Below are 112074 nucleotides of genomic sequence, written 5' to 3' on the forward strand. Positions count from 1 at the left end.
GTCTCACTCCGGATGGGGTTCCTCATGGCTGGGCATCGCCGAGGCGACCCTCGCCTGCGGCGCGATCGGCGGCAGCATCCTCGGCATCAGATGGCAGGGTCAATTCCTGGCGCGGCGGGCGTTCTGGACCCTGGTCACCCAAGGTGTGGGTCTGGGCCTGGTGGGTGTGGATCTTCGCGCGACGCTGGTAATCGGAATGCTCCTGATCGGCGTCACCTCCGGTCTCGCCTCGGTGTGGCTGAGCGGGTGCTTCCTGCGCGTCGTCGCCCCGAGTCACCTGGGCAGGGTGTCCTCCGTCAGTCAGCTCGGCGACCTGCTGTTGATCCCGGTGATGACACCCGTCTTCGGCGCGCTCGCCGGACATGCGTCCGTGACGACGGCGACACTGGTCTTCGGGGCCTGTATGTCGGTGCTGTGTCTGACGTTCGTGCTCCGGCCGGAGATCAGCGGTCTGCGCTGACGCAGGTACGGCCTATGAGCGTGTCGCCCGAAACAACCACGGGGTCACCAGTTGCAGAGCCGCGGCCACGTCGGACTGGAGGCGTTTTGCGTCTGGAATCTGTTGTGGAACAGGTGAGTTCGGCAGGAATACGGGATTGCCCAATGCCACGTAGAAGCTGCGCAGTGAGCGCATCGTGTTCGAGGCTGCTGGTGGCACTGGTCCCGGAGAGCCGCCGACGATCATGGCGGCGTCTGCGCCGTCGGCGACGGATCGCGCACAGCCCGCGACCGCCCCACAGGCCACTCACAACCCAATGACACTCGTCTCGGAAGATCTTCTGCAGAAAACCACCACGGCTCTCCACATTGTTGGCAGGATGCCCGTAGCCGGGCATGGAGCCAGGCCATTCAGAAGGGGAGTCCTTTCACAATGCGCCATACAACTCGTCTGATCGCGCTGACCGCCACCGGCGGCCTCGCGATCGCCTTCGCCGGTGTCGGCGCGGGCACCGCGCACGCGGCCAGCAGCGGCCGCGACGTCGTCAACGCGACACCGACCTGGACGTCGCACGCTCTCAAGCGTGGCGCCGTCGCGGCCGGTCAGCAGCACACTTTCAGCATCGTTCTCAACATGCGCAACGAGGCCGGTGCCGAGGCGCTTGCCAATGCTGTGTCCGACCCGTCAAGCCCGTCCTACGGTAAGTACGTCACGGCGGCCAAGTGGCGTTCGGAGTTCGCTCCGACCAATCAGCAGGTCAGCCAGGTCAGCGGATGGCTGCGGAGTCAGGGCATCAAAGTCCTGTCCACCCCGGCCAACCATCGCTACCTGCAGGTGATGGCGACGACGTCTGAGATCAACAGCGCGTTCCACACGACGATGTCGACGTATTCTCTCGATGGCGCCGCACAGACTGCACCGAACTCGACTCTGACTGTGCCGCAGTCGATTTCGTCACTTGTCGCCGGTGTGGTCGGGCTGGACTCGACGCAGAAGGCGACGCCGACGTCCACGACCGGGGTCACCAGCACTGCTCAGTTGCGGACCGGTTCGAGCACCGTCGCCCCGGCCAAAGCGACATCAGACACCACGCTGCCCGGCCCTCCGGCAGCCTTCGTGAACGCCGGTCCGTGCTCGGCGTACTACGGTCAGAAGAAGGCTTCCACGCTGCCGAAGCTGGTGCAGAACCCGATGAGCTACGCGGTCTGCGGTTACAAGCCCGCACAGATCCGCGGCGCCTACGGCGTCGACAGTGAACTGCAGCAGGGATACGACGGGCGTGGTGTCACGGTCGCCATCGTGGATGCCTTTGCATCACCGACGATCTACGACGACGCATCCGAGTACGCCCGCCGTAACGACCCCAACCACCCGCTGCGCAGCTACCAGTTCTCGCAGTCACTCCCGGGCTCCTACAACTCGGTCTCGGAGTGCGGCGGCAACGGGTGGTACGGCGAGGAGACCCTCGACGTCGAGGCCGTCCACGCGACTGCTCCGGGCGCGAACATCCTGTATGTCGGTGGCGCCAGCTGTAACGACGACGACCTCAACGCGGCGGTCAACACCGTTGTCGACAACCAACTCGCGTCCGTCATCACCAACTCCTACAGCGACACCGGTGAGCCCACCAGCGTCGCCCAGGTCGCCGAGGACCACCAGACGGCGATCCAGGCTGCTGCCCAGGGCATCAGCCTGATGTTCTCCGCCGGCGACGACGGCGACGAGATCGCAGCCACCGGCACCCGCCAGGTCAACTACGAAGCATCCGACCCCTACGTCACGGCAGTCGGAGGCACCTCGCTGAACATCACGGCGGACGACAGCTACGGCTGGGAGCAGGGCTGGGGCACCGGCAAGTCGACTCTGACCAAGGGCAAGTGGACGCCGATCCCGCCGGCGTACGACTACGGCGGCGGTGGCGGCACCAGTCGTCTGTTCACCCAGCCCGGCTACCAGAAGGGTGTCGTCCCGGCGTCGATCTCCAACTACTTCGGCAACGGAGCACATCGAGCCGTTCCGGATGTCGCAATGGTGGGCGATCCCTCGACCGGTTATCTGGTCGGCGAGACTCAGTTGTTCCCGAACGGCAAGTCGGTCTACGGCGAATACCGCATCGGTGGAACGTCGCTGTCGTCCCCGTTGTTCGCCGGTGTGATCGCTGTCGCCGACCAGGTGGCTGGTCACTCGTTGGGCTTCCTGAACCCCAAGCTGTACTCGCTTGCGGGGACCGGTGCCTTCCATGACGTGAACCACGGCAGGGCAGTCACCGACGCCGTCGTCCGCGTCGACTATGTCAACGGGGTCAACGCCAGCAACGGCACCGTGATCACGGCACGCACGCTGAACCAGACCGGCACGATCTACACCCGCAAGGGGTATGACGATGTGACCGGTGTCGGTTCGCCGAACGGTCCGGAGTTCTTCGCAGCGATGGCCAAGTGACCGACCTCCGTCGGTGACGGTTCACTGAACCACCGGCCCGGGCCCGCTCTGCACCAGCAGTGGCGGGCCCGGGCTTCGTCATACGCGGCAGTGGTCGTGCCCGTCATTCGGTATGCCGAGCGGTGCGCGGAGCAGAGTTTGCGAGAATCGAGGCGCTCACCAGCCCTCTCGCACCAGGAGCCGAAATCCCGTGTCTGCGCAGTCCCGCCTGACCGATCTGTCCGCCGACGAACTCGCCGCCTTCCGCGCCGAGCAGCAGACGGCATACGACACTCTCGCCGGCAGCGGCCTGAAGCTGGATCTCACCCGCGGCAAGCCCTCCGCCGCGCAGCTGGACCTGTCCAACGGCCTGCTGGACCTGCCCAAGGGAGTGCATGACGCGTCCGGCACGGACACGCGCAATTACGGTGGCCTGCAAGGGATTTCGGAGCTGCGGCAGATTTTCGCCGAGCTGCTGTGGGTCGAACCGGCCCAGCTCGTGGCCGGTGGCAACTCCAGCCTGACGATGATGAAAGACACCCTCGTCGACCTCATGTTGTTCGGTGGCGTCGACTCGCCCGGCCCATGGTCGGCGCAGGAGAAGGTGCGCTTCATCTGCCCGGTGCCCGGTTATGACCGGCACCACACGCTGCTGGACTCCCTCGGCATCGAGATGCTCGCCGTGCCGATGAACGACGACGGCCCCGACGTCGATGCCGTGGCCGCGCTGGTCAAGGACGACCCGACCGTCAATGGAATGTGGATCGTGCCGACCTACGCCAACCCCGCGGGCGCGGTCTGCAGCCAGGAGGTCGCTGCGGCGCTGGTGGCCATGCCGACCGCCGCGCCCGACTTCAAGATCCTGTGGGACAACGCCTACGCCCTGCACCACCTCACCGCCGACGAGGTCAAGAGCGCCGACATCCTCTCGCTGGCCAGCGCGGCCGGTCACCCGCATCGTCCGATCCTGTTCGCGTCGACGTCCAAGATCACCTTCGCCGGCGCCGGCGTCGCTTTCCTGGCTGCATCCACCGAGCAGGTCGCGTGGTACCTCAAGCACCTCGGTGAAGGCGCGATCGGCCCCGACAAGGTCAACCAGTTGCGGCACGCGCAGTTCTTCGGCGACGCCGACGGTGTGCGCGCCCACATGGCGCGGCACCGCGAGATCATCGCCCCGAAGTTCGCCGAGGTGCAGCGAATCCTGACCGACCGCCTCGGCGGCACGGGTGTCGCGACCTGGACCGACCCCAAGGGCGGCTACTTCGTCAGCCTGGATGTCGTCCCCGGTACCGCCGCGCGGGTGGTGCAGCTGGCCAAAGACGCGGGCATCGCACTCACCCCTGCCGGCGCATCCTTCCCGTATGGCGTGGACCCGCAGGACACGAACATCCGGCTCGCGCCGACCTTCCCGGCTCTGCCCGAGGTGACCGCTGCAATGGAGGCTGTGGCCACCTGCGTGCTGCTCGCGGCAGCGGAGAAGCTGAGTTCCTGATGACGCTCATCGGTCGGTCACGTGCCTCAGCCCCCGATGCGGCACGTGACCGGGACGTCTGATTGATGGTCGGGCGGCGCGTCATCCGCACGCGGCGTCGGGCGTCTGCTGCGTAACGGCTCCGGGGCCGGCGGCGTGTGGGAGAGTTCGGGTGTGAGTGAGCCCGGTTCGGTGGCGCCGACGCCCGTCTTCTTCGTCGCGGGCGGCACCGGCATCTCCGCGGAGACGCTCGGCAACATGATGCTGCAGCAGTTCCCCAGCGTTCGTTTCGTGCGGCAGAAGATCCCGTTCATCAAAACTGAGGAGCAGGCCCGCGCCACGGTGGCGATGATGGACGCCGCGCGCACCGAGGAGATCATGCCGCTGGTGTTCTCGACGGTCGCGGTCGAAGGTGTGCGCGCGATCATCTCGGGCACCGAGTGCGCCTTCATCGACCTGTTCGGCGCCCACCTGGACATGGTCGAGCGGGTGTTGCACGTCAACGCCGCCCGCAACGGCAGCAGTCCGCACGGGGTGCGGGATGCGGGGGAGTACGACGCCAGGATGAAGGCCGTCGAATTCGCCATCGAGCACGACGACGGCCAGAGCCTGCGCCAACTGGACCGCGCCGACCTGATCCTGACTGCACCGTCCAGATGCGGCAAGACGCCCACGACGATGTACCTCGCCCTGCAGTTCGGCCTGCGCGTCGCCAACTACCCGCTGGTCGAGGAGGACTTCGACACCTCGGCACTGCCGCGCCCGATCCGGCCGTATGCCGACAAGTGCTTCGGCCTGTTGTCGACACCGGCGCGCCTGAGCCAGGTGCGTGGTGAGCGACGCCCCGGATCGACATACGCGACATTGGCCCAGTGCACCTATGAGCTACGCCGTGCAGAGGCGATGTTCCGGGCCCATAAGATCCCTTTCATCAACTCCTCCTCGATGTCCGTGGAGGAGATGGCTGCGCTGATCATGGAAGCCCTCAAGCTCAACAGGGCGCACTGACAGAGTGAGCCGAACGACATACGTCATGCTGCACATCAGATCCACGCACGTCTGCACGCGCGCGAGAAGGCTCGCGCGGCACCCGAGAGGACTCCAACATGGCCAGTAACATCGAGTGGTTCGCCGATCTGGGAATCGGCGACGTGGAGACCGTCGGGGGTAAGAACGCCTCTCTGGGTGAGATGGTGCAGCACCTGTCGAAGGCGGGTGTGCGCGTCCCGACCGGTTTTGCGACAACGGCCGATGCGTACCGCCGGTTCCTGACCGAGACCGGGCTGAAGGACGACATCGACGCCGCACTCGACGGCCTCGACGTCGACGACGTCCGCGAACTCGCTCGCGTCGGGAACAAGATCCGCACCGACATCGAGCAGCAGCAGTTTCCGGCTGACCTCGAGCGCGACATCCGCGCTGCCTACGAGAAGCTCGTGTCCGAGGCCGGCGTCGACGTCAGCTGGGCGGTGCGTTCCAGCGCCACCGCCGAGGACCTGCCGGATGCCTCGTTCGCCGGTCAGCAGGAGACCTTCCTCAACATCGAGGGCATCGACAACATCCTGCACGCCATCAAGCTCGTCTTCGCCTCGCTCTACAACGACCGGGCGATCGCCTACCGCGTGCACGCCGGATACGACCACAGCCTGGTCGCGCTGTCGGCCGGCATCCAGCGGATGGTGCGCTCGGACATCGGCTCCTCCGGCGTGATGTTCACCATGGACACCGAGTCCGGCTTCCGCGACGCCGTCTTCATCACCTCCTCCTACGGTCTCGGCGAGGCCGTGGTGCAGGGCGCGGTCAACCCGGACGAGTTCTACGTCTACAAGCCCGCACTGCGCGAGGGTCGCCCGGCGATCCTCAAGCGAGGCGTCGGGTCGAAGGCCACCAAGATGGTCTACACCGATGACGCGACCGTTGGTGAGACGATCCACTTCGTGCCGGTGGACGAGGCCGACCAGGGCAAGCTGTCGCTCACCGACGACGAGGTCACCGAGTTGGCCCAGCACGCGGTCGCGATCGAGGAGCACTACGGCCGCCCGATGGACATCGAATGGGGCAAGGACGGCTCCGACGGCAAGCTCTACGTGCTGCAGGCCCGCCCCGAGACGGTCCAGTCCCGCGCGAACGGCTCCACCCTGCAGCGCTTCGTCATGAAGCAGCGCGGTGACGTCGTGGTCGACGGTCGTGCGATCGGCCAGAAGATCGGTGCCGGAGCGGTCCGCAAGCTGACGTCCATCGACGCCATGCACGAGTTCCAGCCCGGCGAGGTGCTGGTCGCCGACATGACCGACCCCGACTGGGAACCGATCATGAAGCGCGCCTCCGCCATCGTCACCAACCGCGGCGGTCGCACCTGCCACGCCGCGATCATCGCCCGCGAGCTCGGCATCCCCGCCGTCGTCGGAACCGGCTCTGCCACAACGGATCTCGCCGACGGCCGCGAGGTGACGGTCTCGTGCGCCGAGGGCGACACGGGCTTCGTCTACGACGGAGTCATCGACTTCGAGGTCTCCGAGACCGCGCTCGACCAGATGCCTGAACTGCCCGTCAAGATCATGATGAATGTCGGCACCCCCGACCAGGCGTTCGAGTTCAGCCGCCTGCCCAACAAGGGCATCGGGCTGGCCCGGCTGGAGTTCATCATCAACCGCCAGATCGGGATCCACCCGAAGGCCCTGTTGCACCTGGAGGACCAGGAGCCCGAGGTCCGCGCCCAGATCGAGGCGCTGATCGCGGCATACGACAGTCCGCGCGACTTCTTCGTCAAGCGCGTCGCGGAGGGCGTCGCCATGCTCGCGGCGGCCTTCGCGCCCGAGCCGGTCATCGTGCGGATGTCGGACTTCAAGTCCAACGAGTATGCCGGGATGCTCGGTGGCGAGCGCTACGAGCCGGACGAGGAGAACCCGATGATCGGCTACCGCGGGGCATCGCGGTATCTCTCGGCCGACTTCGAGGACTGCTTCGCGATGGAGTGCGAGGCGTTGCGCTTCGTGCGCGAGGACATGGGCCTGACCAACGTCAAGGTGATGATTCCGTTCGTGCGCACGCTGGACGAGGCGCGCGGCGTCATCGACCTGCTCGGCAAGCACGGTCTCAAGCGCGGCGAGAACGGCCTGCAGGTCGTCATGATGTGCGAGGTGCCGAGCAACGCCGTCATCGCCGACCAGTTCCTCGAGCACTTCGACGGATTCTCGATCGGCTCCAACGACATGACGCAGCTGACCCTCGGTCTCGACCGCGACTCCGGTCTGGTCGCCGCGGGCTTCGACGAGCGCGACCCGGCCGTCAAGCGGATGTTGAGTATGGCGATCACGGCCTGCCGCGAGCAAGGCAAGTATGTCGGAATCTGCGGCCAGGGCCCGTCCGACCACCCCGACCTCGCGGACTGGCTGCTCGACCAGGGGATCGAGTCGATGTCGTTGAACCCCGACACCGTCGTCGAGACCTGGCTGCGCCTGGCCAAGCGCGCTGCCGGATAGGCACCACGCAGGAAGCGGCCCGACCGGATGATTCCGGCCGGGCCGCTTCCTGCGTTCACGGGTGTGGTGGTCTCCGCCGCCAGCGGCTCACACCTCTGACAGCGTCATGGCGGCCAGCCGGCGACCGGCCAGCACGATGCCGATGACCAGGGCGATGAGAGTCGCAGCCACGGCATACAGCACGGGAACGCCGGGATGGCGACCGGGGACGGAGGCGACACCGTCGAGCACTGCTGTGCCCCAACTGCGCGCGGACAGCCACTTGACCGGCGAGATGAGCGAGGAGATCGTCGACTCCCACAGCAGCCAGTAGAGCAGGCATCCCAGGATGCTGCGCTTCATGAACGTCGCGAGCGCGGTGAAGATGCCGACGTATGCCGCACCGGAGACCACCGCTCCGAGTAATCCGGCAACCGCGACACCGTCGGAGGTTCCGGCGACGACTAGGCCTGCGATGCCGATCGGGATCGCGGCGACAACCAGCACGGAGGCGAGCACGACGACGGCCTTGCTGGCGATGATGGTCAGCCGAGGGATCGGCTTGGTCAGCAGATAGATGATCGAGCCGTCGTCGAACTCGGAGTTGATCAGCGTCGTGGTTGCGATCAGGGTGACGATCGGCACCACCAGACCGATACCGAACACCGAGATGAGGTCAGCTGCGGCGTCGGCGTGTGACCCCTGGGTGGCGAAGCGCACCACTGCGCTGAGCAGCAGCAGGACGATCGGCAGGGCGATCAGCAGGACCACCCGCGCTCGCAGGAACAGCGACCGCAAGCCGAGGCGCAGGATCGGCATACTCACGAGTTCACCAGGTAACTGAAGACGCTTTCGAGGGATTCGTCGGTCGGGGTGAGTTCGAGGATCCGCAGGCCGTGCTGCCGGGCGAGGTTCGGTATGACGTGCGCGAACCTGCCGAAGTCGTCAGCCTCGACCTCGATCGCCTGGTCTGCGGACCGCAGCCGCGCACCGCGCACGGATGGTTCGGTGAGCAGCAACGCAGCGAGGCGACGGTTGTCGCTGCACCGGATGAGGTACTGGTTGGGGCGGTCGGTCATCATGCGCCGGATCTGCGCGAAATCGCCGGACGCGGCATGCCGGCCCGCAACGACGACCTCCACCTGGCGTGCGATCTGCTCGACTTCTTCGAGGATGTGCGAACTGAAGACGATGGTGCGGCCGCGTTGGGCGAAACCATGCAGCAGACCCATCATGTGCCGCCGCTGGATCGGGTCCATCCCGTTGAACGGCTCGTCCAGCAACAGCACCGCCGGATCGTGCACGAGCACCGAGGCCACCTTGATGCGTTGCTTCATGCCCTTGCTGTAGGTGCCGATCCGGCGGTTCGCCGCCGGCGCCATCTCGACCTGTGCGATGGCGTGGGCGGTCGCTGTGGCCGGATCGGGGACGCCCTGCAGGTCGGCGTTCAGCCGCACGAACTGCTCGCCGGTGAGGAAGTCGTACAACGACTCCTGCACCGGCACCAGCCCGATCTGCCGGTACATCCGAACGTGGCCGCGCACGGGTGTGCCGTCGATCGTCACGGTGCCCGTGGACGGGGGCAGCAGCCCGGCCATCATCGACAGGAGCGTCGACTTGCCGGCGCCGTTCGGGCCGAGCAGGCCGGTGATGCCGGGGCGGATGTGCATGTTGATGTCGTTGACGGCGACGACGTTGCCGTACCACCGCGACACCTCTGCCAGCACGAGATCGCTCACAGCGACGCCGCCTTCCGGATCCGCAGCAGCAGGGCAGTGGCACAGGCGCACACCCACACCAGCGCGGCCACGACGAAGCCGATGGTCCACCCGGCGGAGGGATGCTGCAGCGACGAGGTCGGCGTCGGCTGGTGGAACAGACCGCTGATGAGCTCGGCCACCACGGTGAACGGGGTGAACATCGCCGCCAGATAGCCCAGGGTGCTCTGATGGTTGGTGCAGGCCAGCCCCAGCAGCGACGTCACGATGCCCGACGTCAGCAACAGCCCGACGATGATCGCGGCGACGGCAAGCCCGGCCCGCGTCGTCAGCGCGGCGACAAGCCCGCTGAACGACGCGAGGACCAGTGCGAGCACCAGCACACCGGCGAGCGCCGCGAAGTAGTGCCCGGTGTGTTCGGACTTCGACACATGCGTGGTGAGCGCTGCGGCATACCAGATGGTGAGGGGCACGGCGACGATCGCGAAGATCGCCGTCGACAGCGCCGCGAGACGGACCAGCACGTAGGTCGTGCGCGACAGCGGCCGGGCGAAATAGAGCACAATCGTGCGATAGCGCAGATCGCGGGCGAACAGCACCGGTGCCTGAGCTGCGGTGAAGATCGTGATGAGCAGCTGGGTCCAGTACGGATACCCGAAGTAGTTCGCCAGCGGGGCGATCAGATCGCCCTGGTCGGACAGCGACATCTTGTTCAGTTGCACGAGCAGTCCGGCCAGCACCAACGCCGGGATCAGCATCAGGCCGGCGATCAGGAAGGGCACCACCTTCGACTTCGCCGAACGACCGATGCCGAAGGCATGTCGCAGCGAGGTGACGTAGAGCGAGGCCGCCACGGCCGCCGTGCTCTGCCGTCGCCCGGTGAACGGCCGGTATCCGAGGTCGTGGATCACGCCCTGCGGTGTCGGTGAGCTCATCGCGTGCCCCCTGCCGCGCTGAAGACTTCTTCCAGGGTGTGATGGACCTCCTGGACCCGGATCAGCCCCAGACCGAGGTCGACCACCACGTCACGTATGACGTCGAGTGTGCCGGGGGACTGCACCTGCACCTCGATACGGTTTCCGACCGGCCAGGCCCGGATCCCGCGATCGAGCAGCGCCTGGCCGACGACCTGATCGCAGCCGGCGGGACCGAGCACCTCGACGAGGACGTTGCCGGTGGTGTGTGTCAGGTCGGCAGTGCTGGACGCGCGCAGCAGGCGGCCCCCGTCGATGACGACGATGTTGTCGGCGGTCCGTTCCAGCTCGCCGAGCAGGTGACTGGTCACGGTGACCGAGATGCCGAAGTCGTGACCGATCCGGCCGATGAGATCGAGCATGTCGTCGCGGGACCGCGGGTCCAGGCCGTTGGTGGGTTCGTCCAGGAACACCAGCTCCGGGCTGTGCACGATCGCCTGGGCCAGCTTGGCGCGTTGCTTCATGCCGGTGGAGTAGCCGCCCATCGGCCGGTGACGTTCCTCCGCGAGGCCGACATGGCGCAGGACGTCGGAGGTGCGTTCGCGGGCCACCGTGCGCGGCAGGCCGGACATGATGCCCATGTGCATGACGAATTCCGCTGCTGACACATCCGCTGGCAGGCAGTCGTGTTCGGGCATGTAACCCACCCGCTCTCGCACCCGGGCGCCGTCGGTTGTCGGGTCGAGCCCGAGCACACGCGCCTGGCCCGCGGTGGGGCGCAACAGACCCAGCAAGACCTTCAGCAGAGTGGATTTGCCGGCACCGTTGACGCCGACGATGCCGGTCACCCCGATAGGGATGCTCAGCGCGAGGTCGTCCAGCGCCCGCACCCGCGGGTACTGCACGGTCAGCGCTTGTGTGTCCACGACCCCCATGCGTGAACCCTACGGTGTCGCGGAGGGATGTGGTCGGTGTCGCGTGCGACACACCCGACATCGGGGGTCGGCGCGGTGCCAACGATGACGCGGGTTCGCGGCATACGTACTCGATTTGGACCCTGTCGCAAGCTCTGGCACACTGTTCAGGTTGCTTGACGCGCAGTGAGTACGCCTGTGTCGACGACTCGGAGTGATCCGAGGCCGACGCGAAGCTGCCACCGCCGCCCCGGCAGCACCCGGTCCGTCGGAAACGGCGTGACCCGTCGGTGCGGTCGGGAAGCGCAAGCAGAGGCCCGACCGACTGGGACTCATGGCAATCCACGCCGACGGTGCACGTGCATCTGCTGCGAAGCAGGAGCGACACACCCGAGCGCGGGGGTCGGAGACTTACCAGTGTTGGCGCCGAAAATAGACCTGCAAGTTAGAAGTACGGCGAGAGAGAGACGCAGCGAATGGCGGGACAGAAGATCCGCATCCGACTGAAGTCGTATGACCACGAGGTCATCGACAGCTCGGCGCGCAAAATTGTCGACACGGTGACTCGTGCCGGTGCAACGGTTGTCGGCCCGGTGCCGCTGCCGACGGAGAAGAACGTTTTCTGCGTCATCCGTTCACCGCACAAGTACAAGGACAGCCGCGAGCACTTCGAGATGCGCACCCACAAGCGGTTGATCGACATCGTTGACCCGACCCCGAAGGCCGTTGACTCGCTGATGCGTCTCGACCTGCCGGCCGACGTCAACATCGAAATCAAGCTCTGAAAGGCGGACTGACTCATGACTCACACCACTGAGCGCTCCGTCAAGGGCGTCCTGGGCGAGAAGCTCGGCATGACCCAGGTCTGGGACGAGGAGAACCGCCTCGTGCCGGTGACCGTCGTGCAGGCCGGCCCGTGCGTCGTCACCGCTGTGCGCGGCGAGGGCGAGGGCTACCACGCGGTTCAGATCGCGTATGGCGCGATCGACCCGCGCAAGGTCAACAAGCCGATGACCGGCCACTTCGAGAAGGCCGGCGTCACGCCGCGCCGTCACCTCGTCGAGATCCGCACCGCGGATGCCGCCGAGTACTCCCTTGGCCAGGAGATCACCGTCGAGACCTTCGAGGCCGGTCAGAAGATCGACGCCGTCGGCACCACCAAGGGCAAGGGCTTCGCCGGTGTCATGAAGCGTCACGGCTTTGCCGGTGTCAGCTCCTCCCACGGTGCGCACAAGAACCACCGCAAGCCGGGCTCGATCGGTGGCTGCTCCACCCCGGGCCGCGTGTTCAAGGGCATGCGTATGGCCGGCCGCATGGGCGGCGAGCGCCAGACCACCCAGAACCTCACGATCCACGCCGTCGACGCCGACCGCGGACTGCTGCTGATCAAGGGTGCCGTCCCCGGCCCCCGTGGCGCCGTCGTGCTGGTCAAGTCGGCTGCCAAGTCATCCGCGAAGGAGGCCTGAGCCCGATGACCACCGTTGACATCGTTGCGCCCTCGGGCGCCAAGGCCGGCTCCGTCGAGCTGCCGGCAGAGATCTTCGACGTGCAGACCAACGTTCCGCTGATCCACCAGGTCGTGGTGGCACAGCTGGCGGCAGCACGTCAGGGCACCCACTCCACCAAGACCCGCGGCGAGGTCCGCGGTGGTGGCCGCAAGCCCTACCGCCAGAAGGGCACCGGTCGCGCCCGTCAGGGTTCGACCCGCGCCCCGCAGTTCGCCGGTGGTGGCGTCGTCCACGGCCCCAAGCCGCGCGACTACGCCCAGCGGACCCCCAAGAAGATGAAGGCCGCCGCCCTGCGCGGTGCCTTGTCCGACCGGGCCCGTCATGGCCGTATCCACGTGCTCACCACGGTGGTCGAGGGCGACAAGCCGTCGACGCGCACCGCGAGCGCGCTGCTGGCCGGTCTGACCGACCGCAAGAACCTGCTGGTCGTGCTGGCCCGCGGCGAGGACACCTCGCTGCTGTCCGTGCGCAACCTGGCCGACGTGCACCTGCTGTTCGCCGACCAGCTGAACACCTACGACGTGCTGTGCGCCGACGACCTGGTCTTCACCCAGGCAGCTCTCGAGGGTTTCCTCGCGGGTCCGACGCAGGCCGCGAAGCTGGACTCGGCTCCGGCAGCTGACGCCGCAGACACCGAGAAGGACAAGTGAGCGCCATCATGACGATGCACCAGGGCAAGAACCCGCGCGACATCCTGCTCGCGCCGGTCGTCTCCGAGAAGTCGTACAGCCTGCTCGACGAGGGCAAGTACACCTTCCTGGTCGACCCGCGGGCCAACAAGACCGAGATCAAGATCGCTGTCGAGAAGATCTTCGACGTCAAGGTCGACTCGGTCCACACCATGAATCGTCAGGGCAAGACGCGCCGGACCCGCTTCGGCACCGGTAAGCGCAAGGACACCAAGCGCGCCATCGTCTCCCTCAAAGAAGGCGCGATCGACATCTTCGGCTCTCAGGGCTGACGGTCGAGGACAAGGACTTAAAGGACAGACATGGCTATCCGCAAGTACAAGCCGACGACTCCCGGTCGTCGCGGCTCGAGCGTGGCCGACTTCGCCGAAGTCACCCGCTCGACGCCCGAGAAGTCGCTGGTGCGACCGCTCTCCAAGACCGGTGGTCGTAACGCGTCGGGTCGCATCACGACCCGTCACATCGGTGGCGGTCACAAGCGCGCGTACCGCGTGATCGACTTCCGCCGCCTGGACAAGGACGGCATCCCGGCCAAGGTCGCTCACATCGAGTACGACCCCAACCGCACCGCCCGCATCGCGTTGCTGCACTACGCCGACGGCGAGAAGCGCTACATCATCGCGCCGAACCGCCTCAAGCAGGGCGACGCGATCGAGAACGGCGCCGGCGCCGACATCAAGCCCGGCAACAACCTGCCGCTGCGCAACATCCCGACCGGTACCGTCATCCACTGCATCGAGCTGCGGCCCGGTGGTGGTGCGAAGATCGCCCGTTCGGCCGGCGCCCGCGTGCAGCTGGTCGCCAAGGACGGCCCGTACGCCCAGCTGCGTATGCCGTCCGGTGAGATCCGCAACGTCGACGTGCGCTGCCGCGCCACCGTCGGCGAGGTCGGCAACGCCGAGCAGAGCAACATCAACTGGGGCAAGGCCGGCCGCATGCGCTGGAAGGGCAAGCGCCCGACCGTCCGTGGTGTCGCGATGAACCCGGTGGACCACCCGCACGGTGGTGGTGAGGGCAAGACCTCCGGTGGTCGCCACCCGGTCAGCCCCTGGGGTCAGGCCGAGGGCCGTACCCGTCGCCCGAAGAAGGAGAGCGACAAGCTCATCGTGCGTCGCCGTCGTACTGGAAAGAAGCGGTAAGAGATGCCCCGTTCATTGAAGAAGGGTCCCTTCGTCGACGACCACCTCGCCAAAAAGGTGGATGCCCAGAACGAAGCCGGCACCAAGACCGTCATCAAGACCTGGTCACGTCGGTCGATGATCATCCCGGACATGCTCGGTCACACGCTGGCCGTGCACGACGGCCGCAAGCACGTTCCGGTCTTCGTGACCGAAGCGATGGTCGGCCACAAGCTCGGCGAATTCGCCCCGACTCGTACCTTCAAGGGCCACGAGAAGGACGACCGGAAGGGTCGCCGCCGCTGACGCGGCGGGGTGGATTCCCATGGCAACGAAGACTGAGACAAACAAAGGACTCACTGTGGAAGCCAAGGCGCAGGCGCGCTACGTCCGCGTGACGCCGCAGAAGGCCCGCCGCGTTGTGGACCTCATCCGCGGAAAGAACGCTGGCGAGGCGGTCAACGTGCTCTCCTTCGCGCCCCAGAGCGCGAGCGAGCCGGTGCTGAAGGTGCTCAACAGCGCCATCGCGAACGCCCGCTTCACCGCAGACAAGAACGGCCAGGCCTTCGACGAGCGTCTGCTCGTCGTGACCGAGGCGTATGTCGACGAAGGCCCGACGATGAAGCGATTCCGCCCGCGTGCCCAGGGGCGTGCGAGCCAAATCCTCAAGCGTACGAGCCACATCACCGTGCATGTTGCACAGCCGGAGCGAAAGGACGGTGGCCGCTGATGGGTCAGAAGGTCAACCCGAACGGTTTCCGTCTCGGCATCACGACGGACCACAAGAGCCGCTGGTTCGCCGACTCGGCCAAGCCGGGTCAGCGCTACCGCGACTATGTCAAGGAAGACGTCGCGATCCGCAAGCTGATGGCGACGGGCATGGAGCGCGCCGGCATCAGCAAGGTCGAGATCGAGCGCACCCGTGACCGCGTGCGCGTGGACATCCACACCGCCCGCCCGGGCATCGTCATCGGTCGCCGCGGCGCCGAGGCCGACCGCCTGCGTGGTGCGCTGGAGAAGCTCACCGCCAAGCAGGTCCAGCTGAACATCCTCGAGGTCAAGAACCCCGAGGCCGACGCTCAGCTGGTCGCGCAGGGCATCGCCGAGCAGCTGTCCGCACGCGTGTCCTACCGTCGCGCGATGCGCAAGGGCATGCAGTCGGCCACCCGCGCCGGTGCCAAGGGCATCCGCGTCATGGTGTCCGGTCGTCTGGGCGGCGCCGAGATGAGCCGCACCGACTTCTACCGCGAAGGCCGCGTGCCGTTGCACACCCTGCGCGCCAACATCGACTACGGCTTCTACGAGGCCCGTACGACGTTCGGCCGCATCGGCGTGAAGGTCTGGATCTACAAGGGCGACCTGACCGCCAAGGAGCTCGCTCGCGAGCAGGCCGCCGCACCGTCCCGTCCGCAGCGTCGTCGCGACGACCGCCCCGTGCGGTCCGACCGCAGTGGTGCGCGAGGCCGTCGTGACGGTGGCGCGCCGACCGACGAGGCTCCGGCAGCTGAGGCCCCCGTGGCCGAGGCAGCCGCCGCTACAACCCCCGAGGGAGCTGAAGCCTGATGTTGATCCCCCGTCGTGTGAAGCACCGTAAGCAGCACCACCCGAAGCGCAGTGGCGCATCCAAGGGCGGCACTGCGGTGTCCTTCGGTGACTTCGGCATCCAGGCCCTGGAGCCGGCATACGTCACCAACCGGCAGATCGAGTCCGCTCGTATCGCCATGACCCGCTACATGAAGCGTGGCGGAAAGGTCTGGATCAACATCTACCCGGACCGCCCGCTGACCAAGAAGCCGGCCGAAACCCGCATGGGTTCCGGTAAGGGCTCGCCGGAATGGTGGGTCGCCAACGTCAAGCCGGGTCGGGTCATGTTCGAGCTGTCCGGTGTGTCCGAGGAAGTTGCACGCGAGGCCCTGCGCCTGGCGATGCACAAGCTGCCGATGAAGTGCCGCTTCGTCGCGCGTGAAGGTGGTGACATCTGATGGCCGTTGGATCCAAGGACCTGCAGCCCACCAAGCTGCGTGAGCTGGACGACGCCGCCCTGGCCGACGAGCTGGGCAAGGCCAAGCAGGAGCTGTTCAACCTGCGGTTCCAGTCGGCCACCGGCCAGCTGGAGAACAACTCCCGGCTGCGTGCGGTCCGCAAGGACATCGCCCGCATCTACACCGAACTGCGGGAGCGCGAGCTCGGCATCGGCCGTGTTGCGCAGGAGAAGTCGAACGAGAAGGTCGGCTGATCATGACCGACGACAAGCAGGAGCAGACAGTGACCGAGCAGGCCCCCAAGGGCACCGAGCGCAACTACCGCAAGACGCGGCAGGGTTACGTCGTCAGCGACAAGATGCAGAAGACCGTCGTGGTCGAGGTCGAGGACCGCGTCAAGCACGCGCTCTACGGCAAGGTGCAGCGCAAGACCGCCCGTGTGAAGGCCCACGACGAGCAGGACGCCTGTGGCGTCGGCGACCGTGTGCTGATCATGGAGACCCGTCCGCTGTCGGCGCAGAAGCGCTGGCGCGTGGTCGAGATCCTCGAGAAGGCCAAGTAGTCCGCTTCGTTGCCGGCCTTCGGGCCGCAACGTTCGATGTCAGCGTTCGTATGACGGGAGCCGTTCCCACAAGGAGCGGCCCCGACATACAACACAACGTTCGGCCCCTGGTGACCGGACGATCAACGTATCCGTTCCACAAGGCTCACTCCGGGTGAGAACCAGTGAGACGACAGGAGAAGAATTGTGATCCAGCAGGAGTCGCGACTGCGCGTCGCCGACAACACCGGTGCCAAGGAGATCTTGTGCATCCGTGTGCTCGGTGGCTCGGGACGTCGCTACGCCGGCATCGGTGACACCATCGTGGCGACCGTCAAGGACGCCATCCCCGGTGGCAACGTCAAGAAGGGCGATGTCGTCAAGGCCGTCATCGTGCGCACGCGCAAAGAGCGTCGCCGCGCCGACGGCAGCTACATCCGCTTCGACGAGAACGCAGCGGTGATCCTCAAGGGCGACGGTGACCCCCGCGGCACCCGCATCTTCGGCCCCGTGGGCCGCGAGCTGCGTGAAAAGCGCTTCATGAAGATCATCTCGCTCGCGCCGGAGGTGCTCTGAACCATGGCAACCAACAAGCCGAAGATGAAGATCAAGAAGAACGACCTCGTCCAGGTCATCTCTGGCAAGGACAAGGGCCTGCAGGGCAAGGTCATCTCGGTCGACCCCGAGCGTCAGCGTGTGCTGGTCGAGGGTGTCAACCGGATCACCAAGCACGTGAAGGCCGGTCAGCCGGGCAGCAGCTCCGGCGGCATCGAGGTCACCGAAGCGCCGATCCACGTGAGCAACGTGCAGATCGTCGACCCCGAGACCAACAAGCCGACGCGCATCCGCATCCGCGAGGAGCAGGTGGAGCGCGACGGTCGCACCAAGACCGTTCGCATCCGCGTGTCGGTGCGTTCCGGAAAGGACCTGTGATGACTGCGACTGCGCCTGAGAAGGTCGCCCCGCGTCTGAAGACCCGCTACCAGTCCGAGATCAAGGACAAGCTGCAGACGGAGTTCGACTTCGGCAACGTCATGCAGGTGCCCGGTGTCGTCAAGGTCGTCGTGAACATGGGTGTCGGCGATGCCGCCAAGGACTCCAAGATCATCGACGGTGCGATCAAGGACCTCACCGCGATCACCGGCCAGAAGCCGGCCGTGACCAAGGCCCGCAAGTCCATCGCGCAGTTCAAGCTGCGTGAGGGTATGCCGATCGGCTGCCACACGACGCTGCGCGGCGACCGCATGTGGGAATTCCTGGACCGTCTGGTCTCGATCGCGCTGCCGCGCATCCGCGACTTCCGCGGTCTGTCGCCCAAGCAGTTCGACGGCAACGGCAACTACACCTTCGGTCTCACCGAGCAGTCCGTGTTCTACGAGATCGACCAGGACCGCATCGACCGCGTCCGTGGCATGGACATCACGGTCGTCACGACCGCGAGCAACGACGACGAGGGCCGCGCCCTGCTGCGCCACCTCGGCTTCCCCTTTAAGGAGAACTGACCGTGGCCAAGACAGCCCTTGTCAACAAGGCGAACAAGAAGCCGAAGTTCGCGGTGCGTGGCTACACCCGCTGCCAGCGGTGTGGCCGTCCGCACTCGGTGTACCGCAAGTTCGGCCTGTGCCGGATCTGCCTGCGCGAGATGGCTCACCGCGGCGAACTGCCCGGCGTCACCAAGTCCAGCTGGTAATCACCCGCTCCATTCTCCGGCCCGGTTCTCCCCGTCAGGTATGACGCGGCGGCCTGCCGAAGGCGGCGCGGACCAGCGCACCTAGCACTATCCACGTAACAACTACACCGAAGGTCTACCCGGCGCCGCCGGGCAAGAAACCACGGTGAGAAGGGCAAGAGCCCACTATGACCATGACCGACCCGATCGCGGACATGCTGACCCGCGTGCGGAACGCCAACTCGGCGCACCACGACGCGACCTCGATGCCGCACTCGAAGCTGAAGTCGCACATCGCAGAGATCCTCCAGGCGGAGGGCTACATCGCTGGGTTCCGCGTCGAAGGCGAGGGTGTCGACAAGACGCTCACCATCGACCTGAAGTACGGCCCCAACCGGGAGCGCTCCATCGCCGGCGTCCGCCGCGTGAGCAAGCCCGGTCTGCGGGTCTACGCCAAGTCCACCAACCTGCCCAAGGTTCTCGGCGGTCTCGGCGTTGCCATCTTGTCCACGTCGTCCGGTCTGCTGACTGACAAGCAGGCGGCGACCAAGGGTGTAGGCGGGGAAGTCCTCGCCTACGTCTGGTGACCCGGAACAGATAAGGAGATTCAACGATGTCGCGTATTGGACGTCTTCCGGTTCCGGTGCCCCAGGGTGTCGAGGTGACCATCGACGGTTCTGCCGTCGCGGTCAAGGGTCCGAAGGGTCAGCTGTCGCTGACCGTTCCGGAGCCCATCACCGTCGCCCAGGGCGAGGACGGCGTGATCAACGTGTCGCGCCCCAACGACGAGCGTGAGGCACGGTCCCGTCACGGGCTCACCCGCAGCCTCATCAACAACATGGTCGTCGGTGTCACCGACGGCTACACCAAGAAGCTGGAGATCCACGGCACGGGTTACCGCGTGACCGCGAAGGGCTCGGACCTCGAGTTCGCCCTCGGTTACAGCCACCCGATCCTGGTCAAGGCCCCGGAGGGCATCTCCTTCGCGGTCGAGAACCCCACCCGCTTCTCGGTTTCCGGTGTGGACAAGCAGCAGGTCGGTGAGGTCGCGGCCAACATCCGCAAGCTGCGCAAGCCCGACCCGTACAAGGCGAAGGGTGTTCGTTACGAAGGCGAGCACATCCGCCGCAAGGTCGGAAAGGCTGGTAAGTAAGCCATGGCAAAGATCGTGAAGCGTTCGACGAGCAAGGCGGCAGCGCGCGCCCGCCGTCACTTCCGCCTCCGCAAGCGGGTCGCGGGCACCACCGAGCGTCCCCGTCTGGTCGTGAGCCGCTCTTCGCGTCACGTCTTCGTGCAGGTCGTCGACGACACCGTCGGCAAGACCCTCGCGTCGGCGTCGACCATGGAGTCGGACCTGCGCAGCTTCGACGGTGACAAGACCGCCAAGGCCAAGCGCGTCGGCGAGCTCGTCGCGGCCCGTGCCAAGGAGGCCGGTGTCGAGGCTGTCGTCTTCGACCGCGGTGGCAACCAGTACGCCGGCCGCGTCGCCGCCATCGCAGATGGCGCCCGCGAAGGTGGGCTGACACTGTGACCACCAAGACCAACGTGGAAATGAGGAAGCACTGATGGCTGGACCCCAGCGTCGAGGCGCTGCTGGCTCCACCGGCAGCAGCACCAACTCCAACTCGAGCGACAACTCCGGCGACCGTCGCGGTCGCGGCGACCGTCGCGACAACGGCCGCGACAACCGTCGCGGTGGTGACGACCGCAACCAGTACCTCGAGCGCGTGGTGACGATCAACCGCGTCTCCAAGGTGGTCAAGGGTGGTCGTCGCTTCAGCTTCACCGCGCTCGTGGTCGTCGGTGACGGCCAGGGCACCGTCGGTGTCGGCTACGGCAAGGCCAAGGAAGTCCCCACCGCCATCGCCAAGGGTGTCGAGGAGGCGAAGAAGAACTTCTTCCGCGTCCCGACCATCGGCGGAACCATCCCGCACCCCGTGCAGGGTGAGGCCGCTGCCGGCGTCGTGCTGCTGCGCCCCGCCAGCCCCGGTACCGGTGTCATCGCCGGTGGCCCGGTGCGTGCGGTGCTCGAATGCGCCGGCATCCACGACGTGCTGTCCAAGTCGCTCGGCTCGGACAACGCGATCAACATCGTCCACGCGACCGTCGCGGCCCTGCAGGGCCTTGAGCGTCCCGAGGCCGTCGCCGCTCGTCGTGGCCTGCCGCTGGATGCCGTCGCCCCGCACGCCATGCAGCGTGCGATGGCCGCAGCCGCCGCGGAGAAGCAGACCGAGAAGGCGGGTGTCTGATGACCACGCTGAAGGTGACTCAGATTCGTTCCGAGATCGGCGGAAAGCCGCAGCACCGCGAGACCCTGCGGTCGCTGGGCCTGAAGCGGATCGGCGACACCGTCGAGAAGCCGGACCGCCCGGAGTTCCGTGGCATGGTCCGTGCGGTCGCCCACCTGGTGACCGTTGAGGAGAATGACTGAACATGGCTGAAGAGAAGACGCACGCACTGAAGGTGCACCACCTGCGTCCTGCCCCCGGAGCCAAGACCGCCAAGACCCGCGTGGGTCGCGGTGAGGGCTCGAAGGGTAAGACCGCGGGCCGCGGAACCAAGGGCACGGGTGCCCGTTACCAGGTTCCGCTCGGCTTCGAAGGTGGCCAGACGCCGCTGCAGATGCGACTGCCGAAGATGCGCGGTTTCAAGAACCCGTTCAAGGTCGAGTACCAGGTCGTGAACCTGGACAAGATCTCGGCGCTGTTCCCCGACGGCGGTGACGTGGCGGTGGCCGATCTGGTCGCCAAGGGCGCGGTTCGCAAGGGCCAGCCGGTCAAGGTGCTCGGCACCGGCGAGATCACCGTCAAGGTGAACCTCTCCGTGCAGAAGTTCTCGGCCAGCGCCAAGGACAAGGTCGAAGCTGCAGGTGGCTCGATCACCGCAGTGTGATCGTGACCCTCATCGTCTGAACGCCCCGAGGGAACTGCGGGACCACCCGGTCCCGTTGCTTCCCGAGGGGCGTTCGTCGCACTCCCTGACGCCACCTCGCGGCGGCGGCAGGTAACCTTTGCAAGCAAGTTTGTCCACGGTGGCTCGGCATGCCGATCGGTATGCCGTCAGGCCCCGCCGGCGCAGCGGTCTGCTCACAGCGGGCCGGTCGCCTATGTCACGGCCGCTCCCGGAAGCGGAACGGCCCAGGAGGATCCACGTTGCTTACCGCATTCGGCCGCGCCTTCCGGACGCCGGACCTGCGAAACAAGATCCTGTTCACGTTGGCGATCGTCGCGATCTTCCGGATCGGCTCGCACATACCGGCGCCGGGTATCGACTACAAGGCTGTGCAGGCCTGTCAGAACCAATCAGGTGGGCAGCAGTCGCTGTTGGGTCTGGCCAACCTGTTCTCCGGTGGCGCGCTGCTGCAGCTGTCGATCTTCGCGCTCGGCATCATGCCGTACATCACCTCCACGATCATCGTGCAGCTGCTGACGGTTGTGATCCCGAAGTTCGAGGCCCTGAAGAAGGAGGGCCAGGCCGGGCAGACCAAGATGACGCAGTACACGCGATATCTCACCATCGGTCTGGCGATCCTGCAGTCCTCGACGCTGGTGACAGCGGTGCACAACAACCCCGAGTCGCTGCTGGGCAACGGCTCCGCCTGCTCCGACATCATGACCAGCGGCGCCCTGCCGACGCTGGTCATCATGGTGATCACCTTCACCGCCGGCACCGGCCTGATCATGTGGCTGGGCGAGCAGGTCACCGAAAAGGGCGTCGGTCAGGGTATGTCGATCCTGATCCTCACCTCGGTCGCCGCGCGTGTCCCCTCGGAGATCTGGTCGATCCGCAACCAGGGCTGGGGCAAGTTCATCATGGTGATCGTCATGGGCGTCGTGATCCTGACGGTCGTGGTGTTCGTGGAGAACTCCATCCGCCGTGTGCCGGTGCAATACGCCAAGCGGATGATCGGCCGGCGCATGTATGGCGGCACCTCCACCTACATCCCGCTCAAGGTCAACATGGCGAACGTGATCCCGATCATCTTCGCCAGTTCGCTCTTGTCGTTGCCGGTGATGGTCGCGCAGTTCACGAACCCGCAGGGGACTGCGCATCCGGCGGGTTGGGCCACCTGGATCTTCAACAACCTCGCGCAGAGCGACCATGCGTCATACATGGCGGTCTATACAGCGATGGTGCTGTTCTTCACGTTCTTCTACGTGTCGATCACCTATCAGCCCGACGAGGTGGCTGACGGCCTGAAACAGTCCGGGTCGTTCATCCCCGGCGTCCGCGCCGGCAAGGCGACAGCAAAATACATCAACTATGTTTTGACGAGAATCACAGTCGTCGGCGCGATCTACTTGGCTATCATCGCGCTCATCCCGCTGATCGCCCTGGCGATGGTCGGCGCCAACCAGAACTTCCCCTTCGGCGGCGCTTCTATCCTGATCCTGGTCGGTGTCGGGCTCGACACGGTCAAGCAGGTCGACTCCAAGTTGCAGCAGCACCACTACGAAGGGTTCCTCAGGTGACATTCCTCCGCCGCAGTTGCGTTTCTCCGGCCTCGCGCAGGTCCTTCGCCGGGGTCGTGACGCGATGAGGCTGATCATCCTCGGCCCTCCCGGTGCAGGCAAAGGCACCCAGGCGGAGACGATCGCCCGCGAGTGGCAGATCCCGCACGTGTCGACCGGTGACATCTTCCGCGACAACATCAAGCGGGAGACCGACCTGGGTCGCCAGGTCAAGAGCATCCTGGACTCCGGCGGCTACGTGACCGACGAGATCACCAACGAGATCGTCGCCGACCGGCTGCACCAGGACGACGCGAGGCGCGGCTTCCTGCTCGACGGCTACCCGCGCACGATTGCGCAGGTGAGCGCGCTCGACGAGATGCTCGCAGCTGACGACCTGGCGATCGATGCCGTGCTGGAACTCAAGGTCGACGACCACGAGATCGTGGCCCGGTTGCTGAAGCGAGCCGAGACGTCGGGCCGCGCCGACGACACCGAGGACGTCATCCGCGACCGGCAGGAGATCTACCGGCGCGAGACCGCCCCGTTGTCAGCGACGTATGGCGAACGTGGCCTGCTCATCGAGATCGACGGCGTCGGCAGCCTCGACGATGTTGCGGCACGCATCCGGACCGAACTGGAGAAGATCGCGGCAGGTTCGTGATCTTCGGCCGGGAGCGACTGGAGACCAAGACACCCGAGCAGGTCCGGGCGATGCGCCGTGCGGGGCTGGTTGTGGGCGAGTGTTTGGCGTTGATGAGCGACACGATCCGCGCAGGTATGACGACCGGCGAGCTGGACGCGGTCGCCGAGGATTTCATCCGCGGGCGTGGTGCGACGCCGTCGTTCCTCGGGTATCAAGGGTTTCCTGGCTCGCTGTGCGTGAGTGTCAACGAGGAGGTCGTGCACGGCATACCTGGCTCTCGGATGTTGGTCGAGGGTGATCTCGTGTCGATCGACTGTGGCGCGATCGTGGACGGCTGGCACGGCGACGCCGCGATGACGTGCGTGGTGGGCGGTGACGCTGCCGCGCGGGCAGAAGACCTGGCCCTGTCGGCGGCGACCAAGGCTGCCTTGTGGGCGGGGATCGCCGCGCTGCTCCCCGGGATCGGGATCTATGACCTCGGCGGTGTGATCGAGGATTCGGTGGTCGACAGCGGGCGGGCGGACGGTCGCAGCTACGGGATCCTCGACGGCTACACGGGTCATGGGATCGGCCGCGAGATGCACATGGAGCCGGCGGTCTACAACGAGCGGGTGCGTGGGCGCGGGCCGGCGGTGCGCGTCGGTTCGACGGTCGCGATCGAACCGATGCTGACGCTGGGCACGCACGAGTCGCACGAACTCGCCGACGACTGGACCGTGGTGACCGACGACGGTTCGCGCGCAGCGCACTGGGAGCACACGGTGGCGGTGACTGAGGGCGGCGTGTGGGTCCTCACGGCCGTGGACGGTGGCGAGGCCGAGCTGGCCGCAGTAGGCGCGTCATATGGCCCGCTCGCGGACTGACTTTCCCGGCTTCCTGCGCTGACCACTCGTCGGATATTCGGCGGTGGGGTCGGTATGGGAGCCCGCGCGTCGAATATCGCCGGGGTTGTGTAGGACACGGCAAGATTGCAGCCCGCGCGACGTGTTGCGCTGTTGGCTAGGCAGCCAGGCGTCGTGCGCCGACGAGCGTCCAGGGGTGTCGCGCGGCACTTATTGCGGGAAGAACAGCCTTTCTCAACAAAGGCCGTTTTAGTTGAATGTTGTACTTGGAGTCCATAGCTTGCGGAGCATGCAGCAGGTGGGAGACGACGTTCGGCGCGGAGCATGGGCTCTGGCCGTGGACGTCGGCACCCGCCGGATTTATGCCGTCGCCTCTGCGGTCGTCGCAGCTGCGGTGGTCGTGGTGATTTTCAAGCTGCATGTCTCTGCTGTCTCCACAGCGGTCATGATCTGCCAGCTGGGACTGCTGGCCGCCGCGGCAGGGCTGGTGCTGTCCAAGCGCGACAACACCCTTACCTCGGTGATGCTGTGCGCGGGTACGGCGGCCTTGCTGGTGCTCGCCAGCGCGCAACAGCCGCTGCCGCGGGCAGAGGTCGGAGCGCCGTTGGAGCCTGTGTTGGCCATGACGGTGTTCACCGTGTTCGCGATGCTGACGATCCGCAATACATGGTTCGCGAGTGTGTGCAGCGCGACTCTCGCCTGCAGTTGTCTCGCCGCATTACAGCTGCGGGGCGTTGCATGGCAGACCGGTGTCTTGTCGGTGTCGGCGCCGCTGTGTGCTTCGATGGCGGTTCGTATCGGCATTACTCAGCTACGTCGTGCCGCGACTCTCTGTGACCTCGAACGAGCCAACCGTGCGATCGTGACGCGACGAGAAGCGGAGCTGGCGGTGCTTGCCCGGCAGACCACATGGGTGAGCAGGTTCGTGCACGACGAGGTGCTGCACTCCTTGCGCGGCCTGGCGTTGGGAGCGCGCATTCCTCGTGCGGAAGCAGTGGAGCTCGCTGGATCGGCCCTGCGTAATCTCGACGCTTCGATCGACCGGCCCCGCGACGATGCAAGCCGGCTGCTCGCGGAGGTGCTCATGTCGTCGATCGCCGACTGTGGGATCGACGTGACGTGCACCCTGGACACCATCGCGATTCCCGCACCCGTTGCCGAGGCATTGGGCGCAGCAACCCGCGAGGCTCTTCGAAATGTCCGCCTGCACAGTGGAGTCGGGCATGCGGAGCTGACGGCTCGGCGCAGGGCCGGCGAGGTGACGGTCGTCATCTGCGATCGCGGGCGCGGATTCGACCCGACATCGACGCCCGCGGGTCACCGGGGGATCAGCGACTCACTGCGAGGTCGGATGGTCGACGTCGGCGGCGACATGACCGTGGCGTCACAGCCGGGCAAAACCACCGTGACCCTGGTGTGGCGCGAACCGAATCCGCCACATGCCAGGCAGGGTTCGCGCCTGGAAGAGATCCTCTCCCACGTCCGACAGGCGACCGTCGCGGGCGGCGCGCCATACGTGGTCCTCAACGTCGTGCAAGCGGTGATCATGTCGTCGCGGATGCAGTCCCCGCAGCCGGCGCTCATCGCGACCGCCATCACGACGGCTGGCTTCGTTGTGGCGGCGCCATTGCTGTGGCGCGGTCGTCACGTTCGGCAGACAGCGTGGGTGCTGGGTGTAGTTGCGATCGCTGGCGCCTGTCTGGCGGCGCTGTCGGTGACGTCGGACATCACCGATCCGATGGCGTACTGGCTGGCCGGCGGTGTGGTGCCCTTGGTGGTGATCGGTGTGGTGCTGCGCCCGGCGTGGGAGTCGGTGCCCTTCGCCGTGGCGGTCTGCGCCGTACCACTCGTGCGGGTCGTGACACAGGGTGGCGGTGCGGATCGCATCTTGGCGCTGAGCCCGGCGCTGTTCGGACCGGAATACGTGCTCGGTGCGGCGTATGGACTTCGATGGCTGGTCGGGCGCTCGATACATCAGGCACGCGTCGAGTCGGATCGGGCGGCCGAGGCGGATTTGCATGCATACGAATTGCGTGCGCGCGAACGGCTGCTGGTCGAACGAGTCGCCAACCTGAGGGATGACGTCGCACCCTTCTTGCGCGATGTCGTTATCGGGAGGTTGGCGCTCGGGTCTTCGGAGGTCGAGACACGCGCGGCGCTTCTTGAGGGTATCGTTCGCGACTCGATCAACCCGGCACGAGTCGCTGTGAACCCACATATCGACGCTGTTCTGGCATCGCTGCGCAGGGTGGGCGTGATAGTCAAGGTGCACGCGAACGGAACACCGAGCGAGGCGGTGACCGAAGTGACCGCTCAGGTGCTGCAGACGCTGAATCGTGTCGGCATCGGGGGCCGGGTCACCGTGCAACTGCATGCGGACGGCGGGGCGAGGGTGACGCTTCCGTCATACGAACCCACGGTCTGGTCGTCGTGGCAGCAGATCTGCCCCCATGCCTTTCGATACACCGATCGGGCGAGCTTTCAGACCGTGCTGATCCCGTCCGGCGCCGCGCACCTGTCCCCGACATTCGGGACGCGGGGCCAGCCCCCTCGCGGGCAGAGTCAAGATCATGGTGATGCAGACCTTCTCAGCATCGGCTGACACGACCCTCCGGGTTTGGGCCGTCGACGACCACCGGGTTGTGCTTCGCGGAATCGTAGGCACTATCCATGACGCCGGAGCCAACGTGGTCATCGAACGGCAGGCGTCGAGCCTGCGCGAATTCGATTTCGTTGCAGGCGCACCCGACGTTCTACTGCTCGACATCGACCTGTCCGACGGCTCGCGTGCGGAGGACAACGTCACGATGGCCGTGAGCCACGACGTGCCGGTGCTGTTGTTCACAGCCGAGACACGGCCGGTTCAGATGCGTGCACTCATCGCAGCAGGAGCGGGCGGGCTGGTGCTAAAAGCCGATCCGCCGGAGTTGCTGATCGATGCGTTGCAGTGTGTGGCCGCCGGGCAGTTAGCACCAACCAGCCACCTGGCCGACGCTCTGTTGAACGATCCGCATCTCATGGCGACTCTGACGACACGGGAGGTCGACGTGCTGCAGGCTTTGGCGGCGGGTGTCCCCAAGAAGGCGATCGGGCACGCGGTACCGGGCAAGTTGTCGGTGCACACCGTCGACACCTATTTCCAGCGCATTGCAGCGAGGTATGCAGCGCTAGGACGGCCGGTGAATAACATCTACGGATCGCTGCGCGAAGCGATCCGCGATGGTTACCTGGACCTTTGAACAAGTTTCTTTCAATCGAAGCAGTTGCCGGCGATCATCGGTGTGGATGCGATGGTCGTACCTGGTAACACTGGGACGTTGCGTGCAGTGGTCAGTTGCAGTTCTGCGTGACGAAGTCGTTGACTTGCATCATCGGGCCCAGCACGGTGAGCCCGATGGCGAGATTCTGGAGCAGCGCCATCTGCGGGTGGAGCACGTTGTCGGCAGCATTGCCCATCTGCTCGTCCCACGCTGCGGTCACAGCGTCGGTGGCGCCTTTGATCGACGGTGGTGCCACTGCTGCCATGTCGTGCCACATTGGGGAGAGGTTGCCGATCGCCATCACGGCGTAGAGCAGGCCGGTCAGCTGCATGACTCCGCTGCCGCTCTGCGCGACGTCGGAGTTGGCGGTTGCGAATTGGCTCTCGTATCTCGCCTTGTATCTGTCCATCACCGCGCAGTATTCCGCAGCCGACGGCGCGACAGCCGGTGGCGTGGTGGCGGCATCGGTTTGCCGCGTTGCGATCGGAGCCGCGGTGGAAGTGATCGTCGTATGGTTTTGATCGGCAACAGTCTTCGCGGCATCCGAAGAGGAGTTGCAACCGCACAGAGCCACCGTGACGAGGGTTGCTGCGGCCAAGGTCATGCGTTGGCGTGGGTGCGTCATAGGCACAGCATCGTGTCCGAGTGTGCCGGAAGCGTCCCTTGAACTCGGGACGCGCAGAAAGCCTGCAGTGTCGTCAGGTCGGTGCGAACCATTCCTCCATTGACACGTGCTGGGCGGCCGAAACACCCTGAGCTCGTTCGCAGCGATCTCACGGACCGCCCTCGAGATGGTTGTCGGATCGATCGTCGAAAGCGCGCCGCGGTACTCGACCGGAGGGCGCCTATTGCCGCCAGATCGTCGAACATCCGGGACGGGAAGGAAGCATCGCCGCCGTGAAGTTTGACCGGAGGGCGGTGATAGCGACCGCGGCCTCGAATTTTCAGGCGGTCATGTCCCGAGTTCTCGTGACGCGACGGCTTGTGCTCCTGCCGACATCCTCGACCCCAGCGGAATGTTGATGTTCAGGGAGGGTCCGTGCGCAGCAGGCAGTCAGACGTGCAACAGATGCAGACGGTGGTGTGATGCCCTCATCGGACGACATGTGGAATCGCGGGGGAGGCGGGGGCTTTCAGCAGGTGCCCCCGCCGCCGTCTACAGGGTCCCAGCCTCCGGGCCGGCAGCAGGCGGCGCAGCCGCAGCCCGGCGCCACCCCGGCAGCGGCGGCTGATCCGTGGGCGACGGCGTCGCCCGTGGTCAACCGGGGCACGGCCACGCCCTCGACGGCCGGCACTTCCCCGATCACCCCTTCGCAGACGCTCGCCGGGGGCGATGCCGAGACCGGCACACCTGCATTGCCGCAGACGGCGACTGCGCCGATGCCGCTCATCGGCGGCGCTCTCCTGCTTGCGGTGATCGGCCTGGTGGTCGGACTGATCTGGCACGGTGCCAACGCGGGCGTGGTCGGCTGGTTACTTGCCGGTCCGGTCGCGATCATCGTGGTGGGCGTCTTCCTGGTCGTCGACGGCAAGCGACGCGGATCCGGTTGGTATCGCCCACAAGAACTCGCGCCCTGGCTGTTGCGGGTGTCTGTCGTCGTCTCGCTCGTCGCCGTGGTGCTGAACGCTTTTTCGATCGCCAACGACGTGGCTCGGGGGCGCTGGACATGAAGCGGCTGATCGGCTGTGTCGTCGCTCTGGTCTGCGTCTTCGCCTGGATGTTGCCGGCCCGCGCCGAGGCGGCAACTCCATCGACGAACTCTGCCCTCGAGCGGGTCGGTGCATGTATTGCCGGAGGTGGAGAAGGCGACTTGCAACTGCTGATCGACACCTCCGGATCGCTGGCGCAGACCGACCCGACGGACGCGCGAGTCGCTGCGGCGAAATACCTCATGGGCCAGCTGTCGACATTCGTCAGCACCAACAACGCCCGGATCGACGTGGCCATCGCCGGATTCGCTGCGCAGTTCGAGCAGCAGATGAACTGGACCCAGCTCACCAGCGGTTCGTTGCCAGGCATCGACGCCAAGCTTGACACCTTCAGTCATCAGAACAGTGGTCAGGACACCGACTACTGGAATGCGTTGACCGGTGCTCGCAAGTCGTTGGAAGCGCAGGGCGCGACCTCCGGAGCCCATTGCCCGATGGTGGTGCTGATCACTGACGGTGAGTACAGCATCCAGCCGCGCGACACCCTGTCGGCGGCACAGGTCAAGCAGCAGGGCGACCCCAAACCGTATGCGCCGAATCAGAAATTGAACACAGTCGCTCAGGCGAATGCTGCCGTGGCTGACGGCATCAAGGACCTGTGTCGTCCCACCGGCCTGGCCGACCAACTGAGAAGCGACAACATCACGACGGTCGCTATCGGCCTGTCCAGCTTTCAGAAGCCGGATTTCTCACTGCTGCAGGGGATTTCGACCGGGACAACTGGGACGCCGTGTGGTTCGCTGACCAAGCCGGCGCCGGGGGCGTTCTTCAAAGCGGACAACATCGACGATCTCTTTTTCGCGTTCGACCAGTTCGCAGCACCTGGCGAGGCGCCGATCGCCCAAACCGCCGGGGTGTGCACCAAGACCGCGTGCCCTCAGGGCGCTCACACCTTCGTGGTCGACTCGTCGATCGGACGGGTGCACGCCCTGGCCGACAGCACTGTGTCCGGAGCTCAAGTCCAGTTGCGGGCACCCTCGGGCAAAGTGCTTGATCTCCAAATGGGTTCGAGTGCGCAGCACGGCACTCTCGCTAGTGCGAACATCACCTGGAGGTGGGTGTCGCCACGCACGATCTCGGTCGACCTGCAGCCCACCAACAACGCGCAATGGACCGGGCAGTGGGCACTGACCTTCATCGCCCAGACCTCGGGGTCTCGCGGTCGAGCATGCATCTGTTCGGTGATCTCGTGCCCGTGTGGACCAACGAGACGGGTATGACGTTGCGCACCGGCGGCCAGAGCCCCGCATTGACCTTCGGCTTGGGTCGGGCGTCCGGTGGGACCGTCGATCCGAAGACGCTGGTCAGCAAGACCACTCTGGAAGCGACGTTGGTGACACCGAACGGCAAGAGCGTTGTCATCGCTCGCAGCCTGTCCGGGGCGGCCATCACAACACCGCAGCATGCGAATCTCGCTGGTATTGCTCCTGGTCCGGCTGTGCTGAGGCTGGCACTGGCAGTCACCACGAAGTCGTGGAAGAACGGTTCGACGACCGTTCCGGGCACCGTGCTCGAGCCCCAGGTGCGGGATTATCCGGTGACGATCCAGGTCCCCGCGTCATACCCGTCGGCTCCGGATGTGGTGAATCTGGGCTCAACAGACAGCAGTTCGTCGGTCAAAGGATCGATTCCGTTGAAGGGCAACGGTTGCGGCTGGATCTCCGGAGCAGCGACGATCAAGGGCGCGCCGAGCGGCGTGCGGCCCACTGTCGCCTCGACGGCGTCCGACACGGCTCATTGTGCGGCCGGATCGATCCCGATCACGGTCGATCTTCACGGGTCCGGCAACGGTCTTCTGGCGGGCACGACCACGGTGATGCTGCGCTCGGCTGACAGCGGTTCGGCTCCGGTCGCCCAGCAGGTGCAATTCCGTCTGGACATGTCGCGCCCCGCCAACAGCAGTGTGCTGTGGGGTGTGCTGATCGGGCTGGTGCTGCTGGGTCTGCTGATTCCCCTTGCTCTGCTCTATGCGCTGAAGTTCGCCACCGCGAAGCTGCGCGGCTCGGCGGTGACAGTCGGCGCGCTGCGCGGCCGCGTCGACGAAGGGTCCACCTTCCTCACCGACCGGTCGACGCTGGTGCCCGCCGAGACGGTCACCATGGCCGTCGACGGCCGTCGCCAGGTGTCCGCGCTCGGCAAGACGTTCCGTGCGCGGATGAGCCTTTTGCCGACCGAGGCGGGGTACGTCGTGGTCGACCAACCGCGTCGGCCCGGCGCACGTGGGCCCTCCGGTGCCACCGCCAAGGAGTTCGCCCGACTGCCTCTGGGACTGGTCAACACCTGGCTGGTCTCGCTCGACCCCGCGTCACCGCACGACGGGGATGTCGAGGTGGTCTTCCTGGTAGATCCCGGCATGAACGGATGGCCGGAGCTGCTGCGAGACGCGATCTCGCACATGCCGGATGTGGTTCGCACGCTGCGCGCGGATCTTCCGTCGTCCACCGGCACGGGTTCGACCGAATCGAGCGGGGGTGGCTGGGGCGCGACGCCCACTGTCGCCGACACCTGGGGCGGGTCATCGTCGGAGACCAGCGACCCCTGGGGTGGCGGTTCGCAGACCGTCGGCACCGCCACAGCGGGTCAGGCAGCCGGCTCGACGCCGCCCACCACGCAGCAGGACGACCCATGGGCATGACCCGGCAACGCGTAGTTGCGGGTGCACACAACGGACAAGCAAGAAGGCGGCTTTTGAATGCGTAAGTTCCTCATCGTCGGGTGTGGCGGTTCCGGCGGATCGACGGTGCGGCTGCTGATGGATCAACTACAGGCCGACCTGCGTCAGCAGTTCGGTATGACGACGCTGCCCGCCGCGTGGCAGTTCGTCCACATCGACGTTCCGGTGGACCCCGACAAGGGGCCGGGCCAACTCGGCGACATCCGCTCGATGGGCGGGCACTATCAGTCGTTCAGTTCGCCGAGCAACACCTACACCAACACGGCTCTGACGGTGGAGAGCCAACTGGGGGGTCAGGGTGGTCACGCTCCGCTACTGGGCTGGGCACCAAGAAATCACGTACGGGCCAGCAGCATTCCCGTGACCGATGGGGCCGGTCAGTATCGCGCGGTCGGTCGCATGCTCACCCTGTCGAGGGTCGGACAATTGCAGACGCTGCTCGAAGCGGCGCACAGTCGGGCGATGGCACCCGATGCCTGGGGCTCCGTGCCGCCGGATCAACGATCGTCCGACGTGCTTGTGCCGATCGTTGTCGCATCAATGGCAGGAGGCTCCGGTTCGTCGATGTTCCTTGACGTGTGCCGCATGCTAGGCGCGATTCCTGGTATTGATCCTGCCAATATCGGTTGCTTCCTCTACACCGCTGACGTGTTCGGTGGGCTGGAGGAGTCCGCGCGCAGCAATGTCGAAGGCAACGCCATGGCGGCTTTTCCCGAGCTGTTCGCCGCGATCTCACGGCTGGCCGCGGACGAGGACCGTCGGACGTTCGGGGCCTTCGGCATACACGTGGACAAGAATCCTCATCCGCCTTTCGCGCGTGTGCTGCCGATCGGGCGGCGGGTCGGAGCCACCGGGGCGCTCTTCGGCGACGGCAGCCAGAACTCGGTCTATCGCGGCATCGCCCGCGCGATCTCCGGCGTCATGCTTTCGGAACAGGCGGCATCGCAATATGTCGCCTTCTTCCTCGGAAATCCGGCGCCGGTGCCGAGTTCCGAGGAACTCGCGCGATCTTTCGGGTGGGAGATCGACGCGTTGGCGTTGCCGTTCGGCTCGATGGGCTTCGCCAGTCTGAGCCTGGGGCGCGATCGCTATCGCCACTATGCCGCGCAACGTCTCGCGCGGGCTGCGGTCGACCATCTGCAGCGAGGCCACGAGGATCCGACGAGTTCGCTGCCGTCACTGGAACAGCTGCGTCTGCTCCTCGACAATCAGTCGCGCGTCAGTCTGCAGCGCATCGGTCTGCCTGCACCGGGTGAGGACATCCCGGGGTGGTTCCGTTCGGTCGCGTTCCCACAGGGACAGCGGCAGGCGGCCGCCCGGCAGGCATTGACCGCCATCGAGGCAGGGGTGGCCGGCACCCAGTCGGCAAAGGCCAGGGAATGGCTCGATGTCGTGCGACAGGGGATCGGCGGTCGTCGCAACGACGTCGCTGCGGCACTGGCCTCATCGGCATACCAGTGGGCAGAAGGTTGGGCATCAGAGATCGAGCAGGCGACCTGCGATGAATTCGTTTCTGCCACAGCACAATTCGGTCTGCCCTACGCGCGTGCTCTGATGGCGCATATCACCGACGTGTGCGACGCGGTCATCACTCAACTGGCCGATGCCGGTGTCAACGCTGATGCCACCGACCCGGTCGCGGTCGCTTCCGACGTCGAGGCACAGGTCAGCGGTCTCGGCAAGGCTTTGGTCAGTGGCAGCCATGCGATCGGTCAACTGCTGTTGACGACCCTGCAACGCAGTTCGGAGGTCAGGATCACCCTTGAGGCCGCCCGGCTTGCGGCGCGGGTGCTGCGATCCTTCGCCCAGGACGTTCTCAAAGCTCTGGCGGAGTCGGCCAACGACGGACTGCGCATGCTCACCGACCGCACGTCGACCAGCATGCACCAAGCGGGACTGGCCCAACTGGAATCCGATATCTACATCGACTGGCCGGACGAGTCAGCCGTGGTTCCGATGCGCTTCGACCACGCCCAGAACGAAGTCCTGCTCACCACATCCGCCGATTTCGCCACGCACTACACCGAGCACGTCGGTGCGCTCGCGGAGCCACGCGACTTCTCCCGCGGTCTGCAGGCCGTGCGGTCCCAGGTGCTGCGGGGAGAATGGGAAACCACCGGCACCGTCGAGACGCACGAGGTGCTCCAGCGCATTGCGCACTGGCGCCCAGAAGTGCTCGACCGATCTGCCGGCGACGGGGTGCCGACGCCGGCGTCGAAGCCGCGTTATCTGCTGCTGGTCGACACCCCGGAGATCATGACGCGGGCAGATGCCCGAGTCGCTGCCAAAGGCAGTCCCTTCGCCAGTTTCGCCAACCAGTCCATCGTGGAGCACCTGAGTGCCGACGGTCTCTCGGCGATCGAACGGGAGTTGCGACAGGCGACCTTCGTCGAGAAGTTCAACGAGGCTCTCCTGCTCGCGCGTCCGGTGATCGGCGTCGACGAGCAGATGGTGCAGCGGCTGCACGGCGACAGCGTGCGCTACGGATATTCCTTCAGCGAGTTGCCGTTCCGGATGGAGAATCCGGTGGCGAAGCAGGTCCTCGCCCGGCTCGAAGGTGACCCGAACATCGTCGGTAACTCCGCGGAGTACTTCAAGTCCTCGGCGGTGGGTGACGAGACCGTACGCAAGATCGCGATCTTCGGCACGTACGGGAAGTACAGCCCGCTGTGTTATCGATCGCTGCTCGAGCCGATACGTGACCGCTGGTCGCGAAGTGGCGCGGACACGCAGCGCGCCCTCTGGCTCTGGAAGCGCACCAGGCCACTGTCGGCCGCCATCGCGATGTCGCCCGAGGATGCCGTGCGCACCGTCGCAGGGTGGTATCTGGGACGAGCCCTCGGTCTCGTCAAGGGGACCGACGGCACGTTCGCGGTCCGGACGCCCCAGGCGTGGCTCTCTTTCCACGACCAACTCGCATCCGCCGAGAGCCGTTACCAGGGTGGCATGGACGCGCCCGCGAGTCTGTTGATGTCTCATGCCTGGGCCATCGTCGACTGCACCGGAGATCCCAGCCTGTCCGCGCTCGCGCCATACGTCGCGCTGCGCAACCTGGCCGACGCGTCCTCTGCCAGCAGTCTGGCGACCGTGGAGCGGATGACCGGCACCAGACTGCTGCACGCCGCCTTCGACGGCGAGCCGCTCACCCTGTTGGGCGAACCGCTGATCGGAGGCGCGCCGTCCAAGGTCATGGATGCGCCGACGCCCGAAGCTCGCCGCGACGCATTCCTCGCCACCCTCAGTGATCTGCGGACGCGCATCCTCGGTTCCGGGTTCGTGGAAGAGGTCGACGGCGACTATCAGTTCCGCGTCACGTCGGTCGAGAGGCTGCGCGGTGGATCCGCCGAATACCTCGGACCACCGCTGTGGGTGGAGGCAGCTCCGATCATGCTGCGCTCGCTGGATCTGCTGGAGCGGATGGCGCAGGCGCCCCGCGAGTCGACAGAGGACGGCCCGTTCGCTGCGGCGTTGGCGGGTGATGACGATGGCTTCTGAGTCGATCACCGTTCTCGCAGCTCGTCGGGAGCTTGCGATGCCGCTGCGCGGGATCTTGCACGACTGGGCAACGCTGGGATTGATCGGCAACGCCGTGGTCGTCGACGTCGATCAGTTGCGCACCGACACCGCCGAGATCCCCGCGCTGCTGGTAGGTGCCGCCAGCAGAATGGTGTGCCTGCAGGAACGCCTCGCCGACAGCGAGATCGCTGTCGCGCGCCTCTGCGTCATCTCGGCAGCCGACAGCCAGTCCGGCATCGTCGATGCCGCTGTCGCGCGGAGGTTGTCGGAGGCGGTGCAGACCTCGCTGCCCTACGCGCGTCTGGTCAAAACGTCACTGGCAGTGGGTCATTCGGGAGCGGAGTTCGCAGCCGCCATACCTGACCTGATTGGTTGGGACGCTCTGGTGCTCTCGCCCGAGGACGGTCTGTCACCGATGCACGGCACCAGTGAACTCACCAACGACCCGCGTCACCCTCAGTGGCACCTGCACGTCGCGGGCAACTGCTGCTCGATCCTCGGTCTGTGGCGTGGCCAGGAGGACAGCGTCCTCGACAGCCGCAGCGCCGTTTCGGATGGCGGAGCCAGCCCCGTGCGCGCCTTCACCCGGTCGGTGGCGGCGGACACCGTCGAGGACGACCTGCGGCGCCGGCTGCTGATGGTGGGCGAGCGGTATCCCGTCCCGAGGGTGGACACGTCCAGCGGCGCCGCCGTCGAGGACGAAAATGCGTCGGTCACGGTGATGGCCGATGCGTTGCTTCGCGAGCACAGTGATGTGCTCCCGCGAGCGCGCACGACTCCTCCGGCGCCCGCGCCACGACCGATCACCTTCGGTGACGCACTGCGGCAGTTCTTCACCTTCATGTGGGCGGCCTTGAAGAACGCGCCTCACGCGTTCGCCGAGGGTCTGCTGCGAACTGCCTCTGCAGCGACGGCAGCTGCTGTCAATTCCGTTGTGTATGGCGCAAACAGCAGCCTGGTCGTGGTGGTCCGCGGCGTGCGGCCGGACGGTTCGCCGGCCAGCTGGGACGAGACGGAGCAGGGCGTCGAGAAGGCGCTACAGGACAACGACGGCCATGCGGAGTTGGGCGCTGCGCTGCAGAAGCCACAGCTGTGGCGCGACTACACAGCAGGCGCACTCACCCTGCTCGACGCCGGAAAGCGGTCGTCGCATCTGCCGCCGGTGACGATGGGTTCTACCGAGGCGGTCGTCACCACGACGGCTCGGGTGGCGCCGGATCCGGCCGACGCGTTCACACTCCCGGCGCACATTGCCGCCTACCTGCCCAACTGGAAGGTCGAGGTTGCCGACGACATCGGGGCGAAGCGGTTGCACGAGAGTCTGGAGAAGTTGTCCGCCTCGAATCCGCAACTGGCACAAGAGATCGGCGCCGAGAAGCACCGCCTGCGTGAGTGGGTGACGGTCAACTCCGCCTCGTATGTCGGCCAGGTGGGTCGCACGCTCGGAAACGCATTCCGTGCGACGGTCACCGAACTGGAGGAACTCACCCAGCGCCTCGAGCAGTTGCGCAGGGCGCCGGCGATGACCAATGAGATCGAAGCCGATCAGCGGCGCCTGGCGGCGCGCTTCCGCATCCTGGGCGGGGTCTCCCTGCTGGTCGTCGTCGCCCTGATCGGGTTGGCTCTGGGCGGACTGCTGGCGATCGTCTTCGCGGTGGTGCTCGTGGTGGTGTCGTTGTTCGCGACGGTGCTCTCCGGGGCGCTGATGTACATGAAGGGTCAGCGGTCGCTGTATCAGTTCATCCACGCGCAGGAGCAGACGGCCTCGGCGCTCGAGACTGCCGAACGACACCGCAAGGAAGCACTGCAGGACCTCCGCCGGCTGATCCGTGCCTACCGGCAGTACCTCGACTGGTCCCGCGCACTGTGCGCCTTCGTGCATGCGCCACTGGGCCGGCTGCAGGAGGCGCAGGAGCAGGAGCTCTCCATCGGGCAGGGACTGCCTCGGTGCGTCCGGATCGGTGTCGCGACCGCGTCCCCCGATGTCGTCGACGAAGCAGCTGGGCGGATTCGCGGTGAGTTGTTCCGCGCCGGTTGGTTGAGCGACCACTGGGCGGCATACATCTCGCAGGCGCCGGCCTCGCTGGGATCGCTGCGATACGCATTGCAGAGCGATCCGGGAATGCTGGACCAGGACGCCAATCCCGATGGTGCCGGCCCGGTGCTCACCCGGTGGAGCTGGGCGGTTGCGCAGGCCGCTGCCGAGCGTCCGGCGAGCGCGACCTTCCTCGCACGTGCCGAGGAGCTTGTCGCCGGCACACCCGGCGTGCGTGACAAGTTGCTGTCACTGATCTCGTTTCGGGACTCCGACACTGGCGAAATGAAGGTCGTTCCGCGTGCGGAATTCGAAGGCCGACTCGACGGCGCCGAAGCACAGGGCGGCACCTTCCGCGAACTGATCTTCTCGCCGCATGCTCGCAATATCGACGCCCGAAATGTCGACCTTACGCGCTCGCAGGACCAGTTCAACGGGCTGGCGCATGCAAGGGTGCTGGTGCAATTCGGACCGTCGCTGCCTCGGACCGACTACCGCACGAGTGCGGACGTCGCACCGAATCACACTCGGCCACCTCAGCAAGCCGGGACATTTGGCGAGAGTCCGAGGGGTTGGGGCTTTGCCGACACGGACACCCCGTCGGCAACTCCCGCCGTGATGCCCTCGGCCGATGTCGACGGATTCTGAGGACGACTGACCATGGTCGACTCCCTGGTGCTCGTCGTTCTGATCGACGGTTTGATCCACGCTCTTGCTTCGGGGCTGGCCGGTTACGCGGTGGCCGTCAGATCCGGTCGCCGGGTCTGGCCGGCGGTGGTGCTCTGCATCCTGTTGCCCTGGCTCGGTGTCGCGATCCTCGCTGCGTCATCCGGTGCGCGGTTACGCGCCGCGAGATCGCCTCGCAACCGCGCTCGCAACATCGCGTCGATCAGCCTGCTGGTCGGAGGGCTGCTGATCTTCGCCTCCCTCCTTGATGCCTGGGCAACCGTCTCGGGCCACGAACGCACGTATGCCGAGTCCTTCAGCGCCGGTCCCGGTGACACCGGGTTTGGCATCATGGTGGTGGGCATCGTCGGCCTCGTGCTGATCGCGATGGCGGCTGCCAGTTGGTTCCACGGCGGTCTGCGATTCGGCATCCCGGCGGCCTGGGTCACTGCCGCTCTGGCCACTGTGATGATCGACCTGGCTGTCATCTCGGCACTGTTGGACGGCTTCGTCGGCCGGCTGCGGAATCTCAGTGCGGACCAAGCGTCGGCGCAACTGTCTGTCGGTGGCGGCACGTGGCTGGCGCTGTTGGGCGCCGTGCTCGGACTCGCCGGTGCACTTGCGATGGTGCTGTCGACGATGAGCAGCGTCAGCGCCCCACTCGGTGCTGCGGTCCAGGCCGCTTCAGGCTCGGGCTTCGGTCAGCCGAGCCGATCAGACAACAACTCGGCCGTTGCGGATGCATGGTCGGCAACGAGTACCGACCAGTGGGGTGGCACTCGGGCGCAGACCACGGGTGGGGCGGACCCGTGGGCCGGCGGGAGTTCGGGCAGTGGTGAGACGCCCGGGTCGACAGCGGATCGGTGGGGGTGACCGTGGCGGGATCAGAGTCACAGAATCGACGGCATCGAGCGCAGGCGCTGGACAGCGCTTTCGCGGGGCGCGCCGATGGTCCACCTGCTGTCGACCGGCACCTGATGGCATTGGTCGGGTCGATCAGTCCCGCCGGTGCGCAGCAGTTGATCTGGCACAGCGACGTCGTTCGTCACTGGCCGCAGGTCCTCGGGATCATGAACGGCGACGCTCACAATGGCGCGGTTGCCGCAGCAGCATCGACAGTGGCTGCACCTACTCCCACGCCTGTCACACCGCCACCGGCATCACCGGCATCACCGGCATCAAGCGTACCGGCACCTGCAGCGCCGCCGCCGGCGGAAAACGGAACCGCGCAGACACCAGCACCATCGGCACCGATCGACAAACAGCCGTCACCTTCATCAGTCGTGCCGTCTGCGGCCGACTTCCCAGTCACTGCCGCGACGTCTGCCCCGACCGATGCCGCGGAACGTGAGCAGAGGCTGCGGGATTGGCGGGATGACCGCCTCCAGCGCGACCCGAAGGTGAGCGCGCTGAGCGACTGGGACATTCGCCGGTTGGCGGAGTCCGGCGCCTTCACCGCGGACGAGATTCGCGCCGAATCCGCACGGCTGAATGCTGCGGCCCTCGTCCGTGACCATGCGGACGACATCGCTGCGGCCCTGGCAGCGCGCGATGCGGCACATTCTTCCGATGTCGTGTCCTCCCAGGTGATTTCGCCCGAAACCGCCGCGACGGCATCCGACCGCGACACCGGCCCCTGGCTGCCCACCGGCAGCTTCGTGCCGCACCAGTTCAATTCACCGCTCGACCCGAGAGCGGTGCTTCCCGGCATACAGATCGATGACGAAGACGGCGCCCTTCGACTGCAGTGGCGTCCGGCGGAGCACCTGCCGGGCACAGTGATCTACCGAGTGATCGAGGACACGCGTGAGTGGCCGCGCGGAACGCCGGATGACGCTCACACCTTGGGCGTCACCAGCGCGACGGACATCACCACCACACGCATCCGGCCTCAGGGGGCCGTGACCTACCTCGCGGTCTGGGCGTATACCGGCGCCGACGAGGCAGCTGCCAGGGCCGCCGAGGGCGAAGTGATCGCGCAGGGCGAGATCATCTGGCCGGCGACGGGGGTCAGCCTCGTCGTGACCGATCGTGACACGGTTGTCGGCCGCGTGGAGGCTCCGCCCGGAGTTCGGTTGGTGGTGCAGCGTTTTCAGGCCGATGAACCAGTCCACAACGACCCGTCTCGTGCGCTGACCAGCGCGGTCGTCGAGTCATCCGGTTTCCATGACCGTTCGCCGAAACTCGCGGTCGACCTCACGTATGCCGTATTCGTGGAGGCGGTGCTGCCGGACGGGCAGACACGCGTGTCCGACCGCTATGTCAGCGCCGATACCAGGGTGGATCCGGCGCCGGTCTGGATCGAACTCGACGTGAGAGAAAGCGCGACAGCTCCTGGCGCCTGGGACGTCCACTGGGCCGATCCGGGCTTCGGCAGCGTCGAGGTCTATCTGTCGGATGAGCCGTTGCCGCCGGGTCTGTCTGACGGGCCGCGGAGCCGGAGCACTCTTGAGCGCAGCCGCCTGCTGCCGGAACACCGGTTGCCGAACTACATCGCGCGCACACAGGACGGTTGCCTGCTGCAGGAGTGCTACCTCAAACCCGACTGGACCCGTAGCTACTTCACCGTGGTTCACGTCGTGTCCGACGAACAGGTCCAGGTGGGCGCAACGGTCGGCAAGGTGATGCCGGCTGCGCCTCGCGACGTTCGACTTGTCGAGCGAGTCGACAGCAAGATCCTCACATTCGACTGGCCGAGGGGTGTCTCGCTCGTAGAGGTGCACCAGGGTCTGATCGGCCATCCGCCCGTCAGTTTCGATGACGCCCGCGACCTGATCGGCACGATGGACTCCGTCCAGAACTACCTGCGGCGGGGTGGTCTGCAGATCACCAGACCTCTGCCGGCCATCGGCTGCGCTCTGCACGTCGTCGGTGTGATCTACGAGCAGGGGCAGGCCGTCCGTTCAGCGCCGACGACGATCGAATACCCCGGACTGTGTCGCGTGCAGTACCGGATCGTCGCAGGTAGAGCAGACGGGGTTGTCCCGTCCGAACAGTTCCCCGCGGACCAGGCGCGCTTCGAGATTTTTGCTGACAACGACCTGCAGGAACTGGCACTGTGCGCGGTGGCCAACCCCAACCGTCTGCCGCTCCATCCCGGTGACGGGACGCATCTTGCCGACGCCGTCATCGCCGTCGCGGCCAAGACAGAGGTCGTGCCCTTCGTCCTGTCGTTGAAGCAATCGTCGGCGCACGTGCGGGTCTTTGTGAGCGACCGCGCTCTGGCCGGCAAGGTCGCTCTGCTCGACCCGCCGCTCCCGTCGATGTGGGTGCCGGTCGTATGACGATGCACCAGTTGACGTACGCCATCGTCGACCGCCCCGGCCGGGCCGGCGCCGGTGGCTGGGGTGTCGTCGCTACGACACCCGGTGTGCCGCACGACGTGGAGCAGTCGTTGATCGACGGCCGCTGCGTCGCGCTCCCGTCATACGTGAGTCAGTTCATGAGTGACGCCGAGTTGGCAGCACGGCCAGTGCGATTTCGCGTCGTGCCGTGGTTCGAGGGGTTGATGATGTGGCACGCCGTCGAGGCGGGAACCGACGCGACGAACCGGCCCGGGAATGTGTTCACGCACGCGGCTGCGGTTCTGCCTGCGGGTTCGGCGAGGCCGTTGGACTGGGCATTCTCGACCGACTGGTTGCGCCCCTTCGGAGCACGCGATGTGGCCCTCGCCGAATTGCCTGCGGCCATCTCGTTGCCGCCGCTGCAACTGCCGTTCCTGGCATGGCTGCACTCGGCCGGCGGGCCGGACGCGGCTCAGGTCGGCCAGGTGGTGGGTCAGTCGATGGCCGCGATCACCAACGGCATGCGGGTCGCGCTCGTCGTGCCCGACAGCCAGACCGCGACCGGTTGGCTCGATCTGCTGGCCTGGCTGCTTCCGGCGGAAGCCGCGCGACACCTGCGATGGTCGACGGCAGAGGACCCGGCGAGTCTGCCGACCGTTGCCGAATCGGGCTACGACGTGGTGTCCGTGACCAGGGCCGATCATGTCCGGGTCCTGGCACCCGACTGGTTCGTGACCGTCGAAACCCAACCTGCCTCGGAGTCTGGACATCCGTCGTGGCAGCAGGGGTTGGCGGAGGAGATCAGCGAGTGGTCGGCAACCGCCGACGAGCTGTTGGCCATGGATCCGGCACCGCTTCGCGAGTTGTTCGACCGCCGCGACGGGGCGGCGATGCGTTTCTGGCCCGACGACGTCCGTGGCCAGTCGCGCAACGCCCTGCACCTGCTGCGCGGCGACGTGACAGCGCACGACGCGGATCCGCAGCCGACCGCCAGTGGCGATCACGGTGTCATCGCTTTCACGCCGAAGCAGCCGCGAAGCATCAGGATGCCGGAGCCGGATGCGGTGTCGGCGCCGATCGTGACCGAGCCACCTGCGGCCGGATGGAATCTCACCTCGCAGCCGGTCCAGATGGAGGCCGATCGCGACAGCGCCCCGGCAATCCCGGCCATACCGACTGCGGCATACGACATGTCCATCTCCGAAGCATCGGTGCGCGCGGCGGTGCCCAGCCCGGCGCCGTCGCAGGCCGAACCTGACCTGCTCGACACGTGTCAGTTCCCCACACCGACGTCCGCGATCCGGGCTGCGCAGATGTTGAGCGACAACTCCCTCCGGTATGCCGAGCTGGCCGGCTCGGTCCTCGACGGTCACGACCTGTCGGAGCACTCACCCTGGGCACAACTCGCGTTGTTGCACCTGCTCGCGCAGGACCACAGGGTGCAATGTTCACCCGACTGGGTTGCGCCGCTGGTCGCTCAGTCGACCATGAGCCCGATCTTCGAACGCCTGCAGGCGCCCTTGCTGGTGCTGGCGGCACGAGCCGAGACAGAGGGGTCACCGCTGACGGTAGACGCGGACTGTCATGCGCCGTTGCGGCAGTTCGTCGCCGAATTGTTCGTGGCCGACCTGGTGCCGTTCGCCTTTATCTTCAGCCGTCTCGCCGGGCACCTGGACGAGACCTGCGACCGGACGAAGTCGTGTGATGAGACCGAGCGGCTGCTCCGGGCCAGATGTCTGCGGCCGGTCGAAGAATCCGTCTGGTCGATGCAATGCGTCGGCGGACCCTCACTGGCCGAAGCCACACTCGGGCTCCTGCAGGAGCTGCACCCACCGACCATCGTTGCGCAACCACCCAGGAGGCTGCCGTGCCCGTGACCCAACTGACCGACGAGGGCGAGATCGTTCTGCCCGGCGGGCGGGTGAAGCTCGACTTGGTGTCGTCCTTCGATGCCGAGTTGTTGCTCACTCGTCTCGACGACGGCTCAGTGGTGCAGCCGTTCGCCCGGATATCCGGCGCTTCGATGGTGCTCGACATGACCGCTCTGCCGGCTGACGCCCTGGTTGCCGGCCTCGGTCTGGTGGCTCGCCCACGCGGCGGCCGCGCCCTGGTCGACGGAGACACGGCAGATCTGACGATCCGGGCGGTGGCCAGCACCGACGACGCGCTTCGTCGGCAGGCGCGGGCATTCGCGGCCCAGCAGACGATCATGCTCGCGGTCATCGCGCAGGATGACACCCGAGTGGTCCTGCGTGGAGGCAGCGGAGCGCAGCGGCGGGCCGACCCAATGGAGGCTCGCGGTTGGCACGATGCCGGGCGTCGTGCCTTCTACGGCGTGATCCAGCCGGGAGCTGTCACGCCGTTCCGGTGGTCGATGGTGATCGACGGATCCGCCTCCATGCTGACGTCCCGGCGGTCGTCGGTGCGACCGCTGTTGGAGACCCTCGTCGCACTGTTCGCAGCCGGTTCAGGGGGACGTCCTGAGCGAATCCTGGTGACAGGTGCCTCGACCCGGGACGTGTGGCCGTTTCTGGATCAGGACGACGTGTCCTGGGATGAGGTGCTGGGCGATGTTCCGGCGCCGTGGGCTCGGCTCAGCGACGCGGTCGGTGCTGTGTCCCAGGATCTGACACCGGCCGATCGGGTCCTGCTCGTCTGCGACGGCGTCCCGGCCGACGCACTGGACCTCGTGTCGTGGTCGGCGACGGCCGAAGTTCCCCAGCTGAACGTCGTTGCGCTGGGCCGCTCTCACCATGAGATCGACGACACCGCGCGACCGACGAGCTGGTGGGACGAAGAACTCGCTGCGCTCGAGCCCATCGGATCCTCACCACTGCACCGTCTCGTCTCTGTCGCGGATCCGGCAGCGATCGACACGTCGGGAACCCGTCTGGCGGCCAGCCTGTTCGCGGCCCGGGTGGCGGTGTGAACACCCCCTGCCCCTGCCCGTCGTGCTTTCGGCCGGTGACCGGACCCGGTCGTTGCGACAACTGCGGCCAGGTCGTGCCGGTCGAGTGGCTGACCAGTCTTCGGGTCAGCATCGCGATGACCGGTGCCCGGTCGAGCGGCAAGTCGGTCACGATTGCCGTGATGATCACGCAGCTGGCTGACTTCCTGGTCGACCAGCACAAGAGTTTTCTGACACCCGTCGGTGACGTCGGACAGTTGAGCCCCGAGCTGGCGGGTGAGGCGCCGGCCTGGTTCGCCTCCCTGGGGGGTCGCTTCGCCGAAACCTACCTGGCGCCGCTCTATCACCAGCGCGGTCTCATGCAAGGCACCGCTCGGCTCGAGAGCGGCCAGTTGCAACCCATGATGTGGTCCTTCCGAGTCCAGGATCGACCGTGTTGTCTGGCGCTCATCGACGCCGCGGGCGAGGACTTCCAGGATCTGCAGCCCTCGGACCCACGGTTCTCCTACCTCGCATATGTCGATCTGGTGGTCTCGCTCATTGATCCGTTGAAAGTGCCGCAGATCGCGGCTGTGCTGGCTGGGATGATGAATCTTCCGTCCGGATCCGGGGACGATCTCGCCGTGCTGCACCGGGTGCTGCAGTCCAGGCAGGCCCATCGGGTCAACGGTGGACCGCCTCAGGCCCTTGCCCTGGTGCTGAGCAAATTCGACGTGCTCCAGCAGTTGAAGGATGTGCAGGCGAGCCCGTTCGACTCGATCATGATGCGCCCGGGCGCAGCAATGCGTCGCGATCCGTCGTTGAAGACACCGACATACGACGAGATCGATGGCGCTCTGCTGGACGCCGAGATCCGCGGACTGCTGGAGCTCATGCATGGCAAGGCTCTGCTCAACGCTGCTGAGGCGAGTCAGATGCCGTTCCAGCTGTATGCGTCCGCGGCCCTCGGTGTCGCTCCGGGCACGGACGCTCTCGGTAAGGGCGGAATGAGCCCGTTCCGGGTGCTCGACTTCCTGAAGGCGACGCTGACTCGGCGAGGTGTGTTCCAGTGACGGTGTCGACGAAGGGCGCGAACGCGCCGCTCATCGGGGTCGACGGAGCGCCGTCGCGGGTGGTGCTCGTGGGAGTGAACTGGGCCAATGCCCAACTCGACGTCGACCTCTGCGGGCTGATGTGCGACGAGAACCAGCAGGTGCTCAGCGACGCCCACTTCCTCTTCTGGTCCAATCCGCTGAGTCCGGAGGGTGTGGCCATGTTGCGGACCCTTCCGCCCGGCTCGCCCAGTCCGGTCGCGGACCGCGCCCAATTGGTGGTGAACGTCGGTGAGTGCGAGCCACGCGTCGCCAAGATCCTCATCACGATGTCGACCCAGGTGCCCGGCAAGACGATCGCCGATGCCGGCCGCACCCAGTTCCGGGTGGTCGATCTCGATTCGCCCCAGCCGTCCGATGTGATGACGTACGTCAACACCGAGGGCTACTCCAGCGAACGATGTGTCATCGCGGTCGAGTTGTACCGACGCGGAGGTGGCTGGAAAGCGCGCATCGTCGACCAGGGGTATGCCGACGGACTCGCGGCCCTGGCCCGCCATCACAACGTGAGCGTGGAGGACTGACGCATCCCGTCGCGATGACGGTGCGACGGGACGACGACTATTACTGGACCTGCAGGCCGTAGGACACCGCGATCTGCGCGAGCCCGCCGCTGGTGCCCTGGCCGACGGCGCTGAAGTTCCACCCGCCGCTGTTCCTCGTGAGTTCGCCGAACGTGAGAGCGGTCTCCATCGAGTAGTCCTCGCTGAGGTCGAATCGTGCGATCTCGCGATTGGTGGTGCGGTCGACCAGGCGGATGTAGGCATTGGCGACCTGGCCGAAGTTCTGACCACGCACGTCCGCGTCGTAGATCGACGCCACGAAGACAACTTTCTCGACGTTCTGGGGCAGTGCCGACAGTTCGACATTGATCACTTCGTCGTCCCCGTCTGCGCCGCCGTCGCGAACGTCACCGGTGTGCTGAACTGCTGCTCCGGGGGACTGCAGGTTGCCGTAGAAAACGAACCACTGGTCGGAGACCACAGTGCCGTTCGCGTCCACCCCCAGTGCGGATGCATCCAGGTCGAATTCGTATCCCGTCGTGGCCCGTGGGTCCCAGCCCAGGCCGGCGGCCACCGAGGTCAATCCGGGCGCCTCCTTGGTGAGGCTGATGTTGGACCCCTTGCTGAGCGAGATCGACATACTCGGTCACATTCCTTTGCAGATCGGGATGGCGTTGAGGCGCGGTCGCAGGGTGCGCGCGCCCGGTATCTGCAGGATGAATCCGCGCGCCTAGTGTGACGAGTCGGGAGTACTCGGGACATGTGTTGCAGGCTGCCGATGCAGCACGCTAAGTCGACGAACCGGAACGAGCACAGGACCAACGAGGCGAACTGCGATGGCGGAATGTCCCTGGTGCCACCAGGACGTCAACGGCGAAGACCACCGGTGTGCTGGTCAGGGGACCGGGGCCATCTCGCTGCGCAAACCCACCGCCACGAGTGGGCAGACAGAGGCGTCGAATTCCCGGCCGATCCGCCTGGTGAAGGAGTCGGCCCCGAATCGCGCACCCGGTGCTTCGTCTCCGGCGCAGCCTCCACGTCCCGCCCGATCGACCTTTTCTGCGGAGCCGTACGCTCCGACCGGCGCTGCACCGCGTCCCAACGGCTCGAGAAAGTCGCCAACCGCGCTGATGGTGACCGCCGGGGCCGCCGCGGTCGTCATCGTCGCGGCTGTCGTCGTGGCGGGGATGCATGGATCCTCACGACCGACGGTCGTGGCCGCCCCGGAAACTTCCACCCAGCAGACCGTGACCGTCACCTCGACAGTGCCACCGCCGACGGATCCGTCATCCGGCCCGTCGCCGAGTGACTCTGACTCGTCGGATCTGTCGACGGCATCCTCGGCGGCCGGTTCCTCTGATTCGGACTCCGACTCCGCCTCTGACGCGTTGTCGGATGCCGAGGCCCTCGCGCAGCTCCAAAGCGATCGCAGCACCGATCTGGCCGAGATCTCCTTGGACGGCGACTGGGACGCGCAGGTCGCGAGTCAGTATGTCGGCGTGGTGGACTCCTCGATCCAGCCAGGACCGATGAGCGCGACCGACATCCTCAACTACAGCAACTCATTCGCGGACAACCCCTCCTACGGTTCGCTCGTGCGCGTCGTGGCTCAGAACGACTTCGGCCAGATCTCGTCCGACCCGCGACAGGTCTGGATCACTCTCGTCGACCTTCAAGCCACGACAGAGTCGGCCGTGCAGTCATGGTGCGAGGCGAATTTTCCGCAACGTGGGACCGCGCTCGAGGAGAAGTGCGTGCCGCGGCAGATGCTTCCGCCATACCAGTGACCTCGCTGTTCGCATGCCGTTGTGTGGTTTGTCCCTGAAGTTCGGGACATGCACTCACCTGATGGATCTGTGATCGTGGCGGCCATGGAGGAGGAAGCTCACAACCGTGCCCGGACCGTCCCGCGGGTGCGCGTTGGTGCGATCGACGACCATCCGGTGGTGCTGCGCGGTCTGATGGCCGCGCTGGTCGAGGTGGCGCCGGACATCAGTTGCGATTTCCGCGTCGCGAGCCTGCGTGATGTCGACTGGGATCGAGTGACACGACCGGATGTCCTGCTGCTCGATATCTCGCTCAACGACGGCAGCTCACCCGAGGACAACGTGCGCGAACTCGTGGCACGCGGTCATTCGGTCTTGTTGTTCACGTCCGAGGAACGGCCGGCACTGCTGCGGCGCCTGATCACGCTCGGTGCTCGCGGGCTGGTGCTGAAGTCGGATGCCGACGAGGCGCTCGCAGACGCAATCCGCAGTGTGTCGGAGGGCAACTTCGCGACCTCCAGTCACCTTGCGGAGTCGCTGCTCTGTGACGACTCGCTGGTGGCGACACTCTCGCAGCGAGAGATGGAGGTGCTCGAGGCGCTCGCCGCCGGGGTGCCGAAGAAAGCGATCGGCAAGACGCTGCCGGATCAGTTGTCGGCATACACCGTCGACACCTACTTCCAGCGAATCGCCGGCAGGTATGCCGCGCTAGGGCGTCCGGTCACCAACATCTACGGCTCGCTGCGCGAGGCGACGCGCGATGGGCACCTGGATCTGTAGAGGCGGACGAGACCTGTAGAAGCGAACGACCGCATTCGCGAATGGCCACAACACCATCGCCCGATCCGGACCATCCCCTCCACTCGACGCCGCGATGTTTCACGCGAAGGCGCCTATTGCGGCCAGGCCGTCGAATATCGGCTTCCGCGCACGCCTGGAACACCCTCGTGCAATTCGTTGTTATGGACGCATGACCGACTTCATGGACCTGCTGAACCGCACCGACTACGGCCGCCGGTGGCAGGTGGCGCAGGAGGCGTTCGACGCACGCGACTATCTGGGTGCAGCGGCCGAGTTGGAGGGCATCCTCACGCAACAACCGGATGCCGGCCACAGCCTCGGTGCAGTGCGACTGCTGCTCGCCCGTAGCTATTACCACTCCGCGCAGCTGCACCGGGCTGAGCAGGCCGCGCGCGATCTGCTGCGCGACGAGCCGACCAACGGGTATGCCGCACTGCTGCTCGGACGCTCGCTGCAGCGGCAGTCCCGTCACGATGAGGCCAAGCCCTTCCTCGCGCTCGCGCAGATCTGGGACGTCGCCTGAAGGCACCGGACGCTACGGCGACCGTGCCGCACAGCCGCGATGGCCGCCTCGTCCGTCGATGTTCGACACCAGGGCGCCTATCACCTCCTCGGCGTCGAATATCGGCCGGGCGCAACCACCGATTTGGGCCGTATGACGCGGCCGGGTAGGCTTGTGCTTCGGTTCACGAATGTCTTCGTGGCTTGCGCGGTTCACGCCGGCCCTCTCATCCACTCGATGATCGATGGTCGACGTATGCCGTGAGCGGCCCCGCGTCATACGTGCACCAGGTAACAGGAGGACGTTCTCATCCGGAGGGCGTCCACGTGGCAGGTCGTGGAGGATATGGCTAAGAAGGACGGTGTCATCGAGATCGAGGGCACGATCGTGGAAGCACTCCCGAACGCGATGTTCCGGGTGGAGTTGACCAACGGTCACAAGGTTCTCGCTCACATCTCGGGCAAGATGCGTCAGCACTACATCCGGATCCTCCCCGAGGACCGCGTGGTGGTGGAGCTCAGCCCGTATGACCTGACCCGCGGCCGCATCGTCTTCCGCTACCGCTGACCGATCCGAATGCCGAGGAACCGCAAGGGGATTCGGCCTGACTTCAAGACAGTAGGCAGATGAAGGTCCAGCCGAGCGTCAAGAAGATCTGCGACAAGTGCAAGGTGATCCGCCGCAACGGCCGGGTCATGGTGATCTGCGAGAACGCGCGCCACAAGCAGCGTCAGGGCTGATCACCCCGCACGACTCGCGTCTTCCACCAGGACGCAAGACGCACAACTGAAAAGCACCACGCACGCGCGACCCAACCCCCTGCGACATTCCGAGAGGTATGACGCAAGGACGTCACCTCGAGCTCGGAGGCTCGAGACCCGCAACACCCACTCCTGGGTGAACACGGGACAGGTCACGCACCAGACCTCCGAACATCAACAGGAGAACCGCCACATGGCACGTTTGATCGGTGTCGACCTGCCGCGCGAAAAGCGCGTCGAGGTTGCACTCACCTACATCTTCGGCGTCGGCAAGACCCGCGCCGCCGAGGCGCTGGCATCGACCGGCGTCAACCCGGACACCCGTGTCCGTGACCTCAGCGAAGACGAGGTCGTGCAGCTGCGCGACTTCCTCGAAGGCAACTACCGCCTCGAGGGTGACCTTCGTCGTGAGGTGGCCTCCGACATCCGCCGCAAGGTGGAGATCGGCTCTTACCAGGGTCTGCGGCACCGCCGCGGCCTGCCTGTGCACGGCCAGCGCACCAAGACCAACGCGCGCACCCGCAAGGGCCCCAAGCGCACCGTCGCCGGCAAGAAGAAGGCCAAGTAATCCCGTCGCTGCACAGCGACCGGGACACCCACCTCACTCGAACGTCTTAGTTTTCAGGAGAATCAATGCCTCCCAAGAGCCGTATGGCTTCCGGCGCCAAGAAGGTGCGCCGCAAGGAGAAGAAGAACGTCGCCGCGGGCCACGCGTACATCCGCAGCACGTTCAACAACACCATCGTTTCCATCACCGACCCCTCCGGCGCGGTGATTTCATGGGCCTCTGCCGGCCAGGTCGGCTTCAAGGGCTCGCGCAAGTCCACCCCGTATGCCGCGCAGATGGCCGCTGAGGCCGCTGCTCGTCGCGCGATGGACCACGGCATGCGCAAGGTCGACGTCTTCGTCAAGGGTCCGGGTTCGGGCCGCGAGACCGCCATCCGCTCGTTGGCCGCAGCCGGCCTCGAGGTCGGTGCGATCTCCGACGTCACCCCGCAGCCGCACAACGGTGTCCGCCAGCCCAAGCGTCGCGGCTGACCCGACGAGAACTTGAAGGAGAGATAAGACATGGCCCGTTACACCGGACCCATCACCAAGAAGTCGCGTCGCCTCAAGACCGACCTCGTCGGTGGCGACAAGAACTTCGAGATGCGCCCCTTCCCGCCCGGCCAGCACGGCCGTGGCCGGGTGCAGGAGAAGGAATACCTGACCCAGCTGCAGGAGAAGCAGAAGGCCCGCTTCACCTACGGCGTCATGGAGAAGCAGTTCGTCCGCTACTACAAGGAAGCAGCTCGTCGCCCCGGCAAGACCGGTGAGAACCTGCTGACCATCCTCGAGACGCGCCTCGACAACGTGATCTACCGCGCCGGTCTGGCCCGCACCCGTCGTGCTGCCCGCCAGCTGGTCACCCACGGTCACTTCGAGGTCAACGGCGTTCGCGTCGACGTCCCGTCATACCGCGTGGAGCAGTACGACATCATCACGGTCCGCAAGCAGTCGCTGGAGAAGTTCCCGATCCAGCTGGCCCGCGAGACCTTCGGTGAGCGTCCGATCCCCGCCTGGATGCACGTCGTGCCCGGCACCCTGCAGATCCTGATCCACGCCCTGCCGGTGCGCGGACAGATCGACACCGTGCTGACCGAGCAGCTGATCGTGGAGCTCTACTCCAAGAACTGATGTGCCGTATGCCGTGCGTCCGTCCGCTTGCCGGATGAGCGCACGGCATACACCACCTCGCTCGCAGACAGAGCCGGGCGAGGGTTCACGAGGCGTCATATAGCGGTCGCCCGTGGGAAGGAAGAATCACCGTGCTCATCGCACAGCGCCCCACCCTCAGCGAGGACGTTGTCTCCGACAACCGCTCGCGTTTCGTCATCGAGCCGCTGGAGCCTGGCTTCGGCTACACGCTCGGCAACAGCCTGCGTCGCACGCTGCTCTCGAGCATCCCCGGCGCCGCCGTCACCAGCCTGCGCATCGACGGTGTGCAGCACGAGTTCTCCACGATCCCAGGGGTCAAGGAGGACGTCACCGAGATCATCCTCAACATCAAGGGTCTGGTCGTCTCCTCGGAGCACGACGAGCCCGTGGTGATGTACCTGCGCAAGCAGGGCCCCGGTCCGGTGACTGCTGCTGACATCGCGCCGCCGGCCGGTGTCGAGGTGCACAACCCCGACCTGCACATCGCGACCCTGAACGACAAGGGCAAGATCGAGATGGAGTTGACCGTCGAGCGCGGTCGCGGCTACGTCTCCGCAGCGCAGAACAAGTCCGCTGAGCAGGAGATCGGCCGGATTCCGGTCGACTCGATCTACTCGCCGGTGCTGGCCGTGACCTACAAGGTCGAGGCGACCCGTGTCGAGCAGCGCACCGACTTCGACAAGCTCATCGTCGACATCGAGACCAAGAACGCGATCGCCCCGCGCGATGCGATGGCCTCCGCCGGCAAGACGCTCGTCGAACTGTTCGGTCTGGCACGCGAACTCAACGTCGAAGCTGAGGGCATCGACATGGGCCCGAGCCCGACCGACGCCGCGCTGGCTGCTGATCTCGCCCTGCCGATCGAGGACCTCGACCTCACGGTCCGTTCCTACAACTGCCTCAAGCGTGAAGGCATCCACATCGTGAGCGAGCTCGTCAGCCGCAGCGAGGCGGACCTGCTGGACATCCGCAACTTCGGTGCGAAGTCCATCGACGAGGTCAAGGACAAGCTGGTCGAGATGGGTCTGCAGCTCAAGGACAGCCCGCCCGGGTTCGACGCGAGCGCGATCGCCGATCGTTACGAAGAAGACGACGAGACTGACGACATCAGCTTCGCCGAGACCGAGCAACTCTGAGCCAGCCGCTCAATCCGTTGCAGGGTCAACGGGATTGAATTGACCAAGGAGCAATAAAGAAATGCCTACCCCAACAAAGGGTCCCCGCCTGGGTGGCGGTCCCGCGCACGAGCGGCTGATCCTGGCCAACCTGGCCACGGCGCTGTTCGAGCACGACCGGATCACCACCACCGAGGCCAAGGCCAAGCGGCTGCGTCCGCTCGCGGAGCGGATGGTCACCTTCGCCAAGCGTGGCGACCTGCACGCACGTCGTCGGGTCATGACCGTGATCCGCGACAAGGGTGTCGTGCACCGTCTCTTCGTCGAGATCGCGCCGGACATGACCGACCGTCAGGGCGGTTACACCCGGATCACCAAGATCGCGCCGCGCAAGGGTGACAACGCTCCGATGGCCGTCATCGAGCTCGTCCGCGAGCCGGTGAACGCCAAGCCGAAGCGCGCCGTCGTGGCCGAGGCCGAAGGCGCCACCAAGCGTGCCGTCAAGGAGTCCGAGGCTGCCGCCGAGGATGCCGACGCCAACGCGAACGTCGCCGAGATGGACGACTCCGCCGAGTCGGTCACCCCGGACGCCGCCGAGGTCGCTGAAGTGGCCGAGGTCGACGAGGCCGAGGACGCCAAGCAGGAGTCGTCCGACAAGGACGCCTGAGCCTGGTCGGGCTTCCGCCCGAGCAATCGCAGTAGCGAACTGCACACGATCGCCCATCGCATCCCACCCGTGGATGCGGTGGGCGATCTGCGTTGTCGACGGGCGCTTCGGCATACGTGCTCTTCGCCCTCCGCGATATTCGACGGTGGCGCGGTTATTGCTGCCGCGGCGTCGAATATGCGGCAGGTTCGGCGGGCGGTTCTGCGGGTCGGCGGAAGGCCTTGGCGAGCGGGAACAGCGCGAGCACCAGGATCGCCGGCACCGCGAAGGCCACCCGCAACGAACCCGTGCCGATGGCTCCGGTCAACACCGCCCCGAGCAGCGCGCCGACGTAGTTGAACTGATTGAAGCGCGCGATCACCGCATCGACCCTGGGCTGTATGACGGAGGGATCGTCACCGGCGCCATCCCGCGCCAACACGCCCGCCGCGGAGAAGCTCAGCGGAGCGACCACCGCAATGCCGCTGCCGAGGACGAGGAAACCCGCGACGCCGATGGGCCAGTCGGGCGCCGCTACGATCACCGCCAGCCCGATGAGCGCGACCACCGCCCCGACGCGCAGCAGCGTTGGTGCGCCGAAGTGATCGGCCAGCCGGTCACCGGCCACCCGGGTGAACAACGATGCGCACAGATACGGCAGTGCTGCCAACGCGACCAGGCCGCTGGGTGAGTGCAGTGTGTGGTCGAAGTAGACCGAACCCCAGGTGGTCGCCGCGGTGTCGACCATGTAGAACACCACGCACGCTGCCCCGACCAACAGGATCTGTCGCCACGGGATCCCCAGGTCACCGCCGGCAGGCTGCACGACACCGCGCGCGAGCAGCAGTGGACCGAAGGCCACGACCAACGGCAGCACGGCCAGCGGCATCGACACTGCCGCGACCGACAGATGCGGTGTCGCCAGTGTCAGCAGGGTGCCCGCGATGCCACCTGCGGTCCAGGCGCCGTAGAACGACGGCAGGATCGGGCGACCGATGCGGTGTTCGAGCGAGACCGCCTGCATGTTGCTCGAGGCGTCCACCATGCCGAGGGCGACGCCATACACGGCCATCCCGGCGAGCAGCACCGGCACGTCGGGCGCCGGGCCGGTGATCAGCAGCGACGCGGTGACCAGCAACAGGCCGATACGCAGGGAGAGCGCACTGCCGCGGCGCGGCGCAATCGTCTCGGCGATGAAGGAGCCTGCTCCAGCGAGCAGCACGATCAGCAGCATGATGCCGGTGAGGCCGAGTTCCGATATGCCCCAGTGCTTTTGGAACTTTGGCAAGCGGGTTGTCAGTGACAGAAAGACGCAACCCTGCGCAAAGTAGGCGCCGGCGATCGCCCAGCGCGTTGCGGAGTAGCTGCGCTCCGGCCCGTCAGTGGCCGGCTCTGCGGTGGTGCCCATCAGCGCATGATGGCACGACTTCGGCGTCCAACTCACGCGTCGCCGGCCGCCCGTGAGGGGCGTGGCCAGGGACCTGGTCCTCGGTGAGATGGATCGCGGTACGCCATTGTCAGTTGCGGACTCGGGCCATGGCGCGCCGGCGTTAGCCTGGTCGGATGCGGCTGCGGATCGACTTCGCCTACGACGGCACCGATTTCTCCGGATGGGCCGCCCAGCCGGGCCGCCGCACCGTCGAACAGACACTGGCAACCGCCTTCGGCACCATCCTGCGCACCGACCCGCCGAAACTCACGGTCGCCGGCCGCACCGACGCCGGCGTCCACGCGCGCGGCGCGGTCTGTCACCTCGATGTCGACCCCGTTCGGTATGCCGCACTGCCCGGTCGCTCGGATCGCACTCCGGAGGAGGCCGCGCTCACCCGGCTCGCGGGCGTGCTGCCGGCCGATGTGGTCGTACGACAGGTTGCCCCCGCTGCGCCCGGATTCGACGCACGGTTCTCGGCGACATCCCGCCGCTACCTCTACCGACTGCTGGACGACCACGCATTGCTCGACCCGATGCGGCGGCGCGACACCGTCGTCGTGCGCGGACCCCTCGATGCCGACGCCATGCACGCGGCGGCCCGAAAACTGCTGGGGCTGAAGGACTTCGCGGCCTTCTGCAAGCGCCGCGAGGGTGCCACGACCGTGCGCACCTTGCTGGACTACCGCTGGATCAGGCGGGACGACGGTGTGCTCGAGGCGACCGTCGTTGCCGATGCCTTCTGCCACTCGATGGTGCGCTGCCTGGTCGGAGCGGTCGTGCCGGTCGGGCTCGGGCGCGAGTCACCGGACTGGCCGCTGCGGGTCCTCGCCGGCGGCACCCGCGATCCACGTGTCACCGTCATGCCGCCGCACGGCCTGTCGCTGGAAGAAGTCAGCTATCCACCGGATGACGAATTAGCCTCTCGCGCAACCGAATCCAGGGCGGTGCGCACGCTGCCGACCGCGCCCGCCTGAGCCTTCGGCGCAAACCGGGGGCTCAGCCGAGCGCTACCCGACCGGCGGCGGGTGCAGGACGAACTGCCCCAGTGTCCGCAGTGCCTGCTGTGCCTCCGGCAGCCACGAGGCCGCCGCCTGGAAGACATGCACCTGCCCCTTCCAGATGTCCAGCGTCACAGGCACGTCGGCCTCGGCCAGCCGGTCGGCCATCTCCTCGATCTCCGGGCGCAGGATCTCGTGCGAGCCCACCTGCAGCAACACTGGCGGCAGCCCGTGCAGATCGCAGTCGATGGGGGAGAGTCGCGCGCCATACCTCTCGTGAGCCCGGTCGACCGCCGCGACGAAGGTGTTGAGGGTGCGGCACGCGCGGACGGTGAAGACGTCGCATCGCTCGTGATACGGGCTGGCCTGCTTGCGTTCGATGCCGAGGTCGAGCAGCGGGGACATCGACGCGATCGCGGCCGGCATCGGCAGGCCCTCATCGCGTAGTGCGAGCACCAGCAGGAAGGTGAGCAGTCCACCGGCGGAGTCGCCGACGATGCTGATCTGCTCACCGCTGTAGCCGCGATCCAGCAGCCAGCGGTAGCCCGCCATACAGTCCGAAACCATGTCGTCGAGGGTGACCACGGGCAGCATCCGGAAACCCACGTTGAGTGCCGGGGCGCGGCACACCCGCGACGTGGCCGCGACCAGTCGGCGGTGCGAGGCCAGGCTGCAGCTGATCAGTGCGCCGCCGTGCAGATAGAGCACCGCGGCGTCCGGCCGGCACCGCGGTGCGCGGATCCACTCGCCGTCGCAGGGACCGAGCTGCACGCGATCGACCGCGGTTCCTTCGGGCAGGCGCAGCCGGTCCGCGCCGGTGTCCATCACCCGCGAGAGGCGCACCAGGCTGGGCGCGTAGCTCCACAGCGTCACCACCGGTTTGGCGGTGGCGCGCAGCGATCCGGCGAGGACAGCGGACCTGCGCGACGTGCGGGGATGCCGCACGCGCACCGCGGGCACCGGCATACCGCCGCTGTCCGATGGAAGTGCTGCCACGTGGTGTCCTTCCGGTCCCGAGGTGCTGCGCTGCCATGGTGTGCACGCCGACGAGGCCGCGCCGGGCCACATGTGGTTGCGGTCACATGTGCACCGGGAGTCTAGCTACTCTGGGGTAGCCATGCACCGGACAGTTGCGTGGCGCCGCAGGTCTGGGAAGGGTGTTCGCTATGCCGTCGATGGGTCCTGTTGATTCCGGTTTTCTGCTGATCGAGTCGCGCGAGCATCCGATGCATGTGGGTGGGCTGCAACTGTTCTCGCCACCGGAGGGCGCCGGACCCGGCTATGCCCGCGAGGTGCTCACCGACCGGCTGATGAACACCGAGGTCAGCACCCGCTTCCGGATGCGTCCGGCCGAGCCGGTCGGCACCCTGGGCAATTTCCGCTGGCATGTCGACCCCGTCGTCGACATGGATCACCACGTCCGCCGGTCGGCCGTCCCCAGCCCGGGCCGACTGCGCGAGCTGTTCGAGCTCACGTCTCGCTGGCAAGGGTCGCTGTTGGACCGGCACCGGCCGTTGTGGGAGGCCCACGTCGTCGAAGGCTTGGCCGACGGCCGCGTCGCGGTCTTCACCAAGGTGCACCACGCTCTGGTCGACGGGGTGTCGGCGCTGCAACTGATGCAGCGCTCCTGCAGCCCGGATCCCGATGCCCGCGACTGCGAGGCGCCGTGGGCGCTGCGATCGCCCACCGGCCACGAACGCAGCGTCAGCAACAATCCGTTCCCCGGCGTGCCCTTGCTGAGTTCGGTATGGCGCAGCGGCGTCGACGCGGTCGGCGAACTCGTGTCGATCGGCCCCAATGCGCTCAAGATCGCCACCCGCTCGCTGCGCGACACCGGCCTCGTGACGCCGTTCGACGCGCCTCGCACGATCTTGAACGAAAAGGTCGGCGGAGCAAGGCGATTCGTCGCACAGTCGTTCGGCATGGACAGATTCCGTGTGGTCTGCAAGACCCACGACGTCTCGCTCAACGACGTCGTGCTGGCCGTGTGCGGCGGCGGACTGCGAGCCTATCTGCAGGAGTTGGACGCTCTGCCTGAGCGCTCCTTGACGGCGATGTGCCCGGTCAACCTGCGGGACGAGAGCAGCGAGGTCGGCGGCAATGAGATCGGCGCAATCATCGCCGGCCTCGGCACCGACTTGGCGGATCCGGTGGATCGCCTCGAGGCGGTGCACGAGTCCACCGTCGCGGCAAAGCAGACGATGCGTGAGTTGAGCCCGCTGCAGATCCTGCTCATGTCCGGCTTCAACATCGCCGGGCTCGGCCTGTCGATGCTGCCGACCTACGACCTGGTCGGGCGGCCGCCGTTCAACGTCATCATCTCCAACGTGCCCGGCCCGCGGCAGCAGATGTACTTCAACGGCGCCCACCTCGACGGGCTCTTCCCGGCATCCATCCCGCTCGACGGGCTGGCCATGAACATCACCCTCGTCACGTATGACGACCAGGTCGACTTCGGCATCACCGCCTGCCGCAGCAGTGCGCCATCGGTGCAGCGGATGATCCACCACATGGAAGACGCCCTCGCAGCGCTCGAAGCCACCTGCTGAATCACCCGCTGCGCCAACGGTTTTCGGCGGCATTCGTCGCGCGGTCGGTAAACCCGGGTGACGGTGCGCACCGCCATACGTCATCGTTGACCCTCGTGGGTCATATCGATGTCAACGGCGTGCACTACTTCCTGCCCGACGGGCGGCCGCTGCTCGGGGGAGTGAGCCTGCGTGTCGGAGAAGGCGCGAAGGTCGCGCTCGTCGGCCCCAACGGCACGGGCAAGACGACCCTGCTGCGGATCATCGACGGCGACATCGACGCGCACGAGGGTGCGATCACGCGCAGTGGCGGCCTCGCGGTGATGCCGCAGTTCATCGGACGTGCGCGGCCCGAGGGCGAGGAGTTCTCCGTCCGCGACCTGCTGCTGACCGTCGCACCGGAGCCGATCCGCACTGCTGCCACGGCAGTTGACGAATCCGAACTGGCGATCATGCAACGCGACGACGAGCCGGCGCAGTTCGCCTATGCGCAGGCGCTCGCCGACTGGGCGGAGGTCGGTGGCTACGACTGGGAGACCCTCGCCGACGTGTGCACCGTCGCGGCGATCTCGGTGCCGTACGAGCGCGCGCAATTCCGCGACGTGTCGACGCTCAGCGGCGGCGAGCAGAAGCGCATCGTGCTCGAAGCCCTGCTGCGTGGCCCGGAGGAGGTGCTGTTGCTGGACGAGCCGGACAACTCTCTGGACGTGCCGACCAAGCGGTGGCTGGAGCAGCGATTGGTCGAGTCGCCCAAGACGGTGCTGTTCATCAGCCACGACCGCGAACTGTTGCAGCAGGTCGCCACGAGCATCGCGACCCTGGAGCCGACGGCTGCCGGAGCCTACGCATGGATCCACGTCGGCCGCTTCGACACCTATCACCAGGCGCGGGTCGACCGGAACAACAAGCTCGAGGAGTTGCGCCGTCGTTGGGACGAGGAGCACGCCAAGCTCAAGCAACTCGTGCAGTCGCTGAAGGTGAAGGCGACGTTCAACGACGGCATGTCGTCCCGCTACCGCGCCGCGCAGACCCGACTGGCCAAGTTCGAGGATGCCGGCCCGCCGCAGGTGACGGCCTTCGAGCAGAAGGTCACCATGCGTCTCGGCGGAGGTCGCACGGCCAAGCGCGCGGTCGTCTGCGAGCACCTTGAGTTGACCGGGCTGATGCAGCCGTTCGACCTGGAGATCTGGTACGGCGAACGCGTCGCGGTGCTGGGCTCGAACGGCTCGGGCAAGTCGCACTTCCTGCGGTTGCTGGCCGCGGGCGGCTCCGACCCTGACGTGGAGCACCAGCCGGTGGGTGATTACCGCCCCAAGCCGGTCGATTGCACCGGTGTGGCCCGGTTGGGGTCGCGCGTGCGACCCGGGTGGTTCGCACAGTCGGCTGCGTCGGCAGCCGGCACCTCGATGGCCGACCGCACCTTGCTGGAGATTCTGCACCGCGGTGACGACCACCGTGACGGAATGCCTCGCGAGCAGGCGGCCCGGGCACTGGATCGCTATGAGCTCGCCCGGTCCGCCGAACAGCGTTTCGGATCGTTGTCCGGTGGGCAGCAGGCGCGCTTCCAGATCCTGCTGTTGGAGCTGTCCGGCGCGACCTTGCTGTTGCTCGACGAACCCACCGACAACCTCGACCTGCACTCGGCCGAGGCTTTGGAGGACGGCCTGGCAGCCTTCGACGGCACTGTCGTGGCTGTGACCCACGACCGTTGGTTTGCAAGGGGATTCGACCGATTCCTCGTCTTCGGTGCAGACAGTCGGGTGCGAGAGAGCAACGATCCGGTGTGGGAGGAAGGCCGCGTCGAGCGTACGCGCTGACCAGCCGACGGCACGGATTCCGTACCGCTGACGTCAGCTGCCCGGTGGCGGGTCGATCGGCAGCAACGCGGTGTATGCCGCAACTCGTCGCGCACCCGGGGTCCCGGCCCCGGCGCGGCGATATCTGTCCAGCACCTCGGCCAGTTCTGCCGACAGCGCGGTGAGCTGCTCGGTGGTGACCAGCACCGCGTGGTCGTCCAGGCCGCAATGCTCCTGCCAGGTGGCCGGCCACGTCGGCGCAGCCGAGACCCACGCGCCCGCGCGCTCAGCGAAGTGTTCGATGTAATCGCGCTGCAGCCACTCGGCAGCCGCGGCTTCGTCCTCGTCGAGTGGTTCGGCCGGATCAGCGCGCCGCGGCGGATCGACGGCCCGCCATACTCGGCGGCGGCCTGTGCCGGTGCCCGTATCGGCGATGAGGCCCGCCTCCGCGAGCTTTCGCAGGTGGTAGGACGTGGCTCCCGTGTGGGTGTCGAGCGCGACCGCCAGTTGGGTGGCGGTCGCCTCCCCGTGCACCTTCAGCTGGGCGAGCAAGCGCGATCGCAGCGGGTGCGCAAGGGCCCGGAGCGGAGACTGAGTGGCCACCTGGGTGGCGCTGGCATCCTCGGAAGAGCGGGTCGGAGACTGCGGCATACGTGCACAATAGTTGTGCATAAAGATGCTGCACAAGGTGCCGAGTGCGTCGTCATACGTACGAAAAGCGTTGCTGTGCAAGAGGATCGGTTCGATTTGAGCCTACGCGGGCAGGCCCCGTAAACTTGTGGACTGTTGTGCTTCGCGCGCAACCACCTACTTCACGCAAGACGGGCGGCCTTCCGGTCGCCGGCATCATCCGAATCGAGAAGGCAGAAACGTGCGCACTTTCACGCCCAAGCCGGCGCAGCTCCAGCAGGAGCGCGTCTGGCACGTCATCGACGCGACCGACGTCGTCCTGGGTCGCCTGGCCTCCCAAGCCGCGATCCTGCTTCGCGGCAAGCACAAGGTGACCTTCGCACCGCACGTCGACGCTGGTGACTTCGTCATCATCATCAACGCCGACAAGGTCGCTCTGACCGGCGCCAAGCTGGAGCAGAAGAAGGCCTACCGTCACTCGGGCTTCCCGGGCGGCCTCAAGGCCACCAGCTACACCGAGCTGATGGCCAAGGACCCGGCCAAGGCCGTCGAGAAGGCCATTCGCGGCATGCTGCAGCACAACTCGCTGGGCCGTGCGCAGCTGAGCAAGCTCAAGGTCTACGCAGGCCCGCAGCACCCGCACGCCGCTCAGCAGCCCCAGCCGTTCGATCTCAACCAGGTCGCGCAGTAAGCGCCCCCACGACAGTCATTAGGAGATTCACGTGACCGACCAGACCACGGTCGACGTCCTGGAGGACGACGAGCCGCAGTTGACCGAATACACCAGCGAGTCCTCGGCGGCGCCGTCGGACGAGCCCACCCGTCGCCCGAGCGCCTCCGCGCCCGGCGCCGGCACCGGCCGCCGCAAGCAGGCCATTGCCCGCGTGCGCATCGTGCCCGGCACCGGTGAATGGAAGATCAACGGCAAGACCCTGTCGGAGTACTTCCCGAACAAGGTTCACCAGCAGATCGTCAACGAGCCCCTGAAGGTGCTCGAGCTCGACGGCGCCTACGACGTGCTCGTGCGCGTCCACGGTGGCGGCACCTCGGGCCAGGCCGGCGCCGTGCGCCTGGGTGTGGCCCGTTCGCTGAACGGTGTCGACCCGGAGCTCAACCGTCCGACGCTGAAGAAGGCCGGCTTCCTCACCCGCGACGCTCGCGTCCCCGAGCGCAAGAAGGCCGGTCTGAAGAAGGCCCGCAAGGCCCCGCAGTACAGCAAGCGCTGATCGCGCTCCGGGCGCTCTCGCCCGGACGCGCTCCGGCGGCGGCGTGTGCGCTGCCGACAAACGACCCCGCGTCCTTGGCTCATCCAAGGGCGCGGGGTCGCTTACGCTTCAGGAAGCCTGCGAGTCCTCGCGCAATGACGCAGCGATGACCGGTCCTTGGTGGCACGCGGGCGATGAGGAAAGGTTGAGGGTGATCCATGGGTCGCTTGTTCGGAACTGACGGCGTGCGTGGGCTCGCCAATCGAGATGTCACCGCAGAACTTGCTTTGAGCCTGTCCGCGGCAGCCGCTCGCGTGCTGGCCGAGACCGGTGAATTCGCCGGCCACCGGCCGAGGGCCGTCGTAGGCCGCGACCCGCGGGCCTCTGGCGAATTCCTTGCCGCCGCAACGGTCGCCGGGCTCGCCTCCGCAGGTGTCGACGTGTATGACGCAGGCGTCCTGCCGACTCCCGCGATCGCCTTCCTGACCGGCAGTTCCGGCGCCGACCTCGGCGTGATGCTGTCCGCCTCGCACAACGCCATGCCCGACAACGGCATCAAGTTCTTCTCCCGCGGTGGCCGCAAGTTGCCCGACGCCACCGAGGACGCCATCGAGGCCCATCTGGACCAGTCCTGGGATCGACCGACCGGCGCGTCAGTCGGCCGGGTGCACTCGTATGCCGACAGCGGCGAGCTCTACATCCAGCACCTGTTGTCCGCCGTCCCATGTCAGCTCGACGGCTTGCATGTCGTGCTCGACCCCGCTCATGGCGCGGCCGCCACGATCGCCCCGGAGGCCTTCCGTCGCGCTGGCGCGCAAGTCACGCTCATCGGCGCCGAGCCCGATGGCCTCAACATCAACGACGGCTATGGCTCGACCCACCTGGAGCGTCTGCAGGAGGCCGTCCCTGCTGCCGGCGCCGACCTCGGTCTCGCATTCGACGGCGACGCCGATCGCTGTCTGGCGGTCGATGCCGGCGGAGCGGTCATCAACGGTGACCAGATCATGGCGATCCTGGCGATCGACCTGCACGAGCGCGGCGCCCTGGCGGCCGACACACTCGTCGCGACCGTGATGAGCAACGAGGGCATGCTGCGCGCGATGCAACGCGAAGGCATCACCGTCCTGCGCACTGGCGTCGGTGACCGCTACGTGCTCGAAGAGATGGTGCGCGGCGGATATTCGCTCGGTGGCGAGCAGTCCGGCCACGTCATACTCCTCGAGCACGGCACGACCGGCGACGGTGTGTTGACCGGCCTGATGCTTGCCGCCCGAGTCGCCGCCACGGGTCGTTCGCTGGGCGATCTCGCGGGCTGTATGACGCTGCTGCCGCAGGTCCTGGTCAATGTGCCAGGTGTCGACAAGCATGCCGTCGATTCTCATCCGGTGGTGCAGGCTGCGGTGGCAGCCGCGCAGGCCGAACTCGCCGACACCGGTCGCGTGCTGTTGCGCAAGAGCGGCACCGAGCCGTTGGTGCGAGTCATGGTCGAGGCGGCCACGGCCGAGCATGCGCAGGAGGTCGCCGACGGTCTCGCGCTGATCGTGGCACGCGAGTGCGCGCTGCAGCAGCAGGGCGCGATCGTCTGACTCGATGAGCGCTGTTCACCTGATCCTGTGGCTGGATGAGGATTGATCGGCCCGGGCGGCGTCGGGCGACCGTTGGCTGAGACAGCTGGAATGTCCGGCCGCAGCCGGAGCGTTGTGCTGAAAGGTGTGGCGCTCGCTGGGAGCGTCGCCTCAGCGGAAAGGCCATTCATGCCTCTGGAAACTGTCACCAAGGAGCTCTACTCCACTTCGGCCACCTCCAAGGGCGGCCGCGAAGGAAACGTCAAGAGCGCCGATGGCGTGATCGACCTCGCGACCGGGAAACCCGGCAGCACCAGCAACCCGAAGGCGAACCCCGAGACGCTGTTCGCCGCCGGTTATGCCGCCTGCTTCTGCGGAGCGCTGAACGCGGTGGCGGGTCGCGCCGGCATCGACGCCTCCGAGTCGACGGTGACTGCGGAGGTGTCCTTCGGTGAGACCGAGTCGGGCTTCGGCATCGGCGTGAAGCTCACCGCCAAGGTGCCCGGTGTGGATCAGGCCAAGGCACAGGAACTCGTCGACCAGGCGCACCAGTTCTGCCCGTACTCCAAGGCGACGCGCGGCAACATCGAGGTCACGGTCACCGCGGTCTGACATTTCTGTATGTGTGAGAGCCCCTGCTGATGTTTCTGCAGGGGCTCTCACACATGCACGAGCGTAATTTTCTCTGCTGCTTCTCACGACGCTGAGAACTTCCCCGGTGATAGTGGCGCACCGGGATGAAGTGGGCGCGTGATCGCTATCGTCACAACGTGGCTGCCGACGACTGTGCACCGATGGCGTCGGACGGACGGCCTCTGCGGGTCATGGTCGTCGAAGACGAGCCCGGGATCGCAGAGGCGCTGGTGGCGGCATTCCGGTTCCGTGGGTGGCTTGCCGATCACGCGGGCACTGCTGCACACGCCGCAGAGGTTGTGGTCGAGTTGTACGTCAGTTACCTGCGCAAGAAGATCGACACCGATGGCGTCGAACCGTTGATCCACACCGTCCGCGGGGCGGGCTATGTGCTGCGGCCACCTGTCTGATGAGCCTTCGTCCAAAGACGCTCACCTCACGGTTGGTGCTGCTCCTCGCTGGCATGGTGTTGTTGGGCGGAGCGGTCACGGTGCATCTGCCCGGACTGGGGGACTACCGCGTCGCGATATCGCCGGCGCAGGGCCGTGATCGGCTGCTGACAGGTATTCCGCAGACACCGGTCAATCACATCATTCGCGACCTGATCCTGCTCGAAGCCGTGGTGCTGACCACTGCAGTCGCGGTCGTCGCCGGGTTCGGCGCTGCTGCGGCCCGGCGATCGATGCGGCCGCTTCAGGATCTGGCGACGGTTGCCCGGCAGGTCACCGAACTGCCGTTGGACACCGCGGAGAGTCGGATTCCGTTGCGCGCGAACGAAATGTCCGAACCCACCGAGGTCGCTCAGGTCGGACAGGCGATGAACGCGATGCTGGGACATATCGATCTGGCGTTGCAGCAACGCGACGAGAGCGAACGGCGACTGCGGGAGTTCGCGGCCGACGCCAGCCATGAGCTCCGCACACCTTTGGCGGTCGCCCGCAGCCACGCCGAGTTGCTGCGCGAGTACATGCTGCTCACCGATCTGCCCGAGCAGGTGCACCTTTCGCTGACCCGTATCGGCGAGGAGACAGGTCGTATGGCGGGCATCGTCGATGACCTCTTGCTGCTGGCGCGGCTCGACGACGCGGGTTCAGCGATGCAGGACGAGGTCGACCTGACACGAGTCGTCGTCGACGCGGTTGACGATGCTCGGATCACATCACCGGGCCATCGGTGGTCGATCGACGTCCCTGCCGAACCGGTGGTGATCCGGGCAGACACCGAACAGGTGCGCCGAATGGTCACCAACCTGGTGACGAACGTGCGCTTGCACACGCCTGTCGGCACGACAGCACGGTGTGAACTGCTCGCGTCCGCATCGGAGATCGTCATCACGGTGCATGACACCGGCCCGGGATTCCCGCCCGAACTGATCGACCACGCCCACGACCGCTTCGCTCGGGGACGACACCGGGAGAGCAGCGCCGACAGCACCGGCCTCGGGCTGGCGATCGTGCATGCCGTCGCGCACGCGCAGGGTGGGTCGATGGCGATCGTCAGTACGCCCGGCGACACGACAGTGATGGTCACGCTTCCACTGGCGCACGCAACCTGACACCGTCAATCTCTTTGCAGCAGAAGTGCTCTCGCCGGGCAGGCCCGTGCCAGCTCTTGTGCGCTGCGTCTGTCCATCACGACCTGTGATTCGATCGGATACCCGAACTCGTCCAACGCGATCGCACCTGCCGACACGACTGCGCACACGCCGTGAGCGGTGCACGCGACACGGTCGACGGTGACGGTTTTGCCGCTGTCAGCGTTGCGCATGGGCGGGCTGTCGAAGGCAGAGGCAGCCACCGTCGAGGTGTGCCGTGATGTCCGGGTCGAACACCCGCAACGCCGAGGTCACGAAGCCGGCGATGCCATCGGGGAACCTGCATGCACCGCGACCGACGAGCATGCGTACCCGCTCGTCCAGCAAGGCGATGTCGCTCGGACGCGCGCTGCCGTCGAGCAATTGATCGAGGGTCCGCGCGACCGCTGGAACCCCGAACATGCACGGTCCGCACTGGCCGGCCGATTCGCCGGCCGCAAATCGAACCAACTCGGCGACATACGTCAGCGGGCAGGTCGATCGGTCCAGCACCGCGATCGCTCCGCTGCCGGTCCGAAATCCGTATGGCGCGAGTCCGGCGTTGGACCAGGTGATGTGCTGCGACTCGGCCGCAGAGAGCCAACCGCCGCTGAGACCGGACAGTCCCACGGCGGCGGAATCGAAGGTGCCCGCGGCCACGAGCAGATCGTTCAGCGCCACCCCGGCCGCGGTCTCGTAGACACCGGGCCGTTCGACGCTGCCGCTGATGGTCACCAGCCGCGGGCCTGGTTCTGCAGGCGTGCCGTAGCTGCGGAACCACGTCGGGCCGTACCGCTCGATCTGGCCGATGCGCCATACGGTCTCGGCGTTCAGCACGAGGGTTGCGGGTAGCCGTCGACCCATCGTCGTGCGGCTGCCGACAGCCACGGGCGCCTGCCGCATCAGCGGACGGGCGAGGCCGCCGTTGAGAAGGTTGACGAGGGCGGACTCCTCCGACGCGACATACCTCGCTGGTGTCGACAGCACGTCGAGACCGGCAGCAAGAAGTGCCGCCTCGGTAGGGCTGCCACGGTGCGCTGCCCACGTCACCGAGGAGGTCAAAAGGCTTGCGCCATAACAAATTTCGTCGAGGTGATGCGCGACGACGGAGGCATCCTTGCTCGTGCCGATCTCACCGTCGCAGGCATTGACGACAAGACTGGCGCCGCGCTCGAGCGCGGTCCGCACCTTGGTGCCCGTCGGAAACGAGCCACCACCACGGCCGGTCAGACCGGCCTCGTCGAGCAGATCGATCAGGCTCATGTCCACTCCTGACGGAGGACCTCGCGTCGCCGGATGCTGTCGCTGTGCGAGCTTGCTGCCCTCCAGATGATGGCGGCGGTTCCGAGGACCGCGCATGCGATCGTCGGCATACGTAAGACCGGATCGCTGCTCATGGCGATGCCGTGCCAGATCGTGACGGGCCACATGGCGAAGCTGGCTCGATGCACGAAGCGCCATACGTGCTCACTGATGCGATGCCGGGCCAGGGAGGTGACGATCAGCGCGGCCAGGAGGTCGAAACCGATCGTGCCCAGCCCGACAGTGAGCCGGTCGTAGCCGGACGCGAATGGCACCACCGCAGCCAGCAGACCGATGTGGACGTAGGTGTCGAGAATTGCGGTCGCGATGTGGACGACCAGGAAGGTGATCATCCCCAGTGCCAGGCTGCGATGCACCGCCTGAATCGTCGCGCCGGTCTGCGTGGTGCGACGCCGGGACCCGGACAGGACGACGCCGAGTATGACGACCGCCGTCATGAGGGCGACGCCGACGAGCCCGGTGGCGCGCGAGACATTCCAGAGAACGGTCATGATGCGGCCTGATCTGCGGTGCGCGGCCACCGCGGTGTGTAGGTGACCGTACCGTCGTCTGCGACAAGTCGCGCGGGGATGCCTCGGCTGCTGAGCCATTCGACCGCTGCCTCTGACAGCACGCACGCGGCCGTCGATGCGGCATTGGCCTGCAACGCTGATGCGCCAACGCAGGTCACCTGACGCCAGGTATGTCGAATGGCCCGGCCGGTGCGGGGGTCCAGCAGGTGGTGGCGCTCTTCGCTGTCGACAAGCCATCGGCGCCGGTCGGTGCCGGAGGTGGCGACGCCTTGAGTGGTGATGCACAGGCGGTCCTCGCCATCGGCGGTCTCGGGCGTGGAGATCACCCAGCCGCCTGCGGGCGGTGGGCCGGCCACGGCGATGTCACCGCCCAGGTCGACCAGGAATCCACCTGGCCATCGAGCGGCCAACTCACCCGCGATGCGGTCGGCCATGGCTGCCTTGGCCGTCGCGCCCAGATCGAGCACCGTGCCGGCCGCGATGGTGACGGTGCCTGCCATCGGATCGATGACCAGGTCATGCAGCGAACTCGGGGATGTCGGGATCTGCGGCGCGCGATGCGCCACGGCCGTTGCGGGTGGGGTCTGCGTGTCTCTCGCCTGCACCACGGCAAGGTCGGTGTCATAGCCGGCCAGAGCCATGGCTTGCCCGAGCGTCGGGTCGACCAGGCCACCGGTTGCCTCGGCGGCCCAGAGTGCGTCGCGCAAGAGGGTGAGCAGGAGTGGGCTGACCGGTGCCGTGATCGTGGTCCTGCCAGCCGGTGCGGCCATGGCCGCCAACCGCGTGACTTCGGAGTCGTGGCGGAATCGGGACGCCGCGGCATCCAATTCCTCGAGTCGCGCGTGGGCGACCTCGCAGGCGGCGGCAAGCGAGTCGTCTTGTGATGCAGTGATCCGCCACATCACACCGATCGAGTGAAAGCCTTCGGACGTGATCATGACGAGTGCGTCTGTGCCGTCGTAGGTTGAGTCGCGGACGGAGTCGAGACCGATGGAACCTCGTTGAAGGTGCTGCCCGTCGAGCTCTTGTTCGTCGACGATGACCCCGTCGATGTCGATGAACTGGACGAGGTGGAGCGACCGGTCGTCGACGGAGTCGGTGATGCACTGGTCGCCGGTGTGTTCACCGTGAGGTAGCCGGCGACGGCCAGTGCCGTGACAGTGCCGAAACCGAGCACAGCACGGCTGATCTGCCTCGCGCGACGAAGAACCGGAACCATGTGATTGCCCTTTCAACTGGATGCCTCCGATCCTTCCCGTCGAACTTCTCAAGCACGTCAGCAACAGCTATGACCTGCTGTGCGGCGCGGGTGGCGAAGCTGTGAGTGGACGCGCGGGAGCGTCGGCCTCAGTGGTGCTGGAAGCCGCCGGCGTGCCACCGGTCGGCCCAGGGCGTGACGAGCAGTATGGCGAGCACGACGCTGCACGCCGCCGCAGCGATCAGGGCCGCGCTTCGCGACGTGCTTCCGGGTACCCGCGCCGCTGATGTGGCTCGGCCGCCGACGATCTTTGCGGCACGGACCGTGCGCCCCAACACGTGGACGGTCATCACGACCAGCCAGGCGATGAAGGTGGCCTTGTGCTGGAACAGCATCGAGACAGGCAGCCCGAAGGTGCTGCCGTGTCGGCCCGTCGGGCCCTCGATGGCGACCAGGACCCCGGTCGCCAGCACCGACAACGTCGTCACGACGACGAGAGGCCCGATCACTCGCATCAGCATCTGCGGCGGACCGGCCTGCCGATACGGGACGTCGCCGGTGTAGTAGCGCACGATGCGCCATCCGGTGCTTGCGACCTTCAACAGTGCCGGTGGGATCAGCAGCACCCCGACGACGATGTGCCAACTGAGCAACCCGCGGATGTCGAGGATGGTGTAGCCCTCGACGGCGAACAGCACCAGCAGGATCGCGCCCGTCCACGCCGTCAGGCGGGCGTTGCCCGCAGGGCCACCCGTGCGGGGCAGTGTCGGGTCGGTCCGTGGTGCGCGGTCGAGGAGTTCGTCGACGACGACCGAGACGACAGTGGCACCGAGTTCTGTAGCGGAGGGGTGTTCGAGGCCGATGGGGTTGTCGAACGTGGACTGCCAGGGCTTCCAGCGCATACCTACATCGTTGAGGGGCAATTTCTCAGCGGCTTCAGAAACCGCTATGGACTCGGGGCTCTGGCACCCTCGACGAGCTGGGCATCACGCCGTCATGGCACGACCGATCACGATGGAAATCGACTGCTCCGGCACCCCAGAATCGCATCCGGAGCGAACGCGATGAAGACCTCCCGGGCTGTGACAGCGCTGTCACAGCCGTCAGGTGGTGCCCGGGAGGTCTTGTCGATGCGCCGCCGATTGCATCAGGACCAAAACGCCCCGACATACAACCCGGCGATGTCAGGGTTACCCGAGCAGGCCCGGGGTCTTCAGGTTGGCGACGTCCTGGTCGAAGTTGGTGCCGATGTACTGCGCCTGCGAGTACTGGTAGATGTCGTAGACACCGCCGCCGCAGGAGAAGTGGTCCGCCTTGCTGAGGGACGGTGCGCCCTTGGGCCCGACGGTCGCTCCGGAGGGTTCCGGCTCGTAACTGTCGATGATCGACGAGGAGAATCCCGGGGTCTTGGTGGCGCTGCAGAAGGCCGCGGTGACATCAGAGTGGGTGGCGTTCAGATAGAAGCCCGGCAGGTAGCCGCCCTTCTTGACTGCGGTGAACCACGCGGTCAGATAGCTGGAACTCACCGTGTCCTCGATGTCTTTGACGATGAGCGTGCCGGCGGGCGCCTTGGCGTTGGCCTTGGCGTCCTTGACCGCCAATTGGCCATCGGCCGTGCCTTCCTTGGCGGTGGAGTCGTCTCCGAGGTCGGCGGCCAGGAGGAAGATCTTGATGCCGTTCTTCTTCGCTACCGTGACTTCTCCGGGCGTCATGTTCCCGCCGCAATGACTCGGCAGGCAGTCGCTGACGTAACGACCCCATACCTTCGGCACGGCACCGGCCCTGGATTTGATCGCGTTGACGTGCGCCTGGGTGATGGTTTCGGTGGTGTCGACTCCCCAGGCGCTGGGCGTCGTGGTCACGTGGCGCGCGAGCTTGATCGAGTAGATCGGGGTGAGATTCTCGTCGCAATACCAACCTGGGCTGTGCAACGCCCCGCATCCTCCGCCGTTGCTCCGGGTGCACAGTTGCACTGTCGCACCGCCGGTCTGGTTGTTGTAGACGCGATGCTTGTTGAACTGGTTCTTCAGGTTGTGGGCGCCGTACGAGTAGTACTTCAACGACGGCTTGTTGTTGTTCCAGGAAGCGCCGGGGTAGATGCACACGTCTCCTGCGGGACAGCCGTGGGAACTGCTCGCGGCCGTCGCATGCGGCGCTGCTGCGAAGGCCCCGACGGGCACGCTGAACGACAGTGTCACAACGCTCAACGCGGCGACTTTCGACAATTTCCTCATCTTCGTTCCACCTCACCGTGTGATGTACCTGGACCTACTGATCGTGTTCACGGCGGCGGAGGTCAAGAGTTGGTCTGGACAACTCTGGACGGGTGCTGGCTACGCAGGCCATGCCCAGCGAATGCCGTGGCAGCCGGCGCAGGGCCGCGCCACGAACATGTGCGCGCACAGCTCGAGGTCGAGATCGAGGTCGCGAATTCGTTCCTCGGGGCCGTCCGGGTGAGACAGGTAGATCTGCCGCACATCGCAGGGCTGGTGCTCGCCGCTGAATTGCACCCGAAACTCCAGCGGCGGCGACATTGCGTCGAACAAGCACCCCACTTCATTCGCGGGAGGTGGTGATTCTGCGGTCAACGGACGCCATGCGCCCGAGTAGTCGAGCGAGTACTCCACGTGGTGGGTCTGACCGGCGCGCAACGGCGCATCGAAGATGATCGGGAACGCCGTGGCCGACCCGTGCGTCTGCGGCACGGTGTCCGCTGCCTGACACCCGACGCCGGGCCGAAGCTTGACCGCGGATGCCTGAAGACCGTTGGAGGGCATGAGAATCCGGACATGCAATCGAGCGCCATCTGTTCTGGCGACGACAGTTTGAGTGATGTCGACTCTCGAGATGCGTCGATCAGGACCGATGTAGACATGCTCGGAGCGCATCAGCGGTTGAGTCTGTTCGTGGCTGTCCCGGATCGCATGATCCAGGCCGGACCGCAACTCGGCGATGTCGGCGGCGAGTCGTGCCGTTGCGGATGCCGGTGAGCGCGACTGCGTCGCACGCCAGATGGCCTCCACCCGTTCTCGTGCCTCGGCCCACTGCCGCAGATCGTTCTCTGGCACCCCTAAGGCGATCACGATGCGGTCGAGCTGCCACGCCGGTGGCAGGGAACGCCCGGTGAGGTAGGTGTGCAGCGTCGAGCGCGGAATTCCGGTGTGCCGTGACAGCACGGACAGGCTGAACCCGTGCGCCCGGCGCAACTCGTCCAACGTCGCGGCGAAGTCGTCGACCGAATAGATCCCGAGCGTGTCCGGATGGCGACCTGGCTGTGTCGACGCCGGGCCCGCGCGCTCCATCCCCATGCTCAGAAGTGTCGATACCTTGCTGAGTTTTCTGTGTGAGTAGGCCGCTGTGGACGGATGTCGCTTGAAGAATGAGCGCGTCGGCAACTCGTCACAGATACTGCGGGCCGAAGCCGGTGCACTGCGGCGTGAAGTTGCTCGGTCCGCCCGCCAGTGCGTTGAGCGTGAGCTGCAGCGTGGGGCTGTCCCAGTTGAGGCCCACATGTCCGACATGGTCGGTCGGGCAGAACCGCTGGATCACGATGTTCTGCGCGCCCGGCAGTGACTGGGTTGCATACGGGGTGACGACCTCGTCGTTCTCGGTCTGGATGGTGACGTACTTCGGGCCGCTGGGCAGCGGGATGGCGGTGGTCTGGTTGGTGTATGCGGATCCGACCTGCTGATCCACCAGGGATGGTGCACCGAACAACGTCGCGCCGGTGTTGAACAGCCCGAGAAGTGAGAGTTTCTGGCCCAGGGTCTGTATGCCGGACAAGGTGGTGCCGTTCGAGCTCTGGCCCCAACCGACATACGTGTTGACCTTGGTGGCACCGCCGTGCAGCTTGATGTAGTTGATGCCCATCGAGCCGCCTTGGCTGTGGCCGACGATGTCGACCTTGCTCGCGCCTGTCGAGGCGAGCACCTGGCTGATGAATGCCGACACCTGGTTGCCCGAGGACGTCTCGGAGTTCATTCCGCCGATCCGGCCCGCAGAGAACCACGACATGCCGTAGTTGGTGGCGAACACGCAGTAGCCGGCGTTCTTCAGTGCGGGAGACAACTCCGCGAAGTTGAAGCCGATGTTCTCGAAGGTGCCGGGAAGGAGAACGACCGGGTACGGGTGTTCCGAGGTCGGCTTGCATGACCAGTCGTTCGCGCCCGCGACCGAGTCCGGATGCAGCGCGAATGCCGCGACCGAATCACCCAGAGTGCCGACGGGAAGGGGTGCCGCTTGGGCCGGCCCGGCTGCGCAGACGAAGAAGGCGCCCGCTGTCGCGGCACCTGCGAGGGACGTGATGGTGGATCGGCGCAGCGGACGCATCGAATGACTCCTTCGTCATGTCGGATCAGGGAGGACGGACGTGATCCGACTGTACTGACGAGTAGGTATACGGGGGGTCATTCGGCTGCCAAGACTTCGTCAGCCGGCAAGTGTCAGCGATCGAGGCACACTCGATCAGCGCAGCGCGTAGACCGCGATCACGACAATGGCCAAGACCACGGGCACGCCGATGATGACAACCGCCATCCATGCCATCACCCGGTTCATCGGGCGACGGCGACTGGAGGTCAGGCTCGCCACGAAGGCCACTCCCGGTGCGGTGAGAGGCGTCAGGCCGAGGCGCTCGGCGTCCGGAGGCAGGTGCGGACCGCCGGGACACGGCTCAATGTCGGGTTGTTTCTCCATGATTGCCCCCCTGTGTGGCAGCACATGCCTGGCATCTGAACGTACTCCACGTCAGGTGAGACGACCAGTGGACCTTGCAGATGCTCGGCCACAAGTGGGCCGACGTGACGGCGACTGCCTTGGGCGACCACGAACCTCGGAATCCAGCGCGTCGAATTCAGTCAGCTTTCGCAGATGTGGTCGGGCGGTTCAGGTAGGTGTCTTGCAACATCCACTGTCGTGGTCCTCGGTTGGCGCTCACGATCGACGATGTTGAGCGTGGCCCGGTCCGGGGCCCGTGCTCGCCCGGACGATCAATTGGGGCTGCACCGTCGACGGAGCTGGAACCTGACTGGGGTCGTCCATGAGATTCAGCAGGTGATCCACTGCCAAGCGGCCCATCTGCGCGAAGGGCTGCGCAACCGTCGTCAGGGATGGCGAGCAATATTCCGAGAGTGCGATGTTGTCGACGCCGATGACCGAGATGTCGTCGGGGATCCGGCGGCCCATCTCGTGCAGCGCACGAATCACGCCGAATGCCATTTCGTCGGACGCGACAAAGATCGCGGTGACGTCCGGAATCCGACCCAGCATCTGTCCGGCTCGATAGCCCGACTGCGGGGACCAGTCCCCGGCAACTTCTGGCGGGGGAGTGATTCCGGCTTCTTGGAGCGTGCGGCGCCATCCTTCGAGGCGGCTGGATGCGTCCAACCACTCGGCAGGCCCGGATACGTGCCACACGGTCCGGTGTCCGAGGTCGATCAGGTGCTGTGTCGCCAGTTGCGCTGCATCGACCTGGTCGACTGCCACCACTTCGGTCATCGCGGTGCGGGATCCGTCAGTGGTGATGGTGGGTATCGACCGCGTGAGTTCCTCGATACGAGGACTCACCGAGATCAATGGCAGCGACAGGATGATGCCGTCGACACCTTGGTCGGCCAGCAATGACATCGCCTGTTCGACGTCGTGCGTCTGCAAGGAGGGCGTCGTCACCGTCGTGATCGCGAATCCGGCGTCACGTGCAGCACCTTCGATGCCCAGGGTGACTGCTGTACGTGAGTAGAAGCCAGTCTGTAAGAGCACCAGTCCGATGACGTTGCTGCGGCCGGAGGACAGCATCCGCGCCGCGTTGTTGCGTCGGTAGCCCAGTTGCTCGACGGCGGCCATGACCTTGGCCCGCGTCTCTGCTTTGACATGTTGATGCTCGCGCAGCACCCGCGACACCGTCTGCGCGGAGACTCCCGCCATCTGCGCTACGTCGGTCATCGCCGGCGGATGCGACCAGCTTCGGGTCGGTTCGGCAGACATGCCGCAGATGTTAGCGGAAACAGCAAGAGTTCTATGCAGTGGCAGTTATTTCCGAAACCTGCGAACAAGTCTTGGTTATCGATAACATTCGTGCCATGATCGCTGGGACGGGTCGGCCAGTCGAGTCGGCCAGCAGCATCAAGGAGACTCTGTGATGAAGACACGCAAGGTCCGCGTCGCCGCCGCGGTGACCGTGGTGGCAACGCTCGCGCTTGCTGGCTGTTCCAGCTCGTCCGGTGACAGTGGATCAGGTGGATCCGCGGGGTCGAGCGGCAGCTCCGGCAAGAAGACGATCTCGTTCTGGGGTTGGGCGCCCGGCTATGCGCAAGCGGTCAAGGAGTTCAACGCCACGCATCCGGACCTCCAGATCGACTATCAGCAGGTGCAGCCTGGAGCGAAGGGCGGCTACCAGAAGATGCTCAATGCTGTTAGCGCTAACAATGCGCCGTGCCTGGCGCAGGTCGGCTACGAGACACTCCCGTCATTCGCTGCCCAAGGGGCATTGCAAGACGTCTCGAAGTATGCCGACGCCGACAGGAGTCAGTTCCAGGCATCAGCGTGGAAGTCGGTCTCGATCGGTTCGGCCGTCTACGGGGCGCCGGTCGACATCGGTCCGATGGTGATGTTCTACAACAGGCAACTCTTCGACCAGCTCGGCCTGAAGCCGCCGACCACGTGGGCGGAGTACCAGCAGGACGCAGTCAAGATCCACAAGGCGAACGCGAATCACTACATCACCTCGCCGTATCTGGACTACGACTACGCCGGCTTCGACTGGCAGGCCGACGCCTCCTGGTTCGGCACCAGCGGGAACAACTGGACGGTCTCGATCAATTCGGCCGGCAATCAGAAGGTCGCCGCCTTCTGGAACAGCATGGTGGCCCAGCACCTGGTCAGTTCCGCGCCGATGTACGACCAGTCCTGGTACAACGGCCTCGGCAACGGCGATATCGCCACGGTCGTCGGTGCCGTGTGGCAGGCCGGCATCCTGAAGGGGAGCGTCGCCGCAGGCAAGGGCAAGTGGGCGGTTGCCCCCATGCCGCAGTGGACTGCCGGCGCCGACGAGGTCGGCAACTCCGGTGGGTCTTCGACCGCGGTGCTCAAGGGCTGCAAAGACTCTCAGGCGGCATGGCAGTTCGCCGACTGGATGAGCACCGACCGCACGGCATTCAACGGTCTGGTCACCACCGCCGGGCTCTATCCGGCCGCCACATCGCTGGCGAATCTGCCCGCTCTCAGCTCGGGTGATCCGTATTTCGGCGGACAGAACATTTTCACCACCGTGCAGCGGGCGGCGGCGAATGTGAACAGCAACTGGACCTGGGGTCCGGTGATGACCACGACTGCGGCCACCTTCGACGACCAGATCAGCAAGGCCTGGGCCGGAACCCAGAGTTTCAGCACGGCGCTCAACAACATTCAGTCCTCGACCGTCTCAGCGTTGAAGGCGCAGGGTCTGTCCGTTGCCAACTGACGCGACCACAGCCGGGCTCGGTGCGACGAGCAAGCGCCGGGCCGGGTTGGTCGGCAAGGGTTCCATCGCGATCTTCGTCGTGCCCTTCGTGGTGCTCTTCATCGCGATGTACCTCGCTCCCATCCTGTATGCCGCAGGCAAGAGTCTGTTCGCGCTCCATCGGTCGGGGCTCGGTCTTGCACCGCCGACGCTGAAATTCGACCCGTGGTCGAACTATTCGCGTGCCTTCCGTGACGGCGCTTTCACCGGCGGGTTGTTACGCGTACTGATCTTCGGAATCGTCCAGGTGCCAGTGATGTTGGCGCTCGCCCTCGGACTGGCGCTGCTGCTCGACTCGCGCTCGGCCAAGGCGAAGAGCTTGTTCCGGCTCGCCAGCTTCCTGCCATATGCCGTGCCGGGCGTCAGCGCGGCACTGGTGTGGTCGTTCATGTACACGCCGCAGTCCAGTCCGATCAACCACCTGCTCGGTGGCCTTGATGCTTCGATCGCGTTCTTCTCCCCGTCTGTCGTGCTCTGGTCGGTGGCGAACATCGTGACGTGGGCCTGGACCGGCTACAACATGCTGATCATCTACTCCTCGCTGCAGACCGTGCCAGAAGAAGTCATCGAGGCAGCGCGGCTCGACGGAGCCGGCGCCTGGCGGATCGCCTGGAGTGTGAAGGTCCCGATGGTGCGCAGCGCACTCGTGCTCACCACGATCTTCTCGATCATCGGATCAGCCCAGCTGTTCAATGAACCCACCGTGCTGCAACCGATTTCGCAGGGGTCGATCGCCTCGACCTACACCCCGATCATGTCGGCGCAGGTCGCGGCGACCGGCGGTGACTACCCGTACGCCGCAGCGCAGTCGGTGATCCTGGCGGTGCTGGTGGGTGCGGTCTCCCTGATCTTCTTCAAACTCACGCGTCGAGGGGATGACAGCCTGTGAGCGCCCAGGTGCGATCGGTCCCGAGGCGGTCGTCTCGGGCGCAGGAGTCGATGACGAGTCGAGTCGCGGTCACTGGGCTCCTTGCTCTCTCGGCCGTGTACTTCCTTTTCCCGCTGTGGTGGCTTTTCGTCGCTGCCACCAAACCGTTCGGACAGCAATTTTCCGGCAACGGGCTTTGGTTTCAGGGGTTTTCACTCTTCAGCAATATCCATCGGCTGAGCGTGGAGGATGGCGGAATCTTCTGGCGCTGGATGCTGAACAGCCTCATCTACTGCGGGCTCGGCGCACTCATCGGCACGACGCTGTCCTCGATGACCGGATATGCGCTCGCGAAGTATCGTTTCACCGGACGCAACGCCCTTTTCGGCTTGATCCTCGCCGCGGTGCTGCTTCCGCAGATCCTGTTCACCCTGCCGCTGTACCTCATGTTCAGCAGAGTCGGTCTGGTCGGCAACCCGCTGGCGGTGCTGCTGCCGAGCGTCGTCAGCCCGTTCGGTGTCTACCTTGCCCGAGTCTTCGCCGCACAGGCGGTGCCCGACGAGGTCGTGGAGGCCGGACGTCTCGACGGCGCAGGGGAATTGCGCATCTTCGGCACGCTCGCAACGCGGATGATGATGCCCGCGCTGGTGACGATCTTCTTGTTCCAGTTCGTCAGCATCTGGAACAACTACCTACTGCCGTCGATGGTGCTCGGCTCCGACTCCACCCAACCCGTCACGGTGGGGCTCGTCGGCTGGAACGCCAGTCACGTCGATGTCGCGCCGGCATACGTGGTGGTCGGCTCGTTCGTTTCGATCATCCCGTTGATCGTGGCTTTCGTTGCCCTGCAACGCTTCTGGCGTTCGGGTATGACTGCGGGAGCGCTGAAATGAGTGGCGGAACCGCTGCGCTGGAGGTTGTCGACGGGCAACTGCTGCGGCACGACAAGCAACACACGATGCTCTCCGGAGCCATCCACTACTTCCGCGTTCATCCGGATTACTGGCGTGATCGGCTGATGCGTCTGCGGGCGCTGGGGCTGAACACCATCGACACCTACATCGCGTGGAATTTCCATCAGGCGCAAGCGGATTCGCCGGCAGACTTCACCGGTTGGCGCGACTTTGAGGAGTTCATCCGGATCGCCGGCGACATCGGACTCGACGTCGTGGTGCGCCCCGGACCTTACATCTGCGCGGAGTGGGACAACGGCGGTTTTCCCGCCTGGGCGACGGCTCGCTGCCCAGGGACGTTGCGCACCAGTGACCCGCGGTTCCTGCAACTTGTCAGCACCTGGTTCGACGAGCTGATTCCGCGGATTGCTGCCCTGCAGACCGGCAACGGCGGCCCCGTCGTGGCGGTGCAGATCGAGAATGAGTACGGCAGCTTCGGTGACGATCAGGCGTATCTACGCTGGTTGCGGGATGCCTTGTCGCAGCGCGGCATCACCGAGCTGATGTTCACCGCCGACGGTCCTACCGAGCTGATGCTCGACGGCGGGATGCTGGCGGGCAGCTTCGCGGCGATGACCCTGGGCTCGCGCCCCGACCGCGCCCTCGAACTCCTGCGCGAGCGACGCGCAGACCAGCCGATGCTGGTCGCGGAGTTCTGGCAGGGCTGGTTCGACCACTGGGGTGAGCTCCACCACGTACGCACCGCTCGTAGTGCGCTGTGCACGCTGCGGGAGATCCTTGAGGCCGGGGGGTCGGTCTGCCTCTACATGGCTCATGGCGGCACGAACTTCGGTCTGCGGTCCGGGGCCAATCACGACGGCACTGTCCTGCAGCCCACGGTGACCAGCTACGACTCCGATGCGCCGGTGGCCGAGAGCGGTGCTCTCACTTCCAAGTTCCACGACTACCGCGCGCTTTTCGAGGAGTATGCCGCGGCACCGCTGCCCGCTCTTCCGGCAGAACCCGAGGTGTTGCCCGGGCGGGTGCTGCCCCTCCAGCCGGGTATGCCGCTGTTGGACTCGCTGCGGAGCGCCTCGTCCGTTGTCGAGAGCGTCACCCCACGCAGCTTCGAGGACCTCGCTCTCGACGCGGGAATGCTGTTGTACGAAGCGGAGCCACTGATACCGCAGCATGGTTGCGACCTCAATGTGACGGGGCTGCACGACCGGGCGACGGTCTTCGTCGACGACGAGCCTGTCGGCGTGATCGACACCGAGAACGGCAGCCTGCGGATTCCGGGTCCCGGTCGTCGCGTGCGGTTGAGCCTGCTCGTCGAGAACCTCGGACGCATCAACTACGGGCCCTTACTCGGGCAGGGCAAGGGAATTCTGGGGCCTGTCCAGCTCGACTACCGGGCGATCCAGCACTGGCAGCAGCGCGCATTGCCACTTGACCGGTGGGGTGCGCCCGAACTCGACCGCATCGCTCACGCCGCCCTCGAGTTGGACGCCGTCGGCGACACCTTCGTCGCGCTGCCCGGGTGCGAAAAGGGCTTCGTCTGGGTCAACGGGTTCTTGTTGGGGCGCTACTGGTCCAAGGGCCCTCAAGAGACGCTGTATCTCCCGGCGCCGCTGCTGCGGACGGGTATCAACACCCTCTCGGTGCTGGAGTTGGGTCGGCTCGGCACGGTTGTGGCACTGCGGGAGGCCGCGAGCCTCGGCGAAGCGCAGGAGTATGTCGAGCAGCTTCCGTCGCCGACGGTGTCGGGAGCCGGCGGCGCTGCCGGCCCACACTGAACTGAGTCGACGACACCGCCGTTTTCACCACGACCACGAAGGGGCCGCCGGGATGTCCCGACGGCCCCACCCTTGTGACTAGTCAGTAGCGCTTGAGGCTCAGCACCTGCTCGGACACCAGGGGCATGCTGTCCACGGTGTTGGTCGCGTCGTTCCAGGTGCGCGCCGGCGTGGTCGCCACGGCGTCGGTTCGCCCGGACGACATGCCCAGCACGAGACCGCTGTAGCGGTTCACCAGACGCACCCCGCCGTTCGGCAGGCCGGTTGTCGGGTTGACGGTGGGCACCACGAACCACTCCTGCCCGACGGTCGGGGCACCGGTGGCGGCCGTGACGGTCGGGGCAGTGCCCCACGCGCGATCCTTCGTGGTGCCTGAATCGACCCCCAGCCGTTCGCCGGTCTTGGCGTTCCGGATCGTGTATGAGCCGTCGCCGTTCGAGCTGAAGATCCAGCCGCTCCAGTTGGAGTTGCCCTTTCCACGAGAGCTGACGGCTGCCGACGTCGACGACATCTGCGTCAGGACGCCGCCGTTCTGACTACCAATGCGATATTTCGCGCCGACTTCGACAGGCGCTGCAGGTGCGCTGGTGTTCACTGTGATGTTGGCGTACTGCTCATAGGAGCCGTTGTTGCAGCCGTAGGCGCAGTAGGACCGGAAGCTCTTGCCGACGATGGACGAGCTGGTCGCATTGGACCCGTCGAGGAACCAGCGGTACCACGACGCGGTGAGATACGACCCGCCGGAATCGCCCAGCAAGAACCACTTCGGGTCCGACAGGCTCTTGGTGGCGTAGTACTGCTGAGGCTCGTTCCCGCTCTGGTCGGGATTCTGGGGCTCGCCGATGTAGAGACCCAGATACGCGTCATACGTGATGTCCATGACGAACAACGGCGAGGTGTTCGGCATCGTGCCTGCCACGATCTGCTGGGTACCGGTGCCCGGGGTCATCGGGTTGTACTCCTTCGACGGCGGTGTGTACCCGGTGGTGTTGGTCGAGCTGATCGGCACCAGGTTGCTCTCCTTGCCGCCGATGCCCGGCTGACTCCACGAGCCGTCGTAGTACTTGCGCCAGGTGCCGGTCGCCATCTTTCCGGAGATCGGTGCACGCGCCACGTGCTCGTAGAACGCGACCCAACCGCCCTGTTTGTCGACCACGCGGGACCCGTAATACACGTAGAAGTATCCCGACGCAGTGTCGACATACAGGCGCGGATCCCCGTCACCGTAGTAGTAGGTCTCCTGGGGGAACGCCTTCGTGTCCTCGCGGGTCGTGCTGTATGGCGAGGTGATCGCATGGCCGACGATCTTCCAGGTCTTGCCCTGGTTCATGGAGACCGCGAAGTCGATGGCGTCGTAGTGCAGGCCGTCACCGAACGGTTGCGGAGTGAACTCGTTGTGCACGAGGCCGTACCAGTTGCCGGTGTCCGGATCGACCCAGACCTGGGTCAGGTCGCAGTAGTTGCGCTCGGCGTAACCCGAGCCGGACGGGGCGTACGTCGAGGTCAGACCGGTAGGGCTGTTGTTGCACCGCTCCGTGGTGTCGGCATTGGAATCGTTCGAATTCGCCGGGTTCACAGCGTTGTCCAGAGCCGCATCCGCTGTTGCCGTGTCCATGTTGGTGCCGCTGAAGAAGTCCCACGCACGGCCGTCGGTCAGCCCGTAGTCGGCGTGGGCCGACTCGTAGTAGAAGGTGCCGTTCTTGTCGATGAAGGGACTGGCCGGAGTGTCGTCCGCCGATGTCGACGACCCCAGGCTCCCGGTGCTGACCGAATACAGCGGAGTTCCGTAGGACCCTCGCGCCTGCACCCGCAGTTCCGAGGCTGACGCCAGAGAACTGCCGTCGATGCTGCTGAGCGCCACGAACTTCACGTACCGTGCCCACACCGGGTGAGTGAAGGTGGCGAGCTGGATCTCGGTGTTTGAGGTCGGAGCAGCGAACGTGCCCGTGGCGACCGGTGCGCCCCAGCCCTTGCTCGAGGTGTTCTTCGCCACCGACGCGCTGCTGGTCGCGTAGATCCGGTACTTGGCGATCTCGCCGTTGCCGAGCTTGACCGAGTAGTCGACGCCGGTCATGTCGTACGTCTTGCCGGTGTCGATCGTGAGCCAATGCGGCATGGGGCTGTCGGTGCTGCCGTTGTAGGAAGAGGTCCACTCGGTGCCGTAGTCGCCGTCGATCGCGGCCGCGGCAGTGCCGTCGAGAGAGGGCGGCGCGGGATATGGCGCGGACTGGCTGTCGTAACCGACGACCGAGTACTGCGTCTCGGGGATAGGCATGCTGGTGGCCACTGCGTCTTGCGGTGTACGCGGTGGACTCGCTTGGGCTGGTGACATGGCGCCGAGTGCCAGCGTGAGGACTGCCGCGACAGCTGCACCGCCGCCTGCCTTCACCCGCGCGCGACGACGTGCATTTGTTGACCGAACTGACATGAATTCACCTGGCCGATCTCATGATGGAGGGCAATGAGTACTGCCGAGGCTAGCGCATATGATATCGATAACAACAGTAATTTTAGCGAGGGTCTCTACGATCTGTTATCGATAACCTCGTCAGGGCGACACCGCACCGCGTGCGTGATGCGCAGTTGCAAGGGCCGGCGTCACGATGGTGGAGTTGACGCCTGTCGATCACTGCGTGAGTGAAAGGTGGTTGCGTCGGGGCAGCAGCATCACAGACTCGACGGTGACATCACTGTCATGTGTGACGGTGTGGTCCGAGGCCGTACGATGCCTGACCGGTGAACGACGGTGTGGTTTCTTGGATTACGGGTTTGCTAACGAGCCTCGACGTGGTCGCCGATGCTCACCGTCGCCTCGTTGTCCGGCAGGAGATGACTGCAGAACCACGTCTTGCCGTCCCATGCGCGATGGCGGGCCAGGGTGCGGATCGGCTCCTTGCCGCGCTCGCGGGTGACGGGGTCTATCAGCGTCATCGAGCACCGATCGATCGCATGCGCGACCCGCAGGTGCAATGTCCCGATCTGCACCTGTTGCCAGTCGTCTTCGGCGAACGGCTCATCGCCGTCGATGATGATGTTGGGCCGAAACCGTAGTGGTGACAACGGTTCTGCGGCGGGGTTGGATTCACGCTGCCACGCGTTCAACTGCTTCAGCGACGCCAGGGACAGCAACGTCATGGGTGACCCGTCGGGGAAGCGCGCGTGATCGTCGGCCGTGGACCAGGCGGGGTTGAGCGTCCGCCGCGCCGGATCGTCACACCATACGAGCTGTATGTCGGCGCGGCCGGTCGCCTCGCGCAGCCACGCATCAGCATCCGCTCCTGCGTGCAACGCGGGCAGGGGTGGTCGGCCGAACATGCTCACCGGCAGGTGACCGCCGGTGGGATACGTGACGTGCAACTGCGGCATACCGGCGCGGGAGAGTTGCAGATCGGCAGCGATGCCGGTGCCGTGATTGTCCGCGGTGATCGCCAACAGTTCAGGGCATTCGCGCGCCGACACCAGCTCACCGGCGGCATCGACCACCATCCACTCGCGATCGCCGGTAAGGCCGGCGCGCTCGGCATACGTGCTCGAGATCGCCCGTGCACCAGTGCTTTTCACCGGATAGATGTAGAGCCCGACGACCTTCACGATTGTTTCCTGCTCCACGGGAAGATCCCGGCGTCGATGACCTGCTTGACCAGCGGCCGTGCCGATGCGAGCAGATTAGCGGCGCCCGGCACCTCCCGCCACACCTGCGCGGAGGCGACATCGGTGGCAGCTTCGATCCGGTCGTACAACGCGACGCCGTCGGGGGAGTAAGTCGAGCCGTCGGCGGTGAGCAGGCCGCGATCACGAAGCTGCGCCACCGTGGCATCCCACTGCTCGTCGGACCATCCCCGTGACGCCTGCGACATCTGCCGGCCGAGAGTGCTCTTGCGAGCACGCGGATCAGGATGCGCCGACTCGTGAAAGACCAATGCTTCCAACGGAGTCAGCCCGGACTCGACCAGCACGGCGATATGGCCGTCACCACGTGACTCACGCAGGAGCGTGGTGGCGTGCCACAACCGCAGGTGCGGGTCGTCGGGCCAGGGTTGCGCCACCCACGCCGCAGCCAACGGTCGCCCGGCGGTCGGCACTGCCTCGGCGATCGGTTGCAGGGCGTCGACCAACGCCTGCACGGCCTGGTCGTCCGAGATCGCCTCGTGCAGCGTGCGCGCGACGGTCTTCTCACGCGTCGCCATGACCGCCCCGAGCCCGCGCTCACGCGCAGCCTGCCACGCCGGTCCGACCGTCTCAGCGCTGAAGTTGAAAAACGTTGCCGTGACGACGGATTCGTGACATTCGCCGAGCGGGCCACCACGCGCACCGACATACATGGCAGACGATCGCACACCCAGTGCGCGCTGCTCGTCCCGCAGATACGGGTTGAAGTAGGCGACGAGGTGCAGGGGTTCGAGCGTTTCGTATGCCGTGCGTGCCAGTCGGCTGGCCGCGTCGGAGCTGAGGTCGGTCACGGGCTCGACGCTACTCGCCTGATCACTCCTCGTTGCGCTTGTCGAGATCCATGCGGCGCACCGCGCGGGCGCCGGGCGGCAGGTTCGACAGGTCGTCGGCGATGAGGATGTCGGGCAGACCGGAGTCGGGCAGTCTCAGTGCAACATCGCCGGCGGGGTCCATGGCGTCGGTGATGAGCACGAGTTCGTCGGACGCGCGCTTGGGCAGGGTGTGCTGACGGAAGAAGTCCGGCCGGATGCGTTCCCAGACGAACATCAGCGGGAAGCCGAGCAGCAGGCCGACGATGCCGACGACGCCGGCAGCACCGAGCCCGAAGATCGTCACGTTGTTGCCATTGGCGTCGACGGTGTAGTCCGGCTGCAGGAACTGCTGGACAGCGAAGATGAAGGCCGCTGCGAGGATCAGCCCGCCGAGCACCGGGAAGATGCCCTGCATGACCAGGTTGCGGAACGACGATCGCAGATTGTGCCGGTAGAACCACGCACACGCGAATCCGGTGAGTCCGTAATAGAACGCGATCATCAAGCCGATGGAACTGATCAGCGCGGTCAGCAGGCTTTCGCTGATGAGGGTGAAGATGAGGTAGAACACGATCGACACCCCACCCATGGCAATCGTCGACACCGTCGGAGTGAGGTACTTCTTGTGGATCCGGGCGAACGCGCTGGGCAGCGCCTTGTACGACGCCATGGACAGTGACGTGCGTGCGGTCGGCAGGATCGTCGTCTGGGTCGAGGCGGAAGCGGAGCTGAGGATCAGGAAGGCAAGCAGGATCCGCGCCGCGTGACCCAGCAGGCTGTCGCCGAACAGCACCGGTGCGATCGCGCTGAAAACGTCGCCGGAGTTGTTGTCGTTGCCGAGGCCGATGCCCTGGGTGCCGACGCCGGCAAAGGCGATCGCGGCGACCGAGACGACGGCATACGTGACGAGCAGCAGCAGGGTCGAGATGACGGCGGCGCGGCCGGGAGTGGTCTCGGGGTTCTCGGTCTCCTCGTTGACCGAAACGGCGCTGTCCCAGCCCCAGTAGATGAAGACCGCGCTGAGCAGCGCGGAGGCGATCGCGAACGCACCCATGCCGCTGGGCAGGAACCACGACCAGGCCGGGTGGATCGACAGATGCTCGACCTGGTGATGGGCGCCTGTGTAGGTCGCGCCGTGCCCGGTGTAGACGCGCACGAGCGCGACGACCGCGAACATCACCAGTGCGATGACCTCGATTGCCAGCAATGCCACCTGGATTCGCGCGCTGATCTCGATGCCGCGGTAGCAGATGTAGGTCATCACGATGATCCAGATGACGCCTGCGACCGTTGACCAGAAGGTGCTCTGGTCGAGGGTGTTGTGGATGCCGATCAGGTTGGCGAAGGTGAACGAATACGCGCCCGCGATCTGCGCAAGATTGGCCATCACGATGACGTCGGCGACGATGATTCCCCAGCCGGTCATCCACCCCGACCGCGGCCCGAACGCCCGTGCCCCCCAGGTGAACGACGTGCCGCAGTCCGGCTCGGCGCGGTTGAGCTCCTGGTAGGCGACCGAGATGAAGTACATCGGCACGAATGCCAGCAGCATGATGAACGGCGCGTGCACGCCGGCGACGAGCGAACCGCTGCTGGCCACGACCAGGCCGAGTGCCGCGGCGAGGCTGTATGCCGGTGCCGTCGAGGCCACGCCGACGACGATGCTCGAAACCAGGCCCAGGGCACCGGTTTTCAGACCCTTGCCGGCCGCTGCCTCCGGATACCCGAGCGGTGATCGGTCTTCGATCGTTGACATACCAGTCCTCCTACGCGGTGCTCAGGGGGGTCGCACCGATGGCCGCGAGCATAAGTGCTGGCAGGTGCTCGGGGAAGACAAATCGAAGAAATCCGTAGCAAAACGGAGGTTATGACCGGTATTCGGACCGCTTCACGAGACGCAACTACGAAAATCGTCGCGAATGACGGCTATCGGTTCGAATCACCACATCACGCGGTCACGTGCCCCACAGTCGTGACGACGGATGCCGTGCCGTCGCCCAAACCGTAGGTCGCACCAACGATCCCGAGGGTGCCGGCTTCGAGTGCGTCGTGGATGATCCTGGACCGGTCGGCGAGCAGCCGAGTTGTATGCCGCACGTGCTCGGCTTCGAACTCCTCCGCCGTCGTCAGGCCCTCGGTGCGGCCGGTGAGCACGCTCGGCATCACGCGCTCGACGATGTCGCGCACGAATCCCGGTGGCATCTCTCCGGATCGGGCTGCCTCGATGGTGGCCTTGATCGCTCCGCACGAGTCGTGCCCGAGCACCACGATCAGCGGCACGCCCAAGACTGCGACGCCGAATTCGATGGAGCCGAGCACGGCGTTGTCGATGACGTGACCGGCGGTGCGCACCACGAAGAGATCGCCCAGACCCTGGTCGAAGATGATTTCCGCAGCGACGCGGCTGTCGCCGCAGCCGAAGAAGATCGCGCCGGGCGTCTGGCCCTCCTCCAGCATGTGCCGGCGCTCGGCGCTCTGGTTGGGGTGGTGCAGGTCGCCGGTGACGAAACGATGGTTGCCCTCGTGCAGGTCGTCCCACGCCTGCTGCGGGGTCGCGGCGCGGCTCACAGGCCCGGCCTCGTCGAGATCGTGAAGGCGGTCGGCGTCGCGGTCGAGGCGAAGAAGTCGTCGCCCTTGTCGTCCACCACGATGAAGGCAGGGAAGTCGCGCACCTCGATCTTCCAGATGGCCTCCATACCGAGCTCGGGATATTCGAGCACGTCGACCGAGGTGATGCAGTCCTGCGCGAGGCGCGCGGCCGGGCCGCCGATCGAGCCCAGATAGAAACCGCCATGGGCTTTGCAGGCGTCGGTGACCTGCTTGCTGCGGTTGCCCTTGGCGAGCATCACCATCGAACCGCCCGCGGCCTGGAACTGCTCGACATACGAGTCCATGCGTCCCGCGGTGGTCGGTCCGAACGAGCCGGAGGCGTAACCCTGCGGCGTCTTGGCCGGGCCGGCGTAATAGACGGCGTGGTTGCGCAGATAGTCCGGCATCGGTTCCCCGGCGTCGAGGCGTTCCTTGATCTTCGCGTGCGCGATGTCGCGCGCCACGACCAGTGGACCGGTCAGCGAAAGTCGTGTCTTGACAGGGTGTTTGGACAGTTCAGTCAGGATCTGCGGCATCGGCTGGTTGAGGTCGATGCGCACCACATCGTCGTCCGAGACACCGAGGTCGGTGTCGGTCGTGTCGGGCAGGAAACGCGCCGGGTCGGTCTCGAGCTGCTCGATGAAGACGCCCTCGGTGGTGATCTTGCCCAGGCACTGGCGGTCCGCGGAGCAGCTGACAGCGATCGCGACCGGTAGTGACGCTCCGTGTCGCGGAAGTCGCACCACCCGGACGTCGTGACAGAAGTACTTACCACCGAACTGTGCGCCGATGCCGAACCCGCGCGTCAGCTGCAGCACCTGCTCCTCGAGCTCGGTGTCGCGGAACCCGTGGGCGGTCGCCGCGTCGCCCGAGGTCGGGAGGGTATCGAGGTATTTCGCGCTGGCGTATTTGGCTGTCTTCAAGGCGAATTCGGCACTCGTGCCGCCGATGACGATCGCCAGGTGGTATGGCGGGCAGGCGGCCGTTCCGAGGCTGCGCAGCTTCTCGTCGAGAAACGTCATCATCGACGCCGGATTCAGGATCGCCTTGGTCTCCTGGTAGAGGAACGACTTGTTCGCCGAGCCGCCGCCTTTGGCCATGAACAGAAACTTGTAGGTCGTCGCGTGGTCTGCGGCTGTGTCGGCATACAACTCGATCTGCGCCGGCAGATTGGAGCCGGTGTTCTTCTCCTCCCACATCGTGACCGGTGCCATCTGGGAGTACCGCAGGTTGAGGCGGGTGTAGGCGTCATACACGCCCTGGGCAATGGACTGCTCGTCCGGTGCCTCGCCGTCGACCAGGACGTGAGATCCCTTCTTGCCCATGACAATCGCGGTGCCGGTGTCCTGGCACATCGGCAACACACCGGCTGCGGCGATGCCGGCGTTCTTGAGCAGATCGAGTGCGACGAACTTGTCGTTGTTGCTCGCGTCCGGGTCGTCCAGGATCGTGCGCAGGAACGCCAGGTGCGCCGGGCGCAGATAGTGCGCGATGTCGTGCATCGCGGCGTCGGTGAGCAGTCGAAGTGCTTCAGGATCCACCTGGAGGAAGGTGCGGCCGCCGGGTCCCTCGACGGTGCGGACACCGTCGGCGGTGAGTTTGCGGTAGGTGGTGTCGTCGGCGCCGAGCGGCAGCAGGTCTTCGTAGGCGAAGTCGGTCATGGGCGGCGGTCTGCTCCTTGCGATGGCTGGTCCTCGCAGGGTAGTCCGAACCCTCGCACCGGTTGCGCGGGCCTTGGGGCTGTGCCGATTCGGAGCCCCTAAGCAATACCGCCGACGTTTCGCTCTTATAACGCCCTGTTAGCAGTACGTTCGAATCTCGGACAGCGCTGGCTGGTCCGGTGTAGAACGGAAACGGCGCTTATCCGACACGTTAAGAGCCGACCGATCCCCGACGGAGTGGATACATATGAGACATATGAGGCCGCGACAACGCGGAATCGCCTTGGTTGCGGTGACAGTCGCCGTCGCGACCACGGGCCTGGCTGCCTGCGGCAGCAGTAGTAGTGCCTCTGGCGGACGCGTCACGCTCAACTGGTACATCAACCCAGATGGTGGGGGCACCAATCCGACAGGCGGCGGCCAGGCGCAACTGGCCGCTGAATGTTCGACCAGCAACTACAAGATCAATGTCTCGGTCCTGCCGAACAGCGCGAGTGATCAGCAGACCCAGTTGCTTCGTCGCCTCGCTGTCGGGGACTCGACGGTCGATCTGATGAGTGTCGACCCGGCATACATCAGCCAGTTCGCAGCGGCCGGATATTTCGCACCGGTGCCGGCGAACATGGTCTCGACCTTCACTGCCGGTCGCGTTCAATCCTCGATCGACGCCTCGACATATGACGGAAAACTCATCGGAGTTCCCTTCTGGGCGAACACGCAGGTGTTGTGGTATCGCAAGTCGGTTGTAGCCAAGGCGGGACTCGACATGTCGAAACCCGTCACGTGGGATCAGATCATCGCGGCCGCGCAGAAGACCAAGACCGATATCGGCGTGCAGGCCGCACTCTACGAGGGTTATTCGGTGTGGATCAACGCACTGGTGGCCGGCGCGGGCGGCCAGATCGTCGAGAACCCGAGTGCGAGTGCCGGCGACATCAAGATGGGTCTGAACTCGGCAGCCGGCCGTGAAGCAGCGGCCATCATCAAGAAGGTCGCGACCACCGGGGTCGGCGGTCCGGCGATGGGTTCGTCGGAGGAGTCGCAGGCGCTGACACTGTTCAGCACGGCCGGCTCCAGCGGCTTCATGGTCAACTGGCCGTACGTCTGGGCTGCTCTCGCGCCCGGCGCGGGCAATCCGGTGACGTGGCGCAACAGCGACCTGGGCTTCGCGCGTTACCCCGAGACGGTCGCCGGCAAGCCGTCCGCTCCGCCGGTGGGTGGTATCGAACTCGCGGTGAGCAAGTACAGCAAGCACACCGCACTGGCCTATCAGGCGGCTGCCTGCATCACCTCGGTGCAGCATCAGGAGCAGTACATGATCGGCACCGGAAACCCGGCGAGTTCGAAGGCTGTCTACACGATGCCGGCCATTCTCAAAGCGTTCCCGAATGGCTTGGCCGCCCTGATCTCGTCTTCTCTTGATGCCGGTGTACCTCGGCCGTTGTCGCCGTACTGGGGCGACATCTCCACGGGTCTGCAGGAGAAGTTCAGCCCGCCGAATGCGGTCAATCAGAACACTGCCGCAAGCGCGCAGAGTTTCATCCTCAAAGTCCTCGCTGGAAAGGCACTCGAATGAGCACGGTTAGCGACGCAGCAGGATCGGCTGCACCCGCTGCCAAGAGGCGGCCGGTCCTGTCCGATCGGACCAAAGCCGAGCGCAAGCTGGGCTGGTATCTCGCAGGCCCGGCATTCATCATCATGCTCGCGGTCACGCTGTACCCGATCCTTTATGCGATCTGGTTGTCGTTCTTCAACTACCGGCTGACAGATCCTGCGGCACGCAAGTTCGTGTTCCTGCAGAACTATGTGTATGCGTTGAGCGATCCGTTGTTCTGGCAGACCGTCGAAACGACCTTCTTCATCGTCGTCGTGACGCTGATCTTCGAACTCGTCATCGGTATGGGTATTGCATTGGTGATGCACCGCATCGTGCTGCCGCGGCGCACGTTGCGCACCATCGTGCTGATTCCGTATTCGATCATCACCGTCGTGTCGGCTTTCGCCTGGTTGTATGCCGCGACGCCGAACCTCGGCTTCATCGACCCCTGGCTGCACACCCTGACTTTCGGCCTGACCGATCCGACATACAACTGGTTCGGCGGACGGTGGTCCTCGTTGTTCGTGATCTGCGCGTCGGAGATCTGGAAGACCACACCGTTCATGTCGCTGCTGCTGCTGGCCGGTCTGGCGCAAGTCGACTCCTCGATGGAGGAGGCCGCCAAGGTCGACGGCGCCACCTGGTGGCAGCGGTTCTACAAGGTGATCCTGCCGAACATGAAGGGCGCGCTCATGGTGGCCGTCCTGTTCCGCACCCTGGACGCCGTACGCATCTACGACAACCCGCAGGTCATGACCGGTGGTGCCAATGACACGACGACGCTGTCGATGCTGGTCGGCAGCACCACCGTCGACAGAGTCGAGATCGGGATGGGATCCGCGCTCGCGGTGATCCTGTTCATCATCGTGCTCATCATCGCCGCGATCTTCGTGCGGTTGTTCAAAGTCGACCTCACCTCGACCGGAAGGAGTTGACCGTGGAAACCAACGTGACCACCAAGGGCAAGTGGGGATTCTTCGGGATCTCGATCCCGATCATGATCTGGACCCTCGTCCCGCTGCTGTGGATCTTCGCGACCTCGCTGAAATCCCCGTCGGTCTTCTCCGCTCCGGCGACGAGCACCGAGTTCGGTCTGTTCTGGCCGAAGCACATCTACTGGGGGAACTACTCGGTGATCTTCACCGGTGGTGCCAAGGATCTCTTCCTGCCGGCGTTGTGGCACTCGATCATCGTGTGCGTCCTCGCGACGGTGATCAGCGTGGTGCTGGCGACGTTCTGCGCCTACGCGATCGCCCGGCTGAACTTCCCTGGCAAGAAGGTCATCCTGACGACGGCCCTGGCGTTGTCGTTCTTCCCGGCCATCGCCATGGTGACGCCGCTGTTCAACCTGTGGCGTCAGGTGCACCTCTACGACACGATCCCTGGCCTGGTGATTCCCTACATCACGCTGACCCTGCCGTTGTCGATCTGGATCCTTGCCGCCTTCTTCCAGCAGATCCCGTGGGAGATGGAACAGGCCGCTCAGGTCGATGGCGCCAGCAGTTGGCAGGCATTCCGCAAGGTTGTGGCACCGCTGGCGGCGCCAGGTGTGTTCACCACCGCGATCATCGCGTTCTTCACGGCCTGGAACGACTTCGTGTTCTCCTCCAACCTCACGTCGTCGAACTCGCAGACCGTCCCGGCCGCGTTGGCGTACTTCACCGGCGCCAGTCAGTTCCAGCAGCCGACCGGTGCGATCTGCGCGGCCGCTGTCGTTGTCACCATCCCCGTCGTGATCCTCGTGCTGGTCTTCCAGCGCCGGATCGTCGCCGGCCTGACCTCCGGTGCTGTCAAGGGTTGACCCCCTGACGTCATACCGAACTTCAAGGAGTTAACAGCTATGTCAAGCATCGAGCTCAACCACATTGTCAAGAAGTATGGCGATGGCTTCCCGGCCATCAACGACGTCAGCCTCGACATCAAGGACGGCGAATTCGTCATCCTGGTCGGACCGTCCGGCTGCGGCAAGTCGACGCTGCTGCGGATGATCGTCGGGCTGGAGGACATCACCTCCGGTGACATGCTCATCAACGGCAAACGAGTCAACGACCTCGCACCGCGCGACCGCAACCTGGCGATGGTGTTCCAGAACTACGCGCTCTACCCGCACCTGACGGTCTTCGAGAACATCGCGTTCCCTCTGCGCCTGCAGAAGGGCAAGCACACCAACGAAGAGATCAGCGCCAAGGTGCACGAGGCCTCGGAGATGCTCGAACTCGACGAGCACCTCGACCGCAAACCGGCGAACCTGTCCGGTGGTCAGCGGCAGCGGGTCGCCATGGGTCGGGCGATCGTTCGTGAGGCCGATGCCTTCCTGTTCGACGAGCCACTGTCCAACCTCGACGCCAAGCTGCGTGGCCAGATGCGCACCGAGATCGCCCGCATGCAGCGGCGTCTGGGGATCACCACCGTCTACGTCACGCACGACCAGATCGAGGCGATGACCCTCGGTGACAAGGTCGCGGTGCTCAAGAAGGGCGTGCTGCAGCAGGTCGCGTCGCCGCGCGAGCTCTACGAACAGCCTGTCAACCTGTTTGTGGCGGGCTTCATCGGTTCGCCGCCGATGAACTTCCTGCCCGCCCAGGTTGACGGCGCGACGTTGAAGCTGCCGTTCGTCGATGTGCCGGTCAGCGGCGAACTCGCCGAAAAGATCAAGGGCCACGACGTGCTCATCGTCGGACTGCGACCCGAGCACCTCAAGGACGCCACCGTCGAGCAGGCACCGCAGCACTCGGTGCACTTCAAGGCGGTCGTCGACCAGACCGAGTGGCTGGGCAACGAGCAGTACGCCTACATCCCGTACGAGGCCGAGGGCGCGGTCCGCCAGCAGTTGGAGGAACTCGACCGCGACCTTGATGGCGAGGGCATGCGCACGCAGATGATCGTCAACCTCGACTCCCGTTCGCGGGTGCTCGAGGGCGACGAGGCGGACCTGGCGTTCGACCCGGCGTCGATGCACGTCTTCGACCCGCACACGGGTGAGTGCTTGACCCGCGATGATGCCAAAGCGGCTGAAATCGCTGCTGATTCGGAGGCTCAGCGTAAGGCAGCTCTCGAGCGTGCACGTGCTCGGGAGCAGCGCAACACCGCGAGCGCGGGCCGGCACGCGAGTGGGGACGACGCCCAGCAGTCGGCCTGACCCCCGGGTCGCGCTCGAATCGCGGCGCCCCTGTTCCAGTTTCACTGGGGCAGGGGCGCCGTGGCATGTTCGCGGGGCCGTGCTGTGGCAGGCGTGGCGAGCGGCATACGTTGGGGTTCATGACGAACCGGCTCCCGACAGTGCTCATCAGTGGTGGCTCCCGCGGCATCGGTCGCGCGATCGCCGACGCTCTCGCGCCCGACCACCACCTGTTGATCGGCGGCCGGAATGCCGATGCGGTCGACAACGTATGCCGCAGCCTGCCGTCAGCGCGGCCCTTCGTCGCCGATCTGGCCGACACAGATGCGGTCACTGCTGCCGTGGTCGGTGTGGACGTCGTTGATGCAGTGGTGCATTCGGCGGGTGTGCTCGGCAGTGGCGAGGTCGCGGACCTGCGGCGGGAGGATTGGCGTCACACGCTCGAGCTCAACGTCGTGGCCGTCGCCGACCTCACCCGACTACTGTTGCCGCGGCTCCGGGAGCGCCGCGGTCAAGTGGTCGTCATCAACTCCGGCTCGGGCTTCATCTCCCGCGGTGGCGGTGGTCTTTATTCCGCGTCGAAGTTCGCGGTGCGCGCCTTCACCGACGCGTTGCGCGAAGAGGAACGCCCGCACGGCGTGCGGGTGTCGTCGATCCATCCGGGTCGAGTGGCCACGGACATGCAGCGAGAGTTGCGCCGGTACGAAGACGGCGAGTATGTCGCGTCCGATTACCTGAGACCCGAATCCGTTGCGGCGGCAGTGCGTTTCGCGCTGACCGTCGCCGACGACGGATGTGTTGAGGAGTTGTCGATCCGGCCGCGTTGAGTCGGCGTTGTCGGATCGTCAGCTGAGTTCCGCACTGGTCGGAGGATTGGCGCCCGCGCGCGAGACGGTGATGGCCGCGGCTGCGACAGCGCGCTGCAGCGCCGGCTGCATTGCGTCGGCGTCTGCAGCGCGCAGACGCGTGCGCGCATCCGGTCCGCCCAGCAGGCCGGCGTCGAGCAGCCCTGACAACAGGCCGGATTGGAATGAATCGCCGGCACCGACGGTGTCGACGACCGCGACCTTCCGGACCGGCAGTTCGACCAGTGAGTCGGTTGCGGCGACATAGGCGAGCGCGCCCTTGCCGCCACGTGTGACGACCACCAAGGCCGGTCCCAGCTGGGCCCACAGGCGCATCACGTGGGGCAGATCGGCATCGGTGTCTGCGGCATACAGCCAGTCAAGATCTTCGTCGCTGGCCTTGACGACGTCGCTGTAGCCGACGAGTTGCTCCATGTGTGAGCGCACGTCGTGCGGGTCGCCCATGAGGCTCGGTCGCGCGTTGGGGTCGAGCGACACCGTGGCGTGATCGCGCGCGGCGAGCATCGCTTCACTGACGCGGGTTGCGCCCGGTTGCAGGACGGTGGCGATCGACCCGGTGTGAAAGTGACCGATGTCCGTCGGCAGCGGGTACGGCAGATCCCAGGTGATGTCGAAGTCGTAGGTTGCAGCACCCGAATCATCAAGTCGCGCAACGGCTTTGGGAGTGCGCGACGCCGATACGCTGCCGTCGACGAGCGGCACGTCGGATGCGGCCAGGTGCCGCTGAATTTCCGCGCCATACGCGTCGTCGGCGATGAAGGTCGCCAGGTGAGCCGGGTGACCGAGACGGGCCAGGCCGATGGCGACGTTCAGCGGGCTGCCGCCGACGTGCTCCTCGACGTGGCCGGCGGCCGAGTGGACGACGTCGACCAGTGCTTCGCCGACGACCAGCGTGCCAGTCATGCCGCAGCTCAGTCGCTGAGTCGGACGGAGCTGTATTCCTGCAGCTTCGCCAGGCGGTGGTGCGCCTCGATGGTGCGGATCGTGCCGCTCTTGGAGCGCATCACCAGTGAGTGGGTGGTGCAGCCCCCGGCGCGGTAACGCACGCCGCGCAGCAGTTCGCCGTCGGTGATGCCGGTGGCGACGAAGAAGCAGTTGTCGCTGCGGACGAGTTCGGTCGTGGTGAGGACGGCGTCAAGGTCGTGACCGGCGTCGATCGCCTTCTGCCGCTCGTCGTCGTCGCGTGGCCACAGACGACCCTGCAGGGTGCCGCCGACGCACTTCATCGCGCACGCGCTGATGATGCCCTCCGGGGTGCCGCCGATGCCGAGCAACAGGTCGATGCCGGTGTCGGGGCGGGCGGCCATGATCGAGCCGGCGACGTCACCGTCGGAGATGTACCGGATGCGTGCGCCGACCTCGCGGATCTCGGCTGCCAGCTGCTCGTGCCGCGGGCGGTCCAGCAGCACGACGGTGACATCGGAGACGCTGCCCTTCTTGACCTTGGCGACGCGTTTGATGTTTTCGGCGACAGGCAGCCGGATGTCGACCACGTCGGCGGCGTCGGGCCCAGCCGCGAGCTTGTCCATGTAGAACACCGCACTCGGGTCGTACATCGAGCCCCGCTCGCTGACCGCCATCACCGAGACCGCGTTCGTCATCCCCTTGGCGGTCAGGGTGGTGCCGTCGATCGGGTCGACGGCCACGTCGACGTCGGGACCGGTGCCGTCACCGACCTGCTCCCCGTTGAAAAGCATGGGGGCATCGTCCTTTTCGCCCTCGCCGATCACGACGACGCCGGACATCGAGACCGACGAGATGAGATAGCGCATCGCCTCGACCGCGGCGCCGTCGGCGGCGTTCTTGTCGCCGCGGCCTACCCAGCGACCGCCGGCCATGGCAGCTGCTTCGGTGACTCGCACGAGCTCGAGGGCGAGGTTGCGTTCGGGGGCTTCGGTGCTCCCGGTGATGTCGGACGGCATGGGTCTCCTCGGGCCGGCGCACGGACCTGCGCGATGGTGGGTGCTGTGGGCAGTCCCGACTCTATCGGCTCGGCGAAGGGCGGCTGTCCGTGGTTGTGGCGTCGTTTGGGACCATGGGAGATGTGACAACCCCAGGCGAGGCCATGCCGTCGGACGACTCGGTGCGATCAGCCGCACCCCCTGCCCGTCGAGGTATGCCGGGCGGCATCAAGAGCATGGTCATCTCGACAGTCGTGGTGGTCGCGGCGTGCCTGGTGTGGTGGGCCTTCGTGCCGCGGGTCGATCGTGTCTCCCAGCCGGTCGAGGACGTCGCCGGCATCGCGCGCGAGATCGGTCTGCAGCAGCATTGGGATCCGGCCGTCGCCGACGGGTTGCCCGCGGGCTGGCAGGCCGTCAACGTCACCCTGCTCGATCAGGCCGGTCAGCCGGCTACCTGGCAAGCTGGCTATGACGGTCCGAACAACGGCTACGCGGCGGTGCTGCAGACCAATGACGGAGGCGCGAGTTGGGTCAACGCGCAGACCGGAAGCGGAAGCAGCGAGGGCACTGTCACCATCGGCGGTGTCGCGTGGATGAAGGTGCAACGCTCCGATGGCGACCAGCGCAGCCTCGTGCGCTCGACCCCGCTGAACGGCCTCAGCACTGTGGTGACCGGCACGGGTAGTTGGGCGCAGATCGAGCAGTTCGCTGCTTCGGTGAAGCCGCTGAGCAAGAGTAGCTTGGTCGCCAATTCTGGCCTGCCGCCGGATAACTGAGCCGGCCGGCGCTCAACGCCGATTCGACCTTACGAGTCGGACGTGTCACCGCTTGAGGTCATCGACTCGATCCGGCGTTGCGCTCCGTCGAGCCAGCGCTGGCAGTGCGCCGCAAGTGCTTCACCGCGCTCCCACAGCCGCATCGAATCCTCCAGAGTTGCGGAACCGCCCTCGAGGCGCGCCACGATGGCGGCCAGTTGATCGCGGGCCTGCTCGTAGCCGAGGTCGGCGACGTCGGCGTTCGGGTCGGCGCTCGCGGTCGTCGACGTCTTCGCATCGCCCGAGTCGGAGGCGGTCGCCGCTGCGGCCTGGTCGATCGTGGCGGATTCGGAGTCGTCGGTCGTCATACGTGAGGAGTTTAGGAGACGGGTCGGACAGCGAAGTCGCCCTCGGCGACGGTGACGCGCAGCAACTCGTGCGGCTCGACGTCGGCTGCCGCTGTGATTATCTGGCCGTCCGCGTGCCGCACGACCGCGTATCCGCGCTCGAGAGTCTGCAATGGCGACAGCGCCCGCAACTGCTGCTGCAGGTGGCTCACCTGGTCTGCGGTGCGTTCGAGCCGGTGCGTCATCGTGGATGCCGCTCGCTCTCGCAACGCGACGATCTCGCCGCGGCGTGAGGTCACCATCGTCGCCGGCGTCAGCAGCACCGGCCGGCTGCGCAACTGCTCCAGATGGCGGCGCTCGGCGACGACTCGGTCCCGCAGGGCTCGGGCGGTTGCTGCCCGGGCTTGATCGAGGCCGCGCTGCTGCTCGGCCAGGTCAGGGACGATGCGTTTTGCTGCATCGGTGGGAGTGGATGCACGCACGTCGGCCACAAAATCGAGCAGGGGGGTGTCGACGTCGTGGCCGATCGCGCTGACGATCGGGGTGCGGGCCGCGGCGGCCGCACGCACCAGGGCCTCGTTGCTGAACGGCAGGAGGTCCTCGAAGCTGCCGCCGCCACGGGAGATCACGATCACCTGGACAGCCGGGTCTGCATCCAGTTGCTGCAACGCCTCGGTCACTTCGGCGACAGTGCCGGGCCCTTGCACGGCGACCTGCCGGATCTCGAATCTCGTTGCGGGCCAGCGACGTCGGGTGTTTTCGACAACATCCTTCTCGGCCGCACTCGCGCGCCCGCAGATGAGCCCGACAGTGTGCGGCAGGAAGGGGAGTGGTTTCTTGCGGCGCTGGTCGAACAGCCCCTCGCTGCGCAGCAACTGCTTGAGGTGCTCCAGGCGTGCGAGCAGATCACCGACACCGACCGGCTTCATCCGTCGCGCGTCCAGGTGCAGGGTGCCGCGCTTGGTCCAGAAGGTCGGTTTGGCCTGCACCACGACACGGCTGCCGGGGCCGATGCCAGGACCCATCGCGTCGAGGGTGTTGACGTGCACGGTCACCGACAGCGACATGTCGACCTCGGTGTCGCGCAATGTGACGTATGCCGTCGGCGCCCCAGGGCGGCGGTTGAGCTGCACTATCTGACCCTCGACCCACAGCGCCGACATCTTGTCGACGTAGTCGGCGATCTTGATCGAGAGCGTGCGCACCGGCCACGGTTCCTCCGCGGTGGTGTCAGCGGCCCGCTCCGGCAGCGAATTCGTCACGCCGCAAGCCTATTCACCAGCGCCGACATACATGCTGTGCGACCGGCGCGGGTGAACCCGTTGCCGAGTGATCCGGACGGTGCTCAGTGAAACCACGAATGCGCCGTGCAGCGGTCGACGTCGAGCCGCACTTCATCGACGTCATCGGCGACGAGGAGACCTAATGCTGCGATGTATCGGCCGGCGGACGTTCCCCTCGGCGGTGGCAGGTGGTGCAGGGTGAGCGTCGTCCGCATCGAGTCCGGTGGGTCCTGGAGGGTTTGTCCGCGTGCGGCGAGCAGGGAGATCCACGCGGCGTGACGGCCGGTGTCGGTGAACCTCGGCAGCGGACTTCCAGCCTGCACGGCAAGATGTGCGGTTTCCAGGTTGTGGCCACTGACGACGCGGGCCATCTCGGACACCATGGCGCCTGGCGCGCGAGCGGACACCTCGAGCGCCACCAGGTCGTCGCCGGTGTCGAAGAACTCCAGGTGGGTGGCAAAGCGCCCGTTGGTTCCAAGGCAGTCCGCGACGCGCCGCCCGAGTTCCACGGCCCGTCGCCAGATCTCCTCGTGAGGGTCGACGCTCACCGCGCCCAACACGTGGGTCGTGGAGCTGGGCAGGAGCGGGCCGAGGTATCGGCCGACGAGCACCGGCGTGTACGTCCGGTCGTGCACGAAGGCGTCCACGAAGAACATCGCAGCATCGATGTGCTCCTCGATCTGCCACCCGGCTTGACCGGCTTTGTCGGCGGTCCAGCTCTGCCACTGGGGCGCGTCGTCGATCACTCGCACGCCACGGGAGTTCGAGCCCATCCGCGGTTTCGCGACGACAGGAAACTCCAGGGAGGGCGGCGGTGGCATCCCACGACTGACGGGTCCGTCCACAGGGACCCAGGCAGGGACACGGATGCCGGCGGCATACAGCTGAGACTTCATCGAGACTTTGTCGAGGTAGTGGGCGATCGGTGTCGGTGTCACCGCTCTGAGCGACAGGTGGTGGCGCAGACGTGCGCATTCCGCCAAGAGGTACTCGTCGTTGGTGGTGACGGCCGTGTCCCGGTCGAGTTCTGTGAGGTACTGCCGCCATTCGTCGCGGGGCCGGCGCACGACATGGGCGGGTGCCGGCACATCCGAGCGGGCAACCTGATCGGGCGAGCCGTCTGTCAGGACCGTGAGACTCCGGGCGAGCGTGCTGACATCGGTCGTCAACGGTTGAACACTCTGCAAGATGACCAGCCGGGTGTCGGCCACGACGCTCATGGTGAAACCAGTTGGTCAGAGCATGTCGGTGATGTGGTCTGCCTCGATCGTGACGATCAGCCGGGTCTGCTCGCGGCCGCCATACCAGGCGTAGGGCTTTCCGGTGTATTTGTGCGCCAGCGCGTTGATCGAGTCGACGCCGCCGTCGGTGGTCATCGCGGCAACGCGGCCGCGAATCTGCGCGAAAGCCGCAGGAGTTCGCGGGTCGGAGATGGCGACCGCGACGCGTGGGTCACGGGCGAAGTTCTTCGCCTTCTGCATGCCGTCGACGATGTTGATCACGATGTGCTGGCCGTCCGTGTCGACCCATGTCTGGGTCACCTGTGGCGATCCATCGGGCATGACGGTTGCGACGTAACACAATGCGGGCGTGCGCAGGAGTTCGATCACGTTCTCGGGCAGGTCCATCGGTTCTCCTATGACTGGGTCGTGGCTCGGATGCTACGCCGACAAGCCGACCGCAGCGGCGCGAAAAGTGCCCCCTTGGACATCACCGATGGTGGTATCTCCCCTCAAGCGCGGGTGGCTTCACCACCTCAGCGCCGATCCTATTAGTTCTTGCTAGATCACGTATCAACTTTCTTGAGTGAGTTCTTGCGGATGTGAACGTCATGGCATTCGATTGGTCTCGCTCGCCGATCGCCGGCGAGAGGAGAGAGATCGATGACAACGGCTCCGCGGACGATTACCCGACAAGATCGGCGGAACGCGCGCTGGTACCTGACCGGCCTTGGTCTGTCACTGATCGGAGACAGCGCTCTCAGTCTGGTGGCAGGCATTTGGGCCAAGCAATTGACTGGCAGCAGCGCCACCGCCGGTCTGGTCATGACGTGCATCTACCTCCCGTCGCTGTTCGGTCCAGTCGCTGGGCTCGTCGTGGACCGCGTGCAGCGGAAGCGCTTCATCATCGCCGTCAACCTGGTGACGGCAGTTGCCGTTGGATCTCTCGTGCTGTTGCAGCACCGGTCGCAGGTGTGGCTCCTGTTCGTCGTGATGACGTGCTACGGCACCAGTTTGGTGCTGGTCGCCCCTGCGGAGACGGCTTTGTTCTCCCATGCCTTTCCCGACGCGCTTCGCCAAAGAATCAACGGGTGGCGCCTGGGAATGCAGGAAATCGGCCGCTTGGTCGCTCCGCTCGTCGGCGCGGGCTTGTTCACCGTTCTAGGCGGCAGCGCTGTTGCCTCTCTGGACGCATTCACCTTCGTTGTAGCAGCATTCGCCACCACACGGTTGCGCATCCCAACCGAACCTCCACCCCCAGCGCGGCGGGCCTGGCATACCGAGCTGAATGCAGGGTTCAGGCATATCCGCGACACCCCTCGACTTGCCCGAATCGTCCTGGTCGCTGCCGTTGTTCTCGCAGTGTCGGGCGTCGGAGTCGCCGCCCAATTCAGCATGGTCTCGGCCCTTCACCGCCACCCGGCCTACCTCGGCGTATTCAGTGCTCTGCTTGGAGCGGGGTCCATCATCGCCAGCCTCACCAGTGCCAAAGTCATTGCCCGCATCGGCCTTGAGCACCTCGTCGCTCTAGGACTGCTGGCATTCGCCGTCGGCACGCTGCTGCGGACGACAGGGCAACTTGCCTTCGCGTGGGCCGGATCCTTTGTCCTCGGCTTCGCATTGCCCTGGGTTTTCCTCGCTTGCCTCAACGCCGCTCAAGAACTCACGCCGTCGAACCTGCAAGGCCGGGTCGCCGCCGCGGTGACATTTCTGTTGTTCGGACCCCAGGCACCCACCCAAGCGCTCGGATCAATCCTCATCGCACATCTCGACTACCAAGAGATCTACATCGCCTCAGCGGTCATCGCCGCTGTGCTCATCCCCATCAGCATGCACTGCAGCCCCGTCGACCCACCAACTGCCGCCTGACGCACGGGGAGTGTCCCTCCCCGTATGACGATGGCGGGCTTGACCGGCCGGTGGGGCCCAGGTCGATTCTGCTGGCCGCTGGTGATCAGGTCGGCTCGTGCTGTGCCCGATACGCGATCCCCTCAACGGCGCCAGTGTGACTGTCAGTGGTGACGGGCAGTCGGGCGGATGCGGTAGGCAAGGTACAGATGCAGCGCGATCGCGGGAAGCAGAACGACGAGCCAACCCTCACCGCGGTGAAAGGCGATGAGCAGGCTGCTGATGAGGCACAGCCATCCTGCAACCGCGATCCGGAACGGGAACATGAATCGTGCGTGTGAGCGCTCCCAGTTGCTGGGAAACCCCCGCTCCGATCCGCGCTCGCGTAGCCCGTGCAACACCAGATCGAGCACGTCCACCGGACGTGGATGGCGTTGCCCGTCGCGGGCTCCACGCAACAGGACCGACAGCATCTCTTCTTCGTGGCGAGCGTGGAAGGCGGGAGGGTAGATGGCAAGCCAGCGACGGTAACGGCGTTCCAATGAGGTCTGGGTCTGCATCACACCACTCCCGGACGAAGGCGCGTCATCGCAGCGCGCGCGTTGGCTTCCAGTCGAGTCGCCTCTTGGCGTAGGACCTCGGCACCGTGATGGGTGATGCGGTAGTACCGCCGGAGTCGGTTCTGCACGATTTCCTCCTTCTCGGTTTCGATCAAGCCGTCACCACTCAGTCGGTCCAGTGCGGCGTACAAGGTGCCCGCCCGCAATGTGACGCGACCGCCCGACAGTTCTTGGACGTCGGTGATGATCGCGTATCCGTGCTGGCTGCTACCGGCCAGCGACGTCAGGATCAGAAAACTCGCCTCGTGGAGCCCACGGTGTGTACTCATGACGAAACTATATACCTTCGAACTGTATATAAGCGGCGATCGGTGGGCGTTCACTCGCGGATCTTGCGATCGGTCCCGCCGGGGCAGCTGGGTTGAGCACATCACTGCCTGTCGGCGCGAGAGCTCTCACTGAGATTGTGGTCCTGTGGATCTGTCGAATGTGATGGTTCGCGTTCGTCGATCAGGTGAAGGTGGTTGTTCGGTCTGAGTTCCGCGCAGACTGGTGGTCCGCGATGTCGTCAGGGGATCAGCCTGAGGCATGCCGGTGCTCCGGGATCGCACGGCGTCCGGCGCAGGTCACAACACGTTGATGGAAGCGAGAGACAGATCTCATGGCGCAATACGCCGTCCTCATCTATGCACCAGAGTCCGCGCATGCCTTGGACGCCGACGAGGCTGCGCTCGAGATCTGCGATGCACACGCAGACGAACTCTCCGCGTCCGACGCAATGCTGGTCGCGTACGCATTCACTCCACGAGACATGGCGACGTCCGTGCGCGTTGGTGCCATCACCAAAGGCCCGTTCGTCGATTCCAGAGAGGCCGTGGCCGGCGTCTACGTGATCGAGGCGGACGACCTCGACGCCGCTGTGGCGATTGCGAAAACCAATCCAGTGCTTCATCAAGGCGGCGGAGTGGAAGTACGGCCCATCCACAGCGGCGGTGTCATACGCCAGCCCCGCTCATGAGGTAGACAACATTTCTCGCCCGCCACGTTTTCCCGCCGCTGGTGCTCCTGGGGCGAACAAGGTGCGCATCAGTGCGCCTGCGCACGATGTCCATAGAGACTCCAATTCGCGGGACATTGGCCGGCTGCTACCACTCTGGGCATCGCTATTGAGCGATGTCCCACCCTCACTTGGCCCAAGGGCCGGGTGATCCACCACGTCGTTCGCTTGACCGTTTCCCGCGGTACTCGCCAGGAGTAGCGCCAAGGGTGCGGGCGAAGGTGTCGATGAACGCGCTGGTGGTGGCCCATCCTGTGGCTCGCGCCGTGTCAGTGACAGTGTGGTTCTCGGCTAGCAGGACCATCGCGCTGAACAAGCGCAGTTGGGTGCGCCACTGCGGGTAAGTCATGCCGAATTCGTCGCGGAACAGCCGCGACAGGACGCGTTCGCTGGTGTTGGTTTGGGTGGCCAGCCAGGCCATCGAGCGCGGGTGGGCGAGGTCAGCCTCGACGAGGTGGCAGGCGTGAGCGAGTCGGCGGTCGTGCGCGACGGGGAGCACGAACGGAGCGTGGTGGGCTTGCCTCATCCGGTCGGTCATGACTCCCCGGATCCGCCGTGCATGAGCCTCGGTGAGACCGTCAGCGGTCAACGCGATGAGTAATTCGCGGAGCAGAGGCTCCACTGCGATGACGGTGGGGGCATTGACCGGCAGCGGCGAGTGAGCGGCTGAAAAACCCACGGTGTGCAGATTCCCGGCGCCGTAGAAGCGATGCTGGTGCCAGGTGTGTGCGGGGATCCAAAGTGCCCGGTCGTTGCCGGCGACCCACGCGCCCGCTTCGGTGTTGATCGCGACCACGCCCGAACTGACGTAGACGAGTTGGTGGTCGTCGTGCTGGTGCCGGTCGATGGTGTCGCCGCCAGCATGGGCGATGGTGTGGGTGGGCGCGATCGGCATGTGGCGGATTTGCGACACAAGTATGCAGATTACGGGAAGCGCTCGCGCACGCCAAGCAGCCAGCATAGGTGGGTGGCATCGAATGAGAGCTCGATCGTGGCGGCCCGCGTGGACGGACAGGACGCCCGTACTCCATGGCACCGGATGCGGATCTGGGGCACCGCGCACGCCGTAGATGACTTCTTCCAGGGCCTGGTTCCGGCCGCGATCCCGTACTTCGTGCTTGAGCGGCATTTCAGCTATGTGGAAGCGTCCGGGCTCGCGCTGGCTACCACGCTGGGTAGCGCTCTGCCGCAGATCCCGATCGGCATCCTGGCCGACCGCCGGCGTCTGCCCTGGATGGCGCCGGTAGGGATGAGTCTCGCGGGCATCGGCGCCGGACTGTCCGGGCTGGCACCTCAGTACCCGCTCGTGTTCGCACTGTTGTTGCTGGCCGGCTTCGGTATCGCGATGTTCCATCCACCGTCGGGACGCGATGCCCGCTATGAGTCCGGCGGTAGCGCCACGGCGATGAGCTACTTCGCCGCCGGCGGCAGCGTCGGGTTTTTCATCGGCCCGGCCCTCGCCACCCCAGCGTTGGACGGGCTCGGAATCGGAGCGACGGCGCTGTTCATCCCGCCCCCGATCCTGATGGGTTTCATCCTGTGGCGACACAACAACCGCCGCGCCCATGTCCACAAGCGCACGGTGCGTCACGAGGGCATTGACCACCCGCGGATGTTCGCGACCCTGACTACCGCAGAGGTTGTCCGCTCCTTGATTAGCAACGGCATCAACACATTCGTCTCGCTCTACTGGATTCGCCATCTCGGCGCATCCAGTCTGCTCGGCGGCACCGCACTCACCCTCGAACTCGCCGGCGGTGTGGTGGGGACCCTGCTCGGCGGTCGCATCGCCGACCGGTTCGGTTCGGTCCGCACCGTGCAACTCGGCAACGCCGCACTGTTACCCGCACTGTGGGCGCTGCTGGCCTGCGATGACAAGTACGGGGCGCTCCCGCTGATCCTGATCGTCGGCCTGGTCACCAACATCCCGTTTGCGGTATTGGTCAAACTTGGCCAGGACTACCTGCCCAGCCGACCCGGAACGGCCGCCGGAGTCACCCTCGGCCTGGCCATCAGTGCGGGCGGGCTGTTCATGCCACTCCTCGGTCTCGTCGCAGAACACCACGGCCCCCAAGGCGTTTTCGTCGTGCTGGCCATCGTGCCCGTCATCGCCATCGCGTTGTGCAGCACCCTGAAAGAACCAACCACACTTCACACTGAAGGAGGTGGCACAGCGACAACTCCGTCCTGACCCCCAGCCAGGACGGCGGCGCGACGCGACAGCTATGGCAGGTACCGCCCCGCGGACGACCTCCGACATGCATCCAGTCGCGGCCGACCGCATGGAAAACTCAGCAAACTACCAGCAAATGGTGATGTTGCCGTAACCACGGCTGGCGATCGAGAGAGGATTCTGTCCGGGGTGACCGTCGATTCCGAATCCAATCCGATCAGTGCCGAGGATTACGGGCACAAGACGCTGGCCATCGAGCCTGGTGGGGTTGACGTCGTCCCACTGAGCCAACGGCATGGCAGGCCGATCGATCTGCTGTGGACCTGGACGTCACCGAACATGGAGTTCGCGACGATCGGCGTCGGCATCCTCGGCACGTTGTATTGGGGACTGAACCTCTGGCAGACGATCGCTGCCATCGTCCTCGGCAGCGCGCTCGGATCGATCACGCAAGGGATCCTGTCGTCGTGGGGTCCGGGTTCGGGCCTGTGTCAGATGGTGCTGTCCCGCACGGGCTTCGGTTTCATCGGCAACGTGCTGCCGGCCGGACTCAACGCAGTCGTGGCCGGCATCGGCTGGTTCGCCGTCAACAGCATCAGCGGCGCACTCGCCCTGCACGCCCTGATACCCGGACTGCCGAAGTGGCTGACCCTGCTCATCGTCGTGGTGCTGCAGCTGGGCGTCGCCTTCCTCGGACACAACTTGGTGCATGTCTTCGAACGGTGGGCCTTCCCAGTGCTGGCGGTCGTCTTCGTCGTCGGCGCCGTCATCGTCATAGGCAAGTCGCACCCGTCGGTCGGCACAGGCGGCACACCCACTGTCGGTGCCTTCCTGCTGATGACCGGCGCGTCCTTCGGCTACGCGTGCGGCTGGAATCCGTACGGCAGCGACTACACCCGCTATCAGCCCGAAGGCAACGGTCGCGCCGCCGGACTCTTCTCGGCAATTGGCGTCTTCGTCTCCTGTGTCGTGCTCGAATCGGCAGGCGCAGCAATGGTTTCCGCTGCTGGCAAGTCGGCGGCGGTCGACCCCGGTGTCTACACCGGGTTGATGCCGACCTGGCTGGGCAAGCTCACGCTGCTGTGCATCACCGTCGGCGCGATCGCGGCCAACGCCCTCAACATCTACTCCGGCGCGATGTCCGCCCTGGCAATCGGATTCCGCACCACCCTGCACCGCGCACGGGCCTTCGTAGCGGTGGCCTTCGGCATACTCGGCTTCTTCCTGGCACTCGCCGGGCTGGGGAACGCGGGAGAGAACTACGAGAACTTCTTGCTGGTCATCGCCTACTGGATCGGACCGTGGCTGGGCGTCGTCCTCGTCGATCGACTGATGCATCGTGGCTCGGATTTCGCTGCCATTGCTCAGGATCGCAGCTGGCACAACTGGGCCGGGCCGATCGCGATGATCGTCGGCATGGGCATCTCGGTGTGGCTGTTCTCCAACCAGACCAACTACACCGGGCCGATCCCGCATGCGCACCCGCAGGTCGGTGACATCACCTATCTCGTCGGCTTCCTGCTCTCGGCCGTGCTGTATGCCGGGCTGCGGCGTTTCGTGCCGGCACTCTCCTCGCGTGCATCGAAGGTCACGGCATGAGCGACGATCGCGCGATGCTCGCAGTCGCGCTCGATGAGGCGCGCATCGGTCTGTCAGAAGGCGGAATCCCCATCGGCGCAGCGCTTTTCGGACCTGACGGGTCCCTGCTGGGGCGCGGTCACAACAGGCGGGTGCAGGACGATGACCCGTCGGTGCATGGTGAGACCGACGCCTTCCGGCGGGCCGGACGGCAACGCACCTACCGCGGCACCACGATGGTCACCACGCTGTCGCCGTGCTGGTTCTGCAGCGGGCTGGTGCGCCAGTTCGGCATCTCGCGGTTGGTCGTGGGCGAGGCGCAGACCTTTGTCGGCGGACACGACTGGCTGGCCGAGCATGGCGTCGATGTGGTGCTGCTGGACGATGCCGAGTGCGTCGCGATGATGACCGATTTCATCGCTGCCAACCCCGCGTTGTGGAACGAGGACATCGGCGTCTCGTGACGACTCAGCCGCCATCAGGTGTGATGGCGGCGGACCTCGCTCAGGGTGAGTCGAAAGGCACGCCGGCTCGGCAGATCACGTTCGCATAGAACGTCGCTTCGCCTGTGCGGACCGCGAATTTCGCGGTCAGCGCACGGGCTTTGAACTCGTCATGATCGATGGATTCCGGAGTCAGTCCGACGTCATACAGCACGGCGAGATTGTCAGGGTTGAGTTGTGGCATCTGCTCGGAGATCCAGCTTGCCTCGATCACGACGGCCGGTATGACGGTCGAGACGACATCGGCGAAACTCGCTGCGCCGTAACGGTATCCGAGATCGACGCACGGCACGTCAGCGAACGGAAGTCCACTGTCGCACACCACGAAATGTTCGGTATGCCGCAGACCGGCCAGGTGTCGCGCGAGTTCGGCATGGACGACGCCGGTTCGGATCATGGTCAGCGGTCCTTGTGAACGGATCGGGTGAGGTCGTACATCGCTCGCACCTGCTCGAGGCTGCCGTAGGAGCCCTGTGCGGTGTGGCCGCCGACTGCGAAGGAGCCGGCTGCAACTCCCCACCGCGCGGCATCGGCCATCGTGCTGCCGGCGGCGAGTCGCGCTGCGAACGCCCCGCAGAACGCATCTCCGGCGCCGGTGGTGTCGACCACCTCGGCGACCGGCGGAGGCTCGATCCAGGTGACCTCATCGGCGTCGACGAGCATCGCGCCGTCGCCGCCGAGGGTCGCGACCACCGCTTCCGCTCCACGCGCACGCAACTGGTGGGCCGCTCGCACGAGGGCCGCGCGGTTCGAGGAGGTCACGTCAGGCGTGCCGACCAGGTCCGCCAACTCGTGCTCGTTGACGATCAGCACTTCGCAGCGTTGCAGCAGAGAGTCGGGCAGGGGCTGTGAGGGTGCGGCGTTCAGCACCAACCGGCCTTGGAACCGCTCCGCCACGATCTCGACCACGCTGAGCGGAATCTCCAACTGGCACAACATGATTGATGCATCGGGCAACTCAGGCACGGCCGGCCACTGCGAGTTCGCCCCGGCGATGACGATGATCGTGTTGTCGCCATCGGCCACCGTGATCCAAGCCGTTCCGGTCGGCGCCTCCGGCAACTCGCGCACGCCGGTCACGTCGACTCCGTCCGCGCGCAGCTTCTCGAGCGCCTGCTGGCCGGATGCGTCTGCGCCCACGGCGCCCGTCATACCGACCCAGCCGCCCATGCGCGCTGCAGCCACGGCCTGATTCGCGCCCTTGCCGCCGACGCTGGTGATCAGGCCGGTGCCAAGCAGGGTCTCTCCAGGTCGCGGAAAGGAATCAACGGTGATCGTCGTGTCGAGATTGATCGAGCCGACCACGAGCACGCCCTCACGCACCTGCATCACCTGGCTGCGCACCGGTGATGAGCCCGACCAGGTCGTCGCTGGACACGTCGCTGACCGCACGCCGGGCCACGGTGGTGCCGCGCCGCATCACGACTGCGGTGTCGGCGATCCGTTTGACCTGAGCCATGTCGTGACTGATCAGCAGAACGGTGATTCCTCGGTCACGCAGGCGGGCGACCAGCGCCTCGACCGCCGCCGTCTCACGCACCCCGAGGGCGGCCGTGGGCTCGTCCATCACCACCAACTGGCGGCCCCAGTGCGCCGCTCGCGCAATCGCGATGCTCTGCCGCTGACCACCGGACATCCGACGGACAGTGGTCGTGACACTTGGGATGTGCACGTCGAGCTCGGTCAGTATGGCGGTGGCCTGGTCCCGCATCTCCCTCTTGTCGAGCACCTGGAACGGCCCTACGCCCTTGGTGAGCTCGCGGCGCAGGAAGAGGTTCTGCCAGACCGGCAAATCGTCGATCAGGGACAGGGTCTGATAGACCGTCTCGATGCCGCTGCGCCGAGACTCGTCGGGTGAGGAGAAGTGCACCTCGACCCCGTCGATCGTGATGGTGCCGCTGTCGGCCGGGTGGACCCCGGTCAGGCACCGCACCAACGTCGATTTGCCGGCGCCGTTGTCACCGAGCAGTGCCGTGACCCTGCCACGTTCCAGCCTGATGCTGGCATCGCGCAGCGCCTGCACCGCGTCGAATGACTTGGTGAGGTGCTGCGCGTCCAGCAGCACGTCGGTCGTCTTCGAGCCCTGTTTTTCAGCAATGGTTTCCAAGGTCTTCCCCTATCGCTGGAACCGGGAGATGAAGGCGGCGCCGAGCACGACGACTCCGACTGCGATGGGCTGGTAATACTGCGAGATGTTGAGCAGCGTGAACCCGTTGAGCAGAGTCTGCAACAGCAGGGCGCCCGCGGCGGTTCCGAGCACCGACGCACGACCACCGCTCAGACCGGAGCCGCCGAGCACCACGGCGGCGATCGAGCTCAGCAGCAGGTTGGTCTGCATCGTCGGATCAGAGCCGCCGTTGTTGGAGACGAAGAGCACGCCGGCGATGCCACAGGCCAGGCCGGAGCCGGCATACGCCAGCAGCCGCACGCGGTTGACCGGGATGCCGACGTCTCGGGCGGCGTCGAGATTTCCGCCGGTGCTCAGCAGGTAGGTACCCGTTCGGGTGCGGAACATCACGAAGGCCACGATCAGCGCCACGATGACACCGACGAACCAGAACCACCGGATCGGCCCGAGGCCGTTGAGGGCTAGATCCTGCATGAAGCTCGAGGACACCGGGATCTGGTTGCCGCTGGTGACCAACAGAGTCAGACCACTGACGACGGACAACGAGCCCAGCGTGACGATGAAGTCGGTCATCTTCAGGTGGGCGACCAGGATGCCGTTCACGCAGCCGACGATCAAGCCGGCCACGATGCCGGCGAGGATGGCGGCCGGTGTGCCCCAGTGATGCTCATAGGTCCAGCCGACGACGGTCGCCGCCCACGGCAGGTTGGAGCCCACGGACAGGTCGATGCCGGCCACGGTGATCACCAACTGCTGGCCCATGGCCAGCACCAGCAGGATCGTCGCCGAGACCAGCAGCGCGGTCATGTTGCTGCCGGTGAGGAATTTCGGGGTGGCGATGAAGAAGATGACGAACAGTGCGACGAGCGCGATCGGCGCGGCATACTGCGCGATCGTCTCGACCGGATGACGCCGCGGCCGGTCGACATCGGGTTCAGCAGTGGCGGCTTGCACCGACATGAGAGTGCCTTTCGACGGGTGGTGAGGGCCGGTCTGTCACTTGCTCGACGCGGGTGTGCCGAACGGGTCGTCGAAGACGCCGAAGGGCTTCGGGAAAGACGCGATCGCCTTGTCCACATTGGCTGAGTTGATGAACACGATCGGCGAGACCACCCGGGCCGGAATCGACTTGCCTGCGACCTTGGCGATGCACGCCTGAACGGCCATCTGGCCTTCGGCGTACGGGTACTGGGTGATCGTGCCGGTGTTGGCGCCGGACTTGATCGACGTCAGCATGGCCTGGATTCCGTCAACGGAGATGATCTTGATCTTGCCCTCCTTGCCGGCGTTCTTGACCGCCTGCGCGGCACCCAGGCCCATCGTGTCGTTGGCGGCGAAGATGCCGGTGATGTTCGGGTTCGCCTGGAGCATCGCGGTGGTGACCGTCAGAGCGGTGTTCTGGTCGTAGTTCGCCGGCTGGGCCGAAACGATGGTCAGCTTGCCGGCGGTCACCTTCTTGAAACCGTTGAGCCGATTGATGCCGTTCTGCTCGCCCGCGATGCCCTCGAGCACGCCGACATCGCCCTTGCCGCCCATTGCAGTGAGCAACTGCTGCCCGGCCTGCTCGCCGGCGGAGATGTTGTCGGAGCCGATGAACGACGCGTAGGAGACGCCCGCGGCCTTTGACGCAGCCGGGTCGATCTGGGTGTCCAGGTCGAGGATCGGGATGCCCTTGCGCGCGATCGGCACGAGCGGGGTGATGACGTTGGTCGCGTTGACCGGGACGACGCCGAAGCAGTTGAAGTTCTGACCGGCAAGCGCCTGGATCTGCGCGTTCTCGCCCTGGGAGTCGGTCTCGCTCGATCCGGCCTTGACGGTGACATTGACGCCCTGTGCCTTGCCTTCGGCGATCGCGCCGTCGCGCAGCGCCGCCCAGTACGGGTTGGAGAAGTCGCGGGTGACGATGGCGATGTTGGCGGTTTTGGCTCCGTTAGACGATTTACCTGAGGCATCGGAGCCACCCCGGCCACATGCGGTGAGGCCGGCGAGTGACAGGCCGACGAGGGCGACGGCGGCGACGGTGGTGCGTGGGGTCTTCATCAGCTGTTCTTCTTTCCTGGAGGATCGGTTTTGTATGACGTTGCTCGTGCGTGGGATGAGCGCGTCGAAGAGGTAGGACGTGGCCCGCAGGACGCGCGCTGGACGAACGTGGACCGGGGTCGACAACGGCTCTGGTCGGGCACCGGGCCGCCGGCGATCAGCCCGAGGATGGCATCGACCGCGGCGCTCGCCAGCTCGCGGATC

Annotated in this window: 117 protein-coding genes and 1 pseudogene (1 of these 118 only partly in view); 77 read left to right on the top strand and 41 right to left on the bottom strand. The window is 65.9% G+C overall.

Annotation, left to right across the window (positions count from 1 at the left end; all coding sequences use genetic code 11):
* From BKA23_RS17715 to ppsA, 5 genes are all read left to right on the top strand, one after another.
* Nucleotides 1-460, top strand: a 460-nt coding sequence (locus BKA23_RS17715) for an MFS transporter (RefSeq protein WP_484336729.1), incomplete at its 5' end; no start/stop codon positions are given.
* Between the two features lie 411 nt (nt 461-871).
* Complete coding sequence (locus BKA23_RS14200) at nt 872-2881, top strand: S53 family peptidase (protein ID WP_145229653.1); 2010 nt, start codon at nt 872-874, stop codon at nt 2879-2881.
* A gap of 190 nt (nt 2882-3071) precedes the next feature.
* On the top strand, nt 3072-4352 hold the full coding sequence (locus BKA23_RS14205) for an aspartate aminotransferase type Ic (protein WP_246104672.1): 1281 nt from the start codon (nt 3072-3074) through the stop codon (nt 4350-4352).
* Nucleotides 4353-4505: 153 nt separating this feature from the next.
* Nucleotides 4506-5339: a pyruvate, water dikinase regulatory protein gene (locus BKA23_RS14210; protein WP_145229657.1), complete on the top strand. Its 834-nt coding sequence runs from the start codon at nt 4506-4508 to the stop codon at nt 5337-5339.
* A 98-nt stretch (nt 5340-5437) separates the two neighbouring features.
* A complete protein-coding gene (gene ppsA / locus BKA23_RS14215) occupies nt 5438-7813 on the top strand; it encodes a phosphoenolpyruvate synthase (protein WP_145229659.1) in 2376 nt (791 codons plus the stop codon).
* An 87-nt stretch (nt 7814-7900) separates the two neighbouring features.
* On the opposite strand, the gene BKA23_RS14220 is transcribed toward ppsA, so the two are convergent.
* Genes BKA23_RS14220 through BKA23_RS14235 form a run of 4 tightly spaced genes read right to left on the bottom strand, consistent with a single transcriptional unit; the run spans nt 7901 to nt 11359 of the window.
* Nucleotides 7901-8611: an ABC transporter permease gene (locus tag BKA23_RS14220; RefSeq protein ID WP_246104697.1), complete on the bottom strand. Its 711-nt coding sequence runs from the start codon at nt 8609-8611 to the stop codon at nt 7901-7903.
* A 2-nt stretch (nt 8612-8613) separates the two neighbouring features.
* Nucleotides 8614-9531 (bottom strand): ABC transporter ATP-binding protein, encoded by a 918-nt coding sequence (locus BKA23_RS14225; RefSeq protein WP_145229663.1) that lies wholly within the window; start codon nt 9529-9531, stop codon nt 8614-8616.
* Nucleotides 9528-10445 carry an ABC transporter permease gene (locus BKA23_RS14230; RefSeq protein ID WP_145229665.1) on the bottom strand — a complete coding sequence of 306 codons (918 nt, stop codon included), beginning with the start codon at nt 10443-10445 and terminating at the stop codon, nt 9528-9530. The genes BKA23_RS14225 and BKA23_RS14230 overlap by 4 nt, the downstream gene beginning before the upstream one ends.
* Nucleotides 10442-11359, bottom strand: a complete 918-nt coding sequence (locus tag BKA23_RS14235; RefSeq protein ID WP_145229667.1) for an ABC transporter ATP-binding protein — start codon at nt 11357-11359, stop codon at nt 10442-10444. Before BKA23_RS14235 ends, BKA23_RS14230 begins: the two co-directional genes overlap by 4 nt.
* A gap of 455 nt (nt 11360-11814) precedes the next feature.
* Here BKA23_RS14235 and rpsJ point away from each other — a divergent pair, with 455 nt between their 5' ends.
* From rpsJ to BKA23_RS14365, 26 genes are all read left to right on the top strand, one after another.
* Nucleotides 11815-12123, top strand: coding sequence for a 30S ribosomal protein S10 (gene rpsJ / locus BKA23_RS14240; RefSeq protein ID WP_006946210.1), 309 nt, complete (start codon nt 11815-11817; stop codon nt 12121-12123).
* A 15-nt stretch (nt 12124-12138) separates the two neighbouring features.
* A complete protein-coding gene (gene rplC, locus BKA23_RS14245) occupies nt 12139-12804 on the top strand; it encodes a 50S ribosomal protein L3 (protein WP_145229668.1) in 666 nt (221 codons plus the stop codon).
* 5 nt (nt 12805-12809) lie between these two features.
* Nucleotides 12810-13496 (top strand): 50S ribosomal protein L4, encoded by a 687-nt coding sequence (gene rplD / locus BKA23_RS14250; RefSeq protein WP_145229670.1) that lies wholly within the window; start codon nt 12810-12812, stop codon nt 13494-13496.
* A 14-nt stretch (nt 13497-13510) separates the two neighbouring features.
* On the top strand, nt 13511-13807 hold the full coding sequence (rplW, locus tag BKA23_RS14255) for a 50S ribosomal protein L23 (RefSeq protein WP_425473781.1): 297 nt from the start codon (nt 13511-13513) through the stop codon (nt 13805-13807).
* Nucleotides 13808-13837: 30 nt separating this feature from the next.
* Nucleotides 13838-14674, top strand: a complete 837-nt coding sequence (rplB, locus tag BKA23_RS14260) for a 50S ribosomal protein L2 (RefSeq protein WP_145229675.1) — start codon at nt 13838-13840, stop codon at nt 14672-14674.
* A 3-nt stretch (nt 14675-14677) separates the two neighbouring features.
* Nucleotides 14678-14959, top strand: a complete 282-nt coding sequence (gene rpsS, locus BKA23_RS14265) for a 30S ribosomal protein S19 (RefSeq protein WP_145229677.1) — start codon at nt 14678-14680, stop codon at nt 14957-14959.
* A gap of 55 nt (nt 14960-15014) precedes the next feature.
* Nucleotides 15015-15383, top strand: coding sequence for a 50S ribosomal protein L22 (rplV, locus tag BKA23_RS14270; RefSeq protein WP_145229679.1), 369 nt, complete (start codon nt 15015-15017; stop codon nt 15381-15383).
* Entirely contained in the window at nt 15383-16216 is an 834-nt protein-coding gene (rpsC, locus tag BKA23_RS14275) for a 30S ribosomal protein S3 (RefSeq protein WP_145229681.1), read from the top strand. The genes rplV and rpsC overlap by 1 nt, the downstream gene beginning before the upstream one ends.
* The gene (gene rplP / locus BKA23_RS14280) at nt 16216-16635 is read left to right on the top strand and encodes a 50S ribosomal protein L16 (protein ID WP_145229683.1); all 420 of its coding nucleotides are present in this window, start codon (nt 16216-16218) and stop codon (nt 16633-16635) included. The genes rpsC and rplP overlap by 1 nt, the downstream gene beginning before the upstream one ends.
* The gene (gene rpmC / locus BKA23_RS14285; protein ID WP_281287571.1) at nt 16635-16889 is read left to right on the top strand and encodes a 50S ribosomal protein L29; all 255 of its coding nucleotides are present in this window, start codon (nt 16635-16637) and stop codon (nt 16887-16889) included. The genes rplP and rpmC overlap by 1 nt, the downstream gene beginning before the upstream one ends.
* Nucleotides 16890-16891: 2 nt before the next feature.
* Nucleotides 16892-17197, top strand: coding sequence for a 30S ribosomal protein S17 (rpsQ, locus tag BKA23_RS14290; RefSeq protein WP_145229685.1), 306 nt, complete (start codon nt 16892-16894; stop codon nt 17195-17197).
* A 186-nt stretch (nt 17198-17383) separates the two neighbouring features.
* Nucleotides 17384-17752, top strand: a complete 369-nt coding sequence (gene rplN / locus BKA23_RS14295; RefSeq protein ID WP_145229687.1) for a 50S ribosomal protein L14 — start codon at nt 17384-17386, stop codon at nt 17750-17752.
* Between the two features lie 3 nt (nt 17753-17755).
* Nucleotides 17756-18109 (top strand): 50S ribosomal protein L24, encoded by a 354-nt coding sequence (rplX, locus tag BKA23_RS14300; RefSeq protein ID WP_211841739.1) that lies wholly within the window; start codon nt 17756-17758, stop codon nt 18107-18109.
* On the top strand, nt 18109-18678 hold the full coding sequence (rplE, locus tag BKA23_RS14305) for a 50S ribosomal protein L5 (protein WP_145229689.1): 570 nt from the start codon (nt 18109-18111) through the stop codon (nt 18676-18678). Before rplX ends, rplE begins: the two co-directional genes overlap by 1 nt.
* Before the next feature lie 2 nt (nt 18679-18680).
* Nucleotides 18681-18866 carry a type Z 30S ribosomal protein S14 gene (locus tag BKA23_RS14310; protein ID WP_145229691.1) on the top strand — a complete coding sequence of 62 codons (186 nt, stop codon included), beginning with the start codon at nt 18681-18683 and terminating at the stop codon, nt 18864-18866.
* A gap of 167 nt (nt 18867-19033) precedes the next feature.
* The gene (gene rpsH, locus BKA23_RS14315) at nt 19034-19432 is read left to right on the top strand and encodes a 30S ribosomal protein S8 (RefSeq protein WP_145229693.1); all 399 of its coding nucleotides are present in this window, start codon (nt 19034-19036) and stop codon (nt 19430-19432) included.
* 26 nt (nt 19433-19458) lie between these two features.
* Nucleotides 19459-19998 (top strand): 50S ribosomal protein L6, encoded by a 540-nt coding sequence (gene rplF, locus BKA23_RS14320; protein ID WP_145229695.1) that lies wholly within the window; start codon nt 19459-19461, stop codon nt 19996-19998.
* Nucleotides 19999-20001: 3 nt separating this feature from the next.
* Nucleotides 20002-20376 carry a 50S ribosomal protein L18 gene (gene rplR, locus BKA23_RS14325; protein ID WP_145229697.1) on the top strand — a complete coding sequence of 125 codons (375 nt, stop codon included), beginning with the start codon at nt 20002-20004 and terminating at the stop codon, nt 20374-20376.
* A gap of 34 nt (nt 20377-20410) precedes the next feature.
* The gene (gene rpsE, locus BKA23_RS14330; protein ID WP_145229699.1) at nt 20411-21094 is read left to right on the top strand and encodes a 30S ribosomal protein S5; all 684 of its coding nucleotides are present in this window, start codon (nt 20411-20413) and stop codon (nt 21092-21094) included.
* Nucleotides 21094-21276, top strand: coding sequence for a 50S ribosomal protein L30 (rpmD, locus tag BKA23_RS14335; RefSeq protein WP_145229701.1), 183 nt, complete (start codon nt 21094-21096; stop codon nt 21274-21276). The genes rpsE and rpmD overlap by 1 nt, the downstream gene beginning before the upstream one ends.
* 2 nt (nt 21277-21278) lie before the next feature.
* A complete protein-coding gene (rplO, locus tag BKA23_RS14340) occupies nt 21279-21737 on the top strand; it encodes a 50S ribosomal protein L15 (RefSeq protein WP_145229703.1) in 459 nt (152 codons plus the stop codon).
* Between the two features lie 260 nt (nt 21738-21997).
* The gene (gene secY / locus BKA23_RS14345) at nt 21998-23317 is read left to right on the top strand and encodes a preprotein translocase subunit SecY (protein ID WP_145229705.1); all 1320 of its coding nucleotides are present in this window, start codon (nt 21998-22000) and stop codon (nt 23315-23317) included.
* Between the two features lie 64 nt (nt 23318-23381).
* Nucleotides 23382-23960 carry an adenylate kinase gene (locus tag BKA23_RS14350; RefSeq protein WP_145229707.1) on the top strand — a complete coding sequence of 193 codons (579 nt, stop codon included), beginning with the start codon at nt 23382-23384 and terminating at the stop codon, nt 23958-23960.
* On the top strand, nt 23960-24805 hold the full coding sequence (map, locus tag BKA23_RS14355; RefSeq protein ID WP_145230170.1) for a type I methionyl aminopeptidase: 846 nt from the start codon (nt 23960-23962) through the stop codon (nt 24803-24805). The genes BKA23_RS14350 and map overlap by 1 nt, the downstream gene beginning before the upstream one ends.
* A gap of 268 nt (nt 24806-25073) precedes the next feature.
* Nucleotides 25074-27386: a sensor histidine kinase gene (locus BKA23_RS14360; RefSeq protein WP_145229709.1), complete on the top strand. Its 2313-nt coding sequence runs from the start codon at nt 25074-25076 to the stop codon at nt 27384-27386.
* Nucleotides 27355-28023, top strand: a complete 669-nt coding sequence (locus tag BKA23_RS14365) for a response regulator (RefSeq protein WP_145229711.1) — start codon at nt 27355-27357, stop codon at nt 28021-28023. Before BKA23_RS14360 ends, BKA23_RS14365 begins: the two co-directional genes overlap by 32 nt.
* Before the next feature lie 91 nt (nt 28024-28114).
* On the opposite strand, the gene BKA23_RS14370 is transcribed toward BKA23_RS14365, so the two are convergent.
* On the bottom strand, nt 28115-28669 hold the full coding sequence (locus BKA23_RS14370) for a hypothetical protein (protein WP_145229713.1): 555 nt from the start codon (nt 28667-28669) through the stop codon (nt 28115-28117).
* A gap of 461 nt (nt 28670-29130) precedes the next feature.
* Here BKA23_RS14370 and BKA23_RS14375 point away from each other — a divergent pair, with 461 nt between their 5' ends.
* Genes BKA23_RS14375 through BKA23_RS14400 form a run of 6 tightly spaced genes read left to right on the top strand, consistent with a single transcriptional unit; the run spans nt 29131 to nt 39518 of the window.
* Nucleotides 29131-29715, top strand: a complete 585-nt coding sequence (locus BKA23_RS14375) for a hypothetical protein (protein WP_145229715.1) — start codon at nt 29131-29133, stop codon at nt 29713-29715.
* Nucleotides 29712-30974, top strand: a complete 1263-nt coding sequence (locus tag BKA23_RS14380; protein WP_145229717.1) for a vWA domain-containing protein — start codon at nt 29712-29714, stop codon at nt 30972-30974. The genes BKA23_RS14375 and BKA23_RS14380 overlap by 4 nt, the downstream gene beginning before the upstream one ends.
* On the top strand, nt 30971-32389 hold the full coding sequence (locus BKA23_RS14385) for a hypothetical protein (protein WP_145229719.1): 1419 nt from the start codon (nt 30971-30973) through the stop codon (nt 32387-32389). Before BKA23_RS14380 ends, BKA23_RS14385 begins: the two co-directional genes overlap by 4 nt.
* Before the next feature lie 57 nt (nt 32390-32446).
* A complete protein-coding gene (locus tag BKA23_RS14390) occupies nt 32447-35923 on the top strand; it encodes a tubulin-like doman-containing protein (protein WP_145229720.1) in 3477 nt (1158 codons plus the stop codon).
* The gene (locus tag BKA23_RS14395) at nt 35913-38627 is read left to right on the top strand and encodes a hypothetical protein (RefSeq protein ID WP_145229722.1); all 2715 of its coding nucleotides are present in this window, start codon (nt 35913-35915) and stop codon (nt 38625-38627) included. Before BKA23_RS14390 ends, BKA23_RS14395 begins: the two co-directional genes overlap by 11 nt.
* Before the next feature lie 12 nt (nt 38628-38639).
* Nucleotides 38640-39518, top strand: coding sequence for a hypothetical protein (locus tag BKA23_RS14400; RefSeq protein ID WP_145229724.1), 879 nt, complete (start codon nt 38640-38642; stop codon nt 39516-39518).
* A gap of 270 nt (nt 39519-39788) precedes the next feature.
* Here BKA23_RS14400 and BKA23_RS18150 read toward each other — a convergent pair whose 3' ends face one another.
* Entirely contained in the window at nt 39789-39923 is a 135-nt protein-coding gene (locus tag BKA23_RS18150) for a hypothetical protein (RefSeq protein ID WP_281287572.1), read from the bottom strand.
* 5 nt (nt 39924-39928) lie between these two features.
* Here BKA23_RS18150 and BKA23_RS14405 point away from each other — a divergent pair, with 5 nt between their 5' ends.
* Genes BKA23_RS14405 through BKA23_RS14425 form a run of 5 tightly spaced genes read left to right on the top strand, consistent with a single transcriptional unit; the run spans nt 39929 to nt 46452 of the window.
* Complete coding sequence (locus BKA23_RS14405) at nt 39929-41929, top strand: SaeA-related protein (RefSeq protein ID WP_145229726.1); 2001 nt, start codon at nt 39929-39931, stop codon at nt 41927-41929.
* A complete protein-coding gene (locus BKA23_RS14410) occupies nt 41926-43806 on the top strand; it encodes a GAP1-N2 domain-containing protein (protein ID WP_145229728.1) in 1881 nt (626 codons plus the stop codon). Before BKA23_RS14405 ends, BKA23_RS14410 begins: the two co-directional genes overlap by 4 nt.
* Complete coding sequence (locus tag BKA23_RS14415; RefSeq protein WP_145229730.1) at nt 43797-44858, top strand: hypothetical protein; 1062 nt, start codon at nt 43797-43799, stop codon at nt 44856-44858. Before BKA23_RS14410 ends, BKA23_RS14415 begins: the two co-directional genes overlap by 10 nt.
* Before the next feature lie 35 nt (nt 44859-44893).
* Nucleotides 44894-45889, top strand: a complete 996-nt coding sequence (locus BKA23_RS14420; protein ID WP_145229732.1) for a hypothetical protein — start codon at nt 44894-44896, stop codon at nt 45887-45889.
* Nucleotides 45886-46452 carry a TerD family protein gene (locus tag BKA23_RS14425; RefSeq protein ID WP_145229734.1) on the top strand — a complete coding sequence of 189 codons (567 nt, stop codon included), beginning with the start codon at nt 45886-45888 and terminating at the stop codon, nt 46450-46452. Before BKA23_RS14420 ends, BKA23_RS14425 begins: the two co-directional genes overlap by 4 nt.
* A 40-nt stretch (nt 46453-46492) precedes the next feature.
* On the opposite strand, the gene BKA23_RS14430 is transcribed toward BKA23_RS14425, so the two are convergent.
* On the bottom strand, nt 46493-47071 hold the full coding sequence (locus tag BKA23_RS14430) for a TerD family protein (RefSeq protein ID WP_145229736.1): 579 nt from the start codon (nt 47069-47071) through the stop codon (nt 46493-46495).
* Between the two features lie 493 nt (nt 47072-47564).
* On the opposite strand from BKA23_RS14430, the gene BKA23_RS14435 reads away from it, so the two are divergent.
* The 10 genes from BKA23_RS14435 to rplQ all read left to right on the top strand — a co-directional run bounded on the left by BKA23_RS14435 (nt 47565) and on the right by rplQ (nt 53741).
* Entirely contained in the window at nt 47565-48218 is a 654-nt protein-coding gene (locus BKA23_RS14435; protein WP_211841740.1) for a hypothetical protein, read from the top strand.
* A 48-nt stretch (nt 48219-48266) separates the two neighbouring features.
* Entirely contained in the window at nt 48267-48977 is a 711-nt protein-coding gene (locus BKA23_RS14440; protein ID WP_145229741.1) for a response regulator transcription factor, read from the top strand.
* Between the two features lie 190 nt (nt 48978-49167).
* A complete protein-coding gene (locus BKA23_RS14445; RefSeq protein WP_246104673.1) occupies nt 49168-49521 on the top strand; it encodes a hypothetical protein in 354 nt (117 codons plus the stop codon).
* A gap of 324 nt (nt 49522-49845) precedes the next feature.
* Nucleotides 49846-50067 carry a translation initiation factor IF-1 gene (gene infA, locus BKA23_RS14450; RefSeq protein ID WP_006946284.1) on the top strand — a complete coding sequence of 74 codons (222 nt, stop codon included), beginning with the start codon at nt 49846-49848 and terminating at the stop codon, nt 50065-50067.
* Nucleotides 50068-50126: 59 nt separating this feature from the next.
* Nucleotides 50127-50240 (top strand): 50S ribosomal protein L36, encoded by a 114-nt coding sequence (gene rpmJ, locus BKA23_RS14455; protein WP_019286332.1) that lies wholly within the window; start codon nt 50127-50129, stop codon nt 50238-50240.
* 214 nt (nt 50241-50454) lie between these two features.
* Complete coding sequence (gene rpsM / locus BKA23_RS14460) at nt 50455-50829, top strand: 30S ribosomal protein S13 (protein WP_145229743.1); 375 nt, start codon at nt 50455-50457, stop codon at nt 50827-50829.
* Between the two features lie 65 nt (nt 50830-50894).
* Complete coding sequence (rpsK, locus tag BKA23_RS14465; protein WP_145229745.1) at nt 50895-51299, top strand: 30S ribosomal protein S11; 405 nt, start codon at nt 50895-50897, stop codon at nt 51297-51299.
* Nucleotides 51300-51329: 30 nt separating this feature from the next.
* Nucleotides 51330-51938, top strand: a complete 609-nt coding sequence (rpsD, locus tag BKA23_RS14470) for a 30S ribosomal protein S4 (protein WP_145229747.1) — start codon at nt 51330-51332, stop codon at nt 51936-51938.
* A gap of 131 nt (nt 51939-52069) precedes the next feature.
* Nucleotides 52070-53095, top strand: a complete 1026-nt coding sequence (locus tag BKA23_RS14475; RefSeq protein WP_145229750.1) for a DNA-directed RNA polymerase subunit alpha — start codon at nt 52070-52072, stop codon at nt 53093-53095.
* Nucleotides 53096-53156: 61 nt separating this feature from the next.
* Nucleotides 53157-53741: a 50S ribosomal protein L17 gene (gene rplQ / locus BKA23_RS14480; RefSeq protein WP_145229752.1), complete on the top strand. Its 585-nt coding sequence runs from the start codon at nt 53157-53159 to the stop codon at nt 53739-53741.
* 154 nt (nt 53742-53895) lie between these two features.
* Here rplQ and BKA23_RS14485 read toward each other — a convergent pair whose 3' ends face one another.
* On the bottom strand, nt 53896-55128 hold the full coding sequence (locus tag BKA23_RS14485; protein WP_145229754.1) for an MFS transporter: 1233 nt from the start codon (nt 55126-55128) through the stop codon (nt 53896-53898).
* Nucleotides 55129-55283: 155 nt separating this feature from the next.
* Here BKA23_RS14485 and truA point away from each other — a divergent pair, with 155 nt between their 5' ends.
* On the top strand, nt 55284-56126 hold the full coding sequence (gene truA / locus BKA23_RS14490) for a tRNA pseudouridine(38-40) synthase TruA (protein WP_145229756.1): 843 nt from the start codon (nt 55284-55286) through the stop codon (nt 56124-56126).
* Nucleotides 56127-56159: 33 nt separating this feature from the next.
* Here the strand turns inward: truA and BKA23_RS14495 are convergent, their stop codons facing one another.
* On the bottom strand, nt 56160-57146 hold the full coding sequence (locus tag BKA23_RS14495; RefSeq protein WP_170226582.1) for an alpha/beta hydrolase: 987 nt from the start codon (nt 57144-57146) through the stop codon (nt 56160-56162).
* A 179-nt stretch (nt 57147-57325) separates the two neighbouring features.
* Here BKA23_RS14495 and BKA23_RS14500 point away from each other — a divergent pair, with 179 nt between their 5' ends.
* Complete coding sequence (locus BKA23_RS14500) at nt 57326-58699, top strand: WS/DGAT/MGAT family O-acyltransferase (RefSeq protein ID WP_246104674.1); 1374 nt, start codon at nt 57326-57328, stop codon at nt 58697-58699.
* A gap of 95 nt (nt 58700-58794) precedes the next feature.
* Nucleotides 58795-60495 carry an ABC-F family ATP-binding cassette domain-containing protein gene (locus BKA23_RS14505; RefSeq protein WP_145229763.1) on the top strand — a complete coding sequence of 567 codons (1701 nt, stop codon included), beginning with the start codon at nt 58795-58797 and terminating at the stop codon, nt 60493-60495.
* Between the two features lie 33 nt (nt 60496-60528).
* Here BKA23_RS14505 and BKA23_RS14510 read toward each other — a convergent pair whose 3' ends face one another.
* Nucleotides 60529-61125 carry an ArsR/SmtB family transcription factor gene (locus tag BKA23_RS14510; RefSeq protein ID WP_145229765.1) on the bottom strand — a complete coding sequence of 199 codons (597 nt, stop codon included), beginning with the start codon at nt 61123-61125 and terminating at the stop codon, nt 60529-60531.
* A 220-nt stretch (nt 61126-61345) separates the two neighbouring features.
* On the opposite strand from BKA23_RS14510, the gene rplM reads away from it, so the two are divergent.
* The 6 genes and pseudogenes from rplM (at nt 61346) to BKA23_RS14540 (ending at nt 66062) form a co-directional block, all read left to right on the top strand.
* Nucleotides 61346-61795, top strand: coding sequence for a 50S ribosomal protein L13 (gene rplM, locus BKA23_RS14515; RefSeq protein WP_145229767.1), 450 nt, complete (start codon nt 61346-61348; stop codon nt 61793-61795).
* Between the two features lie 31 nt (nt 61796-61826).
* Nucleotides 61827-62330 carry a 30S ribosomal protein S9 gene (rpsI, locus tag BKA23_RS14520; RefSeq protein ID WP_145229769.1) on the top strand — a complete coding sequence of 168 codons (504 nt, stop codon included), beginning with the start codon at nt 61827-61829 and terminating at the stop codon, nt 62328-62330.
* A gap of 197 nt (nt 62331-62527) precedes the next feature.
* Entirely contained in the window at nt 62528-63895 is a 1368-nt protein-coding gene (gene glmM, locus BKA23_RS14525; RefSeq protein ID WP_145229771.1) for a phosphoglucosamine mutase, read from the top strand.
* 168 nt (nt 63896-64063) lie between these two features.
* The gene (locus BKA23_RS14530; protein WP_145229774.1) at nt 64064-64486 is read left to right on the top strand and encodes an organic hydroperoxide resistance protein; all 423 of its coding nucleotides are present in this window, start codon (nt 64064-64066) and stop codon (nt 64484-64486) included.
* A gap of 269 nt (nt 64487-64755) precedes the next feature.
* Nucleotides 64756-64917, top strand: a pseudogene (locus BKA23_RS18155) (winged helix-turn-helix domain-containing protein); the annotation flags it as partial.
* A complete protein-coding gene (locus BKA23_RS14540) occupies nt 64917-66062 on the top strand; it encodes a sensor histidine kinase (RefSeq protein WP_145229775.1) in 1146 nt (381 codons plus the stop codon). The pseudogene BKA23_RS18155 and the gene BKA23_RS14540, both read left to right, overlap by 1 nt.
* Nucleotides 66063-66067: 5 nt before the next feature.
* Here the strand turns inward: BKA23_RS14540 and BKA23_RS18265 are convergent, their stop codons facing one another.
* Genes BKA23_RS18265 through BKA23_RS14560 form a run of 4 tightly spaced genes read right to left on the bottom strand, consistent with a single transcriptional unit; the run spans nt 66068 to nt 68853 of the window.
* A complete protein-coding gene (locus BKA23_RS18265; protein ID WP_145229777.1) occupies nt 66068-66274 on the bottom strand; it encodes a ferredoxin in 207 nt (68 codons plus the stop codon).
* Entirely contained in the window at nt 66261-67343 is a 1083-nt protein-coding gene (locus BKA23_RS14550; protein ID WP_145229779.1) for an NADH-ubiquinone oxidoreductase-F iron-sulfur binding region domain-containing protein, read from the bottom strand. The genes BKA23_RS18265 and BKA23_RS14550 overlap by 14 nt, the downstream gene beginning before the upstream one ends.
* Nucleotides 67340-67894 (bottom strand): ferric reductase-like transmembrane domain-containing protein, encoded by a 555-nt coding sequence (locus BKA23_RS14555; RefSeq protein ID WP_145229781.1) that lies wholly within the window; start codon nt 67892-67894, stop codon nt 67340-67342. Before BKA23_RS14555 ends, BKA23_RS14550 begins: the two co-directional genes overlap by 4 nt.
* A complete protein-coding gene (locus tag BKA23_RS14560) occupies nt 67891-68853 on the bottom strand; it encodes an FAD:protein FMN transferase (protein WP_145229782.1) in 963 nt (320 codons plus the stop codon). The genes BKA23_RS14555 and BKA23_RS14560 overlap by 4 nt, the downstream gene beginning before the upstream one ends.
* Nucleotides 68854-68916: 63 nt before the next feature.
* On the opposite strand from BKA23_RS14560, the gene BKA23_RS18160 reads away from it, so the two are divergent.
* Nucleotides 68917-69051: a hypothetical protein gene (locus tag BKA23_RS18160; protein ID WP_281287573.1), complete on the top strand. Its 135-nt coding sequence runs from the start codon at nt 68917-68919 to the stop codon at nt 69049-69051.
* Between the two features lie 211 nt (nt 69052-69262).
* Here the strand turns inward: BKA23_RS18160 and BKA23_RS14565 are convergent, their stop codons facing one another.
* The 6 genes from BKA23_RS14565 to BKA23_RS14590 form a co-directional block, all read right to left on the bottom strand.
* Nucleotides 69263-70015: a hypothetical protein gene (locus BKA23_RS14565; RefSeq protein WP_145229784.1), complete on the bottom strand. Its 753-nt coding sequence runs from the start codon at nt 70013-70015 to the stop codon at nt 69263-69265.
* Nucleotides 70016-70303: 288 nt separating this feature from the next.
* Nucleotides 70304-71347 (bottom strand): glycoside hydrolase domain-containing protein, encoded by a 1044-nt coding sequence (locus tag BKA23_RS14570; protein WP_145229786.1) that lies wholly within the window; start codon nt 71345-71347, stop codon nt 70304-70306.
* 99 nt (nt 71348-71446) lie between these two features.
* Nucleotides 71447-72421: a helix-turn-helix domain-containing protein gene (locus tag BKA23_RS14575; RefSeq protein ID WP_170226584.1), complete on the bottom strand. Its 975-nt coding sequence runs from the start codon at nt 72419-72421 to the stop codon at nt 71447-71449.
* A gap of 91 nt (nt 72422-72512) precedes the next feature.
* Nucleotides 72513-73442 carry an esterase/lipase family protein gene (locus BKA23_RS14580; protein ID WP_145229790.1) on the bottom strand — a complete coding sequence of 310 codons (930 nt, stop codon included), beginning with the start codon at nt 73440-73442 and terminating at the stop codon, nt 72513-72515.
* Nucleotides 73443-73577: 135 nt separating this feature from the next.
* Nucleotides 73578-73808 carry a hypothetical protein gene (locus BKA23_RS14585; protein ID WP_145229792.1) on the bottom strand — a complete coding sequence of 77 codons (231 nt, stop codon included), beginning with the start codon at nt 73806-73808 and terminating at the stop codon, nt 73578-73580.
* Between the two features lie 237 nt (nt 73809-74045).
* On the bottom strand, nt 74046-75095 hold the full coding sequence (locus tag BKA23_RS14590) for a LacI family DNA-binding transcriptional regulator (protein ID WP_246104675.1): 1050 nt from the start codon (nt 75093-75095) through the stop codon (nt 74046-74048).
* 154 nt (nt 75096-75249) lie between these two features.
* Here BKA23_RS14590 and BKA23_RS14595 point away from each other — a divergent pair, with 154 nt between their 5' ends.
* From BKA23_RS14595 to BKA23_RS14610, 4 genes are read left to right on the top strand one after another with little or no spacing between them, the layout of a single operon-like run.
* Nucleotides 75250-76569, top strand: coding sequence for an ABC transporter substrate-binding protein (locus BKA23_RS14595; RefSeq protein WP_145229794.1), 1320 nt, complete (start codon nt 75250-75252; stop codon nt 76567-76569).
* Nucleotides 76559-77497: a carbohydrate ABC transporter permease gene (locus BKA23_RS14600; protein ID WP_246104676.1), complete on the top strand. Its 939-nt coding sequence runs from the start codon at nt 76559-76561 to the stop codon at nt 77495-77497. Before BKA23_RS14595 ends, BKA23_RS14600 begins: the two co-directional genes overlap by 11 nt.
* A 50-nt stretch (nt 77498-77547) precedes the next feature.
* Nucleotides 77548-78369 carry a carbohydrate ABC transporter permease gene (locus BKA23_RS14605; protein WP_145229796.1) on the top strand — a complete coding sequence of 274 codons (822 nt, stop codon included), beginning with the start codon at nt 77548-77550 and terminating at the stop codon, nt 78367-78369.
* Complete coding sequence (locus tag BKA23_RS14610) at nt 78366-80165, top strand: glycoside hydrolase family 35 protein (RefSeq protein WP_145229798.1); 1800 nt, start codon at nt 78366-78368, stop codon at nt 80163-80165. Before BKA23_RS14605 ends, BKA23_RS14610 begins: the two co-directional genes overlap by 4 nt.
* A gap of 82 nt (nt 80166-80247) precedes the next feature.
* Here the strand turns inward: BKA23_RS14610 and BKA23_RS14615 are convergent, their stop codons facing one another.
* From BKA23_RS14615 to BKA23_RS14640, 6 genes are all read right to left on the bottom strand, one after another.
* Nucleotides 80248-82440, bottom strand: coding sequence for a discoidin domain-containing protein (locus tag BKA23_RS14615; protein WP_145229800.1), 2193 nt, complete (start codon nt 82438-82440; stop codon nt 80248-80250).
* A gap of 497 nt (nt 82441-82937) precedes the next feature.
* Nucleotides 82938-83774, bottom strand: a complete 837-nt coding sequence (locus BKA23_RS14620) for an MOSC domain-containing protein (RefSeq protein ID WP_145229802.1) — start codon at nt 83772-83774, stop codon at nt 82938-82940.
* Nucleotides 83753-84625 carry an SCO6745 family protein gene (locus tag BKA23_RS14625; protein ID WP_145229804.1) on the bottom strand — a complete coding sequence of 291 codons (873 nt, stop codon included), beginning with the start codon at nt 84623-84625 and terminating at the stop codon, nt 83753-83755. The genes BKA23_RS14620 and BKA23_RS14625 overlap by 22 nt, the downstream gene beginning before the upstream one ends.
* Before the next feature lie 22 nt (nt 84626-84647).
* Nucleotides 84648-86402, bottom strand: a complete 1755-nt coding sequence (locus BKA23_RS14630; protein ID WP_145229806.1) for an APC family permease — start codon at nt 86400-86402, stop codon at nt 84648-84650.
* Between the two features lie 191 nt (nt 86403-86593).
* Nucleotides 86594-87214, bottom strand: coding sequence for a carbonic anhydrase (locus BKA23_RS14635; RefSeq protein WP_246104677.1), 621 nt, complete (start codon nt 87212-87214; stop codon nt 86594-86596).
* Entirely contained in the window at nt 87211-88896 is a 1686-nt protein-coding gene (locus BKA23_RS14640; protein WP_145229808.1) for a fumarate hydratase, read from the bottom strand. The genes BKA23_RS14635 and BKA23_RS14640 overlap by 4 nt, the downstream gene beginning before the upstream one ends.
* Nucleotides 88897-89188: 292 nt before the next feature.
* Between BKA23_RS14640 and BKA23_RS14645 the strand changes: the two genes are divergently transcribed.
* From BKA23_RS14645 to BKA23_RS14665, 5 genes are all read left to right on the top strand, one after another.
* Entirely contained in the window at nt 89189-90472 is a 1284-nt protein-coding gene (locus BKA23_RS14645; protein WP_246104678.1) for an extracellular solute-binding protein, read from the top strand.
* The gene (locus BKA23_RS14650; RefSeq protein WP_145229813.1) at nt 90469-91428 is read left to right on the top strand and encodes a carbohydrate ABC transporter permease; all 960 of its coding nucleotides are present in this window, start codon (nt 90469-90471) and stop codon (nt 91426-91428) included. Before BKA23_RS14645 ends, BKA23_RS14650 begins: the two co-directional genes overlap by 4 nt.
* Nucleotides 91429-91490: 62 nt before the next feature.
* Nucleotides 91491-92294: a carbohydrate ABC transporter permease gene (locus BKA23_RS14655; protein ID WP_145230180.1), complete on the top strand. Its 804-nt coding sequence runs from the start codon at nt 91491-91493 to the stop codon at nt 92292-92294.
* A gap of 39 nt (nt 92295-92333) precedes the next feature.
* Entirely contained in the window at nt 92334-93632 is a 1299-nt protein-coding gene (locus BKA23_RS14660) for an ABC transporter ATP-binding protein (RefSeq protein WP_145229815.1), read from the top strand.
* Between the two features lie 119 nt (nt 93633-93751).
* Nucleotides 93752-94438 (top strand): SDR family oxidoreductase, encoded by a 687-nt coding sequence (locus tag BKA23_RS14665; protein WP_145229817.1) that lies wholly within the window; start codon nt 93752-93754, stop codon nt 94436-94438.
* An 18-nt stretch (nt 94439-94456) separates the two neighbouring features.
* Here BKA23_RS14665 and BKA23_RS14670 read toward each other — a convergent pair whose 3' ends face one another.
* Both BKA23_RS14670 and glpX read right to left on the bottom strand, forming a co-directional pair.
* The gene (locus BKA23_RS14670; RefSeq protein WP_145229819.1) at nt 94457-95380 is read right to left on the bottom strand and encodes a PfkB family carbohydrate kinase; all 924 of its coding nucleotides are present in this window, start codon (nt 95378-95380) and stop codon (nt 94457-94459) included.
* 8 nt (nt 95381-95388) lie between these two features.
* A complete protein-coding gene (gene glpX / locus BKA23_RS14675) occupies nt 95389-96399 on the bottom strand; it encodes a class II fructose-bisphosphatase (RefSeq protein ID WP_145229821.1) in 1011 nt (336 codons plus the stop codon).
* Nucleotides 96400-96521: 122 nt separating this feature from the next.
* Between glpX and BKA23_RS14680 the strand changes: the two genes are divergently transcribed.
* Entirely contained in the window at nt 96522-97154 is a 633-nt protein-coding gene (locus BKA23_RS14680; protein ID WP_170226586.1) for a DUF4245 family protein, read from the top strand.
* Between the two features lie 29 nt (nt 97155-97183).
* Here the strand turns inward: BKA23_RS14680 and BKA23_RS14685 are convergent, their stop codons facing one another.
* The 4 genes from BKA23_RS14685 to BKA23_RS14700 all read right to left on the bottom strand — a co-directional run bounded on the left by BKA23_RS14685 (nt 97184) and on the right by BKA23_RS14700 (nt 100391).
* Nucleotides 97184-97501: an exodeoxyribonuclease VII small subunit gene (locus BKA23_RS14685; protein ID WP_145229825.1), complete on the bottom strand. Its 318-nt coding sequence runs from the start codon at nt 97499-97501 to the stop codon at nt 97184-97186.
* 11 nt (nt 97502-97512) lie between these two features.
* On the bottom strand, nt 97513-98742 hold the full coding sequence (xseA, locus tag BKA23_RS14690) for an exodeoxyribonuclease VII large subunit (RefSeq protein ID WP_145229827.1): 1230 nt from the start codon (nt 98740-98742) through the stop codon (nt 97513-97515).
* Between the two features lie 83 nt (nt 98743-98825).
* Nucleotides 98826-99983, bottom strand: a complete 1158-nt coding sequence (locus BKA23_RS14695) for an ATP-grasp domain-containing protein (protein ID WP_145229829.1) — start codon at nt 99981-99983, stop codon at nt 98826-98828.
* Nucleotides 99984-99998: 15 nt separating this feature from the next.
* Nucleotides 99999-100391 (bottom strand): PPOX class F420-dependent oxidoreductase, encoded by a 393-nt coding sequence (locus tag BKA23_RS14700; RefSeq protein WP_145229831.1) that lies wholly within the window; start codon nt 100389-100391, stop codon nt 99999-100001.
* A gap of 255 nt (nt 100392-100646) precedes the next feature.
* Between BKA23_RS14700 and BKA23_RS14705 the strand changes: the two genes are divergently transcribed.
* Complete coding sequence (locus BKA23_RS14705; protein WP_145229833.1) at nt 100647-101852, top strand: MFS transporter; 1206 nt, start codon at nt 100647-100649, stop codon at nt 101850-101852.
* 143 nt (nt 101853-101995) lie between these two features.
* Here the strand turns inward: BKA23_RS14705 and BKA23_RS14710 are convergent, their stop codons facing one another.
* A complete protein-coding gene (locus tag BKA23_RS14710) occupies nt 101996-102391 on the bottom strand; it encodes a hypothetical protein (protein ID WP_145229835.1) in 396 nt (131 codons plus the stop codon).
* The gene (locus BKA23_RS14715; RefSeq protein ID WP_145229837.1) at nt 102391-102720 is read right to left on the bottom strand and encodes a PadR family transcriptional regulator; all 330 of its coding nucleotides are present in this window, start codon (nt 102718-102720) and stop codon (nt 102391-102393) included. The genes BKA23_RS14710 and BKA23_RS14715 overlap by 1 nt, the downstream gene beginning before the upstream one ends.
* A 332-nt stretch (nt 102721-103052) precedes the next feature.
* On the opposite strand from BKA23_RS14715, the gene BKA23_RS14720 reads away from it, so the two are divergent.
* Nucleotides 103053-103409, top strand: a complete 357-nt coding sequence (locus BKA23_RS14720; protein WP_145229839.1) for a YciI family protein — start codon at nt 103053-103055, stop codon at nt 103407-103409.
* A gap of 166 nt (nt 103410-103575) precedes the next feature.
* Here BKA23_RS14720 and BKA23_RS14725 read toward each other — a convergent pair whose 3' ends face one another.
* Nucleotides 103576-104343 carry an AraC family transcriptional regulator gene (locus BKA23_RS14725; RefSeq protein ID WP_211841741.1) on the bottom strand — a complete coding sequence of 256 codons (768 nt, stop codon included), beginning with the start codon at nt 104341-104343 and terminating at the stop codon, nt 103576-103578.
* Nucleotides 104344-104415: 72 nt separating this feature from the next.
* Between BKA23_RS14725 and BKA23_RS14730 the strand changes: the two genes are divergently transcribed.
* The 3 genes from BKA23_RS14730 (at nt 104416) to BKA23_RS14740 (ending at nt 107663) form a co-directional block, all read left to right on the top strand.
* Complete coding sequence (locus tag BKA23_RS14730) at nt 104416-105639, top strand: MFS transporter (RefSeq protein WP_211841742.1); 1224 nt, start codon at nt 104416-104418, stop codon at nt 105637-105639.
* Between the two features lie 171 nt (nt 105640-105810).
* Nucleotides 105811-107220, top strand: a complete 1410-nt coding sequence (locus tag BKA23_RS14735; RefSeq protein WP_211841743.1) for a purine-cytosine permease family protein — start codon at nt 105811-105813, stop codon at nt 107218-107220.
* Nucleotides 107217-107663, top strand: coding sequence for a nucleoside deaminase (locus BKA23_RS14740; protein ID WP_145229843.1), 447 nt, complete (start codon nt 107217-107219; stop codon nt 107661-107663). The genes BKA23_RS14735 and BKA23_RS14740 overlap by 4 nt, the downstream gene beginning before the upstream one ends.
* 40 nt (nt 107664-107703) lie before the next feature.
* On the opposite strand, the gene BKA23_RS14745 is transcribed toward BKA23_RS14740, so the two are convergent.
* The 6 genes in view from BKA23_RS14745 to BKA23_RS14770 are tightly spaced (at most 36 nt apart) and all read right to left on the bottom strand, a layout consistent with a single transcriptional unit that may run on beyond the window.
* Nucleotides 107704-108099 (bottom strand): RbsD/FucU domain-containing protein, encoded by a 396-nt coding sequence (locus BKA23_RS14745; protein WP_145229845.1) that lies wholly within the window; start codon nt 108097-108099, stop codon nt 107704-107706.
* 2 nt (nt 108100-108101) lie between these two features.
* Nucleotides 108102-109031: a ribokinase gene (locus tag BKA23_RS14750; RefSeq protein WP_145229847.1), complete on the bottom strand. Its 930-nt coding sequence runs from the start codon at nt 109029-109031 to the stop codon at nt 108102-108104.
* Nucleotides 109018-109809 (bottom strand): ATP-binding cassette domain-containing protein, encoded by a 792-nt coding sequence (locus BKA23_RS14755; protein WP_246104679.1) that lies wholly within the window; start codon nt 109807-109809, stop codon nt 109018-109020. Before BKA23_RS14755 ends, BKA23_RS14750 begins: the two co-directional genes overlap by 14 nt.
* 9 nt (nt 109810-109818) lie before the next feature.
* Nucleotides 109819-110790 (bottom strand): ABC transporter permease, encoded by a 972-nt coding sequence (locus BKA23_RS14760; protein ID WP_145229849.1) that lies wholly within the window; start codon nt 110788-110790, stop codon nt 109819-109821.
* Between the two features lie 36 nt (nt 110791-110826).
* On the bottom strand, nt 110827-111870 hold the full coding sequence (locus BKA23_RS14765) for a sugar ABC transporter substrate-binding protein (RefSeq protein WP_145229851.1): 1044 nt from the start codon (nt 111868-111870) through the stop codon (nt 110827-110829).
* Nucleotides 111870-112074, bottom strand: the 3' portion of a protein-coding gene (locus BKA23_RS14770; protein WP_170226591.1) for a LacI family DNA-binding transcriptional regulator. 908 nt of this gene lie beyond the right edge of the window; only the last 205 of its 1113 coding nucleotides appear in the window; its start codon lies beyond the right edge, outside the window; the stop codon is at nt 111870-111872. Before BKA23_RS14770 ends, BKA23_RS14765 begins: the two co-directional genes overlap by 1 nt.

Origin of the sequence: Rudaeicoccus suwonensis (genome assembly GCF_007829035.1) — a bacterium.
Lineage (GTDB): Bacteria > Actinomycetota > Actinomycetes > Actinomycetales > Dermatophilaceae > Rudaeicoccus > Rudaeicoccus suwonensis.

Excerpts from the sequence above, each read along its gene's own strand:
- BKA23_RS14695 (WP_145229829.1), bottom strand. The coding sequence starts at position 99,983 with ATGAGCGTCGTGGCCGACACCCGGCTGGTCATCTTGCAGAGTGTTCAA.
- rplO (WP_145229703.1), top strand. The coding sequence starts at position 21,279 with ATGGCTGAAGAGAAGACGCACGCACTGAAGGTGCACCACCTGCGTCCT.
- BKA23_RS14685 (WP_145229825.1), bottom strand. The coding sequence starts at position 97,501 with ATGACGACCGACGACTCCGAATCCGCCACGATCGACCAGGCCGCAGCG.
- BKA23_RS14660 (WP_145229815.1), top strand. The coding sequence starts at position 92,334 with ATGTCAAGCATCGAGCTCAACCACATTGTCAAGAAGTATGGCGATGGC.
- BKA23_RS14530 (WP_145229774.1), top strand. The coding sequence starts at position 64,064 with ATGCCTCTGGAAACTGTCACCAAGGAGCTCTACTCCACTTCGGCCACC.
- BKA23_RS14365 (WP_145229711.1), top strand. The coding sequence starts at position 27,355 with ATGGTGATGCAGACCTTCTCAGCATCGGCTGACACGACCCTCCGGGTT.
- BKA23_RS14665 (WP_145229817.1), top strand. The coding sequence starts at position 93,752 with ATGACGAACCGGCTCCCGACAGTGCTCATCAGTGGTGGCTCCCGCGGC.
- BKA23_RS14705 (WP_145229833.1), top strand. The coding sequence starts at position 100,647 with ATGACAACGGCTCCGCGGACGATTACCCGACAAGATCGGCGGAACGCG.
- BKA23_RS14510 (WP_145229765.1), bottom strand. The coding sequence starts at position 61,125 with ATGCCGCAGTCTCCGACCCGCTCTTCCGAGGATGCCAGCGCCACCCAG.
- BKA23_RS18265 (WP_145229777.1), bottom strand. The coding sequence starts at position 66,274 with ATGCGCAACGCTGACAGCGGCAAAACCGTCACCGTCGACCGTGTCGCG.
- BKA23_RS14575 (WP_170226584.1), bottom strand. The coding sequence starts at position 72,421 with ATGGGGATGGAGCGCGCGGGCCCGGCGTCGACACAGCCAGGTCGCCAT.
- BKA23_RS14710 (WP_145229835.1), bottom strand. The coding sequence starts at position 102,391 with ATGCAGACCCAGACCTCATTGGAACGCCGTTACCGTCGCTGGCTTGCC.
- BKA23_RS14485 (WP_145229754.1), bottom strand. The coding sequence starts at position 55,128 with ATGGGCACCACCGCAGAGCCGGCCACTGACGGGCCGGAGCGCAGCTAC.
- rpsH (WP_145229693.1), top strand. The coding sequence starts at position 19,034 with ATGACCATGACCGACCCGATCGCGGACATGCTGACCCGCGTGCGGAAC.
- BKA23_RS14440 (WP_145229741.1), top strand. The coding sequence starts at position 48,267 with ATGCACTCACCTGATGGATCTGTGATCGTGGCGGCCATGGAGGAGGAA.
- BKA23_RS14640 (WP_145229808.1), bottom strand. The coding sequence starts at position 88,896 with ATGACCGACTTCGCCTACGAAGACCTGCTGCCGCTCGGCGCCGACGAC.
- BKA23_RS14230 (WP_145229665.1), bottom strand. The coding sequence starts at position 10,445 with ATGAGCTCACCGACACCGCAGGGCGTGATCCACGACCTCGGATACCGG.
- ppsA (WP_145229659.1), top strand. The coding sequence starts at position 5,438 with ATGGCCAGTAACATCGAGTGGTTCGCCGATCTGGGAATCGGCGACGTG.
- rplB (WP_145229675.1), top strand. The coding sequence starts at position 13,838 with ATGGCTATCCGCAAGTACAAGCCGACGACTCCCGGTCGTCGCGGCTCG.
- BKA23_RS14725 (WP_211841741.1), bottom strand. The coding sequence starts at position 104,343 with ATGCCGATCGCGCCCACCCACACCATCGCCCATGCTGGCGGCGACACC.
- rpsJ (WP_006946210.1), top strand. The coding sequence starts at position 11,815 with ATGGCGGGACAGAAGATCCGCATCCGACTGAAGTCGTATGACCACGAG.
- BKA23_RS14765 (WP_145229851.1), bottom strand. The coding sequence starts at position 111,870 with ATGAAGACCCCACGCACCACCGTCGCCGCCGTCGCCCTCGTCGGCCTG.
- glmM (WP_145229771.1), top strand. The coding sequence starts at position 62,528 with ATGGGTCGCTTGTTCGGAACTGACGGCGTGCGTGGGCTCGCCAATCGA.
- BKA23_RS14500 (WP_246104674.1), top strand. The coding sequence starts at position 57,326 with ATGGGTCCTGTTGATTCCGGTTTTCTGCTGATCGAGTCGCGCGAGCAT.
- BKA23_RS14350 (WP_145229707.1), top strand. The coding sequence starts at position 23,382 with ATGAGGCTGATCATCCTCGGCCCTCCCGGTGCAGGCAAAGGCACCCAG.
- BKA23_RS14760 (WP_145229849.1), bottom strand. The coding sequence starts at position 110,790 with ATGTCGGTGCAAGCCGCCACTGCTGAACCCGATGTCGACCGGCCGCGG.
- BKA23_RS14655 (WP_145230180.1), top strand. The coding sequence starts at position 91,491 with ATGATCTGGACCCTCGTCCCGCTGCTGTGGATCTTCGCGACCTCGCTG.
- rpsC (WP_145229681.1), top strand. The coding sequence starts at position 15,383 with ATGGGTCAGAAGGTCAACCCGAACGGTTTCCGTCTCGGCATCACGACG.
- rpsS (WP_145229677.1), top strand. The coding sequence starts at position 14,678 with ATGCCCCGTTCATTGAAGAAGGGTCCCTTCGTCGACGACCACCTCGCC.
- rpsE (WP_145229699.1), top strand. The coding sequence starts at position 20,411 with ATGGCTGGACCCCAGCGTCGAGGCGCTGCTGGCTCCACCGGCAGCAGC.
- rpmC (WP_281287571.1), top strand. The coding sequence starts at position 16,635 with ATGGCCGTTGGATCCAAGGACCTGCAGCCCACCAAGCTGCGTGAGCTG.
- infA (WP_006946284.1), top strand. The coding sequence starts at position 49,846 with ATGGCTAAGAAGGACGGTGTCATCGAGATCGAGGGCACGATCGTGGAA.
- rpsD (WP_145229747.1), top strand. The coding sequence starts at position 51,330 with ATGGCCCGTTACACCGGACCCATCACCAAGAAGTCGCGTCGCCTCAAG.
- rpsK (WP_145229745.1), top strand. The coding sequence starts at position 50,895 with ATGCCTCCCAAGAGCCGTATGGCTTCCGGCGCCAAGAAGGTGCGCCGC.
- rplX (WP_211841739.1), top strand. The coding sequence starts at position 17,756 with ATGGCAACCAACAAGCCGAAGATGAAGATCAAGAAGAACGACCTCGTC.
- BKA23_RS14200 (WP_145229653.1), top strand. The coding sequence starts at position 872 with ATGCGCCATACAACTCGTCTGATCGCGCTGACCGCCACCGGCGGCCTC.
- BKA23_RS14380 (WP_145229717.1), top strand. The coding sequence starts at position 29,712 with ATGAAGCGGCTGATCGGCTGTGTCGTCGCTCTGGTCTGCGTCTTCGCC.
- BKA23_RS14610 (WP_145229798.1), top strand. The coding sequence starts at position 78,366 with ATGAGTGGCGGAACCGCTGCGCTGGAGGTTGTCGACGGGCAACTGCTG.
- BKA23_RS14410 (WP_145229728.1), top strand. The coding sequence starts at position 41,926 with ATGACGATGCACCAGTTGACGTACGCCATCGTCGACCGCCCCGGCCGG.
- BKA23_RS14445 (WP_246104673.1), top strand. The coding sequence starts at position 49,168 with ATGACCGACTTCATGGACCTGCTGAACCGCACCGACTACGGCCGCCGG.
- BKA23_RS14370 (WP_145229713.1), bottom strand. The coding sequence starts at position 28,669 with ATGACGCACCCACGCCAACGCATGACCTTGGCCGCAGCAACCCTCGTC.
- glpX (WP_145229821.1), bottom strand. The coding sequence starts at position 96,399 with ATGCCGTCCGACATCACCGGGAGCACCGAAGCCCCCGAACGCAACCTC.
- BKA23_RS14630 (WP_145229806.1), bottom strand. The coding sequence starts at position 86,402 with ATGTCAACGATCGAAGACCGATCACCGCTCGGGTATCCGGAGGCAGCG.
- rplQ (WP_145229752.1), top strand. The coding sequence starts at position 53,157 with ATGCCTACCCCAACAAAGGGTCCCCGCCTGGGTGGCGGTCCCGCGCAC.
- BKA23_RS14750 (WP_145229847.1), bottom strand. The coding sequence starts at position 109,031 with ATGCAGGTGCGTGAGGGCGTGCTCGTGGTCGGCTCGATCAATCTCGAC.
- BKA23_RS14650 (WP_145229813.1), top strand. The coding sequence starts at position 90,469 with ATGAGCACGGTTAGCGACGCAGCAGGATCGGCTGCACCCGCTGCCAAG.
- BKA23_RS14715 (WP_145229837.1), bottom strand. The coding sequence starts at position 102,720 with ATGAGTACACACCGTGGGCTCCACGAGGCGAGTTTTCTGATCCTGACG.
- BKA23_RS14220 (WP_246104697.1), bottom strand. The coding sequence starts at position 8,611 with ATGCCGATCCTGCGCCTCGGCTTGCGGTCGCTGTTCCTGCGAGCGCGG.
- BKA23_RS14720 (WP_145229839.1), top strand. The coding sequence starts at position 103,053 with ATGGCGCAATACGCCGTCCTCATCTATGCACCAGAGTCCGCGCATGCC.
- BKA23_RS14605 (WP_145229796.1), top strand. The coding sequence starts at position 77,548 with ATGACGAGTCGAGTCGCGGTCACTGGGCTCCTTGCTCTCTCGGCCGTG.
- BKA23_RS14430 (WP_145229736.1), bottom strand. The coding sequence starts at position 47,071 with ATGTCGATCTCGCTCAGCAAGGGGTCCAACATCAGCCTCACCAAGGAG.
- BKA23_RS14565 (WP_145229784.1), bottom strand. The coding sequence starts at position 70,015 with ATGCGCTGGAAGCCCTGGCAGTCCACGTTCGACAACCCCATCGGCCTC.
- BKA23_RS14585 (WP_145229792.1), bottom strand. The coding sequence starts at position 73,808 with ATGGAGAAACAACCCGACATTGAGCCGTGTCCCGGCGGTCCGCACCTG.
- BKA23_RS14700 (WP_145229831.1), bottom strand. The coding sequence starts at position 100,391 with ATGGACCTGCCCGAGAACGTGATCGAACTCCTGCGCACGCCCGCATTG.
- BKA23_RS14375 (WP_145229715.1), top strand. The coding sequence starts at position 29,131 with ATGCCCTCATCGGACGACATGTGGAATCGCGGGGGAGGCGGGGGCTTT.
- rpmJ (WP_019286332.1), top strand. The coding sequence starts at position 50,127 with ATGAAGGTCCAGCCGAGCGTCAAGAAGATCTGCGACAAGTGCAAGGTG.
- rplW (WP_425473781.1), top strand. The coding sequence starts at position 13,511 with ATGCACCAGGGCAAGAACCCGCGCGACATCCTGCTCGCGCCGGTCGTC.
- rplD (WP_145229670.1), top strand. The coding sequence starts at position 12,810 with ATGACCACCGTTGACATCGTTGCGCCCTCGGGCGCCAAGGCCGGCTCC.
- BKA23_RS14580 (WP_145229790.1), bottom strand. The coding sequence starts at position 73,442 with ATGCGTCCGCTGCGCCGATCCACCATCACGTCCCTCGCAGGTGCCGCG.
- BKA23_RS14390 (WP_145229720.1), top strand. The coding sequence starts at position 32,447 with ATGCGTAAGTTCCTCATCGTCGGGTGTGGCGGTTCCGGCGGATCGACG.
- BKA23_RS14395 (WP_145229722.1), top strand. The coding sequence starts at position 35,913 with ATGGCTTCTGAGTCGATCACCGTTCTCGCAGCTCGTCGGGAGCTTGCG.
- rplR (WP_145229697.1), top strand. The coding sequence starts at position 20,002 with ATGGCAAAGATCGTGAAGCGTTCGACGAGCAAGGCGGCAGCGCGCGCC.
- BKA23_RS14590 (WP_246104675.1), bottom strand. The coding sequence starts at position 75,095 with ATGTCTGCCGAACCGACCCGAAGCTGGTCGCATCCGCCGGCGATGACC.
- rplF (WP_145229695.1), top strand. The coding sequence starts at position 19,459 with ATGTCGCGTATTGGACGTCTTCCGGTTCCGGTGCCCCAGGGTGTCGAG.
- BKA23_RS14360 (WP_145229709.1), top strand. The coding sequence starts at position 25,074 with ATGCAGCAGGTGGGAGACGACGTTCGGCGCGGAGCATGGGCTCTGGCC.
- BKA23_RS14400 (WP_145229724.1), top strand. The coding sequence starts at position 38,640 with ATGGTCGACTCCCTGGTGCTCGTCGTTCTGATCGACGGTTTGATCCAC.
- rplC (WP_145229668.1), top strand. The coding sequence starts at position 12,139 with ATGACTCACACCACTGAGCGCTCCGTCAAGGGCGTCCTGGGCGAGAAG.
- BKA23_RS14570 (WP_145229786.1), bottom strand. The coding sequence starts at position 71,347 with ATGAGGAAATTGTCGAAAGTCGCCGCGTTGAGCGTTGTGACACTGTCG.
- BKA23_RS14615 (WP_145229800.1), bottom strand. The coding sequence starts at position 82,440 with ATGCCTATCCCCGAGACGCAGTACTCGGTCGTCGGTTACGACAGCCAG.
- rplP (WP_145229683.1), top strand. The coding sequence starts at position 16,216 with ATGTTGATCCCCCGTCGTGTGAAGCACCGTAAGCAGCACCACCCGAAG.
- BKA23_RS14550 (WP_145229779.1), bottom strand. The coding sequence starts at position 67,343 with ATGAGCCTGATCGATCTGCTCGACGAGGCCGGTCTGACCGGCCGTGGT.
- BKA23_RS14235 (WP_145229667.1), bottom strand. The coding sequence starts at position 11,359 with ATGGGGGTCGTGGACACACAAGCGCTGACCGTGCAGTACCCGCGGGTG.
- rplE (WP_145229689.1), top strand. The coding sequence starts at position 18,109 with ATGACTGCGACTGCGCCTGAGAAGGTCGCCCCGCGTCTGAAGACCCGC.
- BKA23_RS14745 (WP_145229845.1), bottom strand. The coding sequence starts at position 108,099 with ATGATCCGAACCGGCGTCGTCCATGCCGAACTCGCGCGACACCTGGCC.
- BKA23_RS14670 (WP_145229819.1), bottom strand. The coding sequence starts at position 95,380 with ATGACTGGCACGCTGGTCGTCGGCGAAGCACTGGTCGACGTCGTCCAC.
- BKA23_RS14385 (WP_145229719.1), top strand. The coding sequence starts at position 30,971 with ATGACGTTGCGCACCGGCGGCCAGAGCCCCGCATTGACCTTCGGCTTG.
- BKA23_RS14540 (WP_145229775.1), top strand. The coding sequence starts at position 64,917 with ATGAGCCTTCGTCCAAAGACGCTCACCTCACGGTTGGTGCTGCTCCTC.
- BKA23_RS14740 (WP_145229843.1), top strand. The coding sequence starts at position 107,217 with ATGAGCGACGATCGCGCGATGCTCGCAGTCGCGCTCGATGAGGCGCGC.
- BKA23_RS14555 (WP_145229781.1), bottom strand. The coding sequence starts at position 67,894 with ATGACCGTTCTCTGGAATGTCTCGCGCGCCACCGGGCTCGTCGGCGTC.
- rpsM (WP_145229743.1), top strand. The coding sequence starts at position 50,455 with ATGGCACGTTTGATCGGTGTCGACCTGCCGCGCGAAAAGCGCGTCGAG.
- rpsQ (WP_145229685.1), top strand. The coding sequence starts at position 16,892 with ATGACCGACGACAAGCAGGAGCAGACAGTGACCGAGCAGGCCCCCAAG.
- BKA23_RS14560 (WP_145229782.1), bottom strand. The coding sequence starts at position 68,853 with ATGATCACGTCCGAAGGCTTTCACTCGATCGGTGTGATGTGGCGGATC.
- BKA23_RS18150 (WP_281287572.1), bottom strand. The coding sequence starts at position 39,923 with ATGAAGGTGACGGCTGTTTGTCGATCGGTGCCGATGGTGCTGGTGTCT.
- truA (WP_145229756.1), top strand. The coding sequence starts at position 55,284 with ATGCGGCTGCGGATCGACTTCGCCTACGACGGCACCGATTTCTCCGGA.
- BKA23_RS14595 (WP_145229794.1), top strand. The coding sequence starts at position 75,250 with ATGAAGACACGCAAGGTCCGCGTCGCCGCCGCGGTGACCGTGGTGGCA.
- rpmD (WP_145229701.1), top strand. The coding sequence starts at position 21,094 with ATGACCACGCTGAAGGTGACTCAGATTCGTTCCGAGATCGGCGGAAAG.